106 protein-coding genes, 1 tRNA gene and 1 other RNA gene (1 of these 108 cut by a window edge) are annotated in these 111493 nt (G+C 65.0%); 49 read left to right on the top strand and 59 right to left on the bottom strand.

Features of this window, described 5'->3' with window-relative positions; translation table 11 throughout:
* The 11 genes from AC1DSJ_RS21620 to AC1DSJ_RS21570 form a co-directional block, all read right to left on the bottom strand.
* Positions 1 to 554, bottom strand: partial view of an ABC transporter ATP-binding protein gene (locus tag AC1DSJ_RS21620; RefSeq protein WP_054427960.1) — the 5' portion only. It extends 256 nt beyond the left edge of the window; the window shows 554 of its 810 coding nt (coding positions 1-554); it begins with the start codon at positions 552 to 554; its stop codon lies off the left edge, out of view.
* Positions 547 to 1587 (bottom strand): ABC transporter substrate-binding protein, encoded by a 1041-nt coding sequence (locus AC1DSJ_RS21615; RefSeq protein ID WP_054427961.1) that lies wholly within the window; start codon positions 1585 to 1587, stop codon positions 547 to 549. The genes AC1DSJ_RS21620 and AC1DSJ_RS21615 overlap by 8 nt, the downstream gene beginning before the upstream one ends.
* Before the next feature lie 11 nt (positions 1588 to 1598).
* Entirely contained in the window at positions 1599 to 2858 is a 1260-nt protein-coding gene (locus AC1DSJ_RS21610; protein WP_441372117.1) for a CaiB/BaiF CoA transferase family protein, read from the bottom strand.
* A 74-nt stretch (positions 2859 to 2932) separates the two neighbouring features.
* Complete coding sequence (gene recR, locus AC1DSJ_RS21605; protein WP_054427963.1) at positions 2933 to 3541, bottom strand: recombination mediator RecR; 609 nt, start codon at positions 3539 to 3541, stop codon at positions 2933 to 2935.
* Positions 3542 to 3562: 21 nt separating this feature from the next.
* On the bottom strand, positions 3563 to 3889 hold the full coding sequence (locus AC1DSJ_RS21600; protein WP_006221090.1) for a YbaB/EbfC family nucleoid-associated protein: 327 nt from the start codon (positions 3887 to 3889) through the stop codon (positions 3563 to 3565).
* Between the two features lie 43 nt (positions 3890 to 3932).
* On the bottom strand, positions 3933 to 6329 hold the full coding sequence (locus AC1DSJ_RS21595) for a DNA polymerase III subunit gamma/tau (protein ID WP_476760390.1): 2397 nt from the start codon (positions 6327 to 6329) through the stop codon (positions 3933 to 3935).
* Positions 6330 to 6480: 151 nt separating this feature from the next.
* Positions 6481 to 6578: signal recognition particle sRNA small type (ffs, locus tag AC1DSJ_RS21590), an RNA gene on the bottom strand.
* A 469-nt stretch (positions 6579 to 7047) separates the two neighbouring features.
* Positions 7048 to 10500, bottom strand: a complete 3453-nt coding sequence (locus tag AC1DSJ_RS21585; RefSeq protein ID WP_476760389.1) for a UvrD-helicase domain-containing protein — start codon at positions 10498 to 10500, stop codon at positions 7048 to 7050.
* Positions 10501 to 10503: 3 nt separating this feature from the next.
* Positions 10504 to 13167 (bottom strand): PD-(D/E)XK nuclease family protein, encoded by a 2664-nt coding sequence (locus tag AC1DSJ_RS21580; protein ID WP_441372114.1) that lies wholly within the window; start codon positions 13165 to 13167, stop codon positions 10504 to 10506.
* A 141-nt stretch (positions 13168 to 13308) separates the two neighbouring features.
* Complete coding sequence (locus tag AC1DSJ_RS21575; RefSeq protein WP_175171464.1) at positions 13309 to 13464, bottom strand: hypothetical protein; 156 nt, start codon at positions 13462 to 13464, stop codon at positions 13309 to 13311.
* Positions 13465 to 13570: 106 nt separating this feature from the next.
* Positions 13571 to 14782, bottom strand: a complete 1212-nt coding sequence (locus tag AC1DSJ_RS21570; RefSeq protein ID WP_054422469.1) for an MFS transporter — start codon at positions 14780 to 14782, stop codon at positions 13571 to 13573.
* Positions 14783 to 15062: 280 nt separating this feature from the next.
* On the opposite strand from AC1DSJ_RS21570, the gene AC1DSJ_RS21565 reads away from it, so the two are divergent.
* From AC1DSJ_RS21565 to AC1DSJ_RS21550, 4 genes are read left to right on the top strand one after another with little or no spacing between them, the layout of a single operon-like run.
* Positions 15063 to 15374 carry a DUF485 domain-containing protein gene (locus AC1DSJ_RS21565; RefSeq protein WP_427948068.1) on the top strand — a complete coding sequence of 104 codons (312 nt, stop codon included), beginning with the start codon at positions 15063 to 15065 and terminating at the stop codon, positions 15372 to 15374.
* Positions 15371 to 17047 carry a cation/acetate symporter ActP gene (actP, locus tag AC1DSJ_RS21560; protein ID WP_054422471.1) on the top strand — a complete coding sequence of 559 codons (1677 nt, stop codon included), beginning with the start codon at positions 15371 to 15373 and terminating at the stop codon, positions 17045 to 17047. Before AC1DSJ_RS21565 ends, actP begins: the two co-directional genes overlap by 4 nt.
* Positions 17048 to 17065: 18 nt before the next feature.
* The gene (gene acs, locus AC1DSJ_RS21555; RefSeq protein WP_441372113.1) at positions 17066 to 19021 is read left to right on the top strand and encodes an acetate--CoA ligase; all 1956 of its coding nucleotides are present in this window, start codon (positions 17066 to 17068) and stop codon (positions 19019 to 19021) included.
* Positions 19022 to 19028: 7 nt separating this feature from the next.
* Positions 19029 to 19703, top strand: a complete 675-nt coding sequence (locus AC1DSJ_RS21550) for a response regulator transcription factor (RefSeq protein ID WP_054422472.1) — start codon at positions 19029 to 19031, stop codon at positions 19701 to 19703.
* On the opposite strand, the gene AC1DSJ_RS21545 is transcribed toward AC1DSJ_RS21550, so the two are convergent.
* Complete coding sequence (locus AC1DSJ_RS21545; protein WP_346550956.1) at positions 19685 to 21274, bottom strand: hybrid sensor histidine kinase/response regulator; 1590 nt, start codon at positions 21272 to 21274, stop codon at positions 19685 to 19687. The genes AC1DSJ_RS21550 and AC1DSJ_RS21545 overlap by 19 nt on opposite strands.
* Positions 21275 to 21556: 282 nt before the next feature.
* Here AC1DSJ_RS21545 and AC1DSJ_RS21540 point away from each other — a divergent pair.
* Both AC1DSJ_RS21540 and pbpG read left to right on the top strand, forming a co-directional pair.
* A tRNA-Arg gene (locus tag AC1DSJ_RS21540) sits at positions 21557 to 21631 on the top strand.
* A 310-nt stretch (positions 21632 to 21941) separates the two neighbouring features.
* Entirely contained in the window at positions 21942 to 23144 is a 1203-nt protein-coding gene (gene pbpG / locus AC1DSJ_RS21535; protein WP_054422474.1) for a D-alanyl-D-alanine endopeptidase, read from the top strand.
* A gap of 115 nt (positions 23145 to 23259) precedes the next feature.
* Here pbpG and AC1DSJ_RS21530 read toward each other — a convergent pair whose 3' ends face one another.
* A complete protein-coding gene (locus AC1DSJ_RS21530) occupies positions 23260 to 23649 on the bottom strand; it encodes a ribbon-helix-helix domain-containing protein (protein ID WP_054422475.1) in 390 nt (129 codons plus the stop codon).
* 336 nt (positions 23650 to 23985) lie between these two features.
* Here AC1DSJ_RS21530 and adhP point away from each other — a divergent pair, with 336 nt between their 5' ends.
* Positions 23986 to 25011: an alcohol dehydrogenase AdhP gene (gene adhP / locus AC1DSJ_RS21525; protein WP_054422476.1), complete on the top strand. Its 1026-nt coding sequence runs from the start codon at positions 23986 to 23988 to the stop codon at positions 25009 to 25011.
* A 142-nt stretch (positions 25012 to 25153) separates the two neighbouring features.
* Here adhP and AC1DSJ_RS21520 read toward each other — a convergent pair whose 3' ends face one another.
* The 4 genes from AC1DSJ_RS21520 to AC1DSJ_RS21505 all read right to left on the bottom strand — a co-directional run bounded on the left by AC1DSJ_RS21520 (position 25154) and on the right by AC1DSJ_RS21505 (position 28350).
* On the bottom strand, positions 25154 to 25732 hold the full coding sequence (locus AC1DSJ_RS21520) for a DJ-1/PfpI family protein (protein WP_054422477.1): 579 nt from the start codon (positions 25730 to 25732) through the stop codon (positions 25154 to 25156).
* Between the two features lie 162 nt (positions 25733 to 25894).
* Positions 25895 to 26383 carry a Cys-tRNA(Pro) deacylase gene (ybaK, locus tag AC1DSJ_RS21515; RefSeq protein WP_054422478.1) on the bottom strand — a complete coding sequence of 163 codons (489 nt, stop codon included), beginning with the start codon at positions 26381 to 26383 and terminating at the stop codon, positions 25895 to 25897.
* A gap of 60 nt (positions 26384 to 26443) precedes the next feature.
* Entirely contained in the window at positions 26444 to 27427 is a 984-nt protein-coding gene (gene xerD / locus AC1DSJ_RS21510) for a site-specific tyrosine recombinase XerD (protein ID WP_346550960.1), read from the bottom strand.
* An 8-nt stretch (positions 27428 to 27435) separates the two neighbouring features.
* Positions 27436 to 28350 carry a LysR substrate-binding domain-containing protein gene (locus tag AC1DSJ_RS21505; RefSeq protein WP_054422480.1) on the bottom strand — a complete coding sequence of 305 codons (915 nt, stop codon included), beginning with the start codon at positions 28348 to 28350 and terminating at the stop codon, positions 27436 to 27438.
* Between the two features lie 182 nt (positions 28351 to 28532).
* Between AC1DSJ_RS21505 and AC1DSJ_RS21500 the strand changes: the two genes are divergently transcribed.
* Positions 28533 to 30215: a thiamine pyrophosphate-binding protein gene (locus tag AC1DSJ_RS21500; RefSeq protein ID WP_441372112.1), complete on the top strand. Its 1683-nt coding sequence runs from the start codon at positions 28533 to 28535 to the stop codon at positions 30213 to 30215.
* 133 nt (positions 30216 to 30348) lie between these two features.
* Complete coding sequence (locus tag AC1DSJ_RS21495; RefSeq protein WP_054422482.1) at positions 30349 to 31542, top strand: acyl-CoA dehydrogenase; 1194 nt, start codon at positions 30349 to 30351, stop codon at positions 31540 to 31542.
* 222 nt (positions 31543 to 31764) lie between these two features.
* Here AC1DSJ_RS21495 and AC1DSJ_RS21490 read toward each other — a convergent pair whose 3' ends face one another.
* The 5 genes from AC1DSJ_RS21490 to AC1DSJ_RS21470 form a co-directional block, all read right to left on the bottom strand.
* Positions 31765 to 32208, bottom strand: a complete 444-nt coding sequence (locus AC1DSJ_RS21490) for a MaoC family dehydratase (RefSeq protein WP_054423280.1) — start codon at positions 32206 to 32208, stop codon at positions 31765 to 31767.
* A 75-nt stretch (positions 32209 to 32283) separates the two neighbouring features.
* Positions 32284 to 33603 carry a benzoyl-CoA 2,3-epoxidase subunit BoxA gene (gene boxA, locus AC1DSJ_RS21485; RefSeq protein ID WP_441372111.1) on the bottom strand — a complete coding sequence of 440 codons (1320 nt, stop codon included), beginning with the start codon at positions 33601 to 33603 and terminating at the stop codon, positions 32284 to 32286.
* Positions 33604 to 33661: 58 nt separating this feature from the next.
* The gene (gene boxB / locus AC1DSJ_RS21480) at positions 33662 to 35089 is read right to left on the bottom strand and encodes a benzoyl-CoA 2,3-epoxidase subunit BoxB (protein WP_175171454.1); all 1428 of its coding nucleotides are present in this window, start codon (positions 35087 to 35089) and stop codon (positions 33662 to 33664) included.
* A 20-nt stretch (positions 35090 to 35109) separates the two neighbouring features.
* A complete protein-coding gene (gene boxC, locus AC1DSJ_RS21475) occupies positions 35110 to 36846 on the bottom strand; it encodes a 2,3-epoxybenzoyl-CoA dihydrolase (RefSeq protein ID WP_441372110.1) in 1737 nt (578 codons plus the stop codon).
* A 117-nt stretch (positions 36847 to 36963) separates the two neighbouring features.
* Positions 36964 to 37872 carry a helix-turn-helix transcriptional regulator gene (locus AC1DSJ_RS21470; RefSeq protein ID WP_013395643.1) on the bottom strand — a complete coding sequence of 303 codons (909 nt, stop codon included), beginning with the start codon at positions 37870 to 37872 and terminating at the stop codon, positions 36964 to 36966.
* A gap of 179 nt (positions 37873 to 38051) precedes the next feature.
* On the opposite strand from AC1DSJ_RS21470, the gene AC1DSJ_RS21465 reads away from it, so the two are divergent.
* The 8 genes from AC1DSJ_RS21465 (at position 38052) to AC1DSJ_RS21430 (ending at position 45776) form a co-directional block, all read left to right on the top strand.
* The gene (locus AC1DSJ_RS21465) at positions 38052 to 38528 is read left to right on the top strand and encodes a DUF4863 family protein (protein WP_054422486.1); all 477 of its coding nucleotides are present in this window, start codon (positions 38052 to 38054) and stop codon (positions 38526 to 38528) included.
* A gap of 74 nt (positions 38529 to 38602) precedes the next feature.
* A complete protein-coding gene (locus AC1DSJ_RS21460; RefSeq protein ID WP_441372109.1) occupies positions 38603 to 40252 on the top strand; it encodes a benzoate-CoA ligase family protein in 1650 nt (549 codons plus the stop codon).
* A gap of 26 nt (positions 40253 to 40278) precedes the next feature.
* A complete protein-coding gene (locus tag AC1DSJ_RS21455) occupies positions 40279 to 41115 on the top strand; it encodes an alpha/beta fold hydrolase (protein WP_441372148.1) in 837 nt (278 codons plus the stop codon).
* 50 nt (positions 41116 to 41165) lie between these two features.
* Positions 41166 to 42326 (top strand): ABC transporter substrate-binding protein, encoded by a 1161-nt coding sequence (locus AC1DSJ_RS21450; protein WP_391566120.1) that lies wholly within the window; start codon positions 41166 to 41168, stop codon positions 42324 to 42326.
* Positions 42327 to 42351: 25 nt separating this feature from the next.
* Positions 42352 to 43233, top strand: a complete 882-nt coding sequence (locus tag AC1DSJ_RS21445) for a branched-chain amino acid ABC transporter permease (RefSeq protein ID WP_346550972.1) — start codon at positions 42352 to 42354, stop codon at positions 43231 to 43233.
* Positions 43234 to 43235: 2 nt separating this feature from the next.
* Complete coding sequence (locus AC1DSJ_RS21440) at positions 43236 to 44300, top strand: branched-chain amino acid ABC transporter permease (protein ID WP_441372108.1); 1065 nt, start codon at positions 43236 to 43238, stop codon at positions 44298 to 44300.
* Positions 44293 to 45078 carry an ABC transporter ATP-binding protein gene (locus AC1DSJ_RS21435; RefSeq protein WP_441372107.1) on the top strand — a complete coding sequence of 262 codons (786 nt, stop codon included), beginning with the start codon at positions 44293 to 44295 and terminating at the stop codon, positions 45076 to 45078. Before AC1DSJ_RS21440 ends, AC1DSJ_RS21435 begins: the two co-directional genes overlap by 8 nt.
* Positions 45066 to 45776, top strand: a complete 711-nt coding sequence (locus tag AC1DSJ_RS21430; RefSeq protein WP_054422492.1) for an ABC transporter ATP-binding protein — start codon at positions 45066 to 45068, stop codon at positions 45774 to 45776. The genes AC1DSJ_RS21435 and AC1DSJ_RS21430 overlap by 13 nt, the downstream gene beginning before the upstream one ends.
* A gap of 15 nt (positions 45777 to 45791) precedes the next feature.
* Here the strand turns inward: AC1DSJ_RS21430 and AC1DSJ_RS21425 are convergent, their stop codons facing one another.
* On the bottom strand, positions 45792 to 47351 hold the full coding sequence (locus AC1DSJ_RS21425) for an acetolactate synthase large subunit (RefSeq protein ID WP_054422493.1): 1560 nt from the start codon (positions 47349 to 47351) through the stop codon (positions 45792 to 45794).
* 201 nt (positions 47352 to 47552) lie between these two features.
* On the bottom strand, positions 47553 to 48575 hold the full coding sequence (locus AC1DSJ_RS21420) for an amino acid ABC transporter substrate-binding protein (RefSeq protein ID WP_054422494.1): 1023 nt from the start codon (positions 48573 to 48575) through the stop codon (positions 47553 to 47555).
* A gap of 377 nt (positions 48576 to 48952) precedes the next feature.
* Here AC1DSJ_RS21420 and AC1DSJ_RS21415 point away from each other — a divergent pair, with 377 nt between their 5' ends.
* From AC1DSJ_RS21415 to AC1DSJ_RS21400, 4 genes are all read left to right on the top strand, one after another.
* Positions 48953 to 49981 (top strand): Bug family tripartite tricarboxylate transporter substrate binding protein, encoded by a 1029-nt coding sequence (locus tag AC1DSJ_RS21415; protein WP_054422495.1) that lies wholly within the window; start codon positions 48953 to 48955, stop codon positions 49979 to 49981.
* A gap of 63 nt (positions 49982 to 50044) precedes the next feature.
* Positions 50045 to 50725: a 3-oxoacid CoA-transferase subunit A gene (locus tag AC1DSJ_RS21410; protein ID WP_054422496.1), complete on the top strand. Its 681-nt coding sequence runs from the start codon at positions 50045 to 50047 to the stop codon at positions 50723 to 50725.
* Positions 50726 to 50735: 10 nt separating this feature from the next.
* Complete coding sequence (locus AC1DSJ_RS21405) at positions 50736 to 51422, top strand: 3-oxoacid CoA-transferase subunit B (RefSeq protein ID WP_054422497.1); 687 nt, start codon at positions 50736 to 50738, stop codon at positions 51420 to 51422.
* A complete protein-coding gene (locus AC1DSJ_RS21400) occupies positions 51422 to 52249 on the top strand; it encodes an IclR family transcriptional regulator domain-containing protein (RefSeq protein WP_441372106.1) in 828 nt (275 codons plus the stop codon). Before AC1DSJ_RS21405 ends, AC1DSJ_RS21400 begins: the two co-directional genes overlap by 1 nt.
* 87 nt (positions 52250 to 52336) lie before the next feature.
* On the opposite strand, the gene AC1DSJ_RS21395 is transcribed toward AC1DSJ_RS21400, so the two are convergent.
* The 6 genes from AC1DSJ_RS21395 to AC1DSJ_RS21370 all read right to left on the bottom strand — a co-directional run bounded on the left by AC1DSJ_RS21395 (position 52337) and on the right by AC1DSJ_RS21370 (position 57039).
* Complete coding sequence (locus AC1DSJ_RS21395; RefSeq protein ID WP_441372105.1) at positions 52337 to 53389, bottom strand: L-threonylcarbamoyladenylate synthase; 1053 nt, start codon at positions 53387 to 53389, stop codon at positions 52337 to 52339.
* A 15-nt stretch (positions 53390 to 53404) separates the two neighbouring features.
* Positions 53405 to 54595, bottom strand: a complete 1191-nt coding sequence (locus tag AC1DSJ_RS21390) for a 5-(carboxyamino)imidazole ribonucleotide synthase (RefSeq protein WP_441372104.1) — start codon at positions 54593 to 54595, stop codon at positions 53405 to 53407.
* Between the two features lie 5 nt (positions 54596 to 54600).
* The gene (gene purE / locus AC1DSJ_RS21385; RefSeq protein ID WP_054422501.1) at positions 54601 to 55122 is read right to left on the bottom strand and encodes a 5-(carboxyamino)imidazole ribonucleotide mutase; all 522 of its coding nucleotides are present in this window, start codon (positions 55120 to 55122) and stop codon (positions 54601 to 54603) included.
* Positions 55123 to 55227: 105 nt separating this feature from the next.
* Positions 55228 to 55800, bottom strand: coding sequence for a disulfide bond formation protein B (locus AC1DSJ_RS21380; RefSeq protein ID WP_441372103.1), 573 nt, complete (start codon positions 55798 to 55800; stop codon positions 55228 to 55230).
* Between the two features lie 10 nt (positions 55801 to 55810).
* Entirely contained in the window at positions 55811 to 55969 is a 159-nt protein-coding gene (locus AC1DSJ_RS21375) for a DUF5993 family protein (RefSeq protein WP_175171445.1), read from the bottom strand.
* A 188-nt stretch (positions 55970 to 56157) separates the two neighbouring features.
* The gene (locus tag AC1DSJ_RS21370) at positions 56158 to 57039 is read right to left on the bottom strand and encodes a phosphoribosylaminoimidazolesuccinocarboxamide synthase (RefSeq protein ID WP_054422503.1); all 882 of its coding nucleotides are present in this window, start codon (positions 57037 to 57039) and stop codon (positions 56158 to 56160) included.
* A gap of 250 nt (positions 57040 to 57289) precedes the next feature.
* Here AC1DSJ_RS21370 and AC1DSJ_RS21365 point away from each other — a divergent pair, with 250 nt between their 5' ends.
* Positions 57290 to 57745 (top strand): GFA family protein, encoded by a 456-nt coding sequence (locus tag AC1DSJ_RS21365; RefSeq protein ID WP_342067024.1) that lies wholly within the window; start codon positions 57290 to 57292, stop codon positions 57743 to 57745.
* A 199-nt stretch (positions 57746 to 57944) separates the two neighbouring features.
* Here AC1DSJ_RS21365 and fba read toward each other — a convergent pair whose 3' ends face one another.
* Both fba and AC1DSJ_RS21355 read right to left on the bottom strand, forming a co-directional pair.
* The gene (gene fba, locus AC1DSJ_RS21360; protein ID WP_054422505.1) at positions 57945 to 59009 is read right to left on the bottom strand and encodes a class II fructose-bisphosphate aldolase; all 1065 of its coding nucleotides are present in this window, start codon (positions 59007 to 59009) and stop codon (positions 57945 to 57947) included.
* A 205-nt stretch (positions 59010 to 59214) separates the two neighbouring features.
* Entirely contained in the window at positions 59215 to 60114 is a 900-nt protein-coding gene (locus AC1DSJ_RS21355; protein WP_054422506.1) for an SMP-30/gluconolactonase/LRE family protein, read from the bottom strand.
* Between the two features lie 364 nt (positions 60115 to 60478).
* Between AC1DSJ_RS21355 and AC1DSJ_RS21350 the strand changes: the two genes are divergently transcribed.
* Positions 60479 to 61789 carry a dicarboxylate/amino acid:cation symporter gene (locus AC1DSJ_RS21350; RefSeq protein WP_441372102.1) on the top strand — a complete coding sequence of 437 codons (1311 nt, stop codon included), beginning with the start codon at positions 60479 to 60481 and terminating at the stop codon, positions 61787 to 61789.
* A gap of 88 nt (positions 61790 to 61877) precedes the next feature.
* Positions 61878 to 62255 (top strand): hypothetical protein, encoded by a 378-nt coding sequence (locus tag AC1DSJ_RS21345; RefSeq protein ID WP_175171442.1) that lies wholly within the window; start codon positions 61878 to 61880, stop codon positions 62253 to 62255.
* A 33-nt stretch (positions 62256 to 62288) separates the two neighbouring features.
* Here the strand turns inward: AC1DSJ_RS21345 and AC1DSJ_RS21340 are convergent, their stop codons facing one another.
* From AC1DSJ_RS21340 to phnG, 9 genes are all read right to left on the bottom strand, one after another.
* Positions 62289 to 62723 carry a hypothetical protein gene (locus AC1DSJ_RS21340; protein ID WP_054422507.1) on the bottom strand — a complete coding sequence of 145 codons (435 nt, stop codon included), beginning with the start codon at positions 62721 to 62723 and terminating at the stop codon, positions 62289 to 62291.
* Positions 62724 to 62849: 126 nt separating this feature from the next.
* Entirely contained in the window at positions 62850 to 63392 is a 543-nt protein-coding gene (locus tag AC1DSJ_RS21335) for an MOSC domain-containing protein (protein WP_054422508.1), read from the bottom strand.
* 41 nt (positions 63393 to 63433) lie between these two features.
* A complete protein-coding gene (locus tag AC1DSJ_RS21330; RefSeq protein WP_342067025.1) occupies positions 63434 to 64633 on the bottom strand; it encodes an alpha-D-ribose 1-methylphosphonate 5-triphosphate diphosphatase in 1200 nt (399 codons plus the stop codon).
* 2 nt (positions 64634 to 64635) lie between these two features.
* The gene (gene phnL, locus AC1DSJ_RS21325) at positions 64636 to 65355 is read right to left on the bottom strand and encodes a phosphonate C-P lyase system protein PhnL (protein ID WP_441372101.1); all 720 of its coding nucleotides are present in this window, start codon (positions 65353 to 65355) and stop codon (positions 64636 to 64638) included.
* Positions 65356 to 65357: 2 nt separating this feature from the next.
* Positions 65358 to 66134: a phosphonate C-P lyase system protein PhnK gene (gene phnK, locus AC1DSJ_RS21320; protein ID WP_054422511.1), complete on the bottom strand. Its 777-nt coding sequence runs from the start codon at positions 66132 to 66134 to the stop codon at positions 65358 to 65360.
* Positions 66131 to 67093 (bottom strand): alpha-D-ribose 1-methylphosphonate 5-phosphate C-P-lyase PhnJ, encoded by a 963-nt coding sequence (locus tag AC1DSJ_RS21315; RefSeq protein WP_441372100.1) that lies wholly within the window; start codon positions 67091 to 67093, stop codon positions 66131 to 66133. The genes phnK and AC1DSJ_RS21315 overlap by 4 nt, the downstream gene beginning before the upstream one ends.
* Entirely contained in the window at positions 67090 to 68205 is a 1116-nt protein-coding gene (locus AC1DSJ_RS21310; protein WP_441372099.1) for a carbon-phosphorus lyase complex subunit, read from the bottom strand. Before AC1DSJ_RS21310 ends, AC1DSJ_RS21315 begins: the two co-directional genes overlap by 4 nt.
* 1 nt (position 68206) lies before the next feature.
* Positions 68207 to 68824 (bottom strand): phosphonate C-P lyase system protein PhnH, encoded by a 618-nt coding sequence (phnH, locus tag AC1DSJ_RS21305; protein ID WP_441372098.1) that lies wholly within the window; start codon positions 68822 to 68824, stop codon positions 68207 to 68209.
* 1 nt (position 68825) lies between these two features.
* Positions 68826 to 69296 (bottom strand): phosphonate C-P lyase system protein PhnG, encoded by a 471-nt coding sequence (gene phnG, locus AC1DSJ_RS21300; protein WP_342067027.1) that lies wholly within the window; start codon positions 69294 to 69296, stop codon positions 68826 to 68828.
* A gap of 185 nt (positions 69297 to 69481) precedes the next feature.
* Here phnG and phnF point away from each other — a divergent pair, with 185 nt between their 5' ends.
* From phnF to phnN, 4 genes are all read left to right on the top strand, one after another.
* Positions 69482 to 70204, top strand: coding sequence for a phosphonate metabolism transcriptional regulator PhnF (gene phnF, locus AC1DSJ_RS21295; RefSeq protein WP_054422516.1), 723 nt, complete (start codon positions 69482 to 69484; stop codon positions 70202 to 70204).
* A 115-nt stretch (positions 70205 to 70319) separates the two neighbouring features.
* Positions 70320 to 71513: an alpha-D-ribose 1-methylphosphonate 5-triphosphate diphosphatase gene (locus tag AC1DSJ_RS21290; RefSeq protein WP_342067028.1), complete on the top strand. Its 1194-nt coding sequence runs from the start codon at positions 70320 to 70322 to the stop codon at positions 71511 to 71513.
* Between the two features lie 2 nt (positions 71514 to 71515).
* Positions 71516 to 72259 (top strand): DUF1045 domain-containing protein, encoded by a 744-nt coding sequence (locus AC1DSJ_RS21285; protein WP_441372097.1) that lies wholly within the window; start codon positions 71516 to 71518, stop codon positions 72257 to 72259.
* Positions 72260 to 72381: 122 nt separating this feature from the next.
* On the top strand, positions 72382 to 72966 hold the full coding sequence (gene phnN / locus AC1DSJ_RS21280; RefSeq protein WP_441372096.1) for a phosphonate metabolism protein/1,5-bisphosphokinase (PRPP-forming) PhnN: 585 nt from the start codon (positions 72382 to 72384) through the stop codon (positions 72964 to 72966).
* Between the two features lie 122 nt (positions 72967 to 73088).
* On the opposite strand, the gene AC1DSJ_RS21275 is transcribed toward phnN, so the two are convergent.
* Positions 73089 to 74084, bottom strand: coding sequence for a LysR family transcriptional regulator (locus AC1DSJ_RS21275; protein WP_441372095.1), 996 nt, complete (start codon positions 74082 to 74084; stop codon positions 73089 to 73091).
* A 109-nt stretch (positions 74085 to 74193) separates the two neighbouring features.
* Here AC1DSJ_RS21275 and AC1DSJ_RS21270 point away from each other — a divergent pair, with 109 nt between their 5' ends.
* From AC1DSJ_RS21270 to AC1DSJ_RS21260, 3 genes are all read left to right on the top strand, one after another.
* The gene (locus AC1DSJ_RS21270) at positions 74194 to 76053 is read left to right on the top strand and encodes a gamma-glutamyltransferase family protein (protein WP_441372094.1); all 1860 of its coding nucleotides are present in this window, start codon (positions 74194 to 74196) and stop codon (positions 76051 to 76053) included.
* Between the two features lie 73 nt (positions 76054 to 76126).
* The gene (locus AC1DSJ_RS21265) at positions 76127 to 77101 is read left to right on the top strand and encodes a Bug family tripartite tricarboxylate transporter substrate binding protein (protein WP_175171432.1); all 975 of its coding nucleotides are present in this window, start codon (positions 76127 to 76129) and stop codon (positions 77099 to 77101) included.
* Positions 77098 to 77607: a GAF domain-containing protein gene (locus AC1DSJ_RS21260; RefSeq protein WP_441372093.1), complete on the top strand. Its 510-nt coding sequence runs from the start codon at positions 77098 to 77100 to the stop codon at positions 77605 to 77607. Before AC1DSJ_RS21265 ends, AC1DSJ_RS21260 begins: the two co-directional genes overlap by 4 nt.
* A 43-nt stretch (positions 77608 to 77650) precedes the next feature.
* Here AC1DSJ_RS21260 and phnE read toward each other — a convergent pair whose 3' ends face one another.
* The 3 genes from phnE to phnC form a co-directional block, all read right to left on the bottom strand.
* Positions 77651 to 78445: a phosphonate ABC transporter, permease protein PhnE gene (gene phnE / locus AC1DSJ_RS21255; RefSeq protein WP_054422522.1), complete on the bottom strand. Its 795-nt coding sequence runs from the start codon at positions 78443 to 78445 to the stop codon at positions 77651 to 77653.
* A gap of 123 nt (positions 78446 to 78568) precedes the next feature.
* Positions 78569 to 79552 carry a phosphonate ABC transporter substrate-binding protein gene (gene phnD, locus AC1DSJ_RS21250; protein ID WP_441372092.1) on the bottom strand — a complete coding sequence of 328 codons (984 nt, stop codon included), beginning with the start codon at positions 79550 to 79552 and terminating at the stop codon, positions 78569 to 78571.
* Between the two features lie 121 nt (positions 79553 to 79673).
* Complete coding sequence (gene phnC / locus AC1DSJ_RS21245) at positions 79674 to 80516, bottom strand: phosphonate ABC transporter ATP-binding protein (protein ID WP_175171430.1); 843 nt, start codon at positions 80514 to 80516, stop codon at positions 79674 to 79676.
* Positions 80517 to 80723: 207 nt separating this feature from the next.
* Here phnC and AC1DSJ_RS21240 point away from each other — a divergent pair, with 207 nt between their 5' ends.
* The 5 genes from AC1DSJ_RS21240 to AC1DSJ_RS21220 all read left to right on the top strand — a co-directional run bounded on the left by AC1DSJ_RS21240 (position 80724) and on the right by AC1DSJ_RS21220 (position 83360).
* Positions 80724 to 81155, top strand: coding sequence for a GFA family protein (locus AC1DSJ_RS21240; protein ID WP_342067036.1), 432 nt, complete (start codon positions 80724 to 80726; stop codon positions 81153 to 81155).
* A 52-nt stretch (positions 81156 to 81207) separates the two neighbouring features.
* Positions 81208 to 81579 carry an ArsR/SmtB family transcription factor gene (locus tag AC1DSJ_RS21235; protein WP_175171428.1) on the top strand — a complete coding sequence of 124 codons (372 nt, stop codon included), beginning with the start codon at positions 81208 to 81210 and terminating at the stop codon, positions 81577 to 81579.
* Complete coding sequence (locus AC1DSJ_RS21230) at positions 81572 to 82111, top strand: SRPBCC family protein (RefSeq protein WP_054422527.1); 540 nt, start codon at positions 81572 to 81574, stop codon at positions 82109 to 82111. The genes AC1DSJ_RS21235 and AC1DSJ_RS21230 overlap by 8 nt, the downstream gene beginning before the upstream one ends.
* Positions 82112 to 82633: 522 nt before the next feature.
* Positions 82634 to 82897 carry a translation initiation factor IF-1 gene (infA, locus tag AC1DSJ_RS21225; RefSeq protein ID WP_006221179.1) on the top strand — a complete coding sequence of 88 codons (264 nt, stop codon included), beginning with the start codon at positions 82634 to 82636 and terminating at the stop codon, positions 82895 to 82897.
* 175 nt (positions 82898 to 83072) lie between these two features.
* Positions 83073 to 83360, top strand: a complete 288-nt coding sequence (locus AC1DSJ_RS21220; protein WP_054422528.1) for a hypothetical protein — start codon at positions 83073 to 83075, stop codon at positions 83358 to 83360.
* Between the two features lie 25 nt (positions 83361 to 83385).
* On the opposite strand, the gene AC1DSJ_RS21215 is transcribed toward AC1DSJ_RS21220, so the two are convergent.
* The 3 genes from AC1DSJ_RS21215 to mog form a co-directional block, all read right to left on the bottom strand.
* A complete protein-coding gene (locus tag AC1DSJ_RS21215) occupies positions 83386 to 84270 on the bottom strand; it encodes a peptidoglycan DD-metalloendopeptidase family protein (protein ID WP_082387011.1) in 885 nt (294 codons plus the stop codon).
* Positions 84271 to 84278: 8 nt separating this feature from the next.
* Positions 84279 to 84617, bottom strand: a complete 339-nt coding sequence (locus AC1DSJ_RS21210) for a hypothetical protein (RefSeq protein WP_054422529.1) — start codon at positions 84615 to 84617, stop codon at positions 84279 to 84281.
* A 79-nt stretch (positions 84618 to 84696) separates the two neighbouring features.
* On the bottom strand, positions 84697 to 85329 hold the full coding sequence (gene mog, locus AC1DSJ_RS21205) for a molybdopterin adenylyltransferase (protein ID WP_346551015.1): 633 nt from the start codon (positions 85327 to 85329) through the stop codon (positions 84697 to 84699).
* 262 nt (positions 85330 to 85591) lie between these two features.
* Between mog and AC1DSJ_RS21200 the strand changes: the two genes are divergently transcribed.
* From AC1DSJ_RS21200 to AC1DSJ_RS21185, 4 genes are all read left to right on the top strand, one after another.
* A complete protein-coding gene (locus tag AC1DSJ_RS21200) occupies positions 85592 to 86716 on the top strand; it encodes a D-alanyl-lipoteichoic acid biosynthesis protein DltD (protein ID WP_054422531.1) in 1125 nt (374 codons plus the stop codon).
* 13 nt (positions 86717 to 86729) lie between these two features.
* Positions 86730 to 86855, top strand: a complete 126-nt coding sequence (locus tag AC1DSJ_RS21195) for a hypothetical protein (RefSeq protein ID WP_255696068.1) — start codon at positions 86730 to 86732, stop codon at positions 86853 to 86855.
* Positions 86856 to 86962: 107 nt separating this feature from the next.
* Positions 86963 to 88438: an inorganic phosphate transporter gene (locus AC1DSJ_RS21190; RefSeq protein WP_342067040.1), complete on the top strand. Its 1476-nt coding sequence runs from the start codon at positions 86963 to 86965 to the stop codon at positions 88436 to 88438.
* Between the two features lie 174 nt (positions 88439 to 88612).
* Entirely contained in the window at positions 88613 to 89272 is a 660-nt protein-coding gene (locus AC1DSJ_RS21185) for a DsbA family protein (RefSeq protein WP_441372091.1), read from the top strand.
* A gap of 141 nt (positions 89273 to 89413) precedes the next feature.
* Here the strand turns inward: AC1DSJ_RS21185 and AC1DSJ_RS21180 are convergent, their stop codons facing one another.
* From AC1DSJ_RS21180 to AC1DSJ_RS21165, 4 genes are all read right to left on the bottom strand, one after another.
* Positions 89414 to 89761 carry an AzlD domain-containing protein gene (locus AC1DSJ_RS21180; RefSeq protein WP_175171422.1) on the bottom strand — a complete coding sequence of 116 codons (348 nt, stop codon included), beginning with the start codon at positions 89759 to 89761 and terminating at the stop codon, positions 89414 to 89416.
* Positions 89758 to 90471, bottom strand: a complete 714-nt coding sequence (locus tag AC1DSJ_RS21175; RefSeq protein ID WP_441372090.1) for an AzlC family ABC transporter permease — start codon at positions 90469 to 90471, stop codon at positions 89758 to 89760. Before AC1DSJ_RS21175 ends, AC1DSJ_RS21180 begins: the two co-directional genes overlap by 4 nt.
* An 85-nt stretch (positions 90472 to 90556) precedes the next feature.
* Positions 90557 to 90871 carry a chaperone modulator CbpM gene (locus AC1DSJ_RS21170; protein ID WP_054422535.1) on the bottom strand — a complete coding sequence of 105 codons (315 nt, stop codon included), beginning with the start codon at positions 90869 to 90871 and terminating at the stop codon, positions 90557 to 90559.
* Positions 90872 to 90873: 2 nt separating this feature from the next.
* Positions 90874 to 91815, bottom strand: coding sequence for a DnaJ C-terminal domain-containing protein (locus tag AC1DSJ_RS21165; RefSeq protein ID WP_054422536.1), 942 nt, complete (start codon positions 91813 to 91815; stop codon positions 90874 to 90876).
* A 240-nt stretch (positions 91816 to 92055) separates the two neighbouring features.
* On the opposite strand from AC1DSJ_RS21165, the gene AC1DSJ_RS21160 reads away from it, so the two are divergent.
* The 6 genes from AC1DSJ_RS21160 (at position 92056) to fabI (ending at position 98981) form a co-directional block, all read left to right on the top strand.
* The gene (locus AC1DSJ_RS21160; protein WP_054422537.1) at positions 92056 to 92385 is read left to right on the top strand and encodes a DHCW motif cupin fold protein; all 330 of its coding nucleotides are present in this window, start codon (positions 92056 to 92058) and stop codon (positions 92383 to 92385) included.
* Between the two features lie 116 nt (positions 92386 to 92501).
* Positions 92502 to 93137: a glutathione transferase gene (yfcF, locus tag AC1DSJ_RS21155; protein ID WP_175171420.1), complete on the top strand. Its 636-nt coding sequence runs from the start codon at positions 92502 to 92504 to the stop codon at positions 93135 to 93137.
* A 236-nt stretch (positions 93138 to 93373) separates the two neighbouring features.
* Positions 93374 to 95986, top strand: a complete 2613-nt coding sequence (locus AC1DSJ_RS21150) for a DUF3141 domain-containing protein (protein ID WP_441372089.1) — start codon at positions 93374 to 93376, stop codon at positions 95984 to 95986.
* Positions 95983 to 96927, top strand: a complete 945-nt coding sequence (locus AC1DSJ_RS21145) for a phosphate acetyltransferase (protein ID WP_054422540.1) — start codon at positions 95983 to 95985, stop codon at positions 96925 to 96927. Before AC1DSJ_RS21150 ends, AC1DSJ_RS21145 begins: the two co-directional genes overlap by 4 nt.
* 84 nt (positions 96928 to 97011) lie before the next feature.
* A complete protein-coding gene (locus AC1DSJ_RS21140; protein WP_476760388.1) occupies positions 97012 to 98196 on the top strand; it encodes an acetate/propionate family kinase in 1185 nt (394 codons plus the stop codon).
* Positions 98193 to 98981 carry an enoyl-ACP reductase FabI gene (gene fabI / locus AC1DSJ_RS21135; RefSeq protein WP_054422542.1) on the top strand — a complete coding sequence of 263 codons (789 nt, stop codon included), beginning with the start codon at positions 98193 to 98195 and terminating at the stop codon, positions 98979 to 98981. Before AC1DSJ_RS21140 ends, fabI begins: the two co-directional genes overlap by 4 nt.
* 123 nt (positions 98982 to 99104) lie before the next feature.
* Here fabI and AC1DSJ_RS21130 read toward each other — a convergent pair whose 3' ends face one another.
* A complete protein-coding gene (locus AC1DSJ_RS21130; RefSeq protein WP_441372088.1) occupies positions 99105 to 100793 on the bottom strand; it encodes a SulP family inorganic anion transporter in 1689 nt (562 codons plus the stop codon).
* 320 nt (positions 100794 to 101113) lie between these two features.
* Between AC1DSJ_RS21130 and AC1DSJ_RS21125 the strand changes: the two genes are divergently transcribed.
* Complete coding sequence (locus AC1DSJ_RS21125) at positions 101114 to 102106, top strand: Bug family tripartite tricarboxylate transporter substrate binding protein (protein WP_441372087.1); 993 nt, start codon at positions 101114 to 101116, stop codon at positions 102104 to 102106.
* 130 nt (positions 102107 to 102236) lie between these two features.
* Here the strand turns inward: AC1DSJ_RS21125 and AC1DSJ_RS21120 are convergent, their stop codons facing one another.
* The 3 genes from AC1DSJ_RS21120 to tkt all read right to left on the bottom strand — a co-directional run bounded on the left by AC1DSJ_RS21120 (position 102237) and on the right by tkt (position 106588).
* Complete coding sequence (locus tag AC1DSJ_RS21120) at positions 102237 to 103433, bottom strand: phosphoglycerate kinase (protein ID WP_441372086.1); 1197 nt, start codon at positions 103431 to 103433, stop codon at positions 102237 to 102239.
* Positions 103434 to 103526: 93 nt separating this feature from the next.
* Entirely contained in the window at positions 103527 to 104537 is a 1011-nt protein-coding gene (gene gap / locus AC1DSJ_RS21115) for a type I glyceraldehyde-3-phosphate dehydrogenase (protein WP_006221200.1), read from the bottom strand.
* A gap of 14 nt (positions 104538 to 104551) precedes the next feature.
* Complete coding sequence (gene tkt / locus AC1DSJ_RS21110) at positions 104552 to 106588, bottom strand: transketolase (protein WP_054422545.1); 2037 nt, start codon at positions 106586 to 106588, stop codon at positions 104552 to 104554.
* Between the two features lie 241 nt (positions 106589 to 106829).
* Here tkt and AC1DSJ_RS21105 point away from each other — a divergent pair, with 241 nt between their 5' ends.
* The gene (locus tag AC1DSJ_RS21105) at positions 106830 to 107252 is read left to right on the top strand and encodes a hypothetical protein (RefSeq protein ID WP_441372085.1); all 423 of its coding nucleotides are present in this window, start codon (positions 106830 to 106832) and stop codon (positions 107250 to 107252) included.
* Positions 107253 to 107285: 33 nt separating this feature from the next.
* Positions 107286 to 108017 (top strand): 16S rRNA (uracil(1498)-N(3))-methyltransferase, encoded by a 732-nt coding sequence (locus AC1DSJ_RS21100; protein ID WP_175171414.1) that lies wholly within the window; start codon positions 107286 to 107288, stop codon positions 108015 to 108017.
* Between the two features lie 57 nt (positions 108018 to 108074).
* Here AC1DSJ_RS21100 and AC1DSJ_RS21095 read toward each other — a convergent pair whose 3' ends face one another.
* The 3 genes from AC1DSJ_RS21095 to AC1DSJ_RS21085 all read right to left on the bottom strand — a co-directional run.
* Positions 108075 to 108542, bottom strand: coding sequence for a barstar family protein (locus tag AC1DSJ_RS21095; RefSeq protein ID WP_054422548.1), 468 nt, complete (start codon positions 108540 to 108542; stop codon positions 108075 to 108077).
* Entirely contained in the window at positions 108539 to 109768 is a 1230-nt protein-coding gene (locus AC1DSJ_RS21090) for a patatin-like phospholipase family protein (RefSeq protein ID WP_420840165.1), read from the bottom strand. The genes AC1DSJ_RS21095 and AC1DSJ_RS21090 overlap by 4 nt, the downstream gene beginning before the upstream one ends.
* A partial coding sequence (locus AC1DSJ_RS21085; protein ID WP_441372084.1) for a phosphate acyltransferase occupies positions 109749 to 111493 on the bottom strand: 1745 nt, incomplete at its 5' end. The genes AC1DSJ_RS21090 and AC1DSJ_RS21085, both read right to left, overlap by 20 nt.

Genomic DNA, 111493 nt, shown 5'->3' with positions numbered 1-111493 from the left:
AATTCCAGGACCTCGTTTTCCATCAGCTGGCGCGTCTGGATGTCGAGCGCCGAGAACGGCTCGTCCATCAGGATGATGTCCGGATCGCGGATCAGCGTCTGCGCCAGCATGGCGCGCTTGCGCATGCCGCCCGACATCTGGTGCGGATAACGTTGCTCGAACCCGCCCAGGCCGACCCGACGCATCCACTCGCGGCCACGCTCCAGCGCTTCCGGCCGCGCCACGCCTGCGAATTCCAGGCCGGCCACCACGTTGTCCAGCGCGCTGCGCCAGGGCAAGAGCGCCTCGCCCTGGAACATGTAACCCGCGCGGGAATTGATGCCGGACAACGGTTGCCCGAACACCTTCACCTGGCCCGAGGACGGCGCCAGCAAACCGGCGCCCACGTTGAGCAGCGTGGACTTGCCGCAACCGGTCGGGCCCACCACCGACACGAACTCCCCTGGCGCAATGGCCAGGGTCGTGTCGCTGACAGCGGTGTAGCGCTGCGACCGGTCGTCACGCGAAACAAAGGTGCAACTGATATTTTCCAGCGACAGTGCGGCTTCAGCCATTGGCATACTTCTCGTTGGCGCGGCGCGCGAAATCGTTGGTCCAGACCTTGGACGGATCGATCTTCGCGCCGTCGAAGTCCGCCTGGTAGGCGGCCAGCGCCTTCAGCGCGGTGGCGGCGCCGTCTTCGGGGATCATGCCGTCGGGCGACAGGCCTTCCAGGCTCTTGGCGATGGCGGCCTTGTACACGGCCGGGTCGCCCAGCAGATAGGTTTCCGGCACGATCTTGGCTATCTCGTCGGGGCCGGCCTTCTGAATCCACTTGTCGGCGCGCACCAGCGCGTTGGTCAGCGCCTGGGTGGTGTTCGGATTGGCGTCGATGAAGGCTTGCGGCGCGTACAGGCAGCCGGCGGGCATGTTGCCGCCAAAGATGTCCTGCGTGTCTTTCAGCGTGCGCGTGTCGACAATGATCTGGATGTCGCCCGGCATTTCCAACATCGACACCACGGGGTCAGTGTTGGAGATGGCGTCGATCTGGCCGCTGCGCAATGCCGTGACGGCGCCTGCGCCGGCGCCCACGCCGATGATGGACACGTCCGACGCCTTCAGGCCGTGCTTGGCCAGGAAGAAGCTCACCACCATGTTGGTGGACGAGCCCGGCGCGGTCACGCCGATCTTCTTGCCTTTGAGGTCGGCCGGGCCCTTGTAGTTGGGCAGGTTCTTCTTGGACACGCCCACGCCGATCATCGGCGCGCGGCCTTGCAATACAAAGGCGCGGTAGGCCTGGCCCTTGGACTGCATGGACAGCGTGTGTTCGAATGCGCCCGAGACCACGTCGGCGCTGCCGCCCACGACCGCCTGCAAGGCCTTCGAACCCCCGGCGAAGTCAGCAATGCTGACCTCCAGGCCTTCGTCCTTGAAGTAGCCGCGCGCTTCTGCGATGGACAGCGGAAGGTAATAGATCAGGGGCTTGCCGCCCACGGCGATCTGGACCTTGGTCTTTTCAAGTTTCTGTGCGCGCACGATGGCGGGCGCCATGCCCATGACGCCGGCAGCGCCAGCCATCTTGAGCAAGTCACGGCGAGTAACTGACATATGGTTGTCTCCTAATTGTCGGGTTTACCGATAGCGCCGGTCTTCGCCAGCTCATCAATAGCCGCTGAATCATACCCCAGCGATTTCAGGACTTCCTCGGTATGTTCCCCTAAAGCCGGCCCCACCCAGCGCGTCTGGCCAGGGGTCTCGGACAGCTTCGGAACCACGCCCGGAAGCTTGACCGGACGGCCATCGGCGAAGTGATGTTGTTCGATCATGCGGCGCGCCAGGAACTGCGGATCGTTGAACATGTCGGCCACGCTGTAGATCTTGCCGACGGGCACATCCGCCGCCTTCAGCACGCCCAACGCGTCCTCGATGCCACGGCCGCCGCACCATTGCTGGATGGCGCCGTCGATCTTTTCGACCCGGCGGGCGCGGCCATCGTTGCGCACCAGCTCTGGGTCTTCGGCCAGGTCGTCGCGGCCGATGGCGCGCATCAGGCGGTGGAAGATGGCGTCGCCATTGCCGGCGATGACGATGTTCTGGCCATCGCGGGTGGTGTACGTGTTGGAGGGCACGATGCCCGGCAGCGCGCCGCCGGTGCGTTCGCGCACCACGCCGGCCACGTCGTATTCGGGCACCAGGCTTTCCATCATATTGAAGACGGCTTCGTACAGCGCCACGTCAACCATCTGGCCTTGGCCCGCGGTGCATTCGGCGCCCGACTTGCCATTCCAGCGGCCGCCCGTGGCGTCGCGGTGGCGCAGCGCCATCATCGCGCCGATCACGCCGTGCAGCGCGGCAATGGAATCACCAATGGAGATGCCGACCCGCAGCGGCGGCCGGTCGGGGTGGCCCGACACATAACGCAGGCCACCCATCGATTCACCAATGGCGCCAAAGCCCGGCTGGTCTTTCATGGGGCCGGTCTGGCCGTAGCCCGACAGCCGCACCATGATCAGCGCGGGGTTGATGGCGCGCAGCTGCTCATAGCCCAAGCCCCACTTTTCCAGCACACCGGGCCGGTAGTTTTCAACCACGACGTCGGCGTCCAGCGCCAGCTTGCGGGCGATTTCCTGAGCGCGCGGGTCTTTCAGATTGAGGGCGATGGATTGCTTGTTGCGCGCCTGTACCGTCCACCAGAGCGAATTGCCCTCGTGCAGGTGGCGCCAGCTGCGGATGGGATCGCCGCCGCCCGTGCCATCAGGGCCGTGCGGGGTTTCCACTTTGATGACATCGGCGCCGAATTCGCCGAAGATGCGCGCGGCGAACGGGCCGGCGATGAGCGTGCCGAGTTCCAGGACCTTGAGTCCGGTCAGCGCTGACATGGTTTGTCTACCTCACAGTTTGCCGCCCCGGTACGTTGCCGGTGGGCTTTTTGATGTTGCGAGCCCTGCCTTGATTACGTCGTCTTACGCTCCATCAGCGCCCAGGCGATCGTGCCGGCGTCCACATATTCCAGCTCGCTGCCGGCCGGCACGCCACGCGCCAGACGCGTCACGCGCAAGCCGCGTTCGCCCAGCGCTTCACCCAGGAAGTGAGCCGTGGTTTCGCCTTCCGCCGTGAAGTTGGTGGCCAGGATGACTTCCTGAACCACGCCGTCGGTAGCGCGCTTGATGACGCGATCGAAATCCAGCTCGCGCGGGCCGATGCCTTCAAGCGGCGCGACCCGGCCCATCAGCACGTAGTACAGGCCACGGTAGCCGTGGCTGGACTCGATCATGTTCTGATCGGCGGGCGTTTCAACGATGCACAAGAGCGAGGGGTCGCGCTTGGTATTGGCGCAAGTTCCGCAGACTTCGTCTTCCGAAAAGCTGTTGCAGCGGGCGCAGTGCTTCAGATCGCGCACAGCGCCGGCCAACGCCTGCCCCAGCATGTCCGCGCCTTGCGGGTCATGCTGCAGCAGGTGATACGCCATGCGCCTGGCGGATCGAACGCCCACGCCGGGCAGGCGCCGCAGCGCCTCGATCAGCGACACCAGCGGTTCGGGTTCAGGCAGTAAGGGGTCCATTGCGGCCTAGGGCGGCGTCGATCAGAACGGCAGCTTCATGCCCGGGGGCAGCGGCATGCCGGCGGTGACGCCCGCCATCTTTTCTTGCGACGTGGTTTCGGCCTTGCGCAGCGCGTCGTTGAACGCAGCGGCGACCAGGTCTTCCAGCATGTCTTTGTCATCGCCCAGCAGCGACGGGTCGATCACGACGCGCTTGACGTCGTGGCGGCAGGTCATGGTGACCTTGACCAGGCCGCCGCCCGAGGCGCCTTCGACCAGGATTTCGGCCAGCGCGTCTTGCGCCTTCTTCATGTTTTCCTGCATCTGCTGCGCCTGGCGCATCAGGCCGGCCAGTTGTCCTTTCATCATGATGGATGTTCCTTGAACGAGGGGAATAAGAGGGGCCGCCGCCTCAGGCAGCGGCCGGGGGATCAACGTGGCGGATGGAGTCGGGGACGACATGGGCCCCGAAATCGGCCAGCAACGCTTGCACAAAAGGATCAACGGCCACCGCATCTTCGGCGGCCTGCTGGCGCGCAGCGCGTTCGGCTTTCGCCACGGCATGCGCCGTGTCGTCGCCGGTGACGCCAACTCGCACGTCCAGCCGGATGCCCTGACCGAAATGTTCGCACAAGACGGTTTGCAGGCGAACCCGGCTTTCGCTTTCGGCCAGGGTTTTCACAGCCACGCGCAGGATGATCGCGTCACCTTGCACGCCAGCCCATTCGCTTTGCCGCGCGAGTTCAGCGGCCAGGCCGGTGACGGGCAGGGTCGCGGCCAACTCGGGCCAGCCGGCTTGCGTCATGTCCGTGACACGGGCGCGCGAGCCGCGCTTGCGCGTCGGGGCTGCGCCTTCGCGGCGGACGGCGGCCACAGGCGGCGCGACAGAAGGCGCGCTGGCCAGCGTTTCAAAATCATCGTCGTCCGGGTCGGATGTGAAGCCGCTTTCCGGAACGAAACCGCCTTCGGCTTCGAAGGGGATTTCTTCGTCGACCCAGGAAGGCGGGCCGTCGCCGTCGGCGTCTGCCGGCGCTGTCGCCAACACCGCCGCGACAGCAGGCGTGACCGCCAGCGCGGCGGAGCCTGCGGCTTTGGCGGTGGTGACGTCGGGCGTTGCGGGGGATGCGGGCGCGGCTTGGACGGAGCCAGGCGTCGCTGCGGGGGATGCTGATGCAGCGGCGGCCGGCGTATCCGCGGGCAAGTCTTCCCAAGGCGGCACGCTGTCGGCGGTTGCGGTGGGCTGGGCTGCGGTCGCGGCGGGCTGGGCTGCGTTTGCGGCGGGCTGGGCTGCGGTCGCGGCGGGCTGGGCTGCGGTCGCGGCGGGCTCGGGCTGAACGTCGGCGGAGGCCGGCGYAGCGGGAACGGCACCCACCGTGGTTGCGGTGATAGCGGGTTCAGCGGATGAGGCGGCGGGCGCTGCTACGGGTGCAATGACCGAGGTAACAGCCGACCCGACGGCCGACCCGACGGCCGGCTCGGACGCGAGCTCGGCAGCCGGAGCCGCTGCCGAGGCGACGGCGGTGTCTTGAGCGCCTGCCGAAGGTGCGCCTGCCGCAGATACGCCTGCGGCGGGTACGTTCGCAGCAACAGCAGGAGCAACGGCAGGGGCAGCGGCCGGCGCAGCGGCAGCAGTCGCCGCGACGGCCGGAGCTGCCACTGCCACCGCCGGTTCCGCCGTCTGGCGGGCAGGCGTGGCGGGCGCTTCCAGCGCGGTCTGTGGGCCGGCGTCGCCATTGAGCGACAACATGCGCAGGCAGGCCATGATGAAGCCGGCGTACTCGTCAGGCGCCAACGTCAATTCGCTGCGGCTATGCACCGCCACGGAATAGAACAGTTGCACGGCGTCGGGATGCAGGCTCAGCGCCAGGCGCGCAATGTCAGCCGCCAGCGGGTCTTCAGCCGGCGTGACGCCGGTGACACGCTGTTCGATCGCCACGCGCGACAACAGCACGGCCAGATCGGCCAGCGCCCCCGCGTAGGACAACCCGCGCGTGGACAATTCGTCGGCCACGGCCAGCACGCTTTTCGCGTCGCCCGCGGACAAGGCATCCAGCAGGCGCACCAGATGGCGCTGATCAATCGTGCCGAGCATGCCGCGCACGGCGTCCTCGGTCATGTTGCCAGCGCTATAGGCGATGGCCTGATCGGTCAGGGAGAGCGCATCGCGCATGGACCCTTGAGCCGCCTGGCCAATCAAGCGCAGGGCCGGCACTTCAAAAGGGACGGCTTCCTGGCCCAGCACCGCTTGCAGGTGACCAACAATGGAGTCGGCCGGCATCTGCTTCAAATTGAATTGCAGGCAACGCGACAACACCGTCACCGGAATCTTTTGCGGATCGGTGGTGGCCAGGATGAATTTGACGTGAGGGGGCGGCTCTTCCAGCGTCTTCAACATGGCGTTGAAAGCGTGGCCGGTCAGCATGTGAACTTCGTCGATCATGTAGACCTTGAAGCGCCCCGCGCCCGGCGCGTACACCGCCTGTTCGAGCAACTGCGTCATTTCTTCGACGCCGCGGTTCGAGGCCGCATCCAGTTCCAGGTAGTCGACAAAGCGCCCGGCGTCGATTTCCGTACAAGCGCGGCAGACGCCGCAAGGCTTGGACGTGATGCCGATTTCACAGTTGAGCGACTTGGCCAGGATGCGGGAAAGCGTGGTCTTGCCCACGCCCCGGGTGCCGGTGAACAACCAGGCATGGTGCAGGCGTTGGGTGTCGAGCGCGTGAGTCAGCGCGCGCACCACGTGATCCTGTCCCACAAGGGTATCGAACGATCTCGGCCGCCACTTGCGGGCCAGTACCAGATAAGTCATGGCTGGATTGTAGAGCCTGTTTCGCGTGCTGGCTGAAATGCAAAGGGGACGGGCTTATTCCCGCGGAACGAATCCCTGGAAAATAACCCCGTCCCCCTTGAAAGCGAAGGGCCATGAACTGAATTCATGACCCTTTGCTTTGAAGAATCCGGTTGGCGAGCCTTACTCCGGCACTGACCCTAAACGACTATGGCTGCTTCGTTCCCGACCTGACCAGGTTCACCGTCGAACCATGCGAAGGGGCCCGCCAGCCGGAATTCTAGCAGAGCTGCGCGATGCTTGCTTGCCAGCCTTCCGGCAGGCGGGCCCCAAGGGGCGGTATGTTGCCCCCTCCCCGGCCCTCCCCCCGAGGGGGAGGGGGTGATGGCTTTGCTTCGCTTGCCATTTTTGGCTCGCTTCGCTTTGCCTTGCTTTCTCGCCGCTTTGTGCTTCGCTTTGGCTTGCTTTCTCGCCGCTTTGTGCTTCGCTTTGGCTTGCTTTCTCGCCGCTTTGTGCTTTGCTCTGGCTTGCTCTCTCGCCGCTTTGTGCTTTGCTCTGGCTTGCTCTCTCGCCGCTTTGTGCTTCGCTTTGGCTTGCTCTCTCGCCGCTTTGTGCTTCGTGGGGTGGGAGGGGCGGTGAAATCTTCACGCCCATGCGGGCGTTCATCGCGCTTAATCCGTCTTGCGTCAGTGCTTGATATCGACGCCTTACCCTTCGATCGACACGGCCCGCCTTTGCGCTATGGCTGAAGGTCAATCCATGCCTTGGCTCGGGGGAAATAGAGGGCGGCTTTGGCTTTGCGGCCGTCTAGCGATGTCACTTGCGTGCAGTACCGCAGCAACTGGTCTCCATGACGCTGGCGCATTMTTGCCGCGAACGCAGCCGGGGTTTCGCCTGGGTGCGGGCGGCCGGTTTTGTAGTCGACGATCAGCCAGCCGTCTTCGGTGCTCAGCGCCAAGTCGATGACCGATACCTTGCCGGCGGCGTCAATGAGCGGCCATTCGCGGCGGGCGCCGGATTGGGATAGCAGCCACAAGCCGCGATCATCCGCCAAGGTGGCTTGCAGGGTTTCGAGTACGGCTTCGGCGGCGGCGTCGGCTTGGCTGGCGGGGATGCCGGCGCGGGTCAGTTGGCGGCGCATGGCGGGCAGGCGTTCGGCCAGGGCGTCGGCGGGCCAGGTGTGGACGCCGTCTTGGCCGATGCGGGCCAGCCAGGCGTGCGCCAGCGTGCCGATGGCGGCGTCGTAGCCGGCTTCGAGTTGCCAGGCGGGATGCTCGCCGCCGTCGCCCCACGCGCCGCGTTCGGCGGCGCCGAAACCGGGGCTGACGGTGATGGTCGACAGGCGCGCCAGTTGCGCCAAGCCGTCGCTGGCCACGCGCCGCAAGGGTTCACCTTGCCATTCAGGGCCGTCAATGGCGTCGGGTTCGGCCTCGCCTTCCAGCGCGGGCGGCACGGGCGTGATCAGGCACGGCCACAAGCGTCCCAGCAGGCTGGCCGATGGCGGCGTCTTGACCTGACCGCTGGCCTCGTCAACCGACACGTGGCCCACCAGATGCAGGCGTTTGCGCGCACGGGTGGCCGCTACGTACAGCAGGCGGTCAATTTCGTACGACGCCCGGCGCGCTTCGCGGGCGCCCAGATAGCGCGACACCGGGTCGGCTTCGGTTTCCGCGCGCGGCTTGACCGGGCCGAACAGCACGCGGCCGCCGCTTTGCTCGAAACGCACCAGCGGCGCCTGGTCACCCCGGGGCGCGCGATGCAGGCCATACAAGATGACCGTTTCAAATTGCAAGCCCTTGGACTTGTGCATGGTCATGATTTCGACCGCGCCTTCGTCTTCGTCCGCAGCATCCGGAGACGCGAACAGGCGCGAGATGCCCGCGTCCAGCGCGGCCGGGTCGATGCCGCCGTGCGGCGCCAGACGCTCAACCAGTTGGAACAGGCTTTCGGCATCGTTCGCCACCGACAGGCCGGCATACAACGCGGGGCCGCCCAAGCGCCGCCATAGCGACTCCACCCACGCTGCGAAAGGCATCGCGCCCGAGGCGTTGCGCTTGTCCAGCAAAATGGCCGCGACATGGCGCAGGCGTTCGAACTCGTCGGCGCTCAAGAGGGCTTGCGCAGAAGGCGACTCGGCGGCGGCCGGCGCGGCATCATCAAACAAGGAACCTTGCGGCGCAGTGCTGGCGGCGACCGGCGCCGTTGACGACACGATGCGCAACGCGCGTTCGAGCAGCACCGGCACGGGCGTGATGTGGTCATCGCCGAACAGGCGCTGCAAGGACGTCAGCGTCAGCCCGCAATACGGCGCGCGCAAGACCGACAGCCAAGCCATGCGGTCGGCCGGATGCGACAGCGCCCGAACCAGTTGCACCAGGTCCGCCACCACCGGACGCAGCGCCAAGGGCACCAAGTCCACGGCACGGCAGCGGATGCCTTCTTGCGCCAGCCGGCGCGTCAGGTTGCCCAGGTGGCTGCGCGCGCGCACCAGCACCGCAACCGGATGCTTTGCGCCCTTGTGATCGATCAGCGCCTGGCGCACCAGCGCCACGGCGATATCTTCGGCCTGCTCTTCCGCGGGGGCCGCGCCCGCGCGTGACCACGCGGGGTGAAAGCGCACAGCCGGGTCCGGCAGCGCATCGTGAAAGGCGGTGGACGGGCTGTACGTGATCGCTCCCGCCGCAGCGTCGCTGCGCTTGGGCAGCAGGCCCGCGAACGATTGGTTCACCCAGTCCACGATGCCCGCCTGCGAGCGGAAGTTGTCGGTCAGGTTCAGGAAGTCGGGCGTCAACTCGCCCACGCCGATGTCGGCCACTTCCAGGAACAGCCCCACCTCGGCTTTGCGGAAGCGGTAGATGGATTGCATCGGGTCGCCCACCAGGAACAGGCTGCGGCCGTCGCCCGCCTGCCAGCCCGACGTCAGCGTACGCAGCAAGTCCAGCTGCGTCTGGCTGGTGTCCTGGAATTCGTCGATCAGCAGATGGCGGATGGATGCGTCCAGCTTCAGCAGCAGTTCGCCCGGGTCATCGGCGCTGCCCAATGCGGCGGCCGCGCGCTGCGCGATTTCAATGAAGTCGACCTCGCCGGTATCAGCGAAGCGCAGACGCAACTGGGCCACGGCCAGCGCCAAGGTCATGAGCTGCGCGCCCAGCACTTCCCATTGCGCATCGGTGAAATGCGGGTCGGGGATATCGCGCACGGCGTTCAGGCGGCGCACCCAAGGCGCTTGCGCGTCGGCGGCTTCCAGCCACGCCACAAAGGGTTCCTTGTGCGCGCACTTGGCCGGAAAGCCCAGGTTCTTGTTGACCGTCTTGCGCAAGGTGCCCGTGCCGGTCAGCAGCAGATGCGCCACGGCGCGCCACTGGTCCAGCACGTCAGCGTCAGGCGGCAGTTCGTCCGTCCAGTCCAGCAGCGCCAGCAGCTTGTTGTCATCTTCGCCGTCCTGCAATTGCGCTGCGGCAAGACGAGCGGGGCCGCACAGCGCTTCGGCCCAGCCATACGGCATGGCGTCGCAAAGCGCGTCCAGGTCTTCGCCGATGGCTTCAGCCAGCATGGCTTCCATGCCCGCGCGATCAGAACCGTGGCGCAACAGCGGCAGCCATTGGTCGCGCTGGCCGAGCATGTCGGCAATGGCGTCCTTGGCTGCCTGCACGTCTACGTCCAGATGCTGGAGCAGGATGCGCACGGCTTCGTAATCGTCGGCCAGATCCAGCGTGGCGCGCGCGGCGGCTTCATAGTGCGCGCGCGCATCGTCGGTAATCTCGGGCATGCCGCCCAGTTCAGACAGCCAGGGCATGCTGCGCACCAGCCCCGCGCAGAACGAATCGATGGTGCGAATCGCCAAACGCGCCGGGTGGTCCAGCAGGTGCCAGCCCTGCGCCTCGTTGCGCGCCAACGCAGCGCGCGCAAGCTCCCAGCTGCGGCGTTCGTGCATGGCTTCGGGCGGCGTGTCCAGCCCGCGGCGCAGTTTGCTCAGCACGCGCGCATGCATTTCGGACGCGGCCTTGCGGGTGAACGTGATGGCGACGATTTCTTCGGGCCGGTTCACGGTAGCCAGCAGCGCCAGAATGCGGTCGGTCAGCAGCTCGGTCTTGCCGGAGCCGGCCGGCGCTTGCACGAGAAACGAGCGGGTCGGGTCCAGCGCGTCGGTGCGTGCGGCGTGATCCTGTGGCAGGCGTTCAATGTCGGCCATGGCTTAGGCGTCCTCGTCGTCAAGATGCAAACGCAAGAACGGCAATGCATCGCAGTATTTCAAATCGTCGCGGCGGTAGGCCACATTGGCCGCCACCCCCGCCACGTACTCATCGGCCAGGGCCTCGATGGCCACGCGCCAGCGTTGCCGGATGTCTGGCCAGGACAGGCCATCGAAATACTTGCTGTCGCTGGCGAGGGTGACGCCCGGCACGCCCAAGTCTTCGTCGGCCAGGCCTTGCGCAGCGACTTGCCGCGCGTGAATCTGCGCCAGCACCAGGCCGGCCACCTCGCCGCCCGCGGCGTCCGCCAACACCGACGCATAGAACGGCAACTGCACGTTCACCGGACGGCTGCGCGACCAATCAGGTTCGGGCTTGGCGGCGGCCACGCCCGTTTTGTAGTCAACGATGACGTTGCGCCCGTCGGCCAAGCTATCGATACGGTCAAGCCGCAGCTTCAGGTTCAGCGCGCCGCGCTGCCACTGATGATTCTTTTCGACCTGGGCAACGGCGAAGGGCAGGCGCTGCGCCTCCATGTCGAGCCACGACGCCAGCACGGCACGCGCCCGCTGGCATTCCAACGCCTTCAACGCGGGTGCGTAATCTTTGAGTTCTTCGTCCGCGGCTTGCGCCACGGCCTGCTCCAGCAAAGCGGGCAAACGGCCCGTGGCCATGACCTCGTGCAGCGTTTCCTGATCGGGCATCATGCCCCACACCAGCTCCAACGCTTTATGCAGGAACTGGCCGCGCACGTTCACCGTGGCGCTGTCCGCATACGGCGCAAGCTCGCGTCCGCCCAAGCGGTGCCGCACGAATGCCCACAAGGGATTGCGCGCCTGCGTGTCCAGCACGTCCAGGCCGCCGCCCCCACGATTGCCCGGCGCAAGCGGCGGGCCTTGGTTGTCTTCCAAAGATTCTTGCGGCAAGGCGGCAGCAAGCTCGGCTGCGGCCGGCGTGAAGTCTGTTAGCACGGCAGCCGCGATCAACGGTGACGGGCGCAGTTCGCGCTCGCCATCCATATGGGCATGGCTGACGATGATGTCGGGCGCGCAACGGCACAGCGCGGCATACATGCCTTCGGCCCATTCGCGTTCGCGTTCGGGCGTTGCGCGCGGGGCCTTGGCCAGACGCAGCACCGCCAGCGGCAACAGCGGATTCGGCTTGGGGGACGCGGGCAAAACGTCGTCCGTCAGGCCCAGCATCCACACGCCATCCCAAGAACCGCCTTCGGCTTCCAGCAGACCCAGCACGTCCAGCCGCGCCAAGGGGTCGCGTTGCGGCTGGAACGAGGCCGACCGCGCCACGCTTTGCAGCAGGTTCACTGCGGCCACGCCGCCCAACCGGCCGGCCGCAGGCGCCAGCGCCGAAAAGCTGCCCAGCGCGTCGCCCAATGCGCCCATGACTTGGTAGCCCACGCTGTCCAGCACGCCTTCGCCGGGGAAACCCAGCGCCATCAGCGCGGCCTTCATGCGCAACATCCAGACGTCGCAGGTGGCTTGGCGGCCGCCTTGCGTCCAGATTTCCATGGCCTGGTTCCAGGCCTGCGCCAACGCTGGCGTGTCGGCCAGCAACTTCTTCCATGCTTGCGGGCCAACATGCTGCACGGCCTGACGGCGCCAGCGCGCGTCGATAGCCGCCAACCGCGCGCGGTCGCGCACGTCGCTAGCGCAATGGCCAGCCAGTAGCGCCGCACCCAGCACGTCCACGCCGCAGCCTTTGCCATCAGCGCATTCAGCCAGCGCCCGCAGCCACGCCAGCGCGGCGCGCGCCATCGGCCATTCATTCAGCGGGCGGCCCACGGCCACGTTAAAGGCATACGCCGGCGCGCCATCGCGGCCTGCCAACGCCTGACTCAACACGCGCCGCGCGAAGGGTGATTCAGCTTCCAGTTGCGGCGACACGATGGCGTAGCGGCCATGCGGATACGCCTTCAATTGGCTGGCCGCCCACGCCGCCGCGGCGCGCCATTCCGCGCCCTGGTCTGCGGCCTCGAACCGCCGCGCCACGGTTTCCACCCGCTGGGCATCGCGCCATTGCGCAACCGCAGTGCCTTGCGCTTCAAAGGCGTGCAGCAGGCGCTGAAAACGCGGCGACACATCCGTGAAACCAGCCAGCACGAGTTGCGCGGGCGTGGCCAGCCGGCCATCTTCCAGCGCGCGCAACACGCGCGCATAGCCCTGGTTCGCATCTTCGGCATCAATGCTGGCCAGCGTTTCGCGATAGCGCTCGCGCCAGCGGGCAAAGCCGCGGTATTCGTCCGTGTCCGCGCCAGACGGCACGTGCAAATTCCATTCGTCCATCAACAGGTCGGCGTCCATGGACAGCCGCGCCGCCTGGCTGGCGTCCAGCAGCACGCGTTCGGCTTCTTCGGCGCGGATGGCTTGCGTCCACACCAATTGCGTGGCGAAACTGTCCAGCCGGTAGGCGGGAACGTCGTCGTCGGTTTCAAACGCCAGTTCGTTGGCGGACTCCGCCAGCCACGCCGACAGCGGCAGAATGCGCGGCAGTTCGCTGACCTGGCGTTCCTGGCGCAGCAGCCCCGCCAGTTCCAGCGTGAGCCGGCGCGACAGGCGGTTGTTTACCGTCAGCACCAGCGTGTCTGCGGCGGGCATGGCGCCGATGGCGGGCAACGACAAAGAGGGATAGGAAAACGATGCGTCCTGCATGGGCATCCAAAAATCGCGCGCGGGTGGCGGGCGGGGAAAAAAATCGCGCGCGGGGTGGCGGCGGGGAAAACGAAAAACGACGGAGAAAACTCCGTCGTAGGATACCGCGAGCCGAGGCGGGATAAAACGCTGAAAAACCAGCTAGAAGCCGCAGAGCGCCGCCAGGTTTTCCCAATGGATCTGCATCTGGGGCGTGGTGTAACCCCAGAACGCCAAGCCCAGCACGGCGGCCAGCGCCAGCATGCCCACGGCGCGCCAGCCGCGGTGGCGTCGAACGGTGGAAGGGGGCGCTGACATTATTGATCGCTCTCCGTGTGACATTTTTGGCGCATTCGTAGTCGGGTTCACATCAAGACAAGGTCGGGGCAAAGTCAGGACAACGGCAGGGCACGTCAAAGCAACGTCAAGCCGACGCCGGCCGGGGTTCAACCGGCGTCACCGGCTGTTCGCGCACCGGCAGGCACAGCAGCGCAGCGATGACGGCAAGCGCCACGCCCAGCCACCAGACCATGTCGTAATTGCCCGTCTTGGCGTAGGCATAGCCGCCCAGCCAGACGCCGGTGAAGCTGCCCAGCTGATGGCCCAGGAACACAATGCCCGACAGCGTGGCCGCGTAGCGCAGGCCGTAGATCTGCCCGATCAGCCCTTGCGTCAGCGGCACCGTGCCCAGCCAGAACAGCCCCATCCACGCCGCAAACGCGTACAGCACCCAGGCCGACAATGGCATCGCCAGCAATAGCAAAATGCCGAAGGCGCGCATGAAGTAGACCAGCGCCAACAGCCGCTTCTTGCTGTGCTTGCCGCCCAGCTTGCCCGCGTAGAACGACCCCACCACGTTGAACAGCCCGATCAGCGCCACGGCGGTTGCGCCCTGCCCCGGCGTCAGGCCGCCATCGGTGACGTAGGCCGGCAAGTGCAAGGTGATGAAGGCGGTGTGGAAGCCGCAGACGAAGTAGCTCCAGAACAGAAAGTGAAACGACGGATGGCGCACCGCTTGCCGCACGGCCGAAGCCAGCGACTGTTGCGGCCCCGACTGCGCATGCGGACGGCCCCGCAGGAAGTAGGCCAGCGGCGCGGCGCAGGCCACGAACAGTGACAGCACCCACAACGCGCCCGGCCAATCCATGCCAGTGATCAGCGCCTGGCCGGTTGGCACCACGGCGAACTGGCCCAACGATCCGCCCGCGCTGGCGATGCCCATCGCGGTGCTGCGGTAGGCCGGCGGCACCGCGCGCGCCACCACCGGCAAGATCACCGGGAACGTGGTGCCCGCCTGCCCCAGCCCGACCAGCACGCCCGCAGTCAGGTACAGCGTGGTTTCGTCGGTGGCGAAGCGCGTGCCGATCATGCCCAGCATGTACAGCACCGCACCCAGCGCGATCGTGCGGCCCGAGCCGTAGCGGTCGGCCAGAATGCCCATGAAGATACAGGCCACGCCCCAGACCAGGTTCTGCAAGGCGAACGCCATGGAAAAGACGTCGCGGCCCCAGCCATGCGCCAGGCCCATCGGCTGCATGAAAAGACCAAAAGTGGCGCGCACGCCCATGGCAAGCAGCACCACCAGAGTGCCCAGGATGAGGGTGCGCGTGGAAATCGAATCGGTTTGGCTAGACATGAAACCCGTGTCTCGTTGTTGTGTGGGTCTGTGTCCCCTCCTCGGGACAGCTTTCGACATCTTATACAAATCGCCTTGGGCGAACCGGCAATAGCCATGCTGGCGCATCCCACATTTCCGACGGCGTGCGCCCCTGATCCCTAGGGCGTACCCCTACGACTAAGGTCGTGTGTCCGGCGAAGCGATGCGTCTCTATATTGGGCAGAGGCCCGCCGGGCATCACCGAGCGGGCCGCCCCGGACTTGCATGCCGTCCGGCAATAACAACAAGGAGACCCCACATGCCCTCCCCCGACACCACAGCCGCCGCCGTCCTCCGGCATCCCAAATATCAGGAATTACTGCGCCGCCGCAGCCGGACCAGCCTGCTGTTCTTCGCCATCGCCAGCGTCATCTACGCGGGCTTCATCCTGACCCTTGCATTCGACCCGGTCTTCTTCGCACGCCCCATGCCGGGCATGACGATGAGCATCGGCGTGCTGACCGGCACGCTCGTCGTGTGCAGCGCCGTGGTGCTGATCTCGGCCTACGTCCATATCTCCAACACCGTCTTCGACCCCCTGCTGGCCGCCATCATCAAGGACGTGTCATGAAAAACAAAAAACTGGGCGCCGCATTGATCTTCGTGCTGGGCTGTGCGCTGGCAGGCGCCGCGCGCGCCGCCACGAACGCGCAAACCAGCACCTCCGCCATCGTCATGTTCCTGGTGTTCATTGCGGGCACCATGGGCATCACCTACTGGGCGGCCAAGCGCACGCACACCACCTCTGACTTCTACACAGCGGGCGGCGGCTTGTCGGGCTTTCAAAACGGCCTGGCCATTGCGGGCGACTATCTTTCCGCAGCCTCGTTCCTGGGCATCGCGGGCATGGTCTATGTCAGCGGCTTTGACGGCATGATCTACGCCATCGGCTTTCTGTTCGGCTGGCCGGTCGTGATGTTCCTGATTGCCGAACGCCTGCGCAATCTGGGCCGCTACAACTTTGCGGACGTGACGTCGTTCCGGCTGGCGCAGACGCCAATGCGCGTGCTGGCCGCCAGCGCGTCGTTGCTGATCATCGCGCTCTACCTGATCGCGCAGATGGTGGGCGCGGGCAAGCTCATCGTGCTGCTGTTCGGGCTGGACTACAACATCGCCGTGCTGATCGTGGGCTCGCTGATGATGATCTACGTCGCCTTTGGCGGCATGACGGCCACGACCTGGGTGCAGATCATCAAGGCCGTGCTGATGCTGTTTGGCGCCACGCTGATGACGGTGCTGGTGATGGCCGCCTTTGAATACAGCCCCGACGCGCTGTTGGCCGAAGCCGCGCGTGTGCATCCGTCGGGCATGGAACTGTTGGCGCCGGGCGCGGAAGTCAGCAGCAATCCGCTCAATGCCTTGTCGCTGGGCATCGCGCTGGCGTTCGGCACCGCCGGGCTGCCGCACATCCTGATGCGCTTTTTCACCGTGTCCAACGCCAAGGAAGCGCGCAAGTCGGTCATCTACGCCAGTTCCTTCATCGGCTACTTCTATCTGCTCACCTTCATCATCGGCTTTGGCGCCGTGGCATTGCTGGTGCGGCATCCTGAGTATTACGTGACGGGCGCGGACGGCAGCTTCGACATGATGAAAAGCCTGATCGGCGGCACCAACATGGTGGCCGTGCATCTGGCCAACGCCGTGGGCGGCAACCTGTTGCTGGGCTTCCTCGCGGCCGTCACCTTCGCCACCATCGTCGCGGTGGTGGCGGGGCTGGCGCTGGCGGGCGCGGCGGCCATCTCGCATGACCTGTACGCCAACGTCATCGCCCGTGGCCGCGCCACCGAACACCAGCAAATGCGTATATCGCGCTTGTCCACCATCGCGCTGGGCATCCTGGCCATTCTGCTGGGCATCGTGTTCGAAAACCAGAACGTGGCCTTCATGGTGGGACTGGCCTTCGCCATTGCCGCCAGCGCCAACTTCCCCGTGCTGGTGCTGTCGATTTCATGGCGCGGCTGCACCACGCGCGGCGCCACCATCGGCGGCTTTCTTGGCTTGGCCTCGGCCACGATCTGGGTCGTGTTGAGCACGACCGTGTGGGTGGACGTGTTCGGCTTCGCCACCCCCATCACGCCGTTTCCCAACCCGGGAATCCTGTCCATCCCGCTTGCCTTCTTCTCGATCTGGCTGTTCTCCAAGCTGGACCACAGCCCACGCGCTCAGCAGGAAGCCGCGGCATTTGACGCCCTGACCGTCCGCAGCCAGACGGGCATCGGCGCCACCACCGCCGTCGCCCATTAACCCCACACAGGAGCCACCATGGAACCCATCCGCGATTTCTATCCCGTGCCTCAGGGCTTTGCCGGGCCGGACACGGTGACGCAGGATCAATACCGCGCGTGCTATGCCGCGTCGCTCGCCGATCCCGATGCCTTCTGGGCGAATGCCGCACAGCGCGTGCAGTGGTATCGCAACCCCACTCAAATTCGCGACGTCAACCTTGATGCTGACGACTTCCGCATCCGCTGGTATGCCGATGGCGAATTGAATGTCAGCGTGAATTGCCTGGATCGGCATCTGGAAAAACGCGGCGACAAGGCCGCGCTGATCTGGGAGTCTGACGACCCTGACGAGCCCGCCCAACGCATCACGTACCGCGCGCTGCACGCCAAGGTCTGCAAAATGGGCAACGCGCTGCGCCGGCTGGGCATCGGCCGGGGCGACCGCGTCACGATCTACCTGCCCATGATTGTCGAGACCGTTGCCGCGATGCTGGCCTGCGCGCGCATCGGCGCCGTGCACAACGTGGTGTTCGGCGGATTCGCGCCCGCTTCCATTGCCGACCGCGTGCGCAACTGCGGCGCCAAAGCCATCATCACCGCCGACGAAGGCCGCCGCGCGGGCCGCCCGATTCCCTTGAAGGCCAACGTGGACGCCGCGCTCGACATGCCGGGCATGGAAGGCGTGCGCACGGTGCTGGTCGTGAAGCACACGGGCGCATCCGTCCCGATGAAGGCCGAACGCGATTACTGGCTCGACCGACTGATGGACCGCGAGCCGGACGAGTGCATTCCCGAACGCATGAACGCCGAAGACCCGCTCTTCATCCTGTACACATCAGGCAGCACCGGCAAGCCCAAGGGCATGCTGCACACGACGGGCGGCTACCTGGTGTATGCGTCCTATACGCACGCCGCCATTTTCGACATCCGCGACAGCGACGTGTTCTGGTGCACGGCCGACGTGGGCTGGATCACCGGCCACAGCTATCTGGTGTATGGGCCGCTGGCCAACGGCGCCACGTCGTTGATGTTCGAAGGCGTGCCCAGCTACCCGGACGCCTCGCGCTTCTGGCAAGTGATCGACAAACATCAGGTCACCATCTTCTACACCGCCCCCACCGCCATCCGCGCGCTGATGCGCGAAGGCGCCGAGCCCGTACGGCGCACGTCGCGCGAGTCGTTGCGCTTGCTGGGCAGCGTGGGCGAACCCATCAACCCCGAAGCGTGGCGCTGGTATCACGACGTGGTGGGCGAAGGCCGCTGCCCCATCGTCGATACCTGGTGGCAGACGGAAACCGGCGGCATCCTGATTTCACCGTTGCCAGGCGCCAAGGCGTGCAAGCCGGGCGCGGCCAGCATGCCGTTCTTCGGCATCCAGCCCGAGTTGGTCGATGTGAAAACCGGCACGGTGATTCAAGGGCCGGGCGAAGGCAACCTGTTCATCCGCGGTTCGTGGCCCGGGCAGGCGCGGTCGGTGTATGGCGACGAGCAGCGCTACATCCAGGGCTGCTTCAAGGACTATCCCGGCATGTACTTCACCGGCGACAGCTGCCGCCGCGATGAAGACGGCGACTACTGGATCACCGGCCGCGTGGACGATGTGTTGAACGTCAGCGGCCACCGCATCGGCACGGCCGAATTGGAAAGCGGGCTGGTGTCGCATCCGAAGGTAGCGGAAGCGGCAGTCGTGGGGTTCGCGCACGACATCAAGGGCCAGGGCATCTACGTGTATGTCACGTTGAAAACCGGCACGTCGCAGTCTGACAGCTTGCGCCAGGAACTGGTGGCGCACGTGCGCCGCGAGATCGGGCCCATCGCCACGCCCGACCATCTGCAATGGGCGCCCAGCCTGCCCAAGACGCGCTCGGGCAAGATCATGCGGCGCATTCTGCGCAAGATCGCCGAGAACACCATCGACGACTTGGGCGACATCACGACGCTGGCTGATCCGTCCGTCGTGCAAGCGCTGGTGCGCGAACGGCGTGTGGCATGATCGCCCGATGCCTGTTCTGCTTATTGCCGACGATCACCCGCTGTTCCGCGACGCCCTGCGAGGGGTGATTGATCGGGTGATGCCCGGCGCCGTCATCCATGAAGCCGACCAGATCAGCGCGCTTTACGATCTGGTCGACTCCTGCCCCGATGCCGACCTGCTGCTGCTGGATCTGGACATGCCCGGGTCGTCCGGCCTGGGCCCGCTGATTCATCTGCGCGGCCAGCAGCCGCAACTGCCGATCGTCATCGTATCGGCGCATGAAGATCCGCTCTTGATACGCCGGGCGCTGGCGCATGGCGTGATGGGCTTCATCCCGAAATCTTCCGATGCCGATACCTTGGGCACGGCGCTGTTGCATGTGCTGGACGGCGGCACCTGGCAGCCCGAGACCGGCTACGGCGCCACCGGGCCAGCCCGCACAACCGCCGCGCCTTCGCCGGAAAAGTCATTGGCGGCCAGCGTGCGGGAACTGACGCCGCAGCAGTTCCGTGTGCTGCAAATGGTGGGTGCGGGCTTGTTGAACAAGCAGATCGCCCACGAGCTGCGCGTGTCTGAAGCCACCATCAAAGCGCACATGACTTCCATCATGCGCAAGCTCGGCGTCACCAACCGCACGCAGGCGGTGTTGATTGCGGGCCGGCTGGGCTTGAACACGTGGCGCTACGGCGCCAAGTTCTGATCGCGCAACTGCGCGGATAAAAACGCGCGCAGCGACGCCGGTTTGATCGGCTTGGCCAACACCCGGTAGCCGCGCAATCGCGCAGCGTGCTTCAAGGCGTCGCCGCCGTCGGTTGACAACAATGCGCCGCGCACGCCGGGCGTAGCCGCCCGCAAGACGTCCAGGCTGTTCAGCCCGTCCAGCCGATCACAGAGGTGATAGTCAACCAGCAGCACATCGGGTTCATGGCGCATCAGCGCCAGCGCGTCGTTCAAGTGGGTGGCACACAGCACGCTGGCCTGCCAGCGTTCCAGCAAGGCCTGCAAGCCGCTTAAATGATGGGGATCATTGTCCAGGCACAACACACGCAAGCCTTGCAAGGACGCCGGCGGCAAAGGCGTAAGCGGCATCGCTGCCCGGCCTGACCAGGGCGCAGGCACGCGCGGCACGCGAATCGAGAACACACTGCCGCGATGCATTTCAGACCGGACATCCAGCGCGTGCTCCAGCAGCATCGCAAAGCGCCGGCAGATGGACAGGCCCAGCCCAAAGCCCCGGCCGCCGCGGCTCAAGGGCTGCTCATAGCGGTGGAACTCGTCGTAGATCCAGCGCAGCTGATGCGCCGGAATGCCCGGCCCCGTGTCCCACACCTGCAACGCAACCTCACCACCCCTAGGTCTGGCGCACAGYAGGATGCGGCCGCTGTGGGTGTAGCGCAGCGCATTGGCCAGCAGGTTCTGCAACATGCGCCACAGCAGACGCGGATCGCTGCGTATATAAAGTGGGCCGCGTGCATGCAGGCGCAGTTGCAGGCCGGCGCGCAACGCCAGTTCGCCGTACTGGTCCGCCAGCTGGCGCAACATCGGTTGCACATCGAAGTCGCTGAGCGCCGGCTTGAGTGCCCCGGCATTCAAGCGGGAAATATCCAGCAGGCCGTCCAACAGTTCTTCGGCCGCGCGCAGTGACGTATTGATCCGCTCGGCCAGATGACGTTGCTCTTCGGGCTTGTCCTCGTCATGCAAGGCCGAGGCGAACAGGCGCGCGGCGTTGATGGGTTGCAGCACGTCATGGCTCACCGCCATCAGGAACTGGGTGCGCGAGCGTTGCGCAAGCTCGGCCTCGCGCTCGGTGCGTTTGAAATCCGTGATGTCGCTGTAGCTGGTGACATACCCGCCACGGGGCAAGGGCCGCCCATGCCACTCCACCACCCGGCCCGACCGCAGCGTGCGCTGGTGGCGGTAGGCAGACCCGGCCTGCATGAAAGCGATCCGCCTGCGAACCAGTCTTTCAATATCCAGCCCCGGCCCCGCGCCGAATTTGCCGCGCCGCGCGTTGAAGCGGATGACATCGGCCACGGGACGCCCCACCCGCAGCAGCCCCTCGGGGTAATCGAAGAAGCGCTGGTATTGCCGGTTCCATGCCACCAGCCGCATCTTTGCATCGACCACGCTGACGCCTTGCTCCAGATGTTCCAGCGCGGCCAGCACATCGGGCGCCCGGCCGCCTGCGCGCAGGCTGGGCGCCAGCCGGACAGCGGCCAGCCCCAGCGCGGCGAAGGTCAACAAGGCAAGCGCAAGCCAGCCCAGCATCATGGCGCGTGTCTCCTGCGTTCAGGGAGGGTGCCGCGGGCGGTTCGTTTTTCTGATCGTGGGCCGGCGGCGCTGCGGGCATTATGCCGTCGGCACGGCCACGCGGACGGCCTTCGCCCAATTTTCAGACTGGTCCTAAATTTGGCGCAGGAATCGTGCCCTGATTTGGGGCTTGCTGCGGCTGCTGATAGACTTGCGTCCTGCTCAGACTGCCGCGCCCGCAGTGATAAACTCTGGCCCGGAAGATTCTCTGCAATATCAAAACGTTAGTGTCGTTTTGACTGTCTCGCCGTAGTTAAATGGATATAACCGGCCCCTCCTAAGGGTCAATTGGTGGTTCGATTCCACCCGGCGAGGCCATCCCCCGGCCTCGATCCCGACGCCTGCCCCCCCAAAATTTTCCGCACGTTCAGCCAGATGAGGGTTAATCCGGGCTACGCTCACGCGCCTTGCGCCGTTAGCTTCTCATGTCGCGCCTTGTGACGAATTGAAGCGACGTCAATACGTCACCGATATTTTTTTCAGTCATCATTGCGAATCGCCTTGCGTACAACTTAATGTGCTGTTTAAATTCGACGCGTAAGCCCCTAATTCATCTGGACTTTTCCTGAACCGACGTCCCGCCGGCTTAAGAAATACTTCTTCACAGACTGACAAGCCTGCTCAAACCATGGCATTTTCCTGGAAACGTGCAATTGCGAACGCGGTAGCGCCGGCGGCGCTGGCGCTGTGCGCGCTCCTGCCCCCTGCCGCGCAAGCCGCAAAGAATTCCGACCCTTGCAAGACGAACGCCAAATCGGCGGCCTGCAAGGCGCAACAAGCCAAGAAAGCTCCCGCTCCGAAAGCCGCCTCTGGCAAGAGCTCGGCCGGCAAACAAGCCGCCCCTGCCGCCAAAAAGGCCGCCCCGCCCAAGTCTTCGTCCACCGCCAAGAAGGCGGCCCCGCCCAAGGGCGGCAAGCAAGCGGCCGGCAAGGCCACGCCCCCCAAGAAGACGGCCGCAGCCTCGGGCAAGAACGGCAAACCGAATAAACCCGCCGCCGGCCGTGGCCGCTCGGGCGCAGCCGCGTCCGCCGCGATGCCGCCGCCCGCGGCATCGGTGCGCGCCGAAGCCGCCGCGCTGCGTTCCAGCACCGCCTATGTGCAAGACCTGGAAACGTCGACCGTCCTGTTCGCCAAGAATGAAAACGTCGTGCGCCCCATCGCTTCGATCTCGAAGCTGATGACCGCGGTGGTTGTGGTCGACGCCAACCTGCCGATGGATGAAATGCTTGAAATCACCGACGACGATGTCGATGGTCTGAAGCACACCACCTCGCGGCTGCGCGTGGGCACGAAGCTGTCGCGCGGCGACATGCTGCATCTGGCGCTGATGTCGTCCGAGAACCGCGCCGCCAACGCGCTGGGCCGCCACTATCCGGGCGGCTTGCCCGCTTTTGTCGCGGCGATGAACGCCAAGGCGCAATCGCTGGGCATGACCAGCACGCGCTTCATTGAGCCGACCGGCCTGTCGAGCAACAACGTGTCGTCGCCGCATGATCTGGCCCGCCTGCTGCGCGCCGCCTCGCAGCGTCCGCTGATCCATCGCTACTCGACCGACACCGAGTACGACGTCGAGATCAACAACCGCACGCAGACCTTCCGCAACACTAACCTGCTGGTGCGCAAGCCCGACTGGGACATCAAGGTCTCCAAGACGGGCTACATCAACGAAGCCGGCGAATGCTTGGTGATGCTGGCCCGCATCAATGGCCGCGATCTGGCGATCGTGCTGCTGGACTCGCAAGGCAAGCTGTCGCGCATCGGGGATGCCGTACGCATCCGCCGCATTGTGCAAAACGAAGTCGCGCTGGCGTCGATTCAGCCGGGCGGTTGAACCCCGCTGCTTAACCCGGCTGTTACGCCCCCGGCGCTTCTCGCCACAAAAAAAGGCCCGATCTTCATCGGGCCTTTTTCATGCGCACGCGGGCGGACTCGAGGGCGGACTCGAACTACGCCGCCACGGGCCGCTTGCTGCGCAAGGGTTTGGCGTCATACATCGAGGCAGGCAGCCCTTCCAGCACGGCCTGCGCGTTTAGCGACCGGATCGGCACCGCCGCATCCGGCGGAATGCGCCCATCGGCCTGCAACAGCTGATAGCGCAGACAACATACCCGCAGGAAAGAGGTGAAGTTGGCGGCCTCGCCACGGTACTCGGTGAGTTCGTCGTATAGGCGTTCGATCAGCTGCGTGACGCGCATGCCGTCACGCCCGGCGATTTCTTCCAGCACCTGCCAGAACAACTGCTCCAGCCGCAAGCTGGTTGCCACGCCATGCAGGCGCAGCGAACGGGTTTCGGGCGCGTAGGACTGTTCGCTCGCGCGGATGAAGATTTCACACATGAGAGCTCCTGAAGCGGGGCCGGCGACGCGCTGGGGTGGCGCCGCTGGACAACGCGCTTGGATGGTCACGCTTGGATGGTCACTCTTGGATGGTCACTCTTGGATGGTCACTCTTGGACGTAGCGCTGAGCCGCGCGTCGCCGGTGGGTCACTGTACGACGTTTGCCGCGCAGCCTGCAAGACGCGGCGCGCCCTAGGCCGTTCGGGCCGAGCCCCGCCATTCTGCAACGACACGTTTCCTGACAGTCATCCATTCCGGCTCGGTTGATATAAATCATGGACTCGACAGTGCGAGCGTTCGAGCATAGTGAAACTGATCAGACTTCGGAGGCAGAGATGGAAAAGACCATGAAGGCCGCAGTTGCACGAGCATTTGGCAAACCCCTGGTAATCGAAGAAGTCGCAGTGCCCCGCCCCGGTCCGGGTGAACTGCTGGTGAAGATCGAAGCCTGCGGCGTGTGTCATACCGACTTGCACGCCGTCCAAGGCGACTGGCCCGTCAAACCCAATCCCCCCTTCATTCCCGGCCACGAAGGCGTGGGCCACGTTGTGGCGGTGGGCGCGGGCGTGACGCACGTCAAGGAAGGCGACCGCGTGGGCATCCCGTGGCTGTATTCCGCCTGCGGCCATTGCGAGCACTGCCTGGGCGGCTGGGAAACCCTGTGTGAACAGCAGCAGAACGCCGGCTATTCCGTCAACGGCGGCTTTGCCGAATACGCGCTGGCCGCCGCCGATTATGTGGGGCTGCTGCCGAAAAACGTGGGCTTCGTCGACATCGCCCCCGTGCTGTGCGCGGGCGTCACCGTCTACAAGGGCCTGAAGATGACGGACACCCGCCCGGGCAACTGGGTGGTGATTTCGGGGATAGGCGGGCTGGGCCATATGGCGGTGCAATACGCCAAGGCCATGGGCCTGAACGTAGCCGCCGTCGACATCGACGACACGAAGCTGGACCTGGCGCGGCGCCTGGGCGCGGAAGTCACCGTGAACGCGAAGACCACCGACCCCGCCGCGTACCTGAAGCGCGAAATTGGCGGTGCGCATGGGGCGCTGATTACGGCCGTGTCGCCCAAGGCGTTCGAACAGGCGATGGGCATGGTGCGGCGCGGCGGAACCGTGGCGCTCAATGGCCTGCCTCCCGGCGACTTCCCGCTGTCGATCTTCGACATGGTGTTGAACGGCGTTACCGTGCGCGGCTCCATCGTGGGGTCGCGGCTGGACTTGCAGGAATCGCTGCAATTTGCCGAGGAAGGCAAGGTGCACGCCACCGTCGCCACGGAACGCCTGGAGAACATCAACAGTGTGTTTGACCGCATGAAGCAAGGGCAGATCGAAGGCCGGATCGTGCTGGACTTTGCCTGAGCCGCCTTAGCGCGACCGCTGACATGCAAAGGCTCCCGGGGCGTGGGTGCCCCGGGAGCCTTATTCGCTTCCGCGAACGGGAGCGGCGCTGCGGATAGCGGATCAGCGCATCGCGCCGTCACGCAATCACCAGATCGTCGCGTCAGTGCGTGATCTTCGTGCCCAACACCACCAGGAACTGCGACAGCCATGCCGGGTGCGCGGGCCAGGCCGGGGCGGTCACCAGGTTGCCATCGGTATAGGCTTGGTCGATGCCGATTTCGGCATAGGTGCCGCCGGCCAAACGCACTTCGGGTGCGCAAGCCGGGTACGCCGAGCACGTGCGGCCTTTGAGTATGCCGGCGGCGGCCAGCAGTTGCGCGCCGTGGCAAACGGCCGCGATCGGCTTACCGGCCTGATCGAAATAACGCACGATATCCAGCACCTTTTCGTTCAAGCGCAGGTATTCCGGTGCACGGCCGCCCGGAATCACCAGGCCGTCGTAGGACGCGGGTTCGACGCGGGCGAAATCAAAATTCAGCGCAAAGTTGTGCCCGCGTTTTTCGCTGTAAGTCTGGTCGCCTTCAAAATCGTGAATGGCGGTGGCGATGGTGTCGCCGGCTTTCTTGTCCGGGCAGACCGCATGCACCGTATGCCCCACGGCCAGCAGCGTCTGGAACGGCACCATGGTTTCGTAGTCTTCGGCGTAATCGCCGACCAGCATCAATAGTCTCTTGCTCATGAATGTCTCCTTGGGAGGGGGGATGGCGGCGCCGGTTGCACACCCGTCAGGCCGGGCTCCGGTTCTTGATGTTCTGCGTCCATTGTGCCTGCTGCCGATTCGCCGCTGGTGGTAGTGGGATACCACGCCGGGTCACGAACGCCGCCCCAAGGCTGACCCGCTCTACTCCAGCGCCACCGACACGGGTTTTGCGCCCAGCACCGTGACAAGCGCCTGGGGATCAATCCCCACCAGATACCCGCGCCGCCCGCCGTTGATATACACGACGGGGTATTCCAGCACCTCGGCTTCGACCCAGACCGGCATTTTCTTGCGCGTGCCAAACGGCGATGTGCCGCCGACCTGATACCCGGAATGCCGCTGCGCGACTTCAGGCTTGCAGGGTTCGACTTTCTTCAGCCCTGCCTGACGCGCCAGATTCTTCGTGGAGACCTCGCGGTCGCCATGCATGACCACGATCAGCGGCTTGGCGGATTCGTCTTCCATGACCAGCGTCTTCACCACCGCATGCGGGTCCAGGCCCAGCTGGCGCGCGGCCTCGCCTGCGCCGCCGTGATCCACATAGTCATAGGTGTGTTCCGTGTAGGCCACCTTGTTCTGCTTCAGCATTTGGGTGGCGGGCGTTTCGGAGACGTGGCGGGCTTTGCTCATGGGTAGGCCGGGTGAAAAAAGGAAAAGTGTAAGACAGGGTGAACGATGACGGTTCGCGCGTCAGCCGCGCGGATGGTGGGCCGCATGCAGCGCCTTCAGGCGCTCGCGGGCGACGTGGGTGTAGATCTGGGTCGTGGAAATATCCGCGTGACCCAGCAGCATCTGCACAACCCGCAAGTCGGCGCCGTGGTTCAACAAGTGGGTCGCGAACGCATGGCGCAACACGTGCGGCGACAGCGGCGCATGGATGTCGGCCAGCAGCGCGTACTTCTTCACCAACTGCCAGAAGGCTTGGCGCGACATCGCTTCGGCGCGGCCGGTGATGAAGAGCGCATCGCTTTGGCGCCCTGCCGCCAGCTCGGGCCGGGCGGTCTTCAGGTACTGATCGATCCAGTGCGCGGCCTCGGCGCCCAGCGGCACCAGGCGGTCCTTGCCGCCCTTGCCCAGCACCACGCGCACGACACCTTCATTCAGGCTGACGTCCAGCGCGCGCACGCCCACCAGTTCAGACACGCGCAAGCCGGTGGCGTACAGCGTTTCCAGCATGGCGCGGTCGCGCAGGCCGCGTGGCTGGGTGAGGTCGGGCGCGCGCAGCAAGGCGTCCACTTGTGATTCCGACAGCGTCTTGGGCAGGCGTGGCGGCTGCTTGGCGGCGATCAAAGTCAGGCAAGGGTCGCGTTCGGCGCGGTGTTCGCGCAAGGCCCAGGCATAGAAGCGGCGCAGCGCGGCCAGCCGGCGGTTGGCGGTGGTGGCGCGCGTTTCGTCGTGGCGGAAGGCGAACCAGGCTTCGATGTCGGCTTTGCCGGCGTCGCAGAGCGTCTTGGCGGGGCCGACGGGCAACGCATGCGCCGAGGCGGCGTCGCCATAGCGGTCGGCCATTTCGCGGGCATAGGCTTCGGGGTCTTCCAGCCAGCGGGCAAAGCCGGTCAGGTCGCGGCGGTAGGCGGCCAGGGTGTTGGCTGACAGGCCGTCTTCCAGCCAGACGGCGTCGATGAAGGCGTCGATATCGCCTTGGGAAGCCAGGGGCGCTTTAAGGATGGACATATTGCGGGTTACCTCTCGCCCACGCCGGCGGCTGCCGACTTCAGCCAGGTTTCAAACAGTTTGAGCGCATCAGACCGTTCGCTGCGCTGCGGGTAGCCGAAGTAATAGCCCTGGCTGACGGTCAGCGATTGCGGCACCGGCATCGTCAACGTGCCAAGGTCTAGCGCCGGCTGCGCCAGGAAGCGCGGCATCAGGCCCACGCCCAGCCCTGCCTGCACGGCCGCCATCACCATGGTGAAGAGTTCATAGCGCGGGCCGCCCGCCGCCTGCGGGCCGTACAGATGGTTATTGGCGGCATACCACTGCCGCCACGCGTCGGGCCGCGACGCCAGATGCAGGTGCGTCATGCCGGCCAAGGCGCTCACGCCCGCGTCCGTCTGCTGCGCCACGCGCGCCGCCAGTTGCGGCGCGCATACCGGCACCAATTCGCGTTCGGGGAACAGCAGCACGCCCTGCGTGCCGGGCCACAGGCCGTCGCCATGGTAAAGCGCCCCATCAAAGGGCTGGTCCTTGAACTGGAACGGCAACGTGCGCACCGACAGGCTGACGGTGATGTCGGCGTGTTCCGCTTGAAAATCCGCCAGACGCGGAATCAGCCAGGTGGTGGCCAACGTGGGCACGACGGCAATGTGGATGCTGCGGCCCATGCCCGTCCGGCTGACCAGGCCAAAGGTGTCTTTTTCGATCTGGTCCAAATGGTGACGAATCCGCCCGGCGTATTCCGCCCCGTGGTCCGTCAGCACGATGCGGCGGCGCACGCGGGTGAACAACTGCACGCCCAGCCGCGACTCCAGGCTGGCCACCTGCCGGTAAACGGCGCTGTGCGTCAGGGACAGTTCCTCGGCCGCGCGGGAAAAACTGCCCAGCCGGGCCGATGCTTCGAACGCCTGGAGCGCGCTCAGATTGGGAATGCCGTTTCTCATGGAGCGGAATATTTGCCTGAAGTCGGCCTAGAATCGGCCTGAGACCCGTCGAAACCGGTCGCGGCGCAACAAGACACTACGTGCCGGGGGATCACTAGATTGTGCAATTTTATCAATTGCGTTGTGCACTCAAGGCACATATCCTCAAGAGTCTTATCCTCGGCTACCCACGACACCCCACCATGTCTCAGCAAGATTCCCGCCTTGGCGGTCACATTCTGGTCGACCAACTGGTCGCCCAGGGCGTCAAACACGTTTTCTGCGTTCCCGGCGAGAGCTATCTGGCGGTGCTGGACGGCCTGCACGATGCGGATATCAAGGTTACCGTCTGCCGCCAGGAAGGCGGCGCGGCAATGATGGCTGACGCCCACGGCAAACTGACCGGCGAACCCGGCATCTGCATGGTGACCCGTGGCCCGGGCGCGTCCAACGCGCTGGCCGGTGTGCACATCGCCAAGCAGGACTCCACCCCGCTGATCCTGTTCGTGGGCCAGATCGAACGCGGCATGCGCGAGCGTGAAGCCTTCCAGGAAATGGACTACCGCGCCGTGTTCGGCACGCAGGCCAAGTGGGTCACCGAGATCGACCAGGTCGAACGCATTCCCGAACTGATTTCGCGCGCTTTCCACATTGCCACGTCCGGCCGCCCCGGCCCCGTCGTGATCGCCTTGCCGGAAGACATGCTGGTGGAAGCCGCCAAGGTGGCCGACGCCCCGCGCTACGAACTGATCGACTCCGCCCCCACGGCCGGCCAGCTGGCCGACCTGGAAAAGCTGCTGGCCGACGCCAAGAACCCCGTCGCCATCCTGGGCGGCACGCGCTGGGATGCCCGCGCCGTGCAACAGTTTGCCGACTTCGCGCAGCGCCACGCGCTGCCTACGGCCGTGTCGTTCCGCCGCCAGATGCTGTTCCCCGCCGACCACCCCTGCTTCATCGGTGACGTGGGCCTGGGCATCAACCCGGCGCTGCTCAAGCGCGTGGCCGACGCCGACCTGATTCTGCTGGTGGGCGGCCGCATGTCCGAGAACCCCAGCCAGGCCTACACGCTGCTGGACATTCCGGTTCCGAAGCAAAAGCTGGTGCATGTGCATCCCGACACCGCCGAACTCGGCCGCGTCTACCGCGCTACGCTGGCCATCAACACGTCGCCGGCCGCATTTGCGGAATCGCTGGCTGGCCTGAAGGCCCCCGCCAAGCCCGTGTGGGCCGAAGGCACCCAGGCCATGCGCGAGTCGTACCTGAAATGGAGCGACCCGGAAACCATCACCACGCCGGGCGCGCTGCAATTGGGCCAGGTGATGGCCTACCTGGAAAAGTCGTTGCCGGCGGACGCCATCATGACCAACGGCGCGGGCAACTACGCCACCTGGCTGCACCGCTTCCACCGCTTCACGCGCTTTGGCACGCAGCTGGCGCCCACCTCGGGTTCCATGGGCTATGGCCTGCCGGCCGCCGTAGGCGCCAAGCGCGTCTGGCCTGACAAAACCGTTGTCTGCTTTGCGGGCGACGGCTGCTTCCTGATGCACGGCCAGGAATTCGCCACCGCCGTCCAGTACGACCTGCCCATCATCGTGGTGCTGGTCGACAACGGCATGTACGGCACCATCCGCATGCACCAGGAAAAGCACTACCCCGGCCGCGTGTCGGCAACCGAACTCAAGAACCCGGACTTCGCCGACTACGCGCGCGCCTTTGGCGGCCACGGCGAACGCGTCGAGACCACCGACCAATTCGGCCCGGCCTTCGAACGTGCGCTGGCCAGCGGCAAGCCGGCCATCCTGCACTGCTTCATCGACCCGGAAACCATCACCCCGTCGACGACCTTGGAAAAGATCCGCGACGCGGCATTGAAAGCCCAGCACTGAATCCCGATCAGGCGGTAATTTCCGGCGGCGCGCTCAGGCGCGCTGCCCGCGCAAACCCCAACTTGCCGCCCGAATTATTTTAGGTTTAAACTTTTAAAATTCCGAATACGGAAATCCATAGCGGAGACCCAGCATGTCCTCGAATCCTTCTTTTCAATGGCAAGATCCCCTGTTGCTGGACCAGCAACTGACCGAAGAAGAACGCATGGTGCGCGATGCCGCCTATGCCTATTCGCAGGACAAGCTTGCCCCCCGCGTGCTGAACGCCTTCCGCAACGAGAAGACCGATCCGGAAATCTTCTCGGAAATGGGCGAACTCGGCCTGCTCGGCGCCACCATTCCTGAAGAATACGGCGGCGCTGGCCTGAACTACGTCAGCTACGGCCTGATCGCCCGCGAAGTCGAACGCATCGACTCCGGCTACCGCTCGATGATGAGCGTGCAGTCGTCGCTGGTGATGGTGCCCATCAACGAATTCGGCAGCGAAGCGCAAAAGCAGAAGTACCTGCCCAAGCTGGCTCGCGGCGAATGGATCGGCTGCTTCGGCCTGACCGAACCCAACCACGGTTCCGACCCCGGCGGCATGGAAACCCGCGCCGTCAAGACGTCCGACGGCTACAAGATTTCCGGCAACAAGATGTGGATCACCAACTCGCCCATCGCTGATGTGTTCGTGGTGTGGGCCAAGTGCGTCGGCGGCGACTTCGACGGCAAGATTCGCGGCTTCATCCTGGACAAGGGCATGAAGGGCCTGTCGGCTCCGGCCATTCACGGCAAGGTCGGCCTGCGCGCCTCGATCACCGGCGAAATCGTCATGGACGAAGTCGAAGTGTCGGCAGACCAGATGATGCCCGGCGTGTCCGGCCTGAAGGGTCCGTTCACGTGCTTGAACTCCGCCCGCTACGGCATCGCCTGGGGTGCTGTCGGCGCCGCTGAAGCGTGCTGGCACACTGCCCGCCAGTACACGCTGGACCGCAAGCAATTTGGCCGCCCGCTGGCCGCCAACCAGCTGATCCAGAAGAAGCTGGCCGACATGCAAACCGAAATCACGCTGGCCCTGCAAGGCTGCCTGCGTTTGGGCCGCATGAAGGACGAAGGCACCGCCGCCGTCGAAATCACCTCCATCATGAAGCGCAATTCTTGCGGCAAGGCGCTGGACATCGCCCGCCTGGCGCGCGACATGCTTGGCGGCAACGGCATCTCGGATGAATTCGGCGTGGCTCGCCACCTGGTGAACCTGGAAGTGGTCAACACGTACGAAGGCACCCACGACGTGCACGCCCTGATTTTGGGCCGCGCACAAACGGGCATCCAGGCGTTCTATTGATCGCTTGCTTGGCTTGAATGGCCTGAATGGCCTGAATGGCCTGAATGAAAAAACCGCCTTCAATTTTGAAGGCGGTTTTTCTTTGGCGCTCCGCGCTTGATAGAAAATGCTTGATGCCCCGCGCTTGATACTTCGCACTTGATACTTCGCACTTGATACTTCGCGCTTGAGACCCCGCGCTGGAAACCCAATGCTTGAAACAAGCACTTTGATGCGAAGCGCCTAGTTCTCGCCCGACAGATCAAACAAGCTCGTCGCGTCCAGTTCCAGCACGCCTTCGTCGTGCTGGTTGATGACCGTCCACGCCCACGTGATGATGCCCAGGTCGGGGCGCGACGACGAGGTGCGCGCGCCTTGCACACGCGCTTCCAGACGCAGCGTGTCGCCCGGACGCACCGGCGTGCGCCAGCGCACTTCACCCAGCCCCGGGGAACCGAAAGATTCGGAGTCATGCAGCGCCGCATCCACCGCCATGCGCATGGCCAGTGCGCACGTGTGCCAGCCGCTGGCGATCAGTCCGCCCCAGCGCCCTTCTGCGGCGCGTTGCGGGTCGGTGTGAAACCACTGCGGGTCGAACTTGCGTGCAAATTCCACGATCTCGGCCTCGGTGATGGTGACCGGGCCTGCCTTGATCATCATGCCGTCTTTGAATTCGGCGAACTTCATATTTTCCCCCTGCAAACGCAAACGGCGCGCCATGGCGCGCCGTTTTTCACGTGTGTCACGCGTTGGTTTTAGGACTTAATACGTCTCGAAATGCAGCCGCCCTTCGCGACGCAGCACATCGTGCAGGATAGACCAATCCTGCCCCGATTGCATCGTCACCTCGCGCAGTGCGTCCAGCACGCCGACTTCCATTCCCTTCAGCCCGCAAACATAGATGCAGGTGTTGCGGTCCAACAGCAACTCGCGTACCTGCCCCGCGCGTTCGCGGATCAAGTCCTGCACGTAGCGCTTGGGCTGGCCGGGTTCGCGAGACAGCGCAAGATTGATGTCGATGAAGTCGCGCGGCAGCTTCATCAGCGGCCCGAAGTACGGCAGCTCGCGTTCGGTGCGGGCGCCAAAGAACAGCATCAAGCGGCCGTTGTCGCCTGTGTCGATGCGGCGGCGGTAGCGCTCGGTCATCGCGCGCATGGGCGCGGAACCTGTCCCCGTGCAGATCATGATGAGGTTCGCGCGCGGATGGTTCGGCATCAGGAAGGTATGGCCGAACGGGCCGATGACCTGCACCGTGTCGTTCTTGGCCAGATCGCACAGGTAGTTCGAACACACGCCATGCGCCGCCGCGCCGCCATGGTCTTCGGTGACGCGCTTCACCGTCAAAGACAGGTTGTTGTAGCCCGCGCGTTCGCCATCACGCGGGCTGGCCAGCGAATACTGGCGAGCGTGATGCGGCCGGCCTTGGGCATCGACACCGGGGGGCAGAATGCCGATGGACTGCCCTTCCAGCACGGGAAACGGCAGCTCGCCAAAGTCCAGCACGATGTGATGAATATCGCTTTCGGTATCGGCGCCCGTCACGCGGTAATTGCCGACGACGGTGGCCGTCATTGGCGCCTTGTGCGTGTACAGATTGACGTAGGGGTGGGCGGCGGACCAGGGTGGGACGGAGGCGCCGGGCAGGCTGAATGCGGGGGCGGCAACAGACGCCGCGCCCGTCATCACGCCAGGCGCATCGGCCGCCGCGGTGCCGACCGCCGCGGTATCGACCGCCGCGGCATCGGCCGCCGCGGTATCGACCGCCGCAGCATCGCCCCCCGCACCCACGGCCGCCGTTTCCGGCAACGCCTTTTCCTTCGGCAATTCTTCCCAGCCGAACTGATCCTGCACCGAGTACGCCTCGTTGCGCAGCATCAGCCGCCAGTTGTCGATCGACCCCGTTGGGCATGGCGGCACACAGGCCATGCAGCCATTACAGATGTCGGGGTCCACCACGTAGTTATTGGAATCGTGGGTGATCGCGTCGACCGGACAGGTTTCTTCGCACGTGTTGCAGCGGATGCAGATCTCGGGGTCGATCAGATGCTGCTTCAGCACTTCTACGGGTAAGGGGGCGTTCATCGCAGTCTTCCCAATGCGCTGGCGGGGCGGCGCACGAACGCGCGCCGCCCCTATCGCCTTAGTTGAAACGGACGTAGTCGAAATTCACCGGCTGGCGGTTGATGCCCATGACGGGCGGCGCAATCCAGTTGGCGAACTTGCCGGGTTCCGTGACACGGCCCATCAACGACGCGACAAACGCGCGGTCCTCGGGCGTCGGCAGCCACTTGTGGCTGTTGGCCTGCCATTGCGATTCGGACAGGATCTCGCCTTCAGGCGACATGCGTATGCCGGCCAGCGTGCCGATCTGGCGGTTGAACGCTTTGTGCGGCACGTGCAGGCGGAACGGGATGCCGCTTTTTTCAATGACCTTGTTCCAGCGCCCGATGCCCGCCACCGAATCACGGATGAAGTCGTCGCGCAGCACTTCGTTCAGCGCATTCAGCATCGGGACTTCAATCTCGTTCAGCTTGCCGTTGTTCACGGTCAGCACGCGATAGGTGTCGTTCTTAAGTTGATGGTCGTCGGTGCGCTTGGATTCTTCGTAGCGGCCCTTCAGGCCCGAGCCGTAGAAGATCGCCGCGTTGGACGATTGATCGGCGCCGAACAGGTCGATGGTGACGCTGTAGTGGAAGTTCAAGTAGCGCTGGATGGTGGGCAGGTCGATGACGCCGGCGGCGCGCACGCTTTCCGGGTCGTCGGTTTTCAGCTGGTTCATCACTTCGCAGGTGCGCTGGATCACGCGTGAAATGCCCGATTCGCCCACGAACATGTGGTGCGCTTCTTCGGTCAGCATGAACTTGGTCGTGCGCGCCAGCGGGTCGAAGCTGGATTCGGCCAACGCGCACAGCTGGAACTTGCCGTCGCGGTCGGTGAAGTACGTGAACATGTAGAAGGCCAGCCAGTCAGGCGTCTTCTCGTTGAACGCGCCCAGAATGCGCGGGTTGTCGGAATCGCCCGAGCTGCGTTGCAGCAGCGCATCGGCCTCTTCGCGGCCATCGCGGCCAAAGTAGCGATGCAGCAGATACACCATGGCCCACAGGTGGCGGCCTTCTTCGACGTTGATCTGGAACAGGTTGCGCAGGTCGTACTGCGACGGCGCGGTCAGGCCCAGATGGCGTTGCTGTTCAATCGATGCGGGTTCGGTGTCGCCCTGCGTGACGATGATGCGGCGCAGGTTGGCGCGATGTTCACCCGGCACGTCCTGCCAGACATCACGCCCCATGTTTTCGCCGAAGTGGATCTTGCGCTGCCCGTCTTGCGGCGCCAGGAAAATGCCCCAGCGGTAGTCGGGCATGCGCACGTGGTTGAAGTTCGCCCAGCCATCGGGTTCCACACTGACGGCGGTGCGCAGGTACACATCAAAACCGTGCGAACCGTCGGGGCCCATGTCTTGCCACCATTGCAGATAATTGGGCTGCCAATGTTCCAGCGCACGTTGCAACGTGCGGTCGCCAGACAAGTTGACGTTGTTGGGGATCTTATCGGTGTAATTGATTCCAGACATTGTCTCGCTCCTTGTTTTTTTCAGACCCGGTTCCAATCGAACGCGGCTTGCTCGCCCTTGCCGTACAGCTTCAGGGCGCCTTTGTCGCCGGCCGCATTCGGACGGTTGAAGATCCAGTTCTGCCACGCGGTCAGGCGGCCGAAGATGCGGGTTTCCATCGTTTCCTTGCCGCCAAAGCGCAGGTTGGCTTCCAGCCCGGTCAAGGCGTCGGGCGACAAGGCGCGGCGCTCTTCCAGCATCATGCGGACTTCGTCGTCCCAGTCGATGCTGTCGGGCGCGAAGGTCACCAGGCCCAGCTCCAGCGCATCGGCGGCAGACAGCGCTTGCCCGGCGCGGGCGCGCACGGCTTCAAGCGGCGCGGTCTCTTCGTAGAAGCGGCGCTGCAATCGGCTTTGGCCATTCACCAGCGGATACGCGCCGAAGTTGCGTTCGCCCACGACGATCTGCGCGCGTGCGGCGGGGGTTTCGACATCGCCGTCCACGCCAACATCAACGTCCGCCTCGTTATCCAGCATGTAGCTGCGGTCGGCCGCCAGCGCCAGTTCCAGCAAGGTGCCGACAAAGCAGGAGCCCGGTTCGATCAGCGCGAACAGGCTGCGCGACGTCACATCCAGACGCGCCAGCGTGCGGCGCAGCATGCCGGCGGTTTCGCGCACGAACCAATGGCCGGCATGCCGTTCCAGCGCAGCGTCAGCGGCCAGCACGGCGGCGGGGTCGCCTTCTGTCTTCAGCACCCACGTGCCGATGTCGAGTTCGTTAGTGCGCATGGACAGGATGGCGTCGTCCAGTTCGCGCGCCATGCGCAACGGCCACCAGTTGGCGCCCGCGGCAATAATGTCGGCCAGTTCCGATTCGACCGGGCCAATCGGTGCGCGCACGGTCCAGGTGGCTTGACGTTTATCCCGGTCGAGCTGGATGTCCACGTAGCGGTACGACAGGCTGTTGGCGCCTTCGGTGCGTTCGATGGCGGTCAGCGCAATGCCCGCTTCGTTCGCCTGGCGCGTGCTGCCTTCGGCCAGCGCCAGCGCGCGTTCGCGCACCGCCGCTTCAAAACGCGCAGGCTTGACCACGTCGTCCACCAGCCGCCAGTCCTTGGCCCGTTGGCCGCGCACGCCTTCAACCAGCGTGCAGAAGATGTCGGCGTGGTCGTGGCGCACGCGGCGCTTGTCGGTTACGCGCGTCAGGCCGCCGGTGCCGGGCAAGACGCCCAAGAGCGGCACTTCGGGCAAGGCCACGGACGACGAACGGTCGTCGATCAGCAGGATTTCGTCGCAGGCCAGCGCCAGCTCGTAGCCGCCGCCTGCGCACGCGCCGTTCAGCGCGGCGATGAACTTCAAGCCGCTATGGCGGCTGGAGTCTTCGATGCCATTGCGGGTTTCGTTGGTGAACTTGCAGAAGTTCACCTTCCAGGCGTGCGAGGACAAGCCCAGCATGAAGATATTGGCGCCCGAACAGAAGATGCGGTCCTTCATGCTGGTGACGACTACGCTGCGCACTTCCGGGTGTTCGAAGCGGATGCGTTGCAGGGCGTCGTGCAATTCGATGTCTACGCCCAAGTCGTACGAGTTCAGCTTGAGCTTGTAGCCGGGGCGCAGGCCGCCGTCTTCGGCCACGTCCATGGCCAGCGTGGCGACCGGGCCGTCGAACGTCAGGCGCCAATGGCGGTACTGGTCGGGCTGGGTGCGGAAATCAACCCGGCTGTTGGCCCCATTGGCGTTGGCCCCATGGGTGTTGACCCCATTGTTGGTGCTGCTCATCTTGTGTCTCCTCGTACGCCCTGCCTGGACAGGAAAAATACTGCATCACATGAATTATTGTGCAGATTAGTTCAGGCAAAAACGCACGTCAAGCGAGACATGCATAAAAGTGCAGCTTTACAGAGGCAGACCGCAGGCCTTGCGAACCTGGGTGCGCAGGCCGGCAAAGCTCTCCTGCACTTCCAGATTGCTGGTCACCCAGGTGAGATCCGCCTTGGCGTAGAAGGCTTCGCGCCCGGCCAGGATGCGTTTCAAGTCGGCCATGGCCTCGTTGTTGCCCGACATGGGGCGGAAATCGCCCTGCGCCATAACGCGGCCCATGTGCTCTTCGGGCGTGGCGCGCAGCCATACCGTGTAGCAGTGCGCCAGCAACAGGTTCAGCGTCGCGGGTTCGGACACCAGCCCGCCCGGGGTCGCCAGCACCATTTCCGGATAGATCTGCACGGCCTCTTCCAGCGCGCGGCGTTCATAGCGGCGGTAGGCGTTGGGACCATACAGGTTGTGGATTTCCAGGATGCTGCACCCGGCCACGCGTTCGATCTCGCGGTTGAGCTCCACGAACGGGTAGCCCAGATCATCGGCCAGCATCTGGCCCAACGTGGATTTGCCCGCGCCGCGCAGCCCGATCAGCGCCACACGCTGCGTGCGGTTGGGGCGTTGCGCGCCCGCCCCCACGCCGAACAGCTGGGTCAGGGCCTCGCGGGCGCGTTGCAAGTCGGATTCCGTGCGGCCACTGAGCAGCTCGCGGATCAGCAGCCAATCGGGCGATTCGGTGGTGACGTCGCCCACCAGCTCAGCCAGCGCGCAGTTGAACGCACGGGCAATCTGCAACAGCACCAGGATGGACGCGTTGCCCACCCCATGTTCCAGATTGGCCAGATGCCGTTCCGACACGCCCGTGACCTGGGACAGGCCCTTGCGCGTCATGCCGCGTATGGCTCGCAGGCGGCGCACGCGCTCGCCCAATGCCACCAGGAAAGCTTCCCGCCTGGGTTCGGATGGCGCCGCATCTAGCGCTTGATTCATGTTTTGGCTGACTCCGCAAATACCCTGATACGCCTTGTTTTATGCACTATAGTGCTTGACCCAAACCATTGGAAGCACTATTTTTCCTTCCAAGCAGTCCAAAGCCGTCACGGTGCAAAAAAGCAGCATTCAAATTCATGCCGCATCCAAAGCGCCGACAGTGTAAAGGAGGAGTCCCGGTGAGCACGCCAGATCAATTCCATGCCCTGATGCGCGAGGCCACGCGTCTGGTGTCCGGCCAGCCGTTCGATAGCGGCCTTCAGGCCCGCTTGAACCGCGAAGCCGGCCCCGGCAGCCCCCTGTACCAGAACATCTTCGCCGCCTGTAAGCAGGGCGTGGCCGATGGCTGGATGTGCAATCGCGAAGGCGGCGGCATCCGCTACGGCCGCGTCATCAAACCCGCCGACGATCTGGCCGGCTGCTCGGTGGACGTCGTCGACATGAACGACCTGGCCGGCCCCCACCACGCCCACCCCAACGGCGAGATCGATCTGATCATGCCGCTGACCGGCGACGCCCGCTTTGACGGCCACGGCGCCGGCTGGCTCGTCTACGGCCCCGGCAGCGCCCACAGCCCCACGGTCACGCAAGGCCGCGCGCTGGTGCTGTACCTGCTGCCCGGCGGCGCTATCGAATTCACGCGGCCCAGCAGCTAGCCCCGCGCCTTACGGCCAGGCGACAAAAAAAACACAGGCATGGCCCGCCCCCACCAGGACATCAGGAGACAACCGTGAACACCTGCCCCGCCGAACTGAACTTCGCCAGTTATCTGGCCGCGCTGAACGCGCCGCGCGCCGCCAAGCCGGCTTATATCGACGACACGCGTCAGCTGAGCTATGGCGAACTGGCCGAGCGGGTGGCCCGCATGGCGGGCGCGCTGCGCCAATTGGGGCTGCGGCGCGAAGAACGCATCCTGCTGCTGATGCAAGACACGGTGGATTGGCCCATCGTGTTTCTGGGTGCGTTGCATGCGGGCGTGGTGCCGGTCGCCGTGAACACCTTGCTGACGGCCGACGACTACGCCTACATCGTGTCGCACAGCCGCGTACGCGCCGCGTTCGTCTCGGGTGCGTTGCTGCCCGTCTTGCAGACCGCGCTGGCGCAAGCGCCCGGCGATATCGAGCACGTCGTGGTGGCTCAGCCCCTCGCTTCTCAGGCCGTTGCTTCTCAGGCCGTCGCATCACAGCCCGTCACTTCACAGCCCGTCACTTCACAGCCAGTCGCTTCACAGTCCTCCTCCGCCCTGCCCGTCCGCACCCACGAATTCGATGCCCTGCTGGCCGCCGCCCCCCTTGCCCCTGCCGTGCGCACGCTGGCCGATGAAATTGCGTTCTGGCTGTATTCATCGGGCTCCACCGGCAAGCCCAAGGGCGTCGTCCACACGCACGGCAACCTGTGGCACACGGCCGAACTCTACGCCAAGCCCGTGCTGGGCATCCGCGAAGACGACGTGGTGTTCTCCGCGGCAAAGCTGTTCTTCGCCTACGGCCTGGGCAATGGGCTGACCTTTCCGCTGTCGGTGGGCGCCACCGTCATCCTGATGGGCGAACGGCCCACGCCGCAGGCCGTGTTCCAGCGTCTGATCCGGCACCGCCCCACCGTGTTCTATGGCGTGCCCACGCTGTACGCCAGCATGCTGGCCTCGCCAGATCTGCCGCCACGCGATCAAGTGGCGATGCGCGTGTGCACCTCGGCGGGCGAAGCGTTGCCGCGCGATATCGGCGAACGCTTCACGCGGCATTTCGGCTGTGAAATCCTGGACGGCATCGGTTCCACCGAGATGCTGCACATCTTTATTTCTAACCAAACCGGCCAGTTGCGCTACGGCACCACCGGCAAGCCCGTGCCCGGCTACGAAGTGCAGCTGCGCGATGACAACGGCGCACCCGTCGCGGCCGGCGCCATCGGCGATCTCTACATCAAGGGCCCCAGCGCCGCGCTCATGTACTGGAACAACCGCGACAAAACCCGCCAGTGTTTTCTGGGCGACTGGTTAAAGAGCGGCGACAAATACACCTGTGACGCCGACGGCTACTACACCTATGCGGGCCGCAGCGACGACATGATCAAAGTCAGCGGGCAGTACGTGTCGCCAGTGGAAGTTGAGAACATTCTGGTGCAGCACGAAGCCGTACTGGAAGCCGCCGTGATCGGCGTGCCGGACCACGACGGCCTGGTGAAGACGAAGGCCTACGTCGTGCTGCGCCCGGGCTTCGAGCCCGATGCGAATACCGGCGCGGCGCTGCAAAGCTATGTGAAGCAGCATCTGGCGCCGTTCAAGTATCCGCGCCAGATCAACTTCACCGAAGAACTGCCCAAGACCGCCACCGGCAAGATCCAACGCTTCCGCTTGCGTCAACTGGAAGAGTCGACGCTATGAATTCCGCGGCAGACACGTCCGATGTGATGACGCGCACAGACATGGCCGACGTGATGACGCGCACAGACATGGCCGATGTCGTCATCGGCGGCCAGGCGCGCCGCCTGGAATGCCAGTGGATTGCGCCCGATCGCGCGCAAGCGCCGTTGCTGGTCTTCCTGCATGAAGGGCTGGGCTCGGTTGCCATGTGGAAGGACTTTCCCGCGCACGTGTGCGAGGCCGCTGGCTGCCGGGGGCTGGTCGTGTCGCGCTATGGCTACGGGCAGTCCACACCGCGCCCGCCGCAGGAAAAATGGACGGTGGACTTCATGCACGGCGACGCGCGCGACGGGCTGCCCGCGCTGTTCACCGCACTGGGCATCGACGCGCGGCAAGACAAGCCCGTGCTGTTCGGCCATAGCGACGGCGGATCGATTGCGCTGCTGTACGCGGCCATGCACCCGGATGCCGTGGCCGGCATCGTCGTGGCGGCCCCGCACATCTTTGTTGAAGCGCAGATGGTAGCGAACATCGAGCTTGCGCGGCAGGCCTATCTGAACACTGACCTGCGCAGCCGCCTGGCCCGCTATCACGCCGACGTGGATTCCGCCTTCTGGGGCTGGAACGACATCTGGCTGAACCCTGACTTCCGCCACTGGAACATCGAAGATTATCTGCCCCGCATCGTCTGCCCCGTGCTGGCGATTCAGGGCGTGGACGACGAGTACGGAACGCTTGCGCAGATACGCGGCATACACCGCCATGCGCCGCAAACCGCACTGCTGGAAATTCCCGGCTGCCGCCATTCGCCGCACCGGGACCAGCCCGCCATTGTTATCCAGGCCGTTGCCGATTTCATCGGCGCGTTGGACAAACCCGGCTGAGCCAGGGCCTATCCGCCCAGACCAGCCCATAACAAGCACGGAGACAAACCATGAACCACGCCCTGACCCGGGCTGCGATTGCCGCAGCCCTGACGCTCGCCGCCAGCGGCGCGCAGGCCGCAGACAAAATCAAAGTCGGCTTCATGCTGCCCTATAGCGGCACCTTCGCCGCGCTTGGCACCGCCATTGAAAACGGCTTCAAGCTGTACGTGGCCGAACAAGGCGGCAAGCTGGGCGGGCGCGAAATCGAATACTTCAAGGTGGATGACGAATCCAACCCCGCCAAGGCCGCCGAAAACGCCAACCGCCTGATCAAGCGCGATCAGGTCGACGTGCTGATCGGCACGGTGCATTCGGGCGTGGCGATGGCGCTGGCCAAGGCCGCGAAAGACAGCGACACCACGCTCATCGTCACCAACGCGGGCGCCAACGCCATCACCGGCCCGTTGTGCGGCCCCGGCATCTTCCGCACGTCGTTCACCAACTGGCAGCCCGCCTACGCCATGGGCCCCGTCGCCTACGCCAAGGGCCACAAGACCGCCGTCACCATCACCTGGAAATACGCGGCGGGCGACGAGGCCATTGGCGGCTTCAAGGAAGGCTTCGAAAAGGCAGGCGGCAAAGTCGTGAAGGAACTGAGCCTGCCGTTTCCGAACGTGGAATTCCAGTCGCTGCTGACCGAAATCGCCGCCACCAAACCCGACATGGTGTTCACCTTCTTTGCCGGCGGCGGCGCAGTGAAGTTCGTGCAGGACTATCACGCGGCGGGCCTGGACAAGACCATTCCGCTGTACGGCTCGGGCTTCCTGACCGACGGCACCTTGCAGGCCCAGGGCGCGTCCGCGCAAGGCTTGTTGACCACGCTGCATTACGCCGACGGCCTGAACACCCCGCGCGACAACGCCTTCCGCGCCGACTACGCCAAGAACTACAACGTGCAGCCTGACGTGTACGCCGTGCAAGGCTATGACGCGGCCCAGCTGATGCAGTCGGGCCTGACCGCCGTGAAGGGTGACTTCGCCAAGAAGGCCGACTTCCGCAGCGCCATGCGCGGCGCCACGGTAGACAGCCCGCGCGGCCCCTTCACGTTGTCGGCGGCGGGCAACCCGGTGCAGGACATTTACCTGCGCCGCGTCGACGGCCTGGAAAACAAGGTGGTGGAAGTTGCCGTGAAGAAGCTGGCCGACCCGGCCCGCGGCTGCAAGCTCTGACACGACGTCCGCCACGGGAGGCCCCATGGACATCAGCATCCTGCTTATTCAAAGCCTGAACGCATTCCAGTACGGCTTGCTGCTGTTCCTGGTGGCCAGCGGCCTCACGCTGATCTTCGGCATCATGGGCATCATCAACCTGGCCCATGGCAGCTTCTACATGATCGGCGCCTACATGGCGTTTGCGCTGGGGCCGGTGGTTGACCGCTGGCTGGGCGGCGGCTTCATCGCCACGCTGGCCGTGTGCGTCGCGCTGGCGGCGGTGCTGGGCTACTTTCTTGAAGCCGCTTTCTTCAGCTATCTGTATCACCGCAACCACTTGCAGCAAGTGCTGATGACGTACGGGCTGATCCTGGTGTTTGAAGAGCTGCGCAGCATCCTCGTCGGCAACGACGTGCACGGCGTGCCGCTGCCGGCGTGGCTGCAAGGCAGCATTTCGCTGGGCGGGGTGATGACGTATCCGGTGTATCGGTTGTTCATCTCGGCCGTGGGCATCGCGGTGGCCTTGCTGCTGTATTGGGTCATCACGCGCACGCGGCTGGGCATGATGCTGCGCGCGGGCGCCAGCAATCGCGAAATGACCGGGTCGCTCGGTATCGACGTCAACAAGCTGTACCGGCTGGTGTTCGCGGCCGGCGTGGCGCTGGCCGCGCTGGCGGGCACCATCGCCGCACCCGTGTCGTCCGTTTACCCGGGCATGGGCAACGGCGTGCTGATCATCTGTTTCGTGGTGGTGGTGATAGGCGGCATCGGCTCGATTCGCGGCGCGTTCCTGGCCGCGATGCTGGTGGGCGTTGTGGAAACCTTCGGACAGGTGCTGTTCCCGTCCGCGGCAGGCGTGCTGGTGTACCTGCTGATGGCCTTCATTCTTCTTTGCAAGCCCGAAGGGCTGTTCAAACAGGGCTAGCCATGCAGAAACTTCTACCCGTTGCAACGCTGCTGGCGCTGGCCGCGTTTGCCTGGAGCGGCAGCGATTACTACACCGGGCTGGCGATCAAGGTCATGATCTACGCCATCTTCGCGCTCAGCTTGCAATTGCTGGTGGGCGGCGCGGGGCTCGTCAGCCTGGGGCACGCCGCCTTCTTCGGCATTGGCGCGTATGTGGCGGCGTTGTTGTCGCCCGAATCCGAGGCGGCCAGCCTGTGGTGGCTGCTGCCCGCGGCGCTGCTGGCGGCGGCCGCCTATGCCGTGGTGACGGGCGCGCTGGCGCTGCGCACGCGCGGCGTGTACTTCATCATGGTCACGCTGGCCTTTGCGCAAATGGCGTACTACGTCTTCCACGACACCAAAGTTGGCGGCGGCAGCGACGGCATCTATCTGTACTTCCGGCCCGAGCTCGCCTTGGGCGGCTGGATGCCCTTCGACTTAAGCAACGCCACCACGTTCTATTTCTTTGTGCTGGCTTGCCTGACGCTGACCTGGGGCTTTCTGGCGCTGCTGCGGCGTTCGCCCTTTGGCGCGGCGCTGGCGGGCATTCGCATCAACGAACAGCGCATGCGGGCAGCGGGGTATTCGACGTATCCCTACAAGCTGACGGCCTACGTGGTGGGCGCCACGCTGGCCAGTTTGGCGGGCTTTCTGTTCGCGCTGAAAGACGGCTTTGTCACGCCGGAATTATTGGCTTGGGAGCAATCGGGCCTGGTGTTGCTGATGGTGATTCTGGGCGGCATGGCCAGCCTGGGCGGCGCGGTGATCGGTACGGTGACGCTGGTGCTGATGCAGGAGTTGTTCCAGTCGCAGGCGCTGTTTGGCGACTATGCGCGGCATTGGCATCTGCCCTTGGGGCTGGCCATCATTGCGCTGGTGGCATTGTTGCCCAACGGCATTGCGGGCCTGCCGGCGCAATGGCGCCAGCGGCATCAGCGTCGGACGTTGCAAAGCCCCGGCGCGCGCGCGACGCCTGCGGCAGCCGCCCCCCTGCCCGCTGCCCCCGCCGCCACCCGCCTGCCCATTCAAGGAGAGCCCCATGTCTGACGTCTTGCTTGCCGCCGCCGATGTCACGCGGCGCTTCGGCGGCCTGACCGCCGTCAATGGCGTATCGCTGGGCTTGGCGCGCGGCCAGGTGCATGCCGTGATCGGCACCAACGGTGCGGGAAAATCCACGCTGATCAACATCCTGTCGGGTGAACTGGCGCCCAGCAGCGGGCATGTGATGCTGGGCGGGCGCGACATCACCGCCTGGCGCCAGCCCGAACGCGCGCGTGCGGGGCTGGGCCGCAGCTATCAGCGCTCTACCCTCTTTCCCGAACTTTCTGTGTTCGAAAACTGCCGGCTGGCCGCACAAGCTGGACGGCAGCGCTTCTGGCATTGGTGGCGCGCGGCATCCGATTGCCGGCGCAGCGCGGAATTGGCGCACCATGCGTTGGAACGCACAGGGCTGGCCGACGACGCCACGCGGCTGGCCGGGCTGCTGCCGCATGGCCGCAAGCGCCAATTGGAAATCGCCATGTGCCTGGCGGGCGAACCGCAGGTGCTCCTGCTGGACGAACCCTTGGCCGGCATGGGCCCCGAAGAAACCGACCGCATTCTGGACCTGCTGCAAACCTTGAAAGCGGGCCAGGCAATCCTGTTGGTGGAACACGATATGGATGCGGTCTTTCGCATCGCCGAAACCATCACCGTGATGGTCAACGGCACCGCCATCGCCAGCGGCACGCCCGCCGACATCCGCGCCAATGCCGACGTGCGCACCGCCTACCTGGGCGAAGACACCGGCGCGTCCCACGAAGGAGCCGCAGCATGCACGCACTGATCGAAGCAGGCGGACTGCATGTGTACTACGGCGCCAGCCATGTGCTGCGTGGCGTGGACATGCACATCGCGCCGGGTGAATCGGTGGGTCTCGTCGGACGCAATGGCATGGGCAAGACGACGTTGATCCGCAGCCTGATGGGGCAAGTGAAAAGCGCGCAGGGGCAGGTGCGGGTCAGCGGCCGCGATTGCACGCGCGCGCAGCCGCACACGATAGCGCGCATGGGCTTGGCCTACGTGCCAGAGGGGCGCGGCATTTTCCCCAACCTGAATGTGCGCGAAAACCTGCAAGTGGCCGCGCGCCCCGGCGTGCGGGGCGGGCAGGACTGGACATACGCGCGCGTGCTGGACACGTTTCCGCGCCTGCGTGAACGGCTGGGGCATGGCGGGCAACAGTTGTCGGGCGGCGAGCAACAGATGCTGGCCATTGGCCGCGCGCTGATGACCAACCCCGACCTGCTGATTCTTGACGAAGCCACCGAAGGTCTGGCCCCGCTGATCGTGGCCGAGATCTGGAAGATCATTCGGCAGATTCGCACAACGGGCATGTCCACGCTGATCGTGGACCGCAATTACCGCGCGGTGCTGGAACACACCGACCGCTGTCTGGTAATGGAAAAAGGCGTGATCGTGCAAGATGGCGACAGCGCGTCGCTGGCCCGGCAACCCGAGCAGCTGACGCGCTATCTGGGCGTGTAGGGAAACACGCCCGCCTTAGATCACCGCTTCGATCAGGAACGGGCCACGGCGCTTCAGGCCGTCGGCCAGTGCGCGTGCAAAGCCTTCAACCGTATCCACGCTGACCGCCTCCACGCCCATGCCGCGCGCCAGATGCGTCCAGTCCAGATACGGTTCTTCCAGGTCGAGCATGCGGCGCGCGTTGCGGCCCGGTTCCTTCACGCCCACGTTTTTCATTTCGCCGTGCAGCGTGGCATAGGAACGGTTGGCCAGAATCACCGTCAGGCAATTCAGGTTTTCACGCGCCTGCGTCCACAAGGCTTGCAGCGTGTACATGCCGCTGCCGTCCGCCTGCAACGTGATGACCTTGCGGTCGGGGCACGCCACAGCGGCGCCGGTGGCCATGGGCAGGCCAATACCGATGGCGCCGCCCGTCAGCATCAGCCAATCGTGCGGGGCGCTGCTGGCGCTGTAGATCGGGAATTCACGGCCTTGCGTGATGGACTCATCGCACACGATGGCCTGTTCGGGCAAGGTGTGGGCGACCAGAATGTTCACGGCGGCACCCGTCAGCTTGCCGGACGACGGCACTTCATAGGCCGCGGCCGGCGTGGCCAGGCGCGGCGCGTCGGCGGCGATGCCAAGCTCATCCGCCAGCCATTCCAGCGCGTGGGCCAAGTCCTGTTCAGCAGAGGCCAGCACCACCTGGTTGCTGTCCGGCGGGGCCAGCAGGCTGGGCTTGCCGGGGTACGCGAAGAAGCCGACCGGGGCCTTCGCGCCCGCCAGCACCAGATGCTTGACGTCTTTCAGCTTGGCCACGGCCATGTCGATGGGGTACGGCAGGCGGTCAACCGGCGTGCGCGCGCCGCCGCGTTCGATGCGGCGGTTGGACGTTTCCGACATCAGGCGCACGCCGGTGGCGCGCGCGATGCGGCCAGCGGCGTTCAGCGCGCGCTCGCGCAGCGCCGCACCGCCCAGCATCAGCACGGTGACTTCACCCGAGCGGATGGCGGCGGCGGCCGCGCGCACGGCCTCGGCAGAGGTCTGCGCCAGCGGCGCGTCTTTCACCTGCACGGGCGCGGGGGCAGTGTCAGGCAGATCGGTCCAGGCGGTATCGGCAGGCAGGATCAGCGTGGCGATGTTGCCGGGCGACTGGCGCGCGACCCCGATGGCTTCGGCGGCATCGGCGGAAACGGCGGCGGCCGTCATCGTGCGCTTGACCCAGTGCGACATCGGGCGCGCCACGCCTTCGACGTCGCTCGTCAGCGGGGCGTCGTATTGCACGTGGTACGTCGCGTGGTCGCCCACAATGTTGACCATGGGCGTGCGGGCGCGCTTGGCGTTGTGCAGATTGGCCAGGCCATTGCCCAGGCCGGGGCCCAGATGCAGCAAGGTCGCGGCCGGCTTGTCGGCCATGCGCGCGTAACCGTCGGCCGCGCCCGTCACCACACCTTCGAACAGACCCAGCACGCAACGCATCTTGGGCTTGCGATCCAAGGCCGCGACAAAATGCATTTCAGACGTGCCGGGGTTGGCAAAGCACACGTCCACATCGTTGGCCAGCAAGGTATCGCAAAGACTGTCAGCGCCGTTCATGATTTTCCCTAGTCGTTTTCAATGGCGATGCGGGCGCATGCTCGCCCGCCTGATATGCATGATAGGTAGCGTATCCGCATCGCGATAGAGCCATTTCAGCTTGCGGACATGGAACCATTCCGCCTGTGTTCCGTCTGCCGGAATCATGCAATAAAAACGGCCCGCGTGGGGCGGGCCGTGGTGGCGGTCAAGGCAGCCCGGTCAGCGGATGGGCCACGGATACATCGCGCCGCCCTTATTCCACAGCGCGTTCGTGCCGCGTTGCAGGCCCAGCTTGCTGTCTTTGCCGACGTTGCGTTCGAACACTTCGCTGTAGTTGCCCACGGCCTTGATGGCGTTATAGGCCCACTTTTCATCCAGGCCCATGTTCTTGCCCGCGCCCGGCGTCACGCCCAGGATGCGCAAGACGTTGGGGTTGTTGCTCTTGAGCATCTCATCCACGTTCTTTTGCGTGATGCCGTATTCCTCGGCTTCCAGCAGCGCAAACAGCGTCCAGCGCACGATGCCCAGCCAGTTCTCGTCGCCCTGGCGCACCATGGGGCCCAGCGGTTCCTTCGAGAAGCGTTCGGGCAGAATTTCGAAGTCGTTCGGGTTGGCGACTTGCGTCGCGCGCACGGCGGCCAGTTGCGAGGCGTCGTCCGTGAAGGCGTCGCAGCGGCCCGACTCAAAGGCGCGGACCACTTCAGTCACCTTGTCGATCACGACGGGTTTGAATTCGATGTTATTGGAACGGAACCAATCGGCCAGATTCAGTTCGGTGGTGGTGCCCGGCTGCACGCAAACCGTGGCGCCGTTCAGTTCCTTGGCGCTTTTGACGCCCAGCTTCTTGTTCACCAGAATGCCCTGGCCGTCATAGAAGCTGGCCGCCACGGCGGACAGGCCCAACGAGGTATCGCGCGTCTGCGTCAGCGTCACGGTGCGCAACAGCACGTCCACTTCGCCCGATTGCAGCGCGGTGAAGCGTTGCTGGGTCGACAGCGCGGTGCCTTTGAATTTGCTTGCGTCACCGAAGACGGCGGCGGCCACGGCGCGGCAGATGTCCACGTCCATGCCTTCCCATTCGCCCTTGCTGTTGGTGGCCGAGAAACCGGAGACGCCGTCGGTCAGGCCGCACTGCACGAACCCTTTTTTCTTCACCGCATCCAGCGTGGGGCCGGCCACGGCGGCCTGGGACGCGCAAGCCAGGGCCAAGGCGCCGGCTGCAAACAAGATAGACCGCTTCATTGCTGCTTCTCCTGAAAGGGATGGCCGGGCGGCTTGTAAGCCGCCGCCGGCTGAAAACCGGGGCCCTGTTTTGCTGGGCCGCTCGCCAGATTAAGCGATGTCCACGGCGTGAACAACGCGATGCGGCCTAGTGAAAACCCGAGGCGTGACAAGTTGGCACGCGCACGGCATTTGTCCGGTGATCGAACTTAATCAGACTGATTCACCTCTTGGTGCACCGCCTTGCATGCCATACTTTTTTCGCGCCGATGTCCGATATACGGCATGGGCGTCATCCCCGCGCGGCACCGCCGCAACATCTTAAAAAACGCCGAGCGCGCCACAAAAAAACCCGGGCGCGCATCGATATTCGGTCGATTCATGGAGGAGACAAATCCATGGCACGTGTAGTCACGCCGCAGCCTCGCCGCCACGCCGCCGCCCCGCGCCGTCTGGCCCTGAAAACCTTGTTGTGGTCCGCGCTGGCGGCCGTCGGCATGGTTGCCGGCCCCACCGGCCCCGCTAATGCGGCCGATGACTGGCCGTCCAAACCTATCAAGATCATCGTGCCGTATACGCCGGGCGGGTCTACCGACATCGTGACCCGCATCGTGATGGAAAAGCTGGGGCCGCGCTTAAAGCAGACGATCATCGTTGAAAACAAACCCGGCGCGAACAGCAGCGTGGGGTCGGCAATGGCCGCCAAGTCGGACCCCGACGGCTACACCTTCCTGTCCATCCTGCCGGCCTACATCATCAACTTCCACCTGTACAAGCTCAACTATGCGCCGGCCGACCTGACGCCGGTGGTGCAGATGGCCGACCTGCCGCTGTTCCTGTTCGTGTCCGAAGACCTGCCCGTGAAAACGGTGGCCGATCTGGTGGCCTATGGCCGCAAGCACCCCGACAAGCTGACCTACGCCTCCAGCGGTAATGGCTCCAGCGCGCACCTGACCGGCGCCGACTTCGCCTTGCAGAACAAGCTCACGATGACGCACGTGGCCTACAAGGGCAGCGCGCCGATCCTGACAGACCTGCTGGGCGGACGCGTCTCCATGGTGTTCGACCCGATCCTGGTGCCGATGCAATACGTGAAGCAGAACCGGTTGAAGGCGCTGGCGTTCACTGGCAAGGAACGCTGGCCGACCGAACCCGGCATTCCCACCATGGAAGAAGCCGGCATGCCCGGCTTCGTGACGGGCTCGTGGGCCGGTCTGATGGCGCCGGCCGGCACGCCCAAGCCGATCATCGAACGCATGGCGCGCGAGATCAGTGAAATCGTGAAGGAACCCGACGTGAAGCAGAAGTTCGTGGATGCCGGCTTCCTGCCTGTCGGCGGCACGACGGCGCAATTCGCAGAACTGATGAAGACCGACTCGGCACGCTACGCCGAGATCATCAAGCAGGCGGGCATTACCGTGAATTGAACGCGCGGCGGGCGCTGGCGCGGCCGGAATGCCGCAGCAGCGTCGCGCCGCCTCGGAGTCATCATGATCAATAAATTCATCGACACGCCCGACGACGCGGTCGCAGATATCCACGACGGCGCCACGGTGCTGATCAGCGGCTTTGGCGGTGCGGGCATGCCCACCGAACTCATCCACGCCTTGATCGACCAGGGCGCGCGCGAACTCACGGTAGTGAGCAACAACGCCGGCAATCACGAAACGGGGCTGGCCGCGCTGATCAAGGCCGGACGCGTGCGCAAGGTGATCTGCTCGTTTCCCAAGGCGTCGCACTCCTGGGTGTTCGACGACCTGTACCGCCGCGGCGGCATCGAACTGGAATGCGTGCCGCAAGGCACCATTGCCGAACGGCTGCGCGCGGCGGGCGCCGGGCTGGGCGGTTTCTTCACGCCCACCGCCTACGGCACCGAGCTGGCGCAAGGCAAAGAAACCCGCATCATCAACGGCCGCGGCCACGTGTTTGAAACGCCGCTGCATGGTGATTTTGCGCTGGTCAAAGCCGACCAGGGCGACCGCTGGGGCAACCTGACTTATCACAAGAGCGCGCGCAACTTCGGCCCCATCATGTGCATGGCAGCCAAGACCGCCATCGTGCAGGTGCGCGCCAAAGCCGAGCTGGGCGAGCTGCCGCCCGAAGCCATTGTCACGCCGGGCATTTTCGTCAAGCGCATCACCGAGGTGGCCCACGCCGCCTTCTCCAGCTGAAGGAATCCGCATGACTCTTTCCCCGACGTCCCGCCCGCAGACTTCCAGCCCTCGGGCGTATCAACCCCTGACCCGCGAGGCCATGGCGCGCCGCCTGGCCCTGGACATTCCCGATGGCAGCTACGTCAACCTGGGCATCGGCATGCCGGTGCTGGTGGCGGCCCATCTGCCCGATGACCGCGAGATCGTGCTGCACAGCGAAAACGGCATCCTGGGCATGGGCCCGCCGCCTGCTGACGACGCCATCAACCTGGATCTCATCAACGCCGGCAAGCAGCCCGTGACCTTGCTGACCGGCGGCTCGTACTTTCACCACGCGGATTCGTTCGCGATGATGCGCGGCGGCCATCTGGACATCTGCGTAATGGGCGGCATGCAGGTCGCGGCCAATGGCGATTTGGCCAACTGGTCGCTGGCCAAACCCGGCGAAGCCCCGGCCGTGGGCGGCGCGATGGACCTGGCGGTGGGCGCGCGCAGCGTGTTCATCATGATGGAGCACAACAGCAAGAACGGCGATCCGAAGATCGTTGAACGCTGCACCTATCCGCTGACAGGCGCGGGCGTGGTGGACCGCATCTACACGGACCTTGCCGTCATCGACGTCACCCCAGAAGGCCTGGTGGTTCGGGATATGATCGACGGCATGACGCTATCCGAACTGCAATCGCGCACGGGCGCACCGCTGCACGCACGCTGATGCTGCCCAACCTGCCTCCGCCCGGCTACGCCGCGCCGCTGGCTGCGGAGGATCATCCTGATCAGTTCCGTGGCGATCCCGATTACATGCTGACCTTGGCGCGCGGCCTGCACGTGATCCGCGCGTTCGGCACGCGCCGCCATCCGCAAACCGCCGCCGAACTGAGCCGGCGCGCCGGGCTGCCGCGTGCGGTGGTGCAGCGCTGCCTGCATACGCTGGTGCTGTTGGGCATTGCCGAGCAACACGGCCGGCTGTTCGTGCTGACGCCACGCATTTTGGGTTTGGGGTACGCGTACTTCTCATCCACGCCGTTCGTGTCGCTGGCCCAGCCCGTGCTGGAAGAGTTAAGCGCCACCGTCAACGAGACCTGCGCGCTGGCCATCATGGAAGGCAATGAAATGCTGTACCTGGCGCGCTCCGAAGTGAACCGCCTGCTGGCCACATCGATGGGGCTGGGCAGCCGCCTGCCCGCATACTGCACCTCGATCGGCCGTGTGCTGCTGGCGCAATTGCCCGAGCCGGCGCTGGCGCGCTACTTCGCTGCAATCGATTTGCAGCCCTATACGGAATTCACGCTGATCACCGAAGCGAAACTGCGCGTGGAACTGGAACGTATCCGCGAGCAGGACTACGCGGTTGTCGACCAGGAATTGGAATTGAATGTGCGGGCGATTTCGGTGCCCGTGCGCTCAGCCAGCGGCAAAGCCTGCGGCGCAGTGAACGTCAGTGTCAAAGCGGCCAGGGTGCCGTTGACGAGATTGACGGATGAATTCTTGCCGCCGTTGCGGCAAGCGGTGGAGAGAATCGGAGAGTTCTTGGTGGCGTGAATGCAGCGGATGACGCGCGATGCAGGGCTTGCCGTGCGTACCGACAGGGCCGCGCGACGACAGGTCCGCGCGACATCCAGCCTGCAATCACAAATCCGTCGTATCCAACGTAAACGCAGCGGCCGCGCGGCCGATGCGGTCGTTGACCGCGTGCCATTCGTCTGTTGCCGGCGGCGCTTGCACGATGATGCGCGCATAACCCTGTTTGTCCAGATCGCGCAGCAGGCCGTACAAGGCTTGCGCATAACGCGCCGGGTCCGCAAGCACGGCATGCCATTGCAAGCGCGGGTCCAACGAGGCGGGCTTGTCCCCATACGCCACCACCACCACCTTGCCTGCCGGCAGGTTGCGGCCCTGGGCCACGTCTTGCAGACGCGCATCGGAGGCCAGCTCCAGCGGTGTGCGCGGCGCGTAGTGCGCTTTCAGCGTGCCGGATGCGCGCGGTGCGGCGGCGTCCGGGGCAAACACCTGCACGCCCAACACCGCTTCGATTTGCGCCGCGCTGATGTGACCCGGACGCAACAGCACGGGGCCGGCGCCGCGATCCAGGCGCGACAGATCCAGAATGGTGGACTCAATGCCCACTTCCGATGCGCCGCCTTCCAGCACGGGCATGCCGGCAGCCACTTCGTCAGGGAATTCGCTCTTCACGTGCTCGGCCCGCGTGGGTGACACCTGGCCGAACTTGTTGGCGGATGGCGCAGCCACGCCGCCCTGCCCGTTCGGCTTGCCGGCAGCAAACGCCGCCAGCAGCGCCTGCGCCACCGGATGCGACGGGCAGCGGATGCCGATGCTGTCCTGCCCGCCGCTTACCGTGTCAACGATATGCGGCGCGCGCTTCAGAATCAGCGTCAACGGACCGGGCCAGAACGCGTCGATCAGCAGGCGCGCCTCGGGCGGCACCTGCGACGCCCAATACGACACATCGCCATCAGGCGCGATGTGCACGATGACGGGATGGTTCGACGGGCGGCCCTTGGCCGCGTAGATCTTCGCCACCGCCTGCGGGTTTTCCGCATCCGCACCCAGACCGTAGACGGTCTCGGTGGGAAAGGCGGCCAGCTCGCCGTCCAGCAAGCGTTGGGCGGCGCGGGCAATCTCCGCGGCGTTGGCGGACTCGGGCGGGGGCAAGGAAGACATCAGGATCGTCGCGGGTTACTCGGGGGCTTGCATGCCCAGCGCGGCCGCCACGCGGGCGGCATCGCTACGGGCTTGTTCCAGCGTGGGCGCCACGATGGTGATGTGGCCCATCTTGCGGCCACGGCGCGCTTCGCGCTTGCCGTACAGATGCAGCTTGGCCGTGGGCACCGCCAGCGCGGCGGCCCAATCGGGTTCGCGCTGCGTGGTGGCGGACTCGGACGCATACCAGATGTCGCCCAGGATGTTCAGCATGACGGCGGGCGCCATCAACGCGGCGCTGCCCAGCGGCAAGCCGGCCATGGCGCGCGCCTGTTGTTCAAACTGGCTGGTGACGCAGGCGTTCATCGTGTAGTGGCCGCTGTTGTGCGGACGCGGCGCGATCTCGTTGACGATCAGGCTGCCGTCCTTCAGCACGAAGAATTCCACGCACATCACGCCGTGGTAACCCAGGCCTTGCGCGATGGCTTTTGCCGCATCGGTGGCGCGGGCCTGCCGTTCTGCATGGGCCGCGTCCGATTCCACGGGCGCTGCGGTGGACACCGCCAGTATGCCATCGCGGTGCACGTTGCGCGCAACGGGAAACACGACGGTGGCGCCATCGAAACCGCGTGCAATCACGACCGAGATTTCATAATCCAGCGGCATCAGCGCTTCCAGCACGCACGCCACGCCGCCGAACTCGGCAAACGCCGCCAGCGCTTCGTCACGCGTGTTGATACGGGCCTGGCCCTTGCCGTCGTAACCCAGACGGGCCACTTTCAGAATGCCGGGAAACAGCGCGTCGGATGCGGCGCGCACATCGGCTTCGCTGCGGATGGCGGCGTGCGGCGCAACGGGAATGCCTTGCGAAGCAATGAAGGTTTTTTCGGCGATGCGATCCTGCACGATGGCCACGGCGTCAGCGGCCGGGCTCACGCGGCAGCGCGTGGCCAGCGTGCGCAAGCTGTCGGCAGGCACGTTCTCGAATTCGGTGGTGACGGCTTGACAGGTCTGCGCCAGCCGGGCCAGGCCGGCTTCGTCATCGTAGGCGGCCTGAATGTGCAGGTCGGCCACCATGCCGGCGGGGCATTCTTCGGCCGGGTCCAGCACCGCAACCTTGTAGCCCAGGCTTTGCGCCGCGTGGCAGAACATGCGGCCCAGTTGGCCGCCGCCCAGCAAACCCAGCCAGCCGCCGGGAGCAATCATGAAAGAAGTCGATTGAGTCATACGGATCAGGCCTCGGGCGGAACCTTCATGTCGCGCGCGGCTTGCGTCTGGCGCGCGCGGAAGGCCACCAGCTTCTTGTGCAAACCGGCATCGGTGCCCGCCAGCGTAGCGATCAGGTGCAGCGCTGCGTTGGCCGCGCCCGCTTCGCCGATGGCGAAGGTGGCCACCGGCACGCCCTTGGGCATCTGCACGATGGACAAGAGCGAGTCTTCGCCACGCAGGTATTTGGAAGGCACCGGCACACCGAACACCGGCACTTCGGTCAGCGCCGCCATCATGCCCGGCAAGTGGGCCGCGCCACCGGCGCCGGCGATGATGCCGCGCAGGCCGCGGTCGTAGGCCGCAGCGCCGTACTCGGCCATGTCCTGCGGCATGCGGTGCGCGGAAATCACGCGCGCCTCGTAAGCCACGCCGAAGTCCTCAAGCATGGTGACCGCGTGCTTCATGACCTCCCAATCGCTGGAAGATCCCATAATCACGCCCACCACGGGGGTGGCCTCTGCCGCTGCGGAAGTCTTGGCTGTCATAACCGGTGTCAAAGAGGTAAGACCGCGGAAACCCGCCCGCGGAATGTCAAAGGACCGCGGAACGTATCCGCGAAACCCGGTATTTTACCCGGCGCGCGCGACAGGCTACGGCGTGGCCGAAGACGGCAGCCACAGATAGGTGGTGGGATCGTCCGGGCAAGGCCCGAAACCGCACTCCAGCGTGGTGCTGCCAACGTTGGCCAGGGTCACGATGAAAAACAGGGCCATGACCACTACGCCCAGCATGGGCACCGGCTTTTTCAGCATGCTGTCGCCCCATTTGCGGTCGGCGGTCTGCATCAGGATGCTGAAAACGATGATGGCGGCGAACGCGATGAACGCCCAGGTATAGAAGTGCATGCCCAGAAAGGGCGAGCCATAGCCCGGGTCGCCGGGCGCCATGTGCAGCAGGACTTGCCGGCCAGAGGCGACCATGCCGCCCAGCGATGCGGCGATGCTCATCGCGTAGTGCATGGGCGACGGCCCCAGGCGCATGTTCAAGAGAAAGCCGACGCCGGCCAGAATGAGGGCGACGCGTTGCAGCAGGCAAAGCGGGCAAGGCAGCTCGTCATAGACGATCTGCCAGGCAAACGCCATGCCAAGAATGCCGGTCACGCCCAGCAGCGCCAAGCCGTTCAAGACGCGCGAGCCGCGCGCCGGATTGCGGGAGAAGATCATGGCCCGGCCCTTACAGCGACAGCGCCAGCGGGCTGGTCATGTGGTGCTGGCACCAGGCGGCGAAGATCACCAACGTCAGCACCCAGAAGGTCACGCACGGGCGGCGTTTACCCGCCACGCCAAACCACACCGCGACCAATCCGGTCAGAAAAGGCAACATCATGATCATGCGGAAGGCTCCTGTCGTCGGACGTCCTGCGAAGGCAACCGACGAGTATAGCGTAACAATCCGACATATTTCCTATCGAAAACCCCCTATTGCCGGGGCCGGATCGGGCTGCAAGAACCGCCGGAAAGCGACGAAAAAAAACCCGCTCAACACAGGAGCGGGTTTTTGACAGCGCAGAGCTTGCCGGGTCAGGCGACCAGGCGGTCCAGCGCTTCGCGGTACTTGGCGGCGGTCTTTTCCAGCACGTCCTGCGGCAGGCGCGGTGCGGGCGGCGTCTTGTCCCAGGTTTGGGTTTCGAGCCAGTCGCGCACGAACTGCTTGTCGAACGACGGGGGGCTGATGCCCACGCGGTAGCCGTCAGCCGGCCAGAAGCGCGAGGAATCGGGCGTCAGCACTTCGTCCATCAAGTGCAGCGTGCCGTTGTCGTCCAGGCCGAATTCGAACTTGGTGTCGGCAATGATGATGCCCTTGGTGGCGGCGAACTTGGCGGCTTCGGCGTACAGCTTGAGCGTCACGTCGCGGATGCGCTCGGCCATTTCCTGGCCGACTTCCTTGACCACGTGCGCGAAGTCCACGTTCTCGTCGTGCATGCCGAATTCGGCCTTGGCGGCGGGCGTGAAGATGGGTTCGGGCAACTGGCTGGCCTGTTGCAGGCCGGCGGGCAGCTTGATGCCGCAGATGGCGCCGGTGGATTGGTAGTCTTTCCAGCCGGAACCGATCAGGTAGCCGCGGGCAACCGCTTCCACCAGGATCGGCTTCAGGCGCTTGACGACGACGGCGCGGCCGCGCACCTGGTCAACTTCGTCGGGAGCCACCACGTCTTCGGGCTTCACGCCCGTGGAGTGGTTCGGCAGGATGTGGGCCAGCTTCTGCAACCAGAATTCGGTCAGCTCGGTCAGCACCTGTCCCTTGCCGGGAATGGGATCGTCAAGAATCACGTCGAAGGCGGAGATACGATCCGACGCGACGATCAGCAACTTGTCGTCGCCCACCGCGTACATATCGCGCACCTTACCGCGGCCCAGCAGCGGCAAGGACTTGATGCTGGATTGATGCAAAGCAGAAGTCACGGGAATGGCCTATGGCAAAAATGAAGATTCCCGCCTCGGGCAGCGCCAGGGCGGGAAGTAGAACGAAATTGGAAACTTCAGAGCCGACCGGGCGCTGGAAAGCGGGTCGTGCAAAGCGCATAGATTACTGCAAATAAGCCCGTCTTGCCGGGCGGCGGGCAGCAGGTTAGTCTGGCTGCGTTCCAACATGCGCGCCGACCGCGACCCGCGTTACGGCGCCCCCCAATACCCCTGGAGGAGACAACGTCGTATGCAGGATGCATCCCAAAAACGCCCGTCCCACGCCGACGCGCAGGTTCATCTGACGGGGGGATGCCAGTGCGGCGCCGTCCGTTACGCCGTCACGGATGAGCCCATCACCGCGGCCACCTGTCATTGCCGGGACTGCCAGTATTCCAGCGGCGGCGCCCCGGCCCATGCGTTGATCTTCCCCGCCGGCTCGGTCACGATGCTGCGCGGCCAGGCCAAGGAGCACCGCTACAAGGGCGATTCCGGCCACACCGTCATGCGCAGCTTCTGCGCCGCCTGTGGCACGCCGCTGTTCGGCGGCTCTGAAGGCATGGGGTACGAAGTGGTGCGCGCGGGGTCGCTGGATGACCCGGAAGCCTTCCACGCCAAGGCCAGCCTATGGACGAGCTCGGCGCCGTCCTGGCACCACGTGGACCGCAACGTGCCGCACTTTCCCAAGAACGCGCCGGCGGGATAGCGCTATTCAGACTGCATTGAATAGTTCTATTCAGACTGCACTGCATAGTTCTATTCAGACTGCACCGAATAGTTCTATTCAGACTGCATTGCATAGCTCTATTCAGACTGCATCGCGCCCGCATAAAAAAAGGGGCGGCCCCATGCGAGGCCGCCCCTTTTGCTTGCGTGCGCCGCCCGGGGACGGCGCACGGCAGAGCTTATTGCACCACTTGCGACAGCTTGCCCGACGCGTATTGCGCGGCGATGTCGGTCAGCGGCAGCGCCTTGATCTTGCTGGCGTTGCCGGCGGTGCCGAATTCCGTGTAGCGAGCCACACAGATCGCGCGGGCGGCGGCGCGGGCGGGCTTCAGGTATTCACGCGGGTCGAACTTTTCCGGGTTCTCGGCAAAGAAGCGGCGGATCGCGCCGGTCATGGCCAGACGGATATCGGTGTCGATATTGATCTTGCGCACGCCGTACTTGATGGCTTCCTGGATTTCCTCGACCGGCACGCCGTAGGTTTCCTTCATGTTGCCGCCGAATTCACGGATCTCGGCCAGCAGTTCCTGCGGCACGCTGGAGCTGCCGTGCATCACCAGGTGGGTGTTCGGCAGGCGGGCGTGGATTTCCTTGATGCGGGAGATCGACAGGATGTCGCCCGTGGGCTTGCGCGTGAACTTGTAGGCGCCGTGGCTGGTGCCGATGGCGATCGCCAGGGCGTCCAGCTGCGTGCGGCGCACGAAGTCGGCGGCTTGTTCCGGGTCGGTCAGCAGCTGGTCCATCGTCAGCTTGCCGTCGGCGCCGTGGCCGTCTTCCTTGTCGCCTTCCATGGTTTCCAGGGAACCCAGGCAGCCGAGTTCGCCTTCAACCGTCACGCCCAGCTTGTGGGCGATGTCCACGACTTTCTTGGTGACTTCGACGTTGTAGTCGTAGTCGGCGATGGTCTTGCCGTCTTCTTTCAGCGAACCGTCCATCATCACGCTGGAGAATCCCAGGTCGATGGCGCCTTGGCAGACCTTGGGCGACTGGCCGTGATCCTGGTGCATCACGACGGGGATGTGCGGGTAGGATTCCACTGCGGCCTGGATCAGGTGCTTCAGGAAGCCTTCGCCTGCGTACTTACGCGCGCCGGCCGACGCCTGCATGATCACCGGGCTGTCGGTCTCCGCAGCGGCTTCCATGATGGCCTGGACTTGTTCCAGGTTGTTGACGTTGAAAGCCGGAATGCCGTAGCCGTTCTCGGCGGCGTGGTCGAGCAACTGGCGCATGGAGACTAGGGCCATGAGTGGTCCTCCTAAGTACTGTCTATGGAAAGATGGTTGAAGTCCTGCTGAATGGGGTGATTTTACGGGGGAATCGCTGAAAGGTCTTGCAACCGGCCGTATCCGGTCCATTCAGAGGATGGCGCGCTGCTCGGCCGCTAGGTCGCATCCCCCGGACGAGGGATGGACAAAGGGGCGACGGCCCCGTTTGGACCCTCGCCCGCGATCAAGGCCGGCCGGCGTGCGGCACGTCTACCCGAGTCATCAGAATGCGCCCTTCAGGTTTGGCGCGGCGGTTGGCTTCGATGAAGTCCGGTGCTGCGGCCATGAACAATGTGCAGCCGTCCGGCCCGCCCAGCGCCGCGGCGAAGATGCCGAATTCGCCGGTGTCGATCTGCTCAAGAATCTGGCCGCCGCGCGCCACCCGCACGATTCGTTTGCCGATGGCGTCCGCCACCCACACCGCGCCTTCCGCGTCCAGCGCGCCGCCATCGGGGCCGATGGCCGACGCCGCGATCAGCACTGACAAGTCGTCGCTGTCGGGCAAGGCGCCGAAGTTCGCCCAGTCGCGCCGGGGGCCCAGCGCACCGTTGGCCAGGATGTCGAACTCGGAAATGCGGTTGCCGAAGGTTTCGTTGACGATCATCGTCTTGCCGTCGGGGGTAATGAACGAGCCGTTGGGAAAGCACAGCCCGTCGGCCACCACTTGCGCCACGCCGTCCGTGTCCACCTTCACCAGCGTGGTCGTCGCGACCGGCTCGCCCGCCATCAGGTCAAAGCCGAAATTGCCCACATAGGCCCGGCCTTCGGCATCCACCACCATGTCATTGATAGGGCCGCCCGTCAGCGCCGACAAGTCGGCATGCACGGCGAGCGTGCCATCCTTCTCGCGGCGCAGCACCTTGCGGTCTTTCATGGATGAGATCAGCAAGCGGCCATCGGGCAGCCAGCCCAGGCCCGAAGGCTGCTGCGGCACGCGGCAGATCTGTTCGACCTTGCCGGCCAGATCCACGGCGATCACCTGCTCGGTATAGAAATCCGACGCCCACAGGCGGTCTTCGTGCCACCGCAGCCCTTCCAGGTACGTGTACCCGGACGCCAGCACGGACAATTCACGTTTCGGCATTGCCTTGTCTCCTATTTATCGCCCCGGTCGGGGCCGGTTCTTATCGGTGCGCCCCTGGCCGTCAGAAGGCGCCGGAGCGGGCCCATTCTGGCATGGGCGGCGAGGGTTCGGGGAGCGCGGAATATTGATACGAAACGTATCCAGCCCATCGCCCTGACCCCCTGGGAGTCAACACCCGATCCGTCCCCAAGCTGACAACTAACTGTCAGGTTTGCGGCGTTAACATCGCGCCCCAAGGGAAAACCCGCGCTCTCGGGGCCCCTGGCATATCCGTCTCACCGGACCCCGTCCTGCCTCGCCCCATGCCGGCGGGCCGCGCCCAGAATGCGGGCCGAGCGACAGGTCCCTCGTTTCCGTTTTGATCATGAATACAAAGAAGCTGACGCGTTACATCGGCATCGCCATGGTGTTGGGCGTCCTGGTGGGCTACCTCTGCAATAAGACGGCGCAAGACGCGAAACATGCCGCAGACATTGCGTCGTACTTCAGCCTGATCACAGACATCTTCCTGCGCATGATCAAGATGATCATCGCCCCGCTGGTGTTCGCGACGCTGGTATCCGGTCTGGCCAGCATGAGCGACGCCAATGCCGTGGGCCGCATCGGCTTGCGCGCCATGGTCTGGTTCATCTCTGCGTCGGCAATCTCGCTGCTGCTTGGGCTGATGCTGGTCAATATCTTCCAGCCCGGCGCGCACATGAACCTGGCGATTCCGGACGCGGGCATCACGTCGGGGCTGAAGACGGGCGACTTCACGCTCAAGGCCTTCATTGCGCACGTGTTCCCCAAGAGCATCGCCGAAGCGATGGCCAACAACGAGATTCTGCAGATTCTGGTGTTCTCGCTGTTCTTCGGCGCGGCGCTGTCGTTCATTCGCAGCAAGGGCCACAACACGATCTACAACATGATCGATGAGCTGGCCAAGATCATGTTCCGCGTGACCGACTACGTGATGCGCTTTGCGCCGCTGGGCGTGTTCGCCGCCATGGCCGCCGCCATCACTACCGAAGGCCTGGGCGTGCTGGTCAGCTACGGCAAACTGATCGGGGAGTTCTATCTGGGCCTGGCGCTGCTGTGGGCCATTCTGTTTGGCGTCGGCTACCTGTTCCTGGGCAAGTCCACGCGCCGCCTGGGCGGGCTGATCAAGGAACCCACCCTGCTCGCCTTCTCTACCGCCAGCAGCGAATCCGCATACCCCAAGACCATCGAAGCGCTGGAACGCTTTGGCGTGTCCAAGCGCATCTCGGGCTTCGTGCTGCCGCTGGGGTATTCGTTCAACCTGGACGGCTCGATGATGTATCAGTCGTTTGCGGTGCTGTTCATCGCGCAGGCTTACAACATCGAGATGAGCTTCTCGCAGCAGCTCACGCTGCTGCTGGTGCTGATGGTGACCAGCAAGGGCATGGCCGGTGTGGCGCGCGCCTCGCTCGTGGTGGTGGCCGCCACCCTGCCGATGTTCCACCTGCCTGAAGCCGGCCTGCTGCTGATCATGGGCATCGACCAGTTCTTCGACATGGGCCGCACGGCCACCAACGTGGTGGGCAACAGCCTGGCCACCGCCGTCATCGCCAAGCTGGAAGGTGACCAGGGTGACCAGAATAAGCAGGATGAGCAGGCCGCAGTGGCCAGCCCGGCCGCTCAAATGAACGTGGCCGAGGCCCGCGACAACGCTTGACCGGCGCGCAGCGGCGGGAGCAACATAGGAATCCCTGTTGCCACCCGCCGGCGCGTCGCGCCCCAGCGCCACGTGCTACCCGCATGCCATGACACCCCACCCCCTGCGCGGCATTCTCGCGGCCATCGCCGTGATGGCCGCCGCACCTGCCGCCCACGCCTGGACGCGCATCTCCTGCGACTTGAGCGGCACGGCTTCCACGCCTGCCGTCCAGATGCGTCAATACCGCACCGATGGCACGGAGCTGTCTCAAACCACGTTCAAGTTGAAGGTCAAGTCGGCCGACATTCCGGACGGCGCGCGCGCCGATACCGATTGCACCGAATTTGTGGACCGCGAGATTGATGTGTCGCTGGACAACACGCCGCCCGGCCAGATCCGCAAGGGCCGCCCGATCACGCTGCGTTATCGCTACGATGAGTCGCTGGGGCAAAGCCTGGCGACGAAATTCGAGCTGGTCCGCTAAGACCAGCTCGATGCCGCGTGGCGGCAGATTTGCTTAGTCGTTGACCGAGCAGGACACCGGTGCGCCGTCTTCGAATTCGACGTCGTAGGTGTGGACCGGGTCCCAGGGCAACGTGAACCACAGTTCGTAGCCGTCGCCGTCTTCATCGAACAGCCACAACGCGCGCAGCACGGCTTTTTCCGCCATGGCTTCCGCCGTTTCTTCCTGCAGCAGTTGATCGTCTTCGATGCCCAGCTTCTTGCAGTGCTCGTACGAATAGTTATCCAGCAGGAACTCGGCCGCTGCCAGGATGTGATCGTCCAGATTGTCGATGATGCCCTTGACCACCTTGGATGCGCCGCTATCGGGCTCTTCGCCATCCGTCTGGATCATGACGTGAATGGGAGGACGCCCATCGCCGGCAGGCACGTTTTCGGCCGCCCACAGATCGGGTTCTTCGGGGTCTTGGGTGAAATTGAATCGTGCCATCGCGCGCTCCGGAAGATGGGATAGCGAGCCGTGAAAGAGTCGGCTGCGCCTTAGGCCGTTACGCCATTTCGCCATTTAACCAGATGCGCGGCGGCCCGTCTGTGACTGCTGGCGATGTTTTTGCCCCTATACGCGCTCCAGCGGCCAATGCGGCAGTGCGGGCAGATCGGTGCGGATGGTGTCGCCCGGGCTGACCGCCCCGCCTTCAATCACGATTCCCATCACGCCCGCCCGGCGTTGCAGGCTGCCGTCGGGGTTGCGCCCCAGCACCGCGGCCGTCAGACCTTTCTGATAATGGTCCAGTTGCACGCAGGGGTTGCGCAGGCCGGTGATCTCGATCACGGCATCGGCGCCGATGCGCAGCCGCGCCCCACGCGGCAGGGCCAGTAAATCAATACCCCGCGTGGTGATGTTTTCGCCCATCGTGCCCTCGGCCACGTTGAATCCGGCCAGTTGCAACTCGTCATGCAACTCTGCCTGAATCAGATGCACTTGACGCAGGTTGGGCTGCGTCGGGTCGGCCCGCACGCGGGACCGGTGTTTGACGGTCACGCCCAGATGGGCATCCCCCTCCACACCCAAGCCTTCAATCAACATGATCATCGGCACAATCGGCTTGCTGAACGTGTGCGTGGCGCTTAGCGCCACGGCGGTCACGATCGGATGCATCGCGGTTCTCCAGGAAGGACGAGACGTGCGCAAAAGCGCATTCAGGCCGCCACGCGCTGCGGCTCGCGTATCGCTACCGCCGGCGTGCGCGCCGGCAGATAGTGCGTGGAGAATACCAGCCGGCCCGCCGACCACGTGTGACTGACCAACGGCAGGCAGCCCACTTGCGCCACCGCCACCAGATCCGCCCGCTGGCCGACCGCAATGCGGCCCCGATCCGTCAACCCGCAAGCGTCGGCCGGGTTTGCCGTGACAAGCGCAATCGCCTGCGGCCACGTCAAATCCGTCTGCGCCGCCACCGCGAACGCTGCGGCAATCAGCGTGGACGGCTGGTAGTCGGAACACAGGCAGCTGGCCACGCCCGCGCGGATGGCGTCAATGGCCCGCATCGAACCGCTCTGGCTTTGCCCGCGCAACACATTGGGCGCGCCCAGAATCGTCGGCAGCCCGCAAGAGACCGCAGCACGCGCGGTATCCAGCGTGATCGGGAATTCGCTCATCGCTACGCCCAGATTGCGCATGGTGGCGATGCGGTGGATGGAGTCGTCATCGTGGCTGGCTGTGGGAATGCCGCGCGATTGCGCGTGCGACAGCAAGGTCTCCACCCGCGTCACCGCGCCGTCTTTCGAACGCGTCTTGGCGTTGGCGGCTTCTTCCGCCTGCTCGCGGCTCATCGCGTGGTTCCCCATCATGTATTGCAGATAGGATTCCAGCGTCTTGAACTGTCCCTGCCCCGGCGAATGGTCCATGACCGACAACAGGTCCACCGCGCCCTCGTCCATCAAGGCGCAGAGCACCTCCACCGAGGTCTCGTCCGTGACTTCGTAGCGGCAATGCACGCGGTTGTCCACCAGGCTGTGCTGACGAAACGCGCGCAACGTGCGCACCACTTCGGCCGCCGTCTTGTTGTTGCGCACGCCCCATTCATTGTTCGCAAACGACAGCGCGTGATAGGGCGTGGTGATGCCCGCTGCGGCGTTGCGGCGGTCCACCTGGGCGACCGCAAAGTCCAGCGGAAACAGCACGCGCGAACGCGGCTCGGCTTCTTTTTCGATGGCGTCGCAATGCAGGTCGATCAGGCCGGGCATCAGGGTCTGGCCTTGCAGGTCGATCACGCGGTCCGCCTGCGCGCCGTCGGGGTCGATGGCCACGATGCAACCGTCGTCGATCAGCACCGCGCTGTTTTCCAGGACGCGGTCGGGCATCAACACGCGGGCGTTCGTCAGATAAGTGCTTTGCATGGTCACTCCAGGTCGGCCGTCGCGGGCTGCGGAGGGCGCAGCGCCAGGGTTTGGGTCGCGACGGCGTCGCGCACTTCTGCATCGTGGAAGATGCCCAGCAGGCAGCGGCCTGCGGCCAGCGCTTCGTGTATCAGCGCGATCACCACGCGCCGGTTATCGGCGTCCAGCGACGCGGTGGGTTCGTCCAGCAACAGAATGGGGTGGCGGGCGATGAAGCCGCGCGCGATATTCACGCGCTGCTGTTCGCCGCCCGAAAACGTAGCGGGCGCCAGCCCCCACAGCCGCGACGGCACATTCAGCCGCTGCAACAACGCGCCCGCCTGCCTGCGCGCATCTTCCGCGTCCACCCCCGCCATGCGCAGCGGTTCGGCCACCACGTCCAGCGCCGACACGCGCGGAATGACCCGCAGGAACTGGCTGACATAACCGATAACGTCGCGTCGCAGCGCCAGGATGCGCTGCTCGGGCGCCCCCACCAGCTCGACCCAATCGCCGTGGGCACGCACGCGGATGCTGCCCTCGGTGGCCAGATAGTTGCCATACAGGCAGCGCAGCAAGGTGCTCTTGCCGGTGCCAGACGGCCCGGACAGCACCAGGCAATCGCCCGCCGCCGCGTCGAAGTCCACCGCGTCCAGCACGGGCAGGCGGATACCGCCCTGGTTATGCAGCGTGAACATTTTTCCGAGGCCTCGCACCTCGATCATGGGAGTGCTTGCGTGCATGGTCAGCTCTGCAAAATGGAAGACACCAGCAACTGGGTGTAGGGGTGTTGAGGGTCGTCAAGAATCTGGTCGGTCAGGCCGCTTTCCACCACGACGCCGCCACGCATCACCAAGGTGCGATGCGCCAGCAGACGCGCCACCGCGAGGTCATGCGTGACGACAATCGCGGCCAGGCCCAGGTCCGTCACCAGTTGACGCAACAGGTCCAGCAGACGCGCCTGCACCGACACGTCGAGCGASGCMGTGGGCTCGTCCATGAACACCAGSCGCGGATGCGTSACMAGGTTGCGGGCGATCTGCAAGCGCTGCTGCATGCCGCCGGAAAACGAGACCGGCGTATCGTCCAGCCGGCTCACGTCGATCTCCATCTTTTGCAGCCAGTTGCCGGCCACGTCGCGCAGCTCGCCGTAGTGGCGTTCGCCCACGGCCATCAGGCGTTCTGCGATATTCGCGCCCGCGCTGACCTGCATGCGCAACCCATCCCGTGCGTTCTGGCGCACAAAGCCCCAATCGGTGCGCGCCAGCAGCCGCAGCCGGGCGCCTTGCAGCGCGGCCAGGTCGATGAAGCCCTGGTCGCGGGTGTCGTACCAGACGCTGCCCGCGTCCGGCTGCGTTTGGTACGACACGGCCGACAGCAAGGTGCTCTTGCCCGAGCCGGACTCCCCCACCACGCACAGCACTTCACCGGGGTAAAGATCGAAGCTGACGTCGCGGCAACCATGCACGCCGTCCCACGTGCGCGTCATGTTGCGCACGGATAGCAAAGGGTGGGATGTCATGCTGTGGCCTCGGGGTGGAGTTGCCCTGCGGGGTGGGCGGGATTGGAGGATTTGGCTGGATTGGCGGGTTTGGCTGGATTGGCGGGTTTGGCTTGATTCGCTTGATCGGCCTGGCGATCGTTGCAGTACTCCGTGTCCGAGCACACAAAGCGGCGCGTGCCGGCGTCGTCCAGAATGATTTCGTCCAGATAGCTGTCACGTGACCCGCACAGGTCGCAGCACTCGGACCACGTTTCGACCGTAAAGGGGTGGTCTTCGAAATCCAGGCTCTTCACCCGCGTATACGGCGGCACCGCATACACGCGCTTTTCGCGGCCCGCGCCAAACAGCATCAGCGCGGGGCTGCCGTCCAGCTTGGGGTTGTCGAACTTCGGAATCGGCGACGGCCGCATCATGTAGCGATCATTCACGATGACGGGGTAGTCATACGTCGTGGCGATGTGGCCATGCTGCGCAATGTCTTCGTACAGCTTCACATGCATGCCGCCATACTCGGCCAGCGCATGCATCGTGCGGGTTTCGGTTTCGCTGGGCTCCAGCCAGCGCAGCGGCTCAGGGATCGGCACCTGGAACACCATCACCTGCCCTTCGCGCAACGGCGTCTCAGGGATGCGATGGCGCGTCTGCACGATGGTGGCAGCCGGCGTGGATTCCGTCGTGGCCACGCCCGTCACGCGGCCAAAGAAGCGGCGGATGTTGATGGCGTTGGTGGTGTCGTCAGACCCTTGGTCTATCACCTTCAACACATCGTCCTGCCCCATGATGGCCGCGGTGACCTGAATGCCGCCCGTACCCCAGCCATAGGGCAGCGGCATTTCGCGGCTGCCGAATGGCACTTGATAGCCGGGGATTGCCACCGCCTTCAGCAGCGCGCGGCGCAGCATGCGCTTGGTGGATTCATCCAGATACGCGAAGTTGTAGTGATCGTCGCGTTCGACCGTTGCGTGGGGTGCGTTCATGAGGAAACCGCCTCGTCCATCAGATCGTTGATTGCGTCCTGCGGCGCGCGGCGGTCGGCGCGCAGGCGGCGCAGCAATTCCAGATTGGCCTGGAAGTCCACGTAATGCGGCAGCTTCAAGTGCTGAACAAAGCCCGAGGCCTCGACGTTGTCGCTGTGATACAGCACGAACTCGTGGTCGTTGGCGGGCGAGTCGGCGCGTTCGCCCAGGTCTTTGGCTTTCAGTGCGCGGTCTACCAGCGCCATCGACATGGCCTTGCGTTCGCCGTAGCCAAACGTCAGGCCGTAGCCGCGTGTGAACTTCGGGCCTTCGGCGGCGTTGCCGGCAAACTGGCTSACCATCTGGCATTCGGTGATGTCGATTTCGCCCAGGGTGACGGTGAAGCCAAGCTCTTCGATATGCATCTCGACTTCCAGCGCGCCGTAGCGGATTTCGGCCGCGAACGGGTGCGTGTTGCCGTAGCCGCGCTGCGTGGAATACCCCATCGACAACAAGAAGCCTTCATCGGCGCGCGCCAGGTTCTGCAAGCGGGCGGCGCGGCTTGCCGGAAAGTCCAGCGGCTGACGGGTCAGGTCGAAGGGTTCGGGGTCGCCTTCCGGCACGGGCTCGGCGTCGATCAGCTCATCGTGCGCCAGCAGGTCTGTCACGCGAGGCATGCTGCTGTCCAGCGCGTCGTCGCCCGCAGGCAAGGCATCGGCCTCGCGCTGCGCTTCCAGCGTGAAGTCCAGCAGGCGCTGGGTGTAGTCATAGGTGGGGCCCAGAATCTGGCCACCCGGCACGTCCTTGAACGTGGACGAGATGCGGCGCTGCAAACGCATGGCGCCCGTATCGATCGGCTGCGTATAGCCGTAGCGCGACAAGGTCGTGCGATAGGCGCGCAGCAAAAACACCGCTTCGATCACATCGCCCGCCGCCTGCTTCAAGGCCAGCGACGCCAGCTGCGGATCGTAGAGCGAGCCCTCGGCCATCACGCGCGATACCGCCAGCGGCATCTGTTCACGAATCTGGTCCAGGCTTAGCTCAGGCACCTCGCGGTCGCCGCGCCGGTAGTCGTCCAGCATGCGGTAGGAATTCAGGATGGCGCGTTCGCCCCCTTTGACGGCCACATACATGTCAGTTCTCCACGCGCGTGGTGCGCGGCAATCCACACATCCGCCGGTCTTGCGTCAGGAACACGTCCACGCCCAGCGGAAACCGTTGATGATTCAAGCGCCATTCGCGCCAGAAGCCGTCGGGCAGGCCCGCCACCGACAGCGTCTGCCGCGTCTGGATACCGGGGCCGGTAAGGCTGACCGCGTCGCCCGCCGACAGGGATGCCACGTCGATCAGCAAGGTCGTGGACAGGTCGGGATAGGCCGGGTCACCGGGATGGCACGCCGACAGGGCCGGGGCTTCGCCGCCCGCCGGCACCGCCGCAAAGCGCGCCAGCGCGGGCGACGGCACGATGGGGCAGGCGCAGTGAAAACGCAGAAAGGCCAGCACATCGGCGTGCACGGTGCGCGGCAGCCACAGCGGCGTGTCCACATCCACCAGCGTCAACAGCAGCGCCGTCATCGCGGGCGACAAGCCTTCCGGCACGCCGCTGTCAGCGGTAATTTCCTGGATACGGCCGGGGTGCGCCAGGGCCTGCAAGGCGCTGCGAAAGGTGGTTTGCGCATCGCGCACGGGGTCAGCGAACCCGGGGAGCAAACCACGGCTGGCGGCCGGGGCAGTGAAAGCTTGTGCTTGCATGTCAGTCCTCGCCTCGCACCATCGTGAAGAATTCCACCTTGGTCTGCGCCGCAACGCGCGCCTGGCGTTCGACCTTGTCCGCGTGCTCGCGGGCCAGCGGCTGTATCAGTTGCGTCTGTACCGTGTCGTGCCAATCAGGCAGTTGCAGCAGCGCGTCGGCCACCGCCGCCTGCTCGGCGTGGCGCAGCGACCGCCCCTGCACATAGGCCACGCCCACGACGCCGCCATCCAGCGTGACGGCACAACGTGTCACGGTCATTTCGCCCAGGTTGAAGCGCGCGCCCGTGCCGCCGCTGCGCGCCCGCACCATGGCCATGCCGGTCTGCGCCGGCCGCAACGTCTGGTGGCCAGGCAGTTGCCCCAAGGCGCTGAACGCGCCTTCCAGCGCAGCCGGGCTGGCCAGCGACAACACGCGCATCCAGGCGGCGCGCTGGGCGTTGGCCGCTTCCTGTCCTGCTTGTGAGTGATCCATTATTTCCTCTACACGTCTAGACGACTGGATGAAGTATGATCGCTGGCAATTCGAAGTTCAACAGGCTGGCGTGAATTTTTGATGACAGTTGCGGCATCCGTACACCGCCTATCCGGCGGGGGCCGCATGGTGCACAATCACAGCCATTCTTCATGAAGCTGTTGTGACAGCACGAGCGCACCCCTATGGTTGAACGAGGTTCCGGCATCGCCGTCTGGCGGCAAATTGGCGAGTCCCTGGCGGACGACATCCGCAACAAGCTCTACATGGCGGGCGAACAGCTGCCGTCCGAGCCGGAGCTGGCCGCCAAGTTTTCCGTCAACCGCCACACCATCCGGCGCGCCATGGGCGAGCTGGAGCAAAGCGGCCTGGTCCGGATCGAACAGGGCCGCGGCACCTTCGTGCAGGAACATGCCATTGATTACGCCATCGGCAAGCGCACGCGCTTTTCCGAGAACCTGCGCAGCCAGGGCGTGCTGGGCCATGTGGAATCAATGGGCAGCCAGACCTTGCGCGCCGCCGACATCGCCAAGCACCTGGGGCTGGCGCGCACCGCGCCGCTCTTGCGCGTGCAGATCGTGGGCAAGGCCGAGAACCGGCCGATTAGCGCTTCAGAACATTTCTTTGACGAAAAACGCTTTCCGGATTTTGCCGACCGCCTGACCGCGTTGCGTTCGGTGTCGAAGGTGTACGCGCACTACGGCATTGGCGACTACACGCGCAAGTGGTCGCGCATTACCGCCACCCTGCCCTCGCCTGAAATCGCGCGTCTGTTGGGCCAACCCAAGACGCGCCCGATTCTTCAGGTGGAAGCGCTGAACGTGGACCAGGACGGCGCACCGCTGCAATACAGCATCACCCGCTTCGTGGGCGATCTGGTGCAGTTGATGGTGGCGGACGACAGCTAGAAGGCACAGCCGCCGCCGTCCGTGGCGTCACGGCGGCGGCGGCTGAAACTGAAATTGAAAGCAACTCTACTCATCTAGACATCTGGTTGTCATGCAACGTCGATAACGTCACGCTATGAACTCACACGCCCCCTCGCCCCTGGCCGGTGTCACAGGCCAACGCATCCTGACGCCGCGCGGCGTCGAACAAGCCAGCCTGCGCTTTCAAGGCGGGCTGATCGCCGACGGCGGACCCGCTCCCGCCCGGGGCGCGCCCTGGTTCGACGCGGGCAACCTGCTGGTCTTGCCCGGCATTGTTGACCTGCATGGCGACGCCTTCGAACGCGCCATCATGCCGCGTCCCAGTGTCACCTTTCCGTATGACAGCGCGCTGTTCGACGTCGACCGCCAATTGCTGGCCAACGGCATCACCACCGAGTTCCACGGCGTCACCCTGTCTTGGGAAGGCGGCTTGCGCGGCGAAGCCTATGCCGAACGCATGTTCGACGCGCTGGACCGCATGAAGCTCATGATGGGCGCACGCCACTACGTGCATCTGCGGTTCGAAACGCACCACGTGGGCGGCGTGGATTTGGCTCAACAATGGATACGCGATGGCCGCGTGCGCTTTCTGGCCTTGAACGACCACCTGCCCAGCATGGCGCGCCGCCTGGGCGACGACCGCAAGCTGATGCAATACGCCAACCGCGCCGAATGCGATCTGGACACCTTCCAGGAGCGCATCCGCGCGGCGATGTCTGCCGCGGATTCCGTGGCCGACGCCATGCGCGAGCTGACCCTGTGTGCGCAAGCCGCCGGTTTGAAGGTGGCCTCGCACGACGACCCCGACGCCGCCACGCGCCGTTACTACCATCAGCTGGGCTGCGGCGTGGCGGAGTTTCCGCTGACCCGCGACGCCGCGTGCGTGGCGCGCGACCTGGGCAACTCCGTGGTGTTCGGTGCGCCAAACGTCGTGCGCGGCGGCAGCCACACGGGCGCGCCCAGCGCCACCGAGATGGTGCGCGACGGCTTGTGCGACATCCTCACGTCCGACTACTACTACCCTGCCCCGCTGGCTGCCGTGATGCGGCTGGTGCAGGACGGCGTGCTGCCGCTGGCGCAAGCGTGGAATCTGGTGTCGATGAACCCGGCACGCGCCGCGGGCTTGAAAGACCGTGGCGCGCTGACGCCGGGGCTGATTGCCGACGCCATTGTCGTAGACGACCATATTGCCGGGCTGCCCCGGGTGGTGGCCGCGATTGTCGGCGGCGAACTGCGCTACGCCACGCGCGCATTCGGCGACGATCACAGCCACCGCATGGCGGCCTGACCATGCCGCTTGCCCATCGCTACGCCCTGTACCTGGCGCCCACCGGCCCGTGGCGCGAACTCGGCAGCCGCTGGCTCGGCCGTTGCGCCGACACCGGCCTGGCCCTGCCGTCGTTGCCGGGCCAGTTGGACACGCCGCCAGCCTGGACGCAGGCGCCGCGTCACTACGGCCTGCATGCCACCTTGAAGGCGCCATTTCGCTTGCGCACGGGCGCTACGCCGCAAGCCGTGGACGCCGCCGCACGCGAACTCGCCCGATCCAACCAAGCATTTGATGTCGCGCTGGAATGCGAAACGCTGCGCGGTTTTCTCGCGTGGTGCATCGCCGAAGACGACGCCCAAGGGCAAGCCCACATCCAGGCGCTGGCCAATGCGGCCGTGCAGCAGCTCGATGACTTGCGCGCTCCGCCCACGCCTGAGGAAACCGCACGCCGCCAGCCGCAATGGCTATCGCCCGAACAGCAGGCCATGCTGGCGCGCTGGGGCTACCCCTACGCCTTCGACACCTACACGTTCCACATCACGCTGACGGGAAAGCTCAGCGGTGATGCGCTGGAACAGGCGCAACGCCGCGTCGCGGCCTTTGCCGCCCCCTTGCGCGGCCAGCGCATGGCGGTGCCAGGCGTCAGCGTGTATGTGCAGGCCACGCCCGGCGCGGATTTCGTCGCAGCGCGCCACTACCATTTCGATGGCGCGCATACGGATGCGATCGGGGCGGACTATCTGCAAGGGCCCGCGGCGCCATGACACTTCCTACCCCGTTTCCTGCCCCGTTTCCTGCCGCATCTCCTGCCCCATCTGCTGACCCGTTTCCTGCCGCATCTCCTGCCCCATCTGCTGCCCCGGTTCCATCCCCATCTGCTGCCCCCTTGCCCACATTCGTCACGCCGCCCGCCAGCGGCGCGCGGCTGATCTACTTGATGGGCGCATCAGGCAGCGGTAAGGACACCTTGCTGCGTCTGTTGCGCGCGCATCTGACGGATGACGAGCCGGTGCTGGTGGCGCACCGCTACATCACGCGTGACAGCGGCGGCACCGAAGATGCGCTGCGTCTGTCCACCGAAGAATTCGCGCGCCGCGCCGCGCTGGGATGCTTCGCCCTGCGCTGGGCGAGCCACGGCTTGCATTACGGCATCGGTATCGAGATCGACACCTGGCTGGCGTATGGCGCGGCGGTGATTGTGAATGGGTCGCGTGAACACCTGGAACAGGCGCATGCGCGCTACCCGGCGATGACGGCGGTGGAAATCACGGTGGACCCCGCAAGGCTTGCCGAACGGCTGGCGGGACGCGGACGGGAAAGCGCCGAGCAGATCGTGCAACGCTTGTCGCGCGCCACGCAGGCGTTCGCGGTGCCGCAGGGCTGCGCGTTGAAGCGGGTCAGCAATGACGCCGACCCGCAAGCGGCGGCCGCGGCGCTGCTGGGGATCGCGCGGGACATGCTGGCGCGCTAAGTTTGGCTGACTACGGCTGGCTGACTATGGCTGGCTGACTACGGCTGGCTGACTACGGCTGGCTTGCTACGGCTGGCTGACTACGCCTGGCTGACTACGGCCGGCTCACTACGGCTGGCTTGCTAACCGCGCGGAGTCGCCACCGCGTTACCCGCCGCACTGGCCACCGCCCCTTCCGGCAGCGCGCCATCGCCACACAATTCCGAAAGAATTTCGGAAAAGCGTTCTTCCGCCGCCAGCACCTGGTCCCGCTTGCGGCGGATCAGATTGATCGGTGGCAGCTCCCAGCCGAAATCCCAGGGCAGCATGCCCAGCTTGCCGCGCTGGCAAAGTTCGCGCGCGATGTCTTCGGGCACCACCGACATCAGCGATTCATTCATCGTCAGCATGCCCTCGATCACATCGGTGGAATAGGCCTCAAGCACCGGGGACGGCGCACGCAGCCCCGCGCGGATGAAGTGTTCGATGATCAATTGACGCGTAGGCGTATTCGCCGCCGGCAACACCCAGTTCATTGCCGCCACTGCCGCCCAGTCGGGCTTGCGGCGCGCAAGCCGCTGCGCCAGCCGGCTATGCGCAATCAGCCGCGGCCGTTGACGGTACAGCACGCGGTGGATCAGGTCGTCCAGCATCACCGTGGACGTCGCGCGGCTGATGACGCAATCCAGCTCGTGCCGGCGCAGCATGGGCACCAGATGATCGGTGGTGGCGCGGTGCAGCGTCAGCGTGACGCCATAGCGCTGATGCAGCCGGCTGATGGCCGCCGTCAACAAGGCGCTGGACACGTAGGGCACCACGCCCACGTTCAGATGCGCGGAATGGCCCGCATGCAGCGCTTCAACTTCGCGCGCCCACAAGTCCAGATCACTTTGCATGTGCCGCGCGCGCACCAGCGCCAGATCGCCCAACGGCGTGGGCAGCAGGCCGCGGCCGCTGCGCACGAACAGCGGGCCGCCGAAGATGTCTTCAAGCTCGGCCAGCGCCTTGGTGACGGCGGGCTGGCTGATGCCGGTGGCGGCGGCCACACGGGTCAACGAGCCATGCGCGGCGATGTTGATCAGCAGCGCCAGATGGCGGTGCTTCAGGCGGTTGGCCAAACGGGCGGCATCCCAGCTCACGGTTTTCTCTATAACTAGACGGTTATCGGATTATGCCAATAAAGATGAATCCAGTTATTTCACGATCCTATACTTCAGGCATTCCCAACCGCTGCCGGCCCCGTCGACCATGAGCGCATCCGCACCTTCACCCGCATCTCCGTCGTTCACCACCCGCCCTGAAATCCGCGGCACCTTCGGCGTGGTCTCGTCCACGCACTGGCTCGCCTCGCAAGTGGCGATGGGCGTGCTGGAGCGCGGCGGCAATGCGTACGATGCGGCCGTGGCGGGCGGCTTCACCTTGCAGATTGTGGAGCCGCACCTGAACGGCCCGGGCGGCGAAGTGCCCATTCTGTTCTGGAGCGAAAACGAAAAGCGCATGCGCGCGCTGTGCGGCCAAGGCCCCGCGCCCGCGCTGGCCACGCCCGCTTACTTTCGTGGGCTGGGCGTGGAGCTGGTGCCGGGCATCGGGCTGCTGCCCGCAACCGTGCCGGGTGCGTTCGGCGCGTGGCTGACCCTGCTGCGCGACTACGGCACCTGGGAATTGGCCGATGTGCTGCGGCCCGCCATCGACTATGCGCAGAACGGCTTTCCGCTGGTGCCGCGCGTGTCGCAAGCCATTCTTGCCGTGCAGGCCTTGTTCCGCGAGGAATGGACGAGCTCGCGCGATGTCTGGCTGCCCGACGGCCGCGTGCCCGCGCCCGACGCCTTGTTCCGCACGCCCGCCATCGCCGCCACCTACGCCCGCATCCTGGACGAAGCGCATGCGGCCAGCAGCGACCGCGTGGGCCGCATCGACGCCGCGCTGGCGTGCTGGTATCGCGGTTTTGTCGCCGACAAGATCGACGCCTTCTACACGCACGAAGCCGTGCGCGACACCACCGGGCAACGCAATCGCGGCCTGCTGCGCAAGTCGGACATGGCCGATTGGCGCGCCACGTATGACGAACCCGTCACCACGCAATACGGCCGCTACACGGTGGCCAAATGCGGCGTGTGGTCGCAAGGGCCGGTGCATTTGCAGCAGCTGGCCATGCTGCGGCATCTGGGTGTGGATGGCCTGGACCCGACCTCGCCCGAATTCGTGCACCGCATCGCCGAAGCCGCCAAGCTGGCGTTCGCCGATCGCGCCGCCTGGTATGGCGACCCCGATTTTGTGCAGGTGCCGCTGGCTGCCTTGCTGAGCGATGCCTACGCCAAGACGCGCGCCGCCAGCATTCTTGGCACCGCGTCTGCCACCTTGCAACCGGGCAGCCCGGCAGGCGTGGCGCCGCGCCTGCCCGACCTGGCCGCTGCCGACCGCACACTGGCCGCCTCCGACACGCGCTTTGGCGTGGGCGAGCCCACGTTTGCCGCCTTGCCGCCCGTGGCCGAATGGGCCGCACGCGAAATCTTCGTGGGCGACACCTGCCAGATCGACGTCATCGACCGCGACGGCAACATGGTGGCGGCCACGCCGTCGGGCGGCTGGCTGTCGTCCAGCCCGGTCGTGCCGGGGCTGGGCTTTCCGCTGACGACCCGTTTGCAAATGACGTGGCTGGACGACGGCGTCGCCGGCCAGCTGCAACCGGGCAAGCGCCCGTGCACGACGTTGTCGCCGGGCCTGGTGCTGCGCGACGGCCAGCCTTATATGGCGTTTGGCACGCCGGGCGGCGATCAGCAGGATCAATGGACGGTTGCCTTTTTCCTGCGCCACGCCATGGGCATGAATCTGCAAGAGGCCATCGATGCGCCGTCCTGGCACATCGACCACTTCCCCGGTTCGTTCTGGCCGCGCACGCAAACGCTGAACCGTCTGACGGTGGAATCACGATTGCCCGAGGCCACCATTGAAGCGCTGCGCGCCGCCGGCCACGACGTCAAGGTCGGCCCCGCGTGGTCCGAAGGACGCATCAGCGCCTGCACACGCGAACCCGGGGCGGGCGGCGGCCTGCTGCTGCGCGCCGGCGCCAACCCGCGCGGCATGCAGGGTTACGCCGTTGGCCGATAGCCACATAACGAACACGCATCTATTTTCTTTCCAGCCGGCGTCCAGACCGGCACTGACACAAGGGGTAAACATCATGAAAGTGCAATTCAAACGACTGCTGCGCGCGTGCGCGCTGGGCCTGGCCCTGGCCGCACCCGCGGTGTCGCAGGCCGCCTGGCCTGAAAAGCCCATCACGCTGATCGTGCCGTGGGCGGCAGGCGGGTCCACCGACATCCTGGCGCGCGTGCTGTCCGAAGGGCTGACCCAATCGCTCGGCCAGCCCGTCATCGTGGAAAACCGTTCGGGCGCATCGGGCAACATCGGCACCGCCTTCGTCGCGCGCGCCAAGCCCGATGGCTACACGCTGCTGGTCGGCTCGATGAGCACGCACACGATGAACCAGGCGCTGTATTCCAACATGCCGTTTGACGGCGTGAAGGACTTCACGCCCATCGCCGAATTGGCGTTGGTCACCAACACGATGGTGGTGCATCCGTCGGTGCCGGCCACCAACGTGAAGGAATTCGTCGACTACCTGAAAGCGCACCCGGACACCGTGGCGTACGCGTCCGCCGGCCAGGGTTCGACCAACCACCTGAGCGCCGCGCTGTTCGAAAAAGCCGCTGGCGTGAAGATGATGCACATCCCGTATCGTGGCGGCGCGCCTGCGGTGCTGGACACGGTGGCGGGCCGCACGCAAGTGCTGTTCAGCGCCGGCACGCAAACCCTGCCGCACGTGCAGACGGGCAAGCTGAAGCTGCTGGCCGTCACCGAAGAAAAGCGCTCGCCACTCATGCCCAACGTGCCGACGGTAGCCGAAACGCTGCCGGGCTACGAGCTGTCAGTTTGGTACGGCGCGTTCGGCCCCGCCGGCATGCCGCCTGAACTGACCGCCCGCCTGAACCGCGAAATCAACCTGATTCTGAAGCGTCCCGACGTCATCAAGAAAATGGGCGACATGGGCGTGCTGCTGACGGAAACCACGCCGGAACAATTCGGCCAGATCCTGACGCGCGACGCCGACAAGTACGGCAAGCTGATCAAGGAATTGGGAATTACCGCCGAATGACATCGCAACCGACTTCCGTCACGCCAGCCTTGGCCGGCGTGCACGCGGTCGCGCTGGCGTACGCCGCCGCCGACGCCACGGCGGCGTTCGCGGCGATCGACGCCTACGCCCGCGCCTCGCTTGAACACACGCTGTGCACCGTCAACCGCTACGACGCCGACGCCATGCGCGTCGTGCGCCTGTACAGCTCCAACCCCAAGGCTTACCCGCCCGGCGGCAGCAAAGACAAAAACGGCACCCCCTGGGGCCGCCATGTGTTGCTGGAGCAACGCGTGTTCGTGGGCGAAGGCGTCGACGCCATCCGCGAATTCTTCAACGACCACGACGCCATCCGCGAGCTTGGATTGCAATCGGTGATCAACGTGCCCGTCGTCTACGGGGACACCTGCCTGGGCACGGTGAACTTCCTGATGACGCGCGCGCAAGTGTCCGAGGCTGATATTGACAACGCAAGACTGGCGGCGCTGCTGGCGCTGCCGGCGTTTCTGGCGTTGCGGCAGGCGTAAGTCAGTTGGGCCGCCTGCACAAACAGGCCCCCACTCCGCATTGCTAAATCAACGCCCGCCGAATCCTTGACGACAGCATGTCGATCACGATCACGAACGCGACGATGATGATCATCACTGCGCAGGTTTCGGCGTAGCGGAAGCTGCGGATGATTTCCCACAGGACGGTGCCGATGCCGCCCGCGCCCACGATGCCGACGACGGACGCCGACCGCACGTTGGATTCAAAGCGGTACAGCGAATACGAGATCCACAGCGGCAGCACTTGCGGGATGACGCCGTAGACGATTTCTTCCAGTGCGTTGGCGCCGGTGGCGCGCACGCCTTCGACCGGACGCGGATCGATGGCTTCGACCGCTTCGGAAAACAGCTTGGCCAGCACGCCCGTGGTGTGTACCCACAAGGCCAGCACGCCGGCGAACGGCCCCAGGCCGACGGCCACGATGAACAGCATCGCGAACACCATTTCGTTGATGGCGCGGCACGCGTCCATCAGGCGGCGCATTGGCTGGTAGACCCACGCGGGCACCATGTTCGACGAGCACAGCAGCCCCAGCGGCACCGCCACGACGATGGCCAGGAATGTGCCCCACACCGCGATCTGCACCGTCACGATCATCTCGTCCAGGTACATGCGCCAGTCGCGGAAATTGGGCGGGAAGAAGTCGGCGGCGAATTGGGCCATGTTGCCCGAGTCGCGCAACAGGTCCATCGGCCGCATGTCCGCGCCCTGCCATGACATGACCAGCAGCGCGAGGACGACGGCCCAGACAAGCAGGACCGGCAGCGACGAACGCGGCGCGGCAGGCAGGCGGGAAGAGTGAGTGGCTAGGTTCATGGCGTCAGGCGGTCCGCGTGATGGCGTTCAACAAGGGCAAGGCCGGCGCACCTGATGGCGCGCCGCCTGCCCGTCTTAATGCTTGGCCAATTGCTTGGCTTACTACGTGGCTAATTGCTTGGCTTACTGCTTGGCGACGGCGGGCTGGCCCAGGCTGGCCAGCTTGCTATCGATGTCCGCCAATTGCTTTTGCTTGTCGGCTTGGCCCAGCGTGCTGTCCGCTTCGACCTTGGCCTTTTCACGCGCCAGTTCGATCTGGCGGATCGGCACCAGTTGCTGGTTGTCGGACGCGCGGAAGCCCTGATAGGTCAGCGCCTTCAGGTTGGCCATTTCACGCGCGGCGTCCTTGCCTTTGCCGTAGTTGATGAAGAAGTCGCGGATGCGGCCTTTCAGGTCAGCCGGCAGGTCGCTGCGCATGACGAGCGGGTCAGCCGGGATCAGCGGCGACTTCCACAGCACGCGCACGCTGTCGTTGGCGTCTTTGCCGGTGCTCAGGCGATAGCGCTCCAACGCTTCGGTGTTATTCACCGCCACGTCCACCTGCTTGTTGATGACGGACAGCAGGTTGGCTTCGTGGTTGCTGGCGCGCACCGTCTTGAAGAAGGTCTTGGGTTCGATCTTGTTGGCGGCCCACAGGTAGTAGCCAGGCACAGCGGTGCCGGACGTGGAGTTCGGATCGCCCGCGCCATAGCTCAGCTTGCCGCCGCTTTTCAATACGTCGTCCAGCGTTTTCAGGTTGCTGTCCTTGTTGACGATCAACAGCGACCAGTAGCCCGGGTTGCCGTCCTTGTCGATGACCGAGGCGAACACTTCGCCCTTGGCGCGGTCCACGGCTTCGATGGCCGACTTGTTGCCGAACCAGCCCATCTGCACCTTGTTGAAACGCATGCCTTCGATAATGCCGGCGTAGTCCGACGCGAAGAACGGTTTGACCGGCACGCCGATGGCGCGGCTCAGGTCATCAATGACGGGCTGCCAGACGGACTTCAGGTTGGTCGACGACTCGGTCGAGATGATGCCGAAGTTCAACGTCTTGGCGTCTTGCGCGTTAGCCTGCGTGGACAACGCGGCGGCGGCGATCAGGGTGACGAAGGTTCTGCGTAGCATGGATGGCTCCGGGGGAAATGGCCAAAAGTGACTGGGGCGAAAGTGTCTGGGGTAAAGGTGACCGAGGGGCAGAACAGGCCGCGTGGCAGGCTGCATGTCAGGCGGCATGTCAGGCCGCACGTCAGGCGGCTTGCGCCAGCTGAGACAACGGCGCCAGGCCCGGCATGGCCGGCGCCTGTTGCGTGTATTCGGGAAGCAGCTCGCTGAGTTCCGATCCGTACAGGTTGCGCAGCATCTCGGGCGTCAGGTCGGCGGCGCGGCCGTCGTAGACGACCTTGCCGTGGCGCAGCGCGACCACGCGCGGGCAATAGCGCAGCGCCACATCCACCTGATGCAGCGACACCACCACGGCCACCTTGCGGCTGCGGTTGATCTGCGCCAGCGTGTCCATCACGCGGCGCGACGATTCCGGGTCCAGCGACGCGATGGGTTCGTCCGCCAGGATCACGCGGGCGTTTTGCACCAGCGTGCGCGCAATCGCGGCGCGCTGCTGCTGGCCGCCCGACAAGGTGGAGGCGCGCTGAAATGCGTAGTCGTCTATACCAACCTGCGCAAGCGCATCCAGGCCCTGGCGCACTTCAGCGCGCAGAAACCAGCGGGTCAGGCTGCGCCACAGCGGCACACGCGGCAACAAGCCCGTCAGCACATTGGTGATGACCGGCAGGCGGCCCACCAGATTGAATTGCTGGAACACGAATCCGATGCTGGCGCGCGCACGGCGCACGTTGCGGCTCAGGCGGCCATTCTGTTGAATGAGCTGGCCATTGACCGTCACGCTGCCCTGGCCCGCATCACCCGCGACAAAGCCCGCCAGATGACGCAGCAAGGTGGATTTGCCCGAGCCCGATGCGCCCAGCAAGGCCACCATTTCGCCGTCGGCGATTTGCAGGCTGACGTTGTCCAGCGCTTTGGCGCCGGCATGGAACGTCTTGCTCAAGGCATGTACTTCGATGGCGTACGTCATCGCTTGATCCCCTTGTATGTGGTCATTGCGGCATTCTGTTTTGGGCGCATGACAGCGCGATGACCCGGAGATTGAATCCGTTGACAGAAAATACGGGGTCAGCAATCGATTGAAAGACCTGCGTCATAAATGCGCCGACCGGCCTGTCGCAGCGGTTTGACGGCGCGGGTATATTCGAACTGTTTCCCCACTTGCCGGGCGGTCATCATGATCAAAGGTTCTTGCCTGTGCGGCCGCGTTGAATATGAAATCGACGGCCCTCTTACCAACGCCCTGAATTGCCATTGCGTGATGTGCCGCAAGTCGCATGGCGCCGCCTTTCGCAGCCGCGCGTCGGTTCAAGTCACCGACTTCAAATGGACCAAGGGCGAAAACCACGTCACCTGGTATGCCTCGTCGCCGGGCAATTACCGCGGTTTTTGCGAAGCCTGCGGCACGCCGTTGCTCAGCCGCTTCGACCAGACTCCGGACACCTATGGTTTGCCATTGGGCGCCCTGGACGATGATCCCGGCATCAAACCTTCCGCGCACTGTCATGTAGGCAGCAAGGCGCCGTGGTTCGACATCACGGACAACCTTCCGCAACACCCGGGCGCCATCGAAGACGCGCACGAACCCGCCGCGCAGGTCGTTACATAAATTCTCAACCTGATGGTTGAACAACTGCGGTGGCCGATTTATATTCAACCGCATGGTTGAACTTATTCCCTCCCCCGCTCTGGATGCCGTCTTTCGCGCGCTGGCCGACCCCACGCGCCGCGACATGCTGCGCACCCTGGCGCAAGGGGATCACACCATCGGAGAGCTGGCCGCGCCCTTGCGCATGAGTTTTGCTGGCGCCTCCAAACATGTGCAGGCCCTGGAACGCGCCGGTCTCATCCGGCGCACCATCCATGGCCGCACGCACGTGTGCAGCCTGAATCCCGAACCCATGGCCGAGGCCATGCAGTGGCTGCGCTTCTATGAACAGTTCTGGGCGGGCAAGCTGGATGCGCTGGAATCGGCGATTGCCGCCAGCGCCGGCGTGGCCCCGTCCACTTCCCATGGAGAGCAACATGAGTGAACACGGCGTCGTCCTGGACCCCACGTCCCTGCGCTTTACCCGCACGCTTCCCGCCAGCGTGGAAACCGTCTGGGCATTTCTGACCGAATCCGACAAGCGGGGCCGCTGGCTGGCCACTGGCGACATGGAGCTGCGCGAGGGCGGCGGCGTGACCTTGCGCTTCGTGCACGCGGACCTGTCATCGGTAAAGGAACCCACGCCCGAGCCCTACAAGCCTTATGAGAACGGCGTCACAACCCATGGCGTGATCACCCGGTGCGAGCCGCCCCGGCTGCTGGCCTTCACATGGGGCGGATCGCAGGGCGTGCCGTCCGAGGTCACGTTTGAATTGACGCCGCAAGGCGAAGGCACGCTGCTGGTGCTGACGCACCGCAAACTGAACTCGCGCAACGACATGGTGGACGTGGCGGGCGGATGGCACACGCATCTGGGCGTGTTGTCGGCCCGCTTGGCAGGGCGCGATCCTGGCCCCTTCTGGTCGGCGCATCGCGGCTGGGAAGCCGACTACCAGGCGCGCATCCCGGGCGCATAGAGTCGTTCAGCAACAACTATCACGGCGCAACGACAGATAAAAACTGGCTAATCGTTGCGCTTTGCTGTAACATCAGTCCGTGATTTTTCCGCAAAAACCGGGCTCCGGTCACTCTGCGTACCCAACCTGTACTCCTTCGGGTCAATCCCCTAGATACCCAGGCAGTTCCCGGTTTGGGAATGGATTTGGGAACAAATCGCACCTCTGCCAATTGCGCCGCGTTACCCCAGCACGACCCCCGCGCCGCCCGGCATTGCAGCAAACGATCCAACCCGCTTCTTCCGGCGCTGTGCGCTTGCACGGTGCCGCGACCAAGCCGCGCACCGCGCGCACATTGCCCACGCTGCGCGAGTATCCGTCATATCAGACATCCCCTTGTGATGCCGTGGCCCTTACCCGCGCTTGCCCGAACGTTTTACGTTCAAACCGCTGGACCTGGTTATCTGTGTCCAACGCGCTTGCCGCTACATGCGGCGCGTCATGCCGCCGGCCTGGCTGCGCGTATTGATCAAGGAGTAGAGAATGGCTAAAGAAGAACTCATCGAATTGGATGGCATTGTTGACGAAGTGCTGCCCGATAGCCGCTACCGCGTCAAACTGGACAACGGCATCGAAGTCGGCGCCTACGCCTCCGGCCGTATCCGCAAGCACCGCATCCGCATCTTGGCGGGCGACCGCGTCACCCTGGAAATGTCGCCTTATGACCTGACCAAGGGCCGCATCAACTTCCGCCACAAAGACGAACGCGCTCCCGCGCCGCATCGTCCCCAGCAATACCGCCGTTAAGCCAGGGCCTCAGGGCCGGCCCTGGGCCGGCTCCCTGACCCTGCTGCGCGCGGGCCTCGGGCCAAGACTGGCCTTAAGCCCAAGCCGCGACATGCCGTAATGCGTGGGACGTCCATTCGTGAAAGAATGGCCCCCAAGTCAGGCGCAATGTCTGACGGGATACGCATGAAGCAAGATGGATCTCAAACAAGAATTGCAAGCCGCTGCTGACCAGCTTTCCCTGGCACGACGAAGGTTCGTGAAGGGGGAAGAAGGCCTGCGCCTGCTCAATCAGTCGCGCGAGGCGTTCATCAACAGCCTGCGCAATACCGGCCTGACCTACGCCGAAGCCAAGATCAAGTACGACAACTGCCTGGATGACCAGGAAGCCGAGCAGCTCCACGTGCGCCAGCAGATGGAGTATGCCGAGCGCATGCACCAGTTCGTGCTGAACAAGATCGCGCAACAGACCGCCACGGCCTGACGCGGGCCTTGATGCCTGGGATTGCCTAGGGCTTGAACGCCCCGATGAAAATGGCGGGGTCCACCCGCGCATCGTTCAGGCTGACATTCCAGTGCAGATGCGGCCCGGTCGCCCGGCCCGTCGCCCCCACCTTGCCCACCACGCCGCCACGCGGCACCTCGTCGCCCACCTTCACATCGATGGCCGACATGTGGCAGAACATGCTGACGAAGCCCTGGCCATGGTCCAGGAACACCGTCTTGCCGTTGAAGAAATAATCCCCCACCAGCACCACGATGCCCGCTGCAGGCGCCTTGATCGGCGTACCCGCCGGCACGGCGAAGTCCAGCCCGGAATGCGGGTTGCGTTCCTGGCCGTTGAAAAAGCGCCGCAAGCCGAAGGGGCTGGACAGGCGCCCGCCGTTCACCGGGCGGTCCAGCAACAGGTTGCTGGGCGTAACGCCCGCGCGATACGTCCGATTGGCCGCGCTTTGCTCGGCCATTTCGCGTTCGATGCGCTTCATGTCGTCGGGATTGGGGTCCACCTGACGCGGATTCTTCAGCGTGATGTGCTGCGCCACGTATTCCTTGGCGCCCACCTTGAACGGCAGCTTGCGCGGGCCGCGCGCATCCGTCACCACCGCCTGCTGTTCGCCAGGCTTCACGCTGAGCGGAATGCCGATGATGGCGATCCACTGCTTGCCCTCTTCGCGCACGACCAGCACGCGGCGGTCCAGGAACGTGACTTCGGGCGCGCGCTCGGCGTCACCCAGCGGCAACACGGCAACGCCGCCCGGCACGGGCGCATTGAGTTTGCGGGTGATGAAGCCCTGCTGCGCCTGAGCGCGAGCCGGCAAGCTCAGGCTGAGGGCGGCGGCGGCAAGACCCAAGCGCAGGATGTCGCGGCGCTGGAATGCAACGGTTACGGGCATCGGGGCGCTTACAGGCACAGGTTCGCCGGTTCGATGATGCTTTGATCGCGGCGCGCGATGCGGGTCGACAGGCGCGTTTCGGTCTTGCCCTTCCAGGTGGTCGTCGTCAGCACGGCTTCGACGCCCAGGCTGTCTTCCTGGACCAGTTCAAAGCCGTTGCGCACGGCGTTCTGCTTGAAATTGACGCCCATATTTTTCCAGGCGGAGGCCACGCAGGTCGTGTAGTCCTCGGCCGTGCGCTGGGTGGCGCCATAGAAGACCGGGTCGCGCTGGCGCACGTCTTTGACATTGGCGCAGGCCGACAAGGCAGCCAGGACGGTAAGGGACAGGGCGATGCGAACCTTCATACGGTCAGACTCTCAAGCAGAAAATGGTGGACGGAAGCGGGGTGGACAAAAGCGGCCAAAACTATAACGCAGCGGTCAATCAGGCCTTGGGCGCGCGGCGGGCCGATTTGGGGCGGAAGGCGTCGATGACCTGGGCATGCGTTTCCGCGTAGGGGCCGCCGATCAGGTCGATGCAATAGGGAATGGCGGCGAAGATGCCAGGCACGAGCACGGCGCCATCGTCGCCCTTCAGCCCTTCCAAGGTCTCGCGTATGGACTTCGGCTGGCCAGGAAGGTTCACGATCAGCGCGGCATGCGACGGCGTTTCGCGGATGACGGCGACCTGGCGCGACAAGATCGCCGTGGGCACAAAACGCAGGCTGATCTGGCGCATCTGTTCGCCAAAGCCCGGCATTTCCTTGGTGCCGACCGCCAGCGTGGCCTCGGGTGTGACGTCACGGCGAGCCGGCCCGGTGCCGCCTGTGGTCAGCACCAGGTCGCACCCGCAGATGTCGACCAGTTCAATCAGCGTTTCGGAAATGCGGGCCGGTTCATCGGGAATCAGCCGGTCCACCGCCTGCCATGGCGACGCGAGCGCCGAGCCCAGCCATTCGCGCAGCGCGGGCAGCCCCTGATCCTGGTAGGTGCCAGACGAGGCGCGGTCAGAGACGGACACCAAGCCGATGATCAGGTCGTCGGGATGGCGGCGGGCGATACGGGGGATGGCGGTCATGGGCGGCTGATATCGGTAAGGAGATTTGGGAAGACAGCGCGGCGCGGTCAATCCTGGAAATCCTTAAAGCGCGCCGCGATGTCGATGCTATCGCATTCTTTCCCAGGAGGAAGCGCTGCCCCAGCCGGCTCAAGCGCCCTCGCCTTGTGGCAAAAATGCGAATCGCCGCCGCTTGGGGTTTGCCGCGCTTGTTCCGGTCATACGCACTGGATAACATCCGCTAACAATCTAATTCGAGTTTCCAGCGCGCCCGCCTCATCCCATGTTCAAACGCACTCTTCGGCAGCACGCGCTGGCCGCGGCGCTGGCCCTGTCCGCCGCCGTCGTTGCCGGCTGGGTCGCCTGGCACCCGCTGGCCTTGAAGACCGAGCCAGTCCCCGCCGCCGCACCCGGAATCTACATCCCCAACCTGGGCAACACCCTGAATGAGCAGACGCGCAACCTGTCGCGGCTGAGCCAGGCGCTGCGCACGGGCGACCGGCTGGTGATCCTGGGGTCGTCCGAGCTGACCAGCAACGACCTGCGCTTCGTGCCGTATCGCTATCTGGCCGACGAATTGCAGATGCCCGTGCTGGCGTATGGCCATTCGGGCTTCCAGTCTCTGGGCATGCAGTTTGTGCTGGCCGCGCTGGCCAATGACCTGTCGCCCGCGTCCCGGGTGGTGATCATGCTGTCGCCCGGCTGGTTCGATGGCGACGGCGGACTGAGCGCAGACGAATTCAACGAACACGCCAACCCGCTCTTGCCGCGCCTGCTCAAGCAGCCCGAGGGCCGGGCGGAACTCGCCCGCTGGCTGCAAGACAAGGGCGACGCCCGCGTGGCCTGGTCGATGATGGCCGAACAGGCCTACGTGTTGCGCCAGCGCCTGGTGGATCTATGGGCGCCCGCGTACGCCGCATCCGCCCCCGTGCAGGAACCGGAAGGCCCGGCCGCCGCCGCGCGCGTCGTCGACTGGGACGCGCTGGCCCAAGAGGCCCAAAGCGCGGAACAGAGCCTGATGGCCGGCAACCGCTATGCCGTTCGCGATGATTTCTTCAACAAGTACCTGCGCACGATCCCCGAAGGCGGCAAGACCGCCTACCAGCCGCAGCCCCTGACCGGGCGCGACGAGCTGCGCGAATTGACCGCGCTGATGGCGCTGCTGCGCCAGCACAACGTGAACGCGCTGTTTGTGATGCAGCCGCTGCACCCGATGGTGTTCAAGGATCTGAATCGCTTTGAACCCGTGCAACGCGAAGTGGCCTCGTTGTGCCAGCGCTACGCCATGACCTGCATGGACATGTACAGCGCGCCGTTCGAAGTCGGGATGCTGCGCGACGTGCAGCACCTGGGCGAACTGGGCTGGCTGCGCGTGAATCAGAAAATCGCCGAGACCTTCCGGCCATGACAGGCGCCCAGATATGAAAAGAACCCTTTGGCTGTGCCTGTTGTATCTGGGCGTGCTGGCCGTGCTGCTGATTCAAGCCGACACGGCCGCCAACCTGGGCAAACCGATGGAAATCGAGTTCCAGTACTCCAAGTTCTGAAGCGGCTGACGGGGACGGACCAGGCTTTGGTTTTCCAACGCAACCAGGGTCAGGTCACAAATCTGCAATAATCGGCTCCTCTCGCCGGAACCTCGCCCCCCGCCTCCATGTTCGACCTCTTCCACGGCCTAGATCTCTGGGTCGGCCTCAGTCTTGTGCTGGCCCTGACATTCGTCCTGGCCTTTGAATTCATCAATGGCTTTCACGACACGGCGAACGCCGTGGCCACGGTCATTTACACCAAGGCCATGCCGCCGCATCTGGCGGTAGTGCTGTCCGGCATTTTCAACTTCCTGGGCGTGCTGCTGGGCGGCGTGGGGGTGGCATACGCCATCGTGCACCTGCTGCCGGTGGAGCTGCTGATCAATGTGGATACGGGACGCGGGCTGGCCATGGTGTTCGCCATGCTGGCCGCGGCCATCGCCTGGAACCTGGGCACCTGGTACTTCGGCATCCCGGCTTCAAGTTCGCACACGCTGATCGGTTCGATCCTGGGCGTGGGTCTGGCCAACGCCTTGATCACCGACCTGCCGCTGGCCGATGGCGTCAACTGGGGCAAGGCGGTCGATATCGGCCTGTCGCTGGTAGCCTCGCCCATCGCCGGCTTTGTGGTGGCGGGCGGGTTGTTGCTGCTGCTCAAGCGGTGGCTGCCGGTCTCGAAGATGCACAAGACGCCTGACCAGCGCCGCGCCATCGACAACAAGAAGCACCCGCCCTTCTGGAACCGCCTGGTGCTGGTGCTGTCCGCCATGGGCGTGAGCTTTGTGCACGGCTCCAATGACGGGCAAAAGGGTATTGGCCTGATCATGCTGGTGCTGATCGGCATCGTGCCGGCCAACTTCGTGCTGGATACGACCAGCACCACCTACCAGATCGAACGCACCCGCGACGCGGCGAACCATCTGAACGTGTTCTACCAGCGCAACGAAGCGATGCTGGGCGACTTCCTGGCGCTCAAGCGTTCGGATTCCACCACCGAACTGCCGCGCAATTTCCGCTGCGACCCCGAACTGACCGTGCCGACGATTGCCGCCCTGCAAACCGACCTGGCGGGCGTCAGCAACTACGCCGACCTGTCGGCAGAAAAGCGCATCGACGTCCGCCGCTATCTCCTGTGCCTGGACGATACCGCCAAGAAGGTGTCGCGCATTGAAGGGCTGCCCGCCCGTGAACGCGCCGACTTGCAACGCCTGCGCGCCGACCTGACCGCCACCACCGAATACGCGCCCTTCTGGGTGATCGTGGCGGTGGCCCTGGCGCTGGGCGCGGGCACCATGGTGGGCTGGCGCCGCGTGGTGCTGACCGTGGGCGAGAAGATCGGCAAGCAAGGCATGACGTATGCGCAAGGCATGTCGGCGCAGGTGACGGCGGTGGCCGCCATCGGTCTGGCCAACGTGTTCAGCCTGCCCGTGTCCACCACCCACGTGCTGTCCTCAGGCGTGGCAGGCACGATGATCGCCAACAAGACCGGCCTGCAAGGCAACACCGTGCGCAACATCCTGCTGGCCTGGGTGCTGACCCTGCCCGCGTCGATGGCGCTGGCGGCCGGCCTGTTCTGGATCGGCGTGCAGATCGCGGGGTAATAGCTGGTTAATGGCTGGTTATGGCTGGCTGTGGTTGGCTAATGACTGGCTGATTGCTGGCTAACGGCCGGTTAATGACAAAACGGCCGTGCGGGCAATCCGCACGGCCGATGCAACACTCTGGCAACCGCGCCAGGGCTGTTTTTCAGCAAGGCCCGCGTCTACCATGGCGCCATGGCTACCTCGACCCCCACCCTGCATTACATTTTTGATCCGCTTTGCGGCTGGTGCTATGGCGCCGCGCCGCTCGTGGACGCCGCCCGCCGCGTCGCCGGCCTGCAAGTCACGCCCCATGGCGGCGGCATGATGACCGGCGGCAACCGCCAACCCGTCTCTGACGCCTTGCGACGCTACGTCATGCCGCACGATGAACGCATCGCGGGCCTGACGGGCCAGACTTTCGGCAAGGACTACTTCGACGGTTTACTGCGCGACACGGGCGCCGTGTTCGACTCCGAACCGCCCACCACCGCCATCCTGGCTGCGCAAACGCTGGCGGGCCGCGGGCTGGACTTGCTCAAGCGCTTGCAAGTGGCGCACTACGTGGAAGGCAAACGCATCGCCGACCCGGCGATTCTGAAGTTGCTGGCTCGCGAAATTGGCCTGGACGGCGATGCGTTCGATGCCGCCTACGCAACGGCCGAAGGCGCGGATACCGCCGCCCACATCGCGGCCAGCCGGAAGCTGCTGGCAGAGGTGGGCGGCACGGGCTTTCCCACCATGGCGCTAGAGCAGGACGGCGTGTACACGCTGCTGGAACCGGCCAAGTATCTGGGCCGTCCGGAACTGTGGCAAGCGGATTTGCAGGCGCGCGTGCAAGGCAAGAAGGCGTAAAAAAGGGGCGGCGTTCAGCCCGCTGGGTTAAGCCCGCTGGGTTCAGTACGCCGCATTCACCCCGCTGCATTCGCCCCGCCGCATTCACCCCGCTGCATTCACCCCCGCTGCATTCACCCCACCGCGTTCACCCCGCCGCGTTCACCCAGCCAGCGCCAGCAACACGCCATACCCCGCCATTCCCAACAACACAGCGACGCCAGTGTTGGCGACAAGGCGCGCAGCCACGCCCGTGACGACCAAGCCGCCCACATAAGGCGCGATGCGGGCGGCGTCCGCCCCCGCATCCATCAAGTCAGGCACGATCACCGCCGCCGCGATGCCCGCCAGCAGGCTGGGCCCCAGCGCGGCCAGCGCCGAGCCTTCGCGCGACAAATGGCGCAACAGGCGGCTGCGTTCGGACAACATGAAAGGCAGCGCGCGCGTCAGATACGTAATGACGGCCATCGCAATCACCGCGCCCCAAAAACCCAAGCCTTCGGCGTTCATGGTGCCCTCTTCAAACGGTAGGCCACGCAGCCGACGATGGCGCCGACCAGAATCGCCAGCGTCGTATGGCCCATGGCGGCCGCGGCGGCCGCGCCCGCCACCGCGGCGATGACGGGCAAGCCCATGCCGCGCTTGGCGCTCTGGCACACCAGCGCCATGAACAGCGCGGGCAAGGCGAAACGCATCACTTGCGACAGCATCGGGTAATGGCGTTCCAGCCCGTCGCCCGCGTAGACGCCCACCGCCGTGCCCGCAATCCACGTCAGCCAGGCGCCCAGCCCCAGCGCAATCATCCAGCCCTGGCGCCGTGCGGGCGGCACGGTTTGCAGGCGATTGAAGGCCGTGGCGAAGACCTCATCAGTCAGCAGAAACGCGACCTTCAACCGGTCGCGCAGCGCCGCCGGCAGAAAGCGCGACAGCAGCGGGCCATACAGCAGATGGCGCGCATTCAACAGCGAACACAGCGCCACCACCCATAACCAGGGCGTGCCGGCCTTGATCGAGGCCAGCAGCAGGAATTGGCTGGCTCCGGCGTAGACAAATACGGAAATCAGGATGACTTGCAGCGGGGTCAGCCCCGCCGCCATGCCCGCAATGCCGAACGTCACGGCCACCGGGAAGTAGCCGATCATGACGGGCAGGCAGGATTTCAGGCCATCCAGGCGCGCGCTGGCCGCGGGGGCCTGCGCGGAAGGGGAAGACGTCTCCAAGATGCGTTTCGCTTGTTTGTTGTGGCAAAGCAAGCGCGTAGTTTACTGGCCCCTTATCCCCTCTGCCCCTCTGCCCCGGCCGTAATCAGCGGTCCGTTCCCTCCAGCGCACGCAGGTGCGCCTTCAGGCGGCGCACTTCCTGGCTCAGGTCCAGGATCAGCGCCACGGCGTCCAGGCTGGCGCCGAAATCATGCTCAAGGCGGCGGGCATGCAGCGCGCGCTGCAAGTCGACGCTATAGAAGCACCATTCCGCCTGCTGGCCGCTGGCGTTGACGATGCCGACCTCTACCAACTGAGCGACCCATTCCACTTCCGCGCCGCATGCGCGCGCCAGGTCGTCCGCGCTGAGCGGCTGTGATTTGCCCACGACGGTGGCGCTGGTGATGACAACTTTCTTCATGATCAAACCCCCATGTGGCGCCGTGGGTTGAAGGGCACGTCTTGCTGGAGCTTGCGGTAGGCCGCCTTGGCCGCCTCGCTATCGGCAGGCGGCAACACCAGGTCCAGCACCAGGTACAAATCGCCCGGCGGATCACCCGGTATGCCGCGCCCGCGCAGACGCAGCTTGCGCCCATTGCCCGAGCCAGCCGGAATCGACACTTCAACGGTGCCGCCCGGCGTGGGCGTGTTCACCTTCGCGCCCAGCGCGGCTTCCCAGGGCGCCACCGGCAGCGTCATGTAAAGGTCACGCCCTTCCGCCCGATATTGCGGATGCGGCTTGAAGCGCACTTCCAGGTAAAGATCGCCATTTTCTCCGCCGCCGTAACCGGGCATGCCCTGCCCCGACAGCCGGATGTACTGGCCTTCACGCACGCCCGCCGGAATGCGCACGCTGAGCGTGCGCGTCTTCATGTGGGGGCGGCCCTGGTCGTCCATTTCCATTGCCCGTAGGCTGATGTCGCGCGTCGCGCCCTTGAGCGCGTCTTCCAGGTCGACTTCGATAGCGGCGTGATGGTCGTCTCCGCGTGCGCGGAAATCCTGCTGGCGCGCGCCGCCGCGCTGGCCGCGTCCGCCAAACAGTGACGAAAAGAACTCGCTGAATTGCGCTTCGTCGCCGGGCGCTGCGCCGCGGTGGAATTCGAAGCCTTCGTCCCAGCCCGGTGGCGGTTGGAAGCCGCCATCAGGCGACACGCCAGCCGCAAGATTGTCATAGGCCAGGCGCTTTTCTTTGTCGCGCAAGACGTCATAGGCCTCGTTGACGTCGCGCATGCGGACCTCGGCGTCGCTTTCCTTGCTGACGTCCGGATGGTATTTGCGGGCGAGTTTGCGGTATGCGCGCCGGATTTCGTCTTCCGACGCGCCGCGCTCCACCCCAAGAATGCTGTAGTAGTCCTTGAACTCCATTTTCCAGCCCACCTTAACGGTTTCGGCCGCGCGCGGCGGCGCCGCATCCGGCCTTGAATATCAAGAAGATAGGGGTTGCGAACCGATTTTTCAATGTCATTCGCCAGGGCGGCTGGCCGCGTTTGGAAGCATTTGGGCCGTAAGCGTCAGTGACTTGTCGCATCAGTGGCGTAGTATCTGATTTTTACCGGTCGGCTCCACCCTTTGACCGTCCGCCCGGATCACCCCGCAGGATTCACGATGAAGATGAGCAACATCCCCTTCGGCACCACTGATTGGTCCGAAGTCGAACGCACCGAACACGCTGGCGACACCGGTATGGCGTACTGGCGCACCCGCCAGTTTGGCGACCTGCGCGTGCGCATGGTCGAATACACGGCCGGTTACCTGGCCGACCACTGGTGCAGCAAAGGCCACATCCTGTTCTGTCTGGAAGGCGAGCTGCACACCGAACTGGAAGACGGCCGCCAATTCCTGCTGACCCCGGGCATGAGCTACCAGGTGGCCGATCAGGCCGAACCGCATCGCTCGTCTACCGCCACGGGCGCCAAGCTCTTCATCGTTGACTGACGCGCCGGCGCGACACGGCAAATTGCAATTGCGTTACGCTTTGCAATTCGCATGGCCTCCCGCCACGTGTCGATTCCGTACCGCCATCGCAACCCCCGCCTGACCGGAGACATGATTTGGGCGCCCCGATTACGCTATACGTCGATTCCCAGTTCCTTAGCCCCTACGCCATGTCGGTGTATGTGGCGCTGACCGAAAAGCAGTTGCCTTTCGAAGTGCGCCCCATTGACCTGAGTGCGGGCGAGCAACGCATGCAGCCCTATCAATGCCGCGCGCTGACGGCCCGCGTGCCGGCGCTGACGCATGACGACTTCAACCTGACCGAGTCGAGCGTCATCGAGGAATACCTGGAAGAAGTCTTCCCCGCGCCCAAGCACGCGGCGCTGTATCCCCAAGGCATCCGAGAACGCGCCCGCGCCCGCCAGTTGCAAGCGTGGCTGCGCAGCGACCTGGGCGCGCTGCGCCAGGAACGCCCCACTGAAACCGTGTTCTACGGCCAAGCCGGCCAGCCCCTGTCCGACGCCGCGCACGCCGCGTCGGCCAAGCTGATCCAGGTGGCCAGCTACCTGGTTGGCGTGGGCCAGACGACGCTGTTCGACGACTGGTGTATTGCCGACCTGGACTTGGCGGTGACGCTCAAGCGCCTGGCGCTGGATGATCTGCCCGACCCCTTGCGCGCCTACGCCGATGCCCAATGGCAACGGCCCTCCGTCCAGAAATGGCTGGAGCACAACGCCGCCGCGCGGGACTGACTCCCCCGCAGGCGCCGCGATACCATGGCCCCAAACAGCTGAAGCCCTCTCCGAAGCCGTGCGTCACGCCCTGTTAAGCAGGGACAGATAGCACGCTTTTTTTGACCGGGATCAACCCATCTTATGTTGCAGCGCAGCATCTGTTGCGGTGTAATGGGGAGGTCAACTCGGCCGGTTCCACTCGGGAATCGGCCCGGCGGCCTTTCGCCGCCGGGAGCAACTTACAGGAGATCGCCATGGCCGGTTCCGGCAACGATCGCGTCCCCACCCCGTCCTTCAACCCCTGGACGGCCGCCTACGAATACGCCGTGGATGCCTGGCAGCGTGGCGTGCTCTACGCCGATGTGCTGCGCCAGCGCGGCAACCAGTACCACGAACACATGGCCAAGCGCGCGCCCAACGTGCTGAGCATGGAGTTTGAGCTGGTGCTGGATGGCCGCGAATTGCCGCGCCCCGTTAACTACGGGCTGTTGCGCATCAAGCCGCCCGCCGACGTGGAAACGGACCCGATCAAACGCCCCTTCCTGGTCGTTGACCCCCGCGCCGGACATGGCCCCGGCATTGGCGGCTTCAAGCCTGAAAGCGAAATCGGCGTGGCCGTGCGTGCCGGCCACCCCTGCTACTTCGCGACCTTTCTGCCCCAGCCCATGCCAGAGCAGACCGTCGAAGACGTGATGATGGCGGAAGCGCACTTCCTGGAAAAGATCATCGCGCTGCACCCGGACGCGGAAGGCAAGCCTGTTGTGGTCGCCAACTGCCAGGCCGGCTGGCAGATCATGATGACGGCGGCGATTCGCCCGGAACTGTTCGGCCCCATCATCGTGGCCGGCGCTCCGCTGTCTTATTGGGCAGGCTGGCGCGGCATGAACCCCATGCGCTATTCCGGCGGTTTGCTCGGTGGCAGCTGGCTGACGGCGATGACAAGCGATCTGGGCAATGGCAAGTTCGACGGCGCCTGGCTGGTGCAGAACTTCGAAAACCTGAATCCGGCCAACACGCTGTGGTCCAAGCAGTACAACCTGTACTCCAAGGTGGACACCGAGGCCGACCGCTACCTGAGCTTTGAAAAATGGTGGGGCGGCCACGTATTTTTGAACGGCCCCGAAATTCAGTACATCGTCGACAACCTGTTCGTCGGCAACCGCCTGTCCACCGCAGGTCTTGTGACGTCTGACGGCATCCGCATCGACCTGCGCAACATCCAATCGCCCATCGTGGTGTTCTGCTCCAAGGGCGACAACATCACGCCCCCGCCGCAAGCGCTGGGCTGGATTCCCGACCTTTATCAGAACGAAGCCGAAGTGCTGGCGCACGGCCAGACCATCGTCTACGCCGTGCATGAAAGCATCGGCCACCTGGGCATCTTCGTGTCGGGCAGCGTGGCCCGCAAGGAACACCAGGAATTCACGTCGAACATCGACATGATCGACGTGCTGCCGCCCGGCATCTACGAAGCCGAGATCGTCGACAAAACGCCCGACACGCCCAACGCCGACCTGGCGTTCGGCAACTACGTGCTGTCGTTCGAACAGCGCAAGCTGGACGACGTGCGCGCCATCGTCGACCGCAAGGAAGAAGACGACCGCCGCTTTGCTGCGGTTGCCCGCATCTCGGACATCAACCTGGGCATGTACCGCAGCTTCATGCAGCCGTGGTTGCGCGCCATGGTCACGCCGCAATCGGCCGAATGGAGCCAACGCCTGCATCCGCTGCGCCTGCCCTACGAGCTGATCTCGGACCGCAATCCGATGATTGCGCCCATTGCCAAGGTGGCCGAGCAGGTGCGTGAAAATCGCCAGGAAGTATCGTCGGCCAACCCCTTCCTGATGGCGCAGGAAATGTTCTCAAACTGGGTCGAGACCAGCCTGAACATCTGGCAGGAAATGCGCGACTCGGCTGATGAGCGCACGTTCATGAGCGTCTATGGTTCGCCGCTGGTGCAGGACCTGGCCGGCTTGGGCGCGAAGTCTGGCCCGCCACGCAAGCACCCGGGCGTGTCGCCGGAACATCGCCGCTTCATGGAAGAACGCGCGTCTGAGCTGCGTTCGCTGGTGCAGGAAGGCGGCTTGCGCGTCGCAGCCATTCGCATGCTCTTGTATGTGTCCGGCGCCGAAGGCGGCCTGGACGAACGCAGTTTCGCCTTGATCCGCAAGATGCGCGCCGAATCCGACAACGCGATGACCTTGCAGGAATTCAAGGACGTCACGCGCGATCAGGCCTTGATCCTGACGCTGGATTCGGATGCCGCCATCCAGGCCATGCCGCGACTGCTTGAAAATTCGCCCGCTGCCGCCATCCGCGGCACGCTGCGCAACATGAAGCATGTGCTGGAAGCCGCCGAACCGCTGAGCCCCGCTGCACGCGAAAGCCTGGCGGAAATGGAGCGCATCTTCGAAACGGCCGAGCGCCGTGCGCTCAAGCGCGAACAGGGCAATGTGACCAAGCTGCCGGAGCCGTCCGCCCCGATCATGACGCTGGTCGAAGCGGCGGCAAGCGTGCCCGCCAAGAAGGCGGTGCCGCACCCCGAGGCGGCAAAATCCGCCGCGGCCGAACTCGAGGCGAAAGCGCCGGCGAAGCGAGCAGCCAAGGTAGCGACCAAGACGGCTGCTAAGACGGACACTAAGACAGACACTAAGACGGCCCCTAAGACGGCTGCTAAGACGGCGACAAGGACGGCGACCAAGGCAGCAGGCAAGACCGCCGCCAAGCCGGCCACGACGGCGGCTACCAAGGCAGCTACGAAGGCGGCCACGTCGTCGGCCACGTCGTCGGCCACCAAGACGGCCGCGCCCGCCAAGCGCGCCGCCAAGCCCGCCGCCCGTCAACCCGCCAAGGTGAAATCCGCATGACGCTGCCCACCTCGACGCATTACGACAAGCTCATCGCGCGCGCGCAGACGCTGGAACCGGCCTTCTGCGCCATCGCCCACCCCTGCGACGAGCCGTCGCTGTCGGCAGCGCTGGAAGCGCGCGACCTGGGCCTGTTGCACCCGATTCTGGTGGGCCCGGAAAAGAAGATCCGCGACACGGCCGCCCAGTTCAATCTGAACTTGGGCGACGCCCGCATCGTTGACGTGCCGCACAGCCACGCGGCCGCCGAAACGGCCGTGGCGCTGGTGCGCAATGGCGAGGCCACCTTGCTGATGAAGGGCAGCCTGCACACCGACGAGCTGATGCATGAAGTGGTGGCGCGCACAACGGGCTTGCGCAGCGGCCGCCGCATCAGCCATGCATTCATCATGGAAGTGCCGACCTACGCCGAGCCGCTCTTCATCACCGATGCCGCCATCAACATCTTCCCCGACCTGGAAACCAAGGCCGACATCATCCGCAACGTGATCGACCTGCACCAAGGCCTGGGGCTGGGCGAACCGCGCGTGGCGATTTTGTCGGCGGTGGAACAAGTCACGCCCAACATTCCCAGCACCATCGAAGCCGCCGCGCTGTGCAAGATGGCTGACCGTGGCCAGATCACGGGCGGCTTGCTGGACGGCCCGCTGGCGCTGGACAACGCGATCAGCCCGGACGCCGCGCGCATCAAGGGCATCCGCTCGCCCGTGGCGGGGGTGGCGCAAGTGCTGGTCGTGCCCGATCTGGAAGCCGGCAACATGCTGGCCAAGAACCTGACGTTCCTGGCTAACGCCGAAGCCGCCGGCATTGTGCTGGGCGCGCGCGTGCCCATCATCCTGACCAGCCGGGCCGACAGCCCGCGTTCGCGCCTGGCCTCGTGCGCGGTGGCGGCGATCTACGCGCACCACCTGAGCCAGCAAGCAGCCCGTCCGCTGGCCTGACACGTTGGCCTGACACGTTGGTCTGAAACGTTGATCTGAAACGCGGGGTTGATCCCCGCCCCATTGCTACCGGATTCCAGAGCCATGAGCGACACCATTCTCGTCATCAACGCCGGCAGTTCCAGCATCAAGTTCTACCTGTACGACATCGACGACAAGCAAGAACTCGCGCCGCGCCTGGGCGGGCAGCTGGAAGGCATCGGCACGTCACACCCCCGCTTGCGCGTGCGTGYCGCCGACGGCCAGACGCTGGTCGAACGCGACATTGCGCCCGCCCACGCCGCCGACGTGCCCAACGGCCAGGAAGTGGTCGGCACGTGGCTAAGCGGCCATCTGGGCGGCGCGCCGCTGGCGGTGGGCCACCGCGTGGTGCATGGCGGCCCGGATCTGTCTGAACCCGTCCTGATCGACGACGCCATCCTGGCCAAGCTCGACACCTTCACCCCGCTTGCGCCGCTGCATCAGCCAAACAATCTGGCGCCCATTCGCGTCATCCGCGAACGCCGCCCGTGGATTCCGCAGGTGGCGTGCTTCGACACCGCCTTTCACCGCAGCCATTCCGATGTGGCCGACCGCTACGCGCTGCCGGAATCGCTGTATCAGGAAGGCGTGCGCCGCTACGGCTTTCACGGTCTGTCTTACGAGTACATCGCGCAGCGCTTGCGCCAGGCGCTGCCTGACCTGGCGATGGGCAAGATCATTGCCGCGCATCTGGGCTCGGGCGTGTCGGCTTGCGCCATGTTTGAAGGCAAGAGCGTGGACAGCACGATGGGCTTCACCGCACTGGAAGGCCTGCCCATGGGCACGCGACCCGGCCGGCTGGACCCAGGCGTGGTGCTGTGGATGATGGAACGCGGCATGGACCACGACCAGATCGAGCACCTGCTCTATCACGACTGCGGCATGAAAGGCCTGTCGGGCATCAGCAACGACATGCGCGAACTGCTGGCCAGCGATGCGCCCGCCGCGCAATTGGCGCTGAAGTATTTCGCGTGGCGCGTCGCCGAAGGCATGATCGGCCTGGGCTGCGCCATGAACGGTATCGACGGCATCGTCTTCACCGCCGGCGTGGGTGAAAATTCTGCCGAAATCCGCCAAGCCATCGCCGACCATTGGGGCTGGCTGGGCATCAAGCTGGACCCCGAACGCAACGCTCATCACGGGCCGCGCATCTCTACCGACGACAGCCGCATCGGCGTGTATGTGGTCCGCACGAACGAAGAGCTGATCATCGCGCAGCACACGCTGGCCTTGGTGCGTCAACGATGAACGCGCCCACCCTCAACCCGGCGCTGCCGCTGGCTGGCAAGCGTGGACTGGTCACCGGCATCGCCAACGCGGATTCCATTGCCTGGGGCTGCGCCAAGGCGTTTCGTGCGATGGGCGCGGAGCTGGCCGTAACCTACCTGAACGACAAGGCGCTGCCGCATGTGGAGCCGCTTGCGCGCCAGGTGGATGCGTCATTGCTGATGCCGCTGAACCTGTTGAACGAGGGCGAACTGGAAGCCGTGTTCGACCGCGTCACCGCCGAATGGGGCCAGCTGGACTTCGTGCTGCACTCCATCGCATTCGCGCCGCGCGCCGACCTGCACGGCCGCGTCACCGACTGTTCGCGCGAGGGCTTTCTGCAAGCGATGGACGTGTCGTGCTGGTCATTCATCCGCATGGCAAAACTTGCCGAACCGCTGATGGCCAAGGGCGGCGCCCTCTTCTGCATGAGCTATTACGGCTCGCAGATGGTGGTGGAACACTACAACATGATGGGCCCGGTCAAAGCCGCGCTGGAATCCGCCACGCGCTATCTGGCCGCCGAACTCGGCCCGCAAGGCATCCGCGTGCATGCGATATCTCCGGGGCCGCTGAAGACGCGCGCCGCATCGGGCATTGCGGAATTCGACGCCTTGCTGGACCGCGCCCAGTCCAAGGCGCCGGCGCGCAGCCTGGTGTCGATTGATGACGTGGGCGAAGCCACCGCCTGGCTCGCCACGGACGCTGCCCGTTTGATGACGGGGCAGACGCTGTACATCGACGGCGGCTATCACATCATCGATTAGGGGCACGCCAACGTCGGGGCAACGTCGGAGCAACGTCGGAGCAACGTCGGGGCGACGTCGGGGCAACGTCGGAGCAACCCCGGGGCAACGTCGAAGCAACCTCGGGGCGACGTCAGGCCAAACTCAGGCCAACGTCTCTGGCGCTGGCTGACGCCAACGTTCAATCGCTTCCACCGCTTGCTCTGGGCTGCCGAAGATTTTGTCGCGGCCGATCTTCTTGACCAGCCCCGAGCGTTCCAGCGCCATGCGGAACTGGCCGTGGCCGCCCGCCACCAGCAGGGTGATGTGGCGGTCGTCGAGCTCGCGCTTGAGCTCGTACAAGGCTTCCACCGCGTCGGCATCGGCCTGCGTCATGGCTTCGGCGTCCAGCACGAACCATTGCACATCGCCAGCCTGATCCATGACTTCGCGCGCGCGGCGGCGGAAGGCGTCGGCGTTGAAGAACCATACCGACGATTCAAATAGCCAGATCACGGCGCCCGGCACCGGCTGCGCTTCGGGATTCAGGTGCAGCTTGCCCAGCACGGATTCGCCCGGCAACCGGCCCAGCAGCGCATCACGCGGGTTGCCTGACACGTACATCGCGTACAGCAAGGTCGCGCCCACCGACACGGCCACGCCTTGCAGCACGCCGAATCCCACCACGCCTACCGCTGCCAAGATGCCGAATGCCAGTTCGATGCGGGAAATTCGCGCCAGCCGCATGAAGGCTTTGACATCAAACAAGCTCACCGCAGCCAGCAGCAAGATGGCTGACAGCACTGCTTGCGGCAGCCAGTACAACGGCTCACTCAAGAGACCCACCACGATCGCCAGCGCCATCGCCGCGCTGATGCTGACCAAGGGCGATGACCCGCCCGCCACCAGCCCCACCGCCGTGCGCGAATCGGCGCCCGTCACGACGAAACCCTGGAACAGGCCTGCCGCGACGTTGGCCGCGCCGAACCCCACGAGCTCGCGGTTGGGGTCAACGTGCTCGCCCGTGCGCGCGGCAAAGCTGCGCGCGGTGACGATGCCGCTGGAAAAGCTGACCACCAGCACGCCTGCCGCACCCAGCAAGATGCTGTCCACGCCTTCAAGCCGAACGGGCAGGCTGATGCCGGGCAAGCCGGCAGGCACTTCGCCCACCACCGCAATGCCCAGCTCGGGAAAGTTGAATAGCCACGACAGCAGACAGCCGCCCAGCACCAGCAAAATCGGCCCCGGCCACGCCGGGCGCCAGCGCTTGAGCCCCACCAACAGAATGCACGACGCCAGCCCCAGGCAAAGCGTTGGAATCTGAATTTCCTGAATGCGGCGCGACAACTCCAGAAACGGATGCACCAGCCCGCTATTGCGCAAGCCCACGCCCGTCAGGCCACTCAGTTGCGACATCGCCAGCGTGATGGCCACGCCCGCCATGTAGCCGATCAGCACGGGGCGCGACAGCAGGTTGGCCAGCACGCCCAGCCGCAGCACGCGCGCGATCAGGCAGCCCACGCCTACGGTCAGCGCAATGCCCGTGGCCGCAACCAGGCGGTCTTCGGGCGAGGTCAGCGCCATACCCGTCAAGGTGGCGGCGATCAGCGTGCAGGTAGCGGTGTCCGGCCCCACGATCAGCGTGCGCGACGAGCCGAACAACGCGTAGCCCAGCATGCCCGCAATGGCGGCCCACAGGCCGGCAACGGGCGGCACGCCCATCATTGCGGCGTACGCCAGCCCCACCGGCAAGGCCACGGCCGCCACGCTCAACCCGGCCATGACGTCGCGCCGCGCCGAGTCCCGCGTGATGCCACGGAAATTATTCAGGCCGGGAAAGAAACGTAGATTCATGGTGCTGCGAACGACCTGAAGGTTGAGATGACGCAAGGCGCGTGAGGACCGCCAGCCTACACCAAGGGCAGGCGCACCAAACCGTTTTAGATCAAACGACCGCCGCGTGCCATCCCTCAATCCATTCGCATTCCATTCCCGCATTCCATTCCCTTATGGAATAGAGTTTGTTGATTATTTATCTCTTTTGTAGGAAAGGAGGATTGCGTAGAGTCCCTCGCATAAGAAAAGCGGCGACACGCCGCGTCAATGCACACCGACACGGCCCGCCGCCTCGCCCACCCGATGCGGATACAACGGCCGGCACATTTGGAGACTCCATGTCCTACGCCTTCCTGCGGCGCGCCAGCCGCGCGCTCGCTGTCGCCGGGCTTGCCGCGGTTGCCGCTGGCGCCGCCCCCGCCGCCTACGCCCAAAGCTACCCCGAGCGCCCCATCAAGCTCGTCGTGCCATGGCCCCCGGGCGGCGCCACTGACTCGCTGGCCCGCCTGCTGGCGCAACGCCTGACGGAACGCCTGGGCCAGACGGTGATCGTGGACAACAAGGCCGGCGCAGGCGGCAATATCGGCACGGCGTCGTTCGTCCGCGAAAAGGCGGACGGCTACACGCTGCTGATGGCCACCAGCTCCACTAACGCTGCGAACCCGCATCTGTATTCGCGCCTGGGGTTCGATGCGTCCAAGGACTTCGCGCCCGTCGCTTTCGTGGCCGAGATCCCGAACATTTTGGAAGTGCCCAAGCAGTCACCCTTCAAATCGGTGGCGGACCTGGTGGCCGCCGCAAAGGCTGAGCCGGGCAAGCTGAATTACGGCTCGGGCGGCGTGGGGTCGTCGCAGCACCTGGCGGGCGCGCTGTTCAAGCATCTGACCGGTGCGGACGTGCTGCACATTCCCTACAAGGGCAGCGGCCCCGCCGTGTCGGATCTGCTGGCCGGACAAGTCGACATGATGCTGGACACGGGTTCATTGGCCCAGGTGCAAGCAGGCGCGTTGCGCGCGCTGGCCGTTGCGTCGCACCAGCGTTTGCCGGCGCTGCCGGACGTGCCCACGTTCGAGGAAGCCGCGGTGCCGAAGATGATTGCGTCGGCCTGGTACGGCATCGTCGCCCCTGCCGGCACGCCGGCCGATGTGGTGCAACGCCTGAACAAAGAAGTGAACGCCGTCACGGCCACGCCGGAAGTGAAGCAGCGCATGGAAAGCATGGGCGCGCTGGTGCCGGCCGGTCAAACGCCGGAGCAGTTCAGCGCGTTTATTCAATCTGAAATTGCGCGGTATGCCGAGATCGTGAAGATCTCGGGCGCGAAGATGGAATAGCCACCGGCATCTGGCGCCCGCATCTGGCGCCGGCATCTGACACCGGCATCTGGCTGGACGAAAAAAACGCCCCGAAAGGGGCGTTTTTGAATGGCGCGCGGACACGTTGCGAACGTGCCCGCCCCACCGTTTACTTTGCCGCGCGGGCTTCCAGCACGGCCACGGCCGGCAGGGTTTTGCCTTCCAGGAATTCCAGGAATGCGCCGCCGCCCGTCGAGATGTAGCCGACTTGTTCGCCGATGCCGTACTTGGCGATGGCGGCCAGCGTGTCACCGCCGCCCGCAATCGAAAAGCCGTCCGATTCCGCGATGGCGCGCGCCACCACTTCGGTGCCGTTGGCGAACTGGTCGAATTCAAACACGCCCACCGGGCCGTTCCAGACGATGGTGCCAGCCTTCTTCAGGATCTCGGCCAACTGCGCCGCGGTCTGCGGGCCGATGTCCAGAATCATGTCGTCGTCGGCCACATCGGTGGCGGCTTTCACCGTCGCTTCAGCATCCGCGCCGAACGCCTTGGCGCACACCACGTCCACCGGAATCGGCACGGCCGCGCCGCGCTGCTTCATCAGTTCGATCACGGCGCGCGCCTGATCCACCTGGTCGGGTTCGGCCAGCGACTTGCCAATCGGCAGGCCAGCGGCCAGCAGGAAGGTGTTGGCGATGCCACCACCCACCACCAGCTGGTCAACCTTGTCGGCCAGCGATTGCAGGATGGACAGCTTGGTCGACACCTTGGAGCCGCCCACGATGGCGACCAGCGGGCGCTTGGGTTCGTGCAGCGCACGGCCCAGCGCGTCGAGCTCGGCTTCCAGCAAGGGGCCGGCGCAAGCCACGGGCGCAAAGCGCGCGATGCCGTGCGTGGTGCCTTCGGCGCGGTGGGCGGTGCCGAACGCGTCGTTGACATAGACGTCGCACAGCGCGGCCATCTTCTTGGCCAGCGCTTCGTCGTCTTTCTTTTCGCCGACGTTCACGCGGCAGTTTTCCAGCAGCACGACCTGGCCGTGATCCACCTGCACGCCATCGACCCAGTCACGCACCAATTGCACGGGCATGCCCAGCAATTCGGATAGGCGCTGGCCAACCTTGGCGAGCGAGTCGGCTTCGGTCAGCACGCCTTCTTTCGGGCGGCCCAAGTGGGACGTGACCATCACGGCGGCGCCGGCATCCAGCGCCAGGCGAATGCCGGGCACCGACGCACGGATGCGGGTGTCTTCGGAAATGCGGCCGGCATCATCGAACGGCACGTTCAAGTCGGCACGAATGAACACGCGCTTGCCGGACAGTGCGCCGGACTTGGCCAGCGCGGACAGGGTATTGACCTTGGACATATTTGAATTCCTACGATGGGCGAACAAAGGGGACGAACCCATTTTCCGCAATGGCGGAAAATAAATCCGTCCCCTCTGGACTGACCGTGTTGCTTACTTGGCCGACATCAGCGCGACGGTGGTGTCGAGCATGCGGTTCGAGAAGCCCCACTCGTTGTCGTACCAGGACGAGACCTTGACCAGACGGCCCGAGACCTTGGTCAGCGACGCGTCAACGGTGCTGGAGGCCGGGTTGTGGTTGTAGTCCACCGAAACCAGGGGCTCGGTGTTGTAGTCCAGAATGCCCTTCAACTCGCCTTCCGACGCCGCCTTCAGGATGCTGTTCACTTCTTCGGCGGTCGTGTCGCGGCTGGCCACGAACGACAGGTCAACCAGCGACACGTTGATGGTCGGGACGCGGATGGCGTAGCCGTCCAGCTTGCCATTCAGTTCCGGCAGCACCAGGCCCACGGCGGCGGCAGCGCCGGTCTTCGTGGGGATCATGCTCATCGTGGCCGAACGCGCGCGGCGCAGGTCTTCGTGATAGACGTCGGTCAGGACCTGGTCGTTGGTGTAGGCGTGAACGGTCGTCATCAGGCCGTTTTCCAGACCCAGCTTGTCGTTCAGCGGCTTGACCAGCGGGGCCAGGCAGTTGGTGGTGCACGAAGCGTTCGAGATGACGGTGTCCGTCGACTTCAGCACGCCGTGGTTCACGCCGAAGACGATGGTGGCGTCCACATCCTTGCCGCCCGGGGCCGAGATGATGACTTTCTTGGCGCCGCCCTTGATGTGCGCGCCGGCCTTTTCCTTCGTCGTGAAGAAGCCCGTGCATTCCAGAACCACGTCGACCTTCAGCTCGCCCCAGGGCAGTTCAGCCGGGTTGCGGTTGGCCAGCACGCGGATCTTGTCGCCGTTGACGACCATGAAGTCGCCGTCGACTTCGACGGTGCCCGGGAACTTGCCGTGGGCGGTGTCGTAACGCGTCAGGTGCGCGTTGGTCTTGGGGTCGCCCAAGTCGTTGATGGCGACGATTTCGATATCGTGCTTCTTGCCACCTTCGTAGTGGGCACGCAGGATGTTGCGGCCGATGCGACCGTAACCGTTGATGGCGACGCGAATAGTCATACTAAGCTCCTTTTTTACAAAACCTGTTTGACGGTCTCGGCCACCTTGTCGGCGGTCAGCCCGAAGAACTTGAACAGTGCGCCGGCCGGAGCGGACTCACCGTAGCGGTCGATGCCGACCACGGCGCCTTCAAGGCCCACGTACTTGTGCCAGAAGGCGGTGACGCCGGCTTCGACAGCCACGCGCGGCAGGCCCTTGGGCAGCACGGATTGTTTCCAGGCGGCATCTTGCTTATCGAACACGTCAGTGCTGGGCATGGAGACCACGCGCACAGCAACGCCTTCCTTGGCCAGCTGCGCCTGCGCGTCCAGCGCGATGGCCACTTCCGAGCCCGTGGCGATGATGACGGCGCGGGCGCCTTCGGCATCACGCAGCACGTAGCCGCCGCGCGCAATGGCGTCAACGGTTGCGGCGTCGCGCGGCACGAACGGCAGGTTCTGGCGCGACAGCAACAGGGCCGTCGGGCCGCCGTCATGGACGTCCATGCCGATGCTGGTCGGGCGCGTCACGGCGGCATTCCAGGCGACGGCGGTTTCAGCCGTATCGCAAGGACGCCAGAGCGACAGGTTGGGGATCAAACGCAGGCTGGCGGCGTGTTCGATGGATTGGTGAGTCGGGCCGTCTTCGCCCAGGCCGATCGAATCGTGCGTGAACACGTGCACCACGCGCTGCTTCATCAGCGCGGCCATGCGGATGGCGTTGCGCGAGTAGTCGGAAAACGTCAGGAACGTGCCGCCGAAGGGCAGGTAGCCGCCGTGCAGGGCCACGCCGTTCATGATGGCGGCCATGCCGAATTCGCGCACGCCGTAGTTGATGTGGCGGCCGAACTGGATGCCCTTGTCACCGGCGCGAACGGCGGCAACGCCCTTCCAGTCGGTGAAGTTGGAACCGGTCAGGTCAGCGGAACCACCCAGCATTTCCGGCAGCACCGGCGCCAGCGCGCCGATGGCGAATTGCGAGGCCTTGCGGGTGGCCACGGTTTCGGCTTTTTCCAGCGTGGCGTTCAGGAATGCCTTGAACTGTTCGTTGTAGCCTTCGGGCATGTCGCCCTTCATGCGGCGCGTGAATTCAGCGGCTTCGGCGGGGAATTCGGCGGCGTAGGCGTCAAATGCAGATTGCCATTCGGCTTGCGCGGCTGCGCCCTGCTTGCGGCCATCCCAGCCGTCGTACACGGCTTGCGGAATCTGGAAGGGTTCCGACGACCAGCCCAGCGCAGCGCGCGTGGCGGCGATTTCGTCCTTGCCCAGCGGCGCGCCGTGCACGTTGTGCGTGCCGGCCATGTTGGGCGAACCCTTGCCGATCACGGTGCGGCAGATCACCAGCGTGGGCTTTTCCGATTGCGAACGCGCGGCCTTGATGGCGGCGTCCACGGCGGCGACGTCATGGCCGTCTACGCCACGGATCACGTTCCAGCCGTAGCCTTCGAAACGCTTGGCGGTGTCGTCGGCGAACCAGTGTTCGACGTGGCCGTCGATGGAGATGCCGTTGTCGTCATACAGCACGACCAGCTTGGACAGCTTCAGCGTGCCGGCCAGCGAGCACACTTCGTGCGAGATGCCTTCCATCAGGCAGCCGTCGCCCGTGAAGGCGTAGGTGTGGTGGTCGACGATGGTGTGGCCGGGCTTGTTGAATTCAGCAGCCAGCAGCGCTTCAGCCAGCGCCATGCCCACGGCGTTGCCCAGGCCCTGGCCCAGCGGGCCGGTGGTCGTTTCCACGCCCGGGGTGATGCCCACTTCGGGGTGGCCCGGCGTCTTGGAATGCAGCTGGCGGAAGTTCTTCAGTTCTTCGATCGGCAGATCGTAGCCCGTCAGGTGCAGCAGGGCGTAGATCAGCATCGAGCCGTGGCCGTTGGACAGCACGAAGCGGTCGCGGTTGGCCCAGGCGGGATCTTTGGGATTGTGGCGCAGGTTGCCCGTCCACAAGGCTTGGGCGATTTCCGCCATGCCCATGGGTGCACCCGGATGCCCGGAGTTCGCTTGTTGCACGGCATCCATCGCGAGGGCGCGGATGGCATCCGCCAAGGCAAGTTTAGGGGCGGTCGGATTGCTCATTCGGAAGGCTCTTTGAAGCTGACCCGTCTACAGGAAATATAGGGGCCAGTTGAGTGGGTTGCGAAGCAGACGATTTTAGCATCAGGGGATTTCCCTCACGCCATCCCCCTTAAGCTCGATGTAATGCGCGATGTAATCAGCCGTTTCCGCGAGAGAAGTATTAGCGTACATCCCACAATTGCGGGAATGTGGTCTGACATTCAGGATGTGGCCCTGTACCCCTCTACCGGAGCCGCCTACCATGGGCCTCATGCTGAAACTCACCATTCCTGTCGAAGGCATCATGGCATTGCGCACCGCGCTGGGCGAAGAGCGCGCCATTGCGGTGGCGCGCTCACTTGAGCACGCCCAGATCAAAGGCGAAGCCGAACTGGCCGCCAAGCTTCGGCAGGACTGGCGCAATGAAATGGCCACCATGATTGCCCCCTTCGCGCGCCGTGAAGAACTGGCTGAAATCCGCAATCAGATTGCGCAGTTGCCCACCCGCGAAGAACTCAAGCGTTTCGCCACCCACGAAGATCTGGCCGACCTGCGCGCGCAGTTCATGCGCCTGGACAAGAAAATGACCGTGGGGTTTCTGACGCTGCTGGGCCTGAACCTGGCGTCCAGCGCGCCCACCTTCCTGGAATGGGGGGTCAAGATGGTAGGCTACGCGCTCAAATAATCTGCTCGCCCGCCCCTTCTTCGCCAGAACCCCATGTCCGCCCCCCGCTTCTTTTGCGACATCCCCCTTTCCGCCGGCACCCGCATCGCCTTGCCCGAAGCGCTGGCGCACCACGCGCTGCGCGTGCTGCGGTTAAAAGCCGGTGAAACCGTTGTGCTGTTCAATGGCCAGGGTGGCGAGTACCCCGCCGTGCTGGACGTTGAAGGCAAGGCGGGCTTTGCTCAACTGGGTGATTTCACCGCTCGCGAAGCCGAGCTTGGCGGACGCATCACCCTCGTGCAGGGTCTGCCTTCGGGCGACAAGATGGATTGGGTGGTGGAAAAAGCCGTGGAGCTGGGCGCCGCGCGCGTCAGCCCCATCGCCGCGCAACGCAGCGTGCTGCAACTGTCTGGCCCCCGGCTGGATAAGCGCGTGGCGCATTGGCAGCGCATTGCGCAATCCGCCGCCGAGCAATGTGGCCGCAACCGGCTGATGGCGGTGGATGCCCCGCAATCGCTGGCCGACTGGCTGGCTCTGCCTGCCGAAGGCCCGCGCCTGTTGTGCCACCCCGAAGCGGCTGACGACCTGGCTGGCGCGCTGCGCGCCACGCCCGGCGTGCAGGCGCTGACCTTGTTGGTGGGGCCTGAAGGGGGCTGGTCTGACAAGGAATTGGAACTCGCCCGTCAGGCGGGTGTGCAGGCCGTGCGATTCGGCCCGCGTGTGCTGCGAACCGAGACCGCCGGGCTGGCGCTGATATCTGCTGTCAGCGCCTTGTTGGGCTGGTAGCGTTTGAGCTGGCGGTTTAGCTGGCGGTTAAGCTGGTAGCGGTTGGGCGGGTAGCGATCAGTCGTTTTCGCCGTAAGGCGCGGCCGCAATGCCGGGCTCCGGGTCGGGGTGCTTGCCTGCGTGTTCAATAACAAACGCAAAGATGCGCCCGTTCTCGCGGGCAAAATCGGCTGCGTCCGAACACACCGTTTCAATGCGGGCGGCGTCCTCTTCCAAGACCGGGTCGCCGGAATGCAGCCGGTACAGCCACAGCACGACGCCAATCTTGTGATCCAGCACCGTGTCGCACAGGCAGTCATAGAGCGCATCCAGGTTGCCGCCGAAGTATTCGGGGAAGTCCACCGCCTTGACGATGGCGCGCAGCACCGCAGAACGGCTCCTGGCAGGATCGCAGTTGGCAACGAACAAGGACAGGCCCAGTTCGTGGGAGGCATCCACCACGGCCTTCTTGTCCAGCCCTTCATGAGGAAGCGCTCCGCCGCGCAGAAGCTGCTTCTGCAACGTAGATTGGCCATTGCGCGTCATGCCTGAGCCTCCTTGAAAAAGGCGATCACTTCGTCGTTACGCTGCATCGTATCGGCATAACCCAGATCGATCAATCGCTTGGTGTAGCTGGATTCGAACAAGAGATAGGACATCAGGGCCCCGCCTCCTGGACGGCGTGGATCGGACGATACACCGAGTACGCGAAAAAGAGCACGGGCTTGTGCAGGCATGTCGTTCAAGTGTTCCAGCGCCATCGTGTCCAGCGACTGGCTGGGCGTGATCGTCAGCACCTGAATGCGCCGCACATTCACGGTCGCGCCGTCCGGCGTGGCGTGGTCCATCAGGTAATTGATGCGCTCCAAGCGCTCAACGTCTACCGACAAGCCATCCAGGAAAATGCTAGACAGCGCATGGCCGCCCACTTGGGCCAAAGAGGGATACGGCGGCGAATCCGCCCGGTGCTCAGGGTGGGTGTCGTCGCGGAACCCTGTGCCAATCACCATCACCCGATGCGCCCCCAGATGAATGGCCGGGCTGATCGGGGCCAGTTGCCGCATGGAGCCGTCGCCGCACCACTCGCCCTTGCCATGCACCTGGACCTGGCGGGCGGGGAACACAAACGGAATCGACGACGACGCCATCAGATGATCCATGCTGATCGGCGTGGGGATGGCCAGGCGCAGATATCGGTGCCAGGGCTCGATGGGCGTGTGCGCCTGGTAGAACGTCAGATGCTCGCCGCTGGTGTAGCCCGACGCGGTAATCGCCAGCGCCGACAGCGAACCGCGTTCAAGATTGGACCGCAAGTTGCCAAAGTCCAGCACCCGCCCCAGCAGGGCTTCCATGGGGCTGTTGTCCAGCAGCGATTGCGGCCGCTTGCGCGTCAACCCCGAATACATCCAGCCCAGCGCCAGCAGGCCCAGCCAGCGCACGCCCGTGCGGATCAGGCCCGGCGCGTCGGCGCGGTAAATCATGTCGGTGTTCAGCGACGACCACAGCCGGCGGATGCGGCGCACGCCCAGGTGCGGGCGGTCGGCGCGGCACGCCAGCGCGGCGGCGTTGATCGCGCCGGCAGAGGTGCCGCAAATGATGTCGAAGGGATTCTGGAAGCGCGAGTGCCAGTCGGGGTCCAGCAGCTCCATGATGGCGCTGAGCACGCCGACCTGATAGGCGGCTCGCGCGCCGCCACCCGTCAGGACCAGACCGGTCGGCGTGCGTGGGCACGCCGGGCCGGCGGGACTGACTTCAACGTGGCGTGTTGACATCGACCACAGTCATCGCGGTCATGTTGACGATGCGGCGCACGGTCGAGCTGGAGGTCAAAATATGCACCGGCGCATTGCAGCCCAGCAGGAACGGGCCCACCGCCACGTTGCCGCCGGCTGCCGTCTTGAGCAGGTTGTAGGCGATGTTGCCGGAGTCCACGTTCGGGCACACCAGCAGATTCGCTTCGCCCTTCAGCGTGGACGACGGCAGGATGCGCATGCGCAGCGCTTCGTCCAGCGCGCAGTCGCCGTGCATTTCGCCGTCGATTTCCAGGTCGGGGGCTTGCTCGCGCACGATTTCCAGCGCACGGCGCATCTTGGCGCCAGACGCCGAACTGCCCGAACCGAAGTTCGACCGCGACAGCAGCGCCACCTTCGGCGCCAGGTACATCCGGCGCATTTCGTTGGCGGCCGCGATCGTGAATTCCGCGATCTGTTCGGCCGACGGTTCGTCGTTCACGTGCGTGTCCACCAGCACCACCGTGCGCTCGTTGAGCAGCAGGATGTTCATGGCGGCATATACGTTGTGGCCGGGGCGGCGGCCAATCACTTCATCTACAAAACGCAGGTGATCGTGATACGCGCCCACCGAGCCGCAAACCATGCCGTCGGCGTCGCCCAAGTGAACCATCATCGCGCCAATCAAGGTCATGCGGCGGCGCATTTCCACGCGCGCCATTTCCTTGGTGATGCCGCGGCGGCACATGCGTTCCCAATACGTCGTCCAGTATTGATGGAAACGTTCGTCGTATTCCGGGTTGGTGACTTCAACGTCTTCACCCAAACGCAAGCGCAGGCCCAGCTTTTCGATGCGGGTCAGCAGTACCGACGGACGGCCCACCAGGATGGGACGCGCCAGGCCTTCGTCCACCACCACTTGCACGGCGCGCAGCACGCGTTCGTCTTCGCCTTCCGCAAACACGATACGGGCCGGGCCGCCCTCGCGCACGATGCGCTTGGCCGCCGAGAACAGCGGCTTCATGAACGCGCCCGAGTGGTACACAAACTGCTGCAACTGTGCTTCGTAGGCTTCCAAGTCAGCCAGCGGGCGCGTGGCGACACCACCATCCATGGCGGCCTTGGCCACTGCCGGGGCGATGCGCACGATCAGGCGCGGGTCGAACGGCTTCGGAATCAGGTATTCGGCGCCGAATGAAATATCGAACGTGCCATACGCCGCGGCGACGACTTCGTTCTGCTCTTCCTGCGCGAGCTGGGCAATGGCGTACACCGCCGCCTTTTCCATTTCACGCGTGATGGTCGTGGCGCCCACATCCAGCGCACCACGGAAAATGTACGGGAAACACAGCACGTTGTTGACCTGGTTCGGGTAGTCCGAACGGCCCGTGGCCATGACCACGTCGTCACGTACCGAGTGCGCCAGTTCCGGCAGGATTTCCGGGGTCGGGTTGGCCAGCGCCAGAATCAGCGGGCGCGTGCCCATGGCAGCAACCATCTCGGGCTTCAGCACGCCGCCTGCCGACAGCCCCAGGAACACGTCGGCGTCCTGGATCACTTCGGCCAGCTTGCGGGCGTCGGTTTTCTGCGCAAAGCGCGCCTTGTCCGGGTCCATCAACACGGTGCGGCCTTCATAGACCACGCCTTCGATGTCCGTCACCCAGATGTTTTCCAGCGGCAGACCCAGGTCCACCATCAGGTCCAGGCAAGCCAAGGCAGCGGCGCCCGCGCCCGAGGTCACAACCTTGACCTTCTTGATGTCTTTAC

The organism is Achromobacter sp. 01N37, assembly GCF_056399725.1.
The sequence above is the reverse complement of the archived record's forward strand: the minus strand, read 5'-3'. Positions and strand labels throughout refer to the sequence as shown.

Excerpts from the sequence above, each read along its gene's own strand:
- AC1DSJ_RS21490 (WP_054423280.1), bottom strand. The coding sequence starts at position 32,208 with ATGAAGTTCGCCGAATTCAAAGACGGCATGATGATCAAGGCAGGCCCG.
- AC1DSJ_RS21600 (WP_006221090.1), bottom strand. The coding sequence starts at position 3,889 with ATGATGAAAGGACAACTGGCCGGCCTGATGCGCCAGGCGCAGCAGATG.
- ybaK (WP_054422478.1), bottom strand. The coding sequence starts at position 26,383 with ATGAGCAAAGCCCGCCACGTCTCCGAAACGCCCGCCACCCAAATGCTG.
- purE (WP_054422501.1), bottom strand. The coding sequence starts at position 55,122 with ATGACAGCCAAGACTTCCGCAGCGGCAGAGGCCACCCCCGTGGTGGGC.
- AC1DSJ_RS21570 (WP_054422469.1), bottom strand. The coding sequence starts at position 14,782 with ATGTCTAGCCAAACCGATTCGATTTCCACGCGCACCCTCATCCTGGGC.
- AC1DSJ_RS21450 (WP_391566120.1), top strand. The coding sequence starts at position 41,166 with ATGAACCACGCCCTGACCCGGGCTGCGATTGCCGCAGCCCTGACGCTC.
- AC1DSJ_RS21415 (WP_054422495.1), top strand. The coding sequence starts at position 48,953 with ATGGCACGTGTAGTCACGCCGCAGCCTCGCCGCCACGCCGCCGCCCCG.
- tkt (WP_054422545.1), bottom strand. The coding sequence starts at position 106,588 with ATGAGCAATCCGACCGCCCCTAAACTTGCCTTGGCGGATGCCATCCGC.
- AC1DSJ_RS21120 (WP_441372086.1), bottom strand. The coding sequence starts at position 103,433 with ATGTCCAAGGTCAATACCCTGTCCGCGCTGGCCAAGTCCGGCGCACTG.
- AC1DSJ_RS21340 (WP_054422507.1), bottom strand. The coding sequence starts at position 62,723 with ATGGCACGATTCAATTTCACCCAAGACCCCGAAGAACCCGATCTGTGG.
- phnF (WP_054422516.1), top strand. The coding sequence starts at position 69,482 with ATGGTTGAACGAGGTTCCGGCATCGCCGTCTGGCGGCAAATTGGCGAG.
- AC1DSJ_RS21365 (WP_342067024.1), top strand. The coding sequence starts at position 57,290 with ATGCAGGATGCATCCCAAAAACGCCCGTCCCACGCCGACGCGCAGGTT.
- AC1DSJ_RS21495 (WP_054422482.1), top strand. The coding sequence starts at position 30,349 with ATGTCCTCGAATCCTTCTTTTCAATGGCAAGATCCCCTGTTGCTGGAC.
- AC1DSJ_RS21575 (WP_175171464.1), bottom strand. The coding sequence starts at position 13,464 with ATGTCAGCGCCCCCTTCCACCGTTCGACGCCACCGCGGCTGGCGCGCC.
- AC1DSJ_RS21435 (WP_441372107.1), top strand. The coding sequence starts at position 44,293 with ATGTCTGACGTCTTGCTTGCCGCCGCCGATGTCACGCGGCGCTTCGGC.
- AC1DSJ_RS21405 (WP_054422497.1), top strand. The coding sequence starts at position 50,736 with ATGACTCTTTCCCCGACGTCCCGCCCGCAGACTTCCAGCCCTCGGGCG.
- AC1DSJ_RS21095 (WP_054422548.1), bottom strand. The coding sequence starts at position 108,542 with ATGACGCGCAATGGCCAATCTACGTTGCAGAAGCAGCTTCTGCGCGGC.
- AC1DSJ_RS21610 (WP_441372117.1), bottom strand. The coding sequence starts at position 2,858 with ATGTCAGCGCTGACCGGACTCAAGGTCCTGGAACTCGGCACGCTCATC.
- AC1DSJ_RS21200 (WP_054422531.1), top strand. The coding sequence starts at position 85,592 with ATGTTCAAACGCACTCTTCGGCAGCACGCGCTGGCCGCGGCGCTGGCC.
- recR (WP_054427963.1), bottom strand. The coding sequence starts at position 3,541 with ATGGACCCCTTACTGCCTGAACCCGAACCGCTGGTGTCGCTGATCGAG.
- phnC (WP_175171430.1), bottom strand. The coding sequence starts at position 80,516 with ATGACGTACGCCATCGAAGTACATGCCTTGAGCAAGACGTTCCATGCC.
- boxA (WP_441372111.1), bottom strand. The coding sequence starts at position 33,603 with ATGAACGCCCCCTTACCCGTAGAAGTGCTGAAGCAGCATCTGATCGAC.
- AC1DSJ_RS21230 (WP_054422527.1), top strand. The coding sequence starts at position 81,572 with ATGAGTGAACACGGCGTCGTCCTGGACCCCACGTCCCTGCGCTTTACC.
- AC1DSJ_RS21375 (WP_175171445.1), bottom strand. The coding sequence starts at position 55,969 with ATGATCATGATGTTGCCTTTTCTGACCGGATTGGTCGCGGTGTGGTTT.
- AC1DSJ_RS21215 (WP_082387011.1), bottom strand. The coding sequence starts at position 84,270 with ATGCCCGTAACCGTTGCATTCCAGCGCCGCGACATCCTGCGCTTGGGT.
- AC1DSJ_RS21430 (WP_054422492.1), top strand. The coding sequence starts at position 45,066 with ATGCACGCACTGATCGAAGCAGGCGGACTGCATGTGTACTACGGCGCC.
- AC1DSJ_RS21150 (WP_441372089.1), top strand. The coding sequence starts at position 93,374 with ATGGCCGGTTCCGGCAACGATCGCGTCCCCACCCCGTCCTTCAACCCC.
- AC1DSJ_RS21580 (WP_441372114.1), bottom strand. The coding sequence starts at position 13,167 with ATGCAGGACGCATCGTTTTCCTATCCCTCTTTGTCGTTGCCCGCCATC.
- infA (WP_006221179.1), top strand. The coding sequence starts at position 82,634 with ATGGCTAAAGAAGAACTCATCGAATTGGATGGCATTGTTGACGAAGTG.
- AC1DSJ_RS21165 (WP_054422536.1), bottom strand. The coding sequence starts at position 91,815 with ATGGAGTTCAAGGACTACTACAGCATTCTTGGGGTGGAGCGCGGCGCG.
- AC1DSJ_RS21350 (WP_441372102.1), top strand. The coding sequence starts at position 60,479 with ATGAATACAAAGAAGCTGACGCGTTACATCGGCATCGCCATGGTGTTG.
- AC1DSJ_RS21285 (WP_441372097.1), top strand. The coding sequence starts at position 71,516 with ATGCCGCTTGCCCATCGCTACGCCCTGTACCTGGCGCCCACCGGCCCG.
- AC1DSJ_RS21090 (WP_420840165.1), bottom strand. The coding sequence starts at position 109,768 with ATGTCAACACGCCACGTTGAAGTCAGTCCCGCCGGCCCGGCGTGCCCA.
- pbpG (WP_054422474.1), top strand. The coding sequence starts at position 21,942 with ATGGCATTTTCCTGGAAACGTGCAATTGCGAACGCGGTAGCGCCGGCG.
- AC1DSJ_RS21345 (WP_175171442.1), top strand. The coding sequence starts at position 61,878 with ATGACACCCCACCCCCTGCGCGGCATTCTCGCGGCCATCGCCGTGATG.
- AC1DSJ_RS21170 (WP_054422535.1), bottom strand. The coding sequence starts at position 90,871 with ATGAAGAAAGTTGTCATCACCAGCGCCACCGTCGTGGGCAAATCACAG.
- AC1DSJ_RS21330 (WP_342067025.1), bottom strand. The coding sequence starts at position 64,633 with ATGCAAAGCACTTATCTGACGAACGCCCGCGTGTTGATGCCCGACCGC.
- AC1DSJ_RS21220 (WP_054422528.1), top strand. The coding sequence starts at position 83,073 with ATGGATCTCAAACAAGAATTGCAAGCCGCTGCTGACCAGCTTTCCCTG.
- AC1DSJ_RS21440 (WP_441372108.1), top strand. The coding sequence starts at position 43,236 with ATGCAGAAACTTCTACCCGTTGCAACGCTGCTGGCGCTGGCCGCGTTT.
- actP (WP_054422471.1), top strand. The coding sequence starts at position 15,371 with ATGAAAAACAAAAAACTGGGCGCCGCATTGATCTTCGTGCTGGGCTGT.
- fabI (WP_054422542.1), top strand. The coding sequence starts at position 98,193 with ATGAACGCGCCCACCCTCAACCCGGCGCTGCCGCTGGCTGGCAAGCGT.
- phnL (WP_441372101.1), bottom strand. The coding sequence starts at position 65,355 with ATGCACGCAAGCACTCCCATGATCGAGGTGCGAGGCCTCGGAAAAATG.
- fba (WP_054422505.1), bottom strand. The coding sequence starts at position 59,009 with ATGGCCCTAGTCTCCATGCGCCAGTTGCTCGACCACGCCGCCGAGAAC.
- xerD (WP_346550960.1), bottom strand. The coding sequence starts at position 27,427 with ATGTCCATCCTTAAAGCGCCCCTGGCTTCCCAAGGCGATATCGACGCC.
- AC1DSJ_RS21470 (WP_013395643.1), bottom strand. The coding sequence starts at position 37,872 with ATGAATCAAGCGCTAGATGCGGCGCCATCCGAACCCAGGCGGGAAGCT.
- AC1DSJ_RS21160 (WP_054422537.1), top strand. The coding sequence starts at position 92,056 with ATGAAGATGAGCAACATCCCCTTCGGCACCACTGATTGGTCCGAAGTC.
- AC1DSJ_RS21400 (WP_441372106.1), top strand. The coding sequence starts at position 51,422 with ATGCTGCCCAACCTGCCTCCGCCCGGCTACGCCGCGCCGCTGGCTGCG.
- AC1DSJ_RS21520 (WP_054422477.1), bottom strand. The coding sequence starts at position 25,732 with ATGAGCAAGAGACTATTGATGCTGGTCGGCGATTACGCCGAAGACTAC.
- AC1DSJ_RS21395 (WP_441372105.1), bottom strand. The coding sequence starts at position 53,389 with ATGTCTTCCTTGCCCCCGCCCGAGTCCGCCAACGCCGCGGAGATTGCC.
- AC1DSJ_RS21105 (WP_441372085.1), top strand. The coding sequence starts at position 106,830 with ATGGGCCTCATGCTGAAACTCACCATTCCTGTCGAAGGCATCATGGCA.
- AC1DSJ_RS21420 (WP_054422494.1), bottom strand. The coding sequence starts at position 48,575 with ATGAAGCGGTCTATCTTGTTTGCAGCCGGCGCCTTGGCCCTGGCTTGC.
- AC1DSJ_RS21565 (WP_427948068.1), top strand. The coding sequence starts at position 15,063 with ATGCCCTCCCCCGACACCACAGCCGCCGCCGTCCTCCGGCATCCCAAA.
- AC1DSJ_RS21445 (WP_346550972.1), top strand. The coding sequence starts at position 42,352 with ATGGACATCAGCATCCTGCTTATTCAAAGCCTGAACGCATTCCAGTAC.
- AC1DSJ_RS21270 (WP_441372094.1), top strand. The coding sequence starts at position 74,194 with ATGAGCGCATCCGCACCTTCACCCGCATCTCCGTCGTTCACCACCCGC.
- AC1DSJ_RS21355 (WP_054422506.1), bottom strand. The coding sequence starts at position 60,114 with ATGCCGAAACGTGAATTGTCCGTGCTGGCGTCCGGGTACACGTACCTG.
- AC1DSJ_RS21260 (WP_441372093.1), top strand. The coding sequence starts at position 77,098 with ATGACATCGCAACCGACTTCCGTCACGCCAGCCTTGGCCGGCGTGCAC.
- AC1DSJ_RS21425 (WP_054422493.1), bottom strand. The coding sequence starts at position 47,351 with ATGAACGGCGCTGACAGTCTTTGCGATACCTTGCTGGCCAACGATGTG.
- adhP (WP_054422476.1), top strand. The coding sequence starts at position 23,986 with ATGGAAAAGACCATGAAGGCCGCAGTTGCACGAGCATTTGGCAAACCC.
- AC1DSJ_RS21210 (WP_054422529.1), bottom strand. The coding sequence starts at position 84,617 with ATGAAGGTTCGCATCGCCCTGTCCCTTACCGTCCTGGCTGCCTTGTCG.
- AC1DSJ_RS21130 (WP_441372088.1), bottom strand. The coding sequence starts at position 100,793 with ATGAATCTACGTTTCTTTCCCGGCCTGAATAATTTCCGTGGCATCACG.
- AC1DSJ_RS21125 (WP_441372087.1), top strand. The coding sequence starts at position 101,114 with ATGTCCTACGCCTTCCTGCGGCGCGCCAGCCGCGCGCTCGCTGTCGCC.
- AC1DSJ_RS21190 (WP_342067040.1), top strand. The coding sequence starts at position 86,963 with ATGTTCGACCTCTTCCACGGCCTAGATCTCTGGGTCGGCCTCAGTCTT.
- AC1DSJ_RS21185 (WP_441372091.1), top strand. The coding sequence starts at position 88,613 with ATGGCTACCTCGACCCCCACCCTGCATTACATTTTTGATCCGCTTTGC.
- AC1DSJ_RS21410 (WP_054422496.1), top strand. The coding sequence starts at position 50,045 with ATGATCAATAAATTCATCGACACGCCCGACGACGCGGTCGCAGATATC.
- phnH (WP_441372098.1), bottom strand. The coding sequence starts at position 68,824 with ATGCAAGCACAAGCTTTCACTGCCCCGGCCGCCAGCCGTGGTTTGCTC.
- AC1DSJ_RS21100 (WP_175171414.1), top strand. The coding sequence starts at position 107,286 with ATGTCCGCCCCCCGCTTCTTTTGCGACATCCCCCTTTCCGCCGGCACC.
- phnG (WP_342067027.1), bottom strand. The coding sequence starts at position 69,296 with ATGGATCACTCACAAGCAGGACAGGAAGCGGCCAACGCCCAGCGCGCC.
- boxC (WP_441372110.1), bottom strand. The coding sequence starts at position 36,846 with ATGAGCAGCACCAACAATGGGGTCAACACCCATGGGGCCAACGCCAAT.
- acs (WP_441372113.1), top strand. The coding sequence starts at position 17,066 with ATGGAACCCATCCGCGATTTCTATCCCGTGCCTCAGGGCTTTGCCGGG.
- AC1DSJ_RS21505 (WP_054422480.1), bottom strand. The coding sequence starts at position 28,350 with ATGAGAAACGGCATTCCCAATCTGAGCGCGCTCCAGGCGTTCGAAGCA.
- gap (WP_006221200.1), bottom strand. The coding sequence starts at position 104,537 with ATGACTATTCGCGTCGCCATCAACGGTTACGGTCGCATCGGCCGCAAC.
- boxB (WP_175171454.1), bottom strand. The coding sequence starts at position 35,089 with ATGTCTGGAATCAATTACACCGATAAGATCCCCAACAACGTCAACTTG.
- mog (WP_346551015.1), bottom strand. The coding sequence starts at position 85,329 with ATGACCGCCATCCCCCGTATCGCCCGCCGCCATCCCGACGACCTGATC.
- AC1DSJ_RS21380 (WP_441372103.1), bottom strand. The coding sequence starts at position 55,800 with ATGATCTTCTCCCGCAATCCGGCGCGCGGCTCGCGCGTCTTGAACGGC.
- AC1DSJ_RS21500 (WP_441372112.1), top strand. The coding sequence starts at position 28,533 with ATGTCTCAGCAAGATTCCCGCCTTGGCGGTCACATTCTGGTCGACCAA.
- phnD (WP_441372092.1), bottom strand. The coding sequence starts at position 79,552 with ATGCTACGCAGAACCTTCGTCACCCTGATCGCCGCCGCCGCGTTGTCC.
- AC1DSJ_RS21550 (WP_054422472.1), top strand. The coding sequence starts at position 19,029 with ATGCCTGTTCTGCTTATTGCCGACGATCACCCGCTGTTCCGCGACGCC.
- AC1DSJ_RS21615 (WP_054427961.1), bottom strand. The coding sequence starts at position 1,587 with ATGTCAGTTACTCGCCGTGACTTGCTCAAGATGGCTGGCGCTGCCGGC.
- AC1DSJ_RS21315 (WP_441372100.1), bottom strand. The coding sequence starts at position 67,093 with ATGAACGCACCCCACGCAACGGTCGAACGCGACGATCACTACAACTTC.
- AC1DSJ_RS21240 (WP_342067036.1), top strand. The coding sequence starts at position 80,724 with ATGATCAAAGGTTCTTGCCTGTGCGGCCGCGTTGAATATGAAATCGAC.
- AC1DSJ_RS21455 (WP_441372148.1), top strand. The coding sequence starts at position 40,279 with ATGACGCGCACAGACATGGCCGACGTGATGACGCGCACAGACATGGCC.
- phnE (WP_054422522.1), bottom strand. The coding sequence starts at position 78,445 with ATGAACCTAGCCACTCACTCTTCCCGCCTGCCTGCCGCGCCGCGTTCG.
- AC1DSJ_RS21530 (WP_054422475.1), bottom strand. The coding sequence starts at position 23,649 with ATGTGTGAAATCTTCATCCGCGCGAGCGAACAGTCCTACGCGCCCGAA.
- AC1DSJ_RS21335 (WP_054422508.1), bottom strand. The coding sequence starts at position 63,392 with ATGCATCCGATCGTGACCGCCGTGGCGCTAAGCGCCACGCACACGTTC.
- AC1DSJ_RS21195 (WP_255696068.1), top strand. The coding sequence starts at position 86,730 with ATGAAAAGAACCCTTTGGCTGTGCCTGTTGTATCTGGGCGTGCTGGCC.
- AC1DSJ_RS21235 (WP_175171428.1), top strand. The coding sequence starts at position 81,208 with ATGGTTGAACTTATTCCCTCCCCCGCTCTGGATGCCGTCTTTCGCGCG.
- AC1DSJ_RS21265 (WP_175171432.1), top strand. The coding sequence starts at position 76,127 with ATGAAAGTGCAATTCAAACGACTGCTGCGCGCGTGCGCGCTGGGCCTG.
- AC1DSJ_RS21390 (WP_441372104.1), bottom strand. The coding sequence starts at position 54,595 with ATGACTCAATCGACTTCTTTCATGATTGCTCCCGGCGGCTGGCTGGGT.
- AC1DSJ_RS21145 (WP_054422540.1), top strand. The coding sequence starts at position 95,983 with ATGACGCTGCCCACCTCGACGCATTACGACAAGCTCATCGCGCGCGCG.
- AC1DSJ_RS21180 (WP_175171422.1), bottom strand. The coding sequence starts at position 89,761 with ATGAACGCCGAAGGCTTGGGTTTTTGGGGCGCGGTGATTGCGATGGCC.
- AC1DSJ_RS21290 (WP_342067028.1), top strand. The coding sequence starts at position 70,320 with ATGAACTCACACGCCCCCTCGCCCCTGGCCGGTGTCACAGGCCAACGC.